This window comes from Pseudokineococcus basanitobsidens (assembly GCF_037482545.1).
In the GTDB taxonomy this organism is placed as follows: domain Bacteria; phylum Actinomycetota; class Actinomycetes; order Actinomycetales; family Quadrisphaeraceae; genus Pseudokineococcus; species Pseudokineococcus basanitobsidens.
The window spans coordinates 236,202-350,792 of the sequence record NZ_JBBIAA010000002.1; the positions used below are offsets into that span (position 1 = coordinate 236,202).

The 114,591-nt window shown below is 75.5% G+C and carries 109 protein-coding genes and 3 pseudogenes (1 of these 112 cut by a window edge); 90 read left to right on the plus strand and 22 right to left on the minus strand.

Annotation, left to right across the window (positions count from 1 at the left end; translation table 11 throughout):
• Positions 1-46: 46 nt before the first annotated feature.
• The 48 genes and pseudogenes from rplK (at position 47) to WDZ17_RS03615 (ending at position 40,957) form a co-directional block, all read left to right on the plus strand.
• The gene (gene rplK / locus WDZ17_RS03380; RefSeq protein ID WP_339573889.1) at positions 47-478 is read left to right on the plus strand and encodes a 50S ribosomal protein L11; all 432 of its coding nucleotides are present in this window, start codon (positions 47-49) and stop codon (positions 476-478) included.
• A 153-nt stretch (positions 479-631) separates the two neighbouring features.
• Positions 632-1,345 (plus strand): 50S ribosomal protein L1, encoded by a 714-nt coding sequence (gene rplA, locus WDZ17_RS03385; RefSeq protein ID WP_339573721.1) that lies wholly within the window; start codon positions 632-634, stop codon positions 1,343-1,345.
• A gap of 385 nt (positions 1,346-1,730) precedes the next feature.
• Complete coding sequence (gene rplJ / locus WDZ17_RS03390; protein WP_339573722.1) at positions 1,731-2,312, plus strand: 50S ribosomal protein L10; 582 nt, start codon at positions 1,731-1,733, stop codon at positions 2,310-2,312.
• Between the two features lie 141 nt (positions 2,313-2,453).
• Positions 2,454-2,840, plus strand: a complete 387-nt coding sequence (rplL, locus tag WDZ17_RS03395) for a 50S ribosomal protein L7/L12 (protein ID WP_339573723.1) — start codon at positions 2,454-2,456, stop codon at positions 2,838-2,840.
• A gap of 459 nt (positions 2,841-3,299) precedes the next feature.
• On the plus strand, positions 3,300-6,785 hold the full coding sequence (gene rpoB / locus WDZ17_RS03400; protein WP_422631791.1) for a DNA-directed RNA polymerase subunit beta: 3,486 nt from the start codon (positions 3,300-3,302) through the stop codon (positions 6,783-6,785).
• 127 nt (positions 6,786-6,912) lie between these two features.
• A complete protein-coding gene (locus tag WDZ17_RS03405; protein WP_339573724.1) occupies positions 6,913-10,812 on the plus strand; it encodes a DNA-directed RNA polymerase subunit beta' in 3,900 nt (1,299 codons plus the stop codon).
• A gap of 477 nt (positions 10,813-11,289) precedes the next feature.
• Positions 11,290-11,664, plus strand: a complete 375-nt coding sequence (gene rpsL, locus WDZ17_RS03410) for a 30S ribosomal protein S12 (protein ID WP_123379914.1) — start codon at positions 11,290-11,292, stop codon at positions 11,662-11,664.
• Positions 11,664-12,251, plus strand: a pseudogene (gene rpsG / locus WDZ17_RS03415) (30S ribosomal protein S7). Before rpsL ends, rpsG begins: the two are co-directional and overlap by 1 nt.
• A gap of 114 nt (positions 12,252-12,365) precedes the next feature.
• The gene (fusA, locus tag WDZ17_RS03420) at positions 12,366-14,474 is read left to right on the plus strand and encodes an elongation factor G (RefSeq protein ID WP_339573725.1); all 2,109 of its coding nucleotides are present in this window, start codon (positions 12,366-12,368) and stop codon (positions 14,472-14,474) included.
• 114 nt (positions 14,475-14,588) lie between these two features.
• Positions 14,589-15,782, plus strand: coding sequence for an elongation factor Tu (gene tuf, locus WDZ17_RS03425; protein WP_339573726.1), 1,194 nt, complete (start codon positions 14,589-14,591; stop codon positions 15,780-15,782).
• Positions 15,783-16,208: 426 nt separating this feature from the next.
• A complete protein-coding gene (rpsJ, locus tag WDZ17_RS03430) occupies positions 16,209-16,517 on the plus strand; it encodes a 30S ribosomal protein S10 (RefSeq protein WP_339566546.1) in 309 nt (102 codons plus the stop codon).
• Positions 16,518-16,531: 14 nt separating this feature from the next.
• Positions 16,532-17,206: a 50S ribosomal protein L3 gene (gene rplC / locus WDZ17_RS03435; protein WP_339573727.1), complete on the plus strand. Its 675-nt coding sequence runs from the start codon at positions 16,532-16,534 to the stop codon at positions 17,204-17,206.
• A 4-nt stretch (positions 17,207-17,210) separates the two neighbouring features.
• Entirely contained in the window at positions 17,211-17,900 is a 690-nt protein-coding gene (gene rplD, locus WDZ17_RS03440; RefSeq protein WP_339573728.1) for a 50S ribosomal protein L4, read from the plus strand.
• Positions 17,897-18,241 (plus strand): 50S ribosomal protein L23, encoded by a 345-nt coding sequence (rplW, locus tag WDZ17_RS03445; protein ID WP_339573729.1) that lies wholly within the window; start codon positions 17,897-17,899, stop codon positions 18,239-18,241. Before rplD ends, rplW begins: the two co-directional genes overlap by 4 nt.
• 40 nt (positions 18,242-18,281) lie before the next feature.
• Positions 18,282-19,118, plus strand: a complete 837-nt coding sequence (gene rplB, locus WDZ17_RS03450; RefSeq protein ID WP_339573730.1) for a 50S ribosomal protein L2 — start codon at positions 18,282-18,284, stop codon at positions 19,116-19,118.
• 11 nt (positions 19,119-19,129) lie between these two features.
• A complete protein-coding gene (gene rpsS / locus WDZ17_RS03455; protein ID WP_339573731.1) occupies positions 19,130-19,411 on the plus strand; it encodes a 30S ribosomal protein S19 in 282 nt (93 codons plus the stop codon).
• Positions 19,412-19,490: 79 nt separating this feature from the next.
• A complete protein-coding gene (gene rplV, locus WDZ17_RS03460) occupies positions 19,491-19,883 on the plus strand; it encodes a 50S ribosomal protein L22 (RefSeq protein WP_339573732.1) in 393 nt (130 codons plus the stop codon).
• The gene (rpsC, locus tag WDZ17_RS03465) at positions 19,883-20,692 is read left to right on the plus strand and encodes a 30S ribosomal protein S3 (protein ID WP_339573733.1); all 810 of its coding nucleotides are present in this window, start codon (positions 19,883-19,885) and stop codon (positions 20,690-20,692) included. The genes rplV and rpsC overlap by 1 nt, the downstream gene beginning before the upstream one ends.
• A gap of 3 nt (positions 20,693-20,695) precedes the next feature.
• Positions 20,696-21,115, plus strand: coding sequence for a 50S ribosomal protein L16 (rplP, locus tag WDZ17_RS03470; protein WP_339573734.1), 420 nt, complete (start codon positions 20,696-20,698; stop codon positions 21,113-21,115).
• Positions 21,115-21,363: a 50S ribosomal protein L29 gene (gene rpmC / locus WDZ17_RS03475; RefSeq protein WP_339573735.1), complete on the plus strand. Its 249-nt coding sequence runs from the start codon at positions 21,115-21,117 to the stop codon at positions 21,361-21,363. Before rplP ends, rpmC begins: the two co-directional genes overlap by 1 nt.
• A gap of 11 nt (positions 21,364-21,374) precedes the next feature.
• On the plus strand, positions 21,375-21,668 hold the full coding sequence (rpsQ, locus tag WDZ17_RS03480; RefSeq protein WP_339573736.1) for a 30S ribosomal protein S17: 294 nt from the start codon (positions 21,375-21,377) through the stop codon (positions 21,666-21,668).
• 112 nt (positions 21,669-21,780) lie between these two features.
• Positions 21,781-22,149: a 50S ribosomal protein L14 gene (gene rplN, locus WDZ17_RS03485; protein WP_339573737.1), complete on the plus strand. Its 369-nt coding sequence runs from the start codon at positions 21,781-21,783 to the stop codon at positions 22,147-22,149.
• A 1-nt stretch (position 22,150) separates the two neighbouring features.
• Complete coding sequence (gene rplX, locus WDZ17_RS03490) at positions 22,151-22,552, plus strand: 50S ribosomal protein L24 (RefSeq protein ID WP_422631792.1); 402 nt, start codon at positions 22,151-22,153, stop codon at positions 22,550-22,552.
• Positions 22,549-23,136 (plus strand): 50S ribosomal protein L5, encoded by a 588-nt coding sequence (gene rplE / locus WDZ17_RS03495; protein ID WP_339573738.1) that lies wholly within the window; start codon positions 22,549-22,551, stop codon positions 23,134-23,136. The genes rplX and rplE overlap by 4 nt, the downstream gene beginning before the upstream one ends.
• A gap of 1 nt (position 23,137) precedes the next feature.
• Positions 23,138-23,323, plus strand: coding sequence for a type Z 30S ribosomal protein S14 (locus WDZ17_RS03500; RefSeq protein ID WP_339573739.1), 186 nt, complete (start codon positions 23,138-23,140; stop codon positions 23,321-23,323).
• Positions 23,324-23,524: 201 nt separating this feature from the next.
• A complete protein-coding gene (rpsH, locus tag WDZ17_RS03505; protein WP_339573740.1) occupies positions 23,525-23,923 on the plus strand; it encodes a 30S ribosomal protein S8 in 399 nt (132 codons plus the stop codon).
• Positions 23,924-23,938: 15 nt separating this feature from the next.
• Positions 23,939-24,478, plus strand: coding sequence for a 50S ribosomal protein L6 (gene rplF / locus WDZ17_RS03510; protein WP_339573741.1), 540 nt, complete (start codon positions 23,939-23,941; stop codon positions 24,476-24,478).
• Positions 24,478-24,873, plus strand: coding sequence for a 50S ribosomal protein L18 (rplR, locus tag WDZ17_RS03515; RefSeq protein WP_339573742.1), 396 nt, complete (start codon positions 24,478-24,480; stop codon positions 24,871-24,873). The genes rplF and rplR overlap by 1 nt, the downstream gene beginning before the upstream one ends.
• 49 nt (positions 24,874-24,922) lie before the next feature.
• Positions 24,923-25,540 carry a 30S ribosomal protein S5 gene (gene rpsE, locus WDZ17_RS03520; RefSeq protein ID WP_339573743.1) on the plus strand — a complete coding sequence of 206 codons (618 nt, stop codon included), beginning with the start codon at positions 24,923-24,925 and terminating at the stop codon, positions 25,538-25,540.
• Positions 25,540-25,722, plus strand: a complete 183-nt coding sequence (gene rpmD / locus WDZ17_RS03525) for a 50S ribosomal protein L30 (RefSeq protein WP_339573744.1) — start codon at positions 25,540-25,542, stop codon at positions 25,720-25,722. The genes rpsE and rpmD overlap by 1 nt, the downstream gene beginning before the upstream one ends.
• Positions 25,723-25,724: 2 nt before the next feature.
• A complete protein-coding gene (gene rplO / locus WDZ17_RS03530) occupies positions 25,725-26,204 on the plus strand; it encodes a 50S ribosomal protein L15 (protein WP_422631793.1) in 480 nt (159 codons plus the stop codon).
• A gap of 241 nt (positions 26,205-26,445) precedes the next feature.
• Positions 26,446-27,741 carry a preprotein translocase subunit SecY gene (secY, locus tag WDZ17_RS03535; RefSeq protein WP_339573745.1) on the plus strand — a complete coding sequence of 432 codons (1,296 nt, stop codon included), beginning with the start codon at positions 26,446-26,448 and terminating at the stop codon, positions 27,739-27,741.
• Positions 27,741-28,304: an adenylate kinase gene (locus WDZ17_RS03540; RefSeq protein ID WP_339573746.1), complete on the plus strand. Its 564-nt coding sequence runs from the start codon at positions 27,741-27,743 to the stop codon at positions 28,302-28,304. Before secY ends, WDZ17_RS03540 begins: the two co-directional genes overlap by 1 nt.
• Before the next feature lie 8 nt (positions 28,305-28,312).
• On the plus strand, positions 28,313-29,137 hold the full coding sequence (gene map, locus WDZ17_RS03545; RefSeq protein WP_422631808.1) for a type I methionyl aminopeptidase: 825 nt from the start codon (positions 28,313-28,315) through the stop codon (positions 29,135-29,137).
• Between the two features lie 253 nt (positions 29,138-29,390).
• The gene (infA, locus tag WDZ17_RS03550; protein ID WP_123379890.1) at positions 29,391-29,612 is read left to right on the plus strand and encodes a translation initiation factor IF-1; all 222 of its coding nucleotides are present in this window, start codon (positions 29,391-29,393) and stop codon (positions 29,610-29,612) included.
• Positions 29,613-29,760: 148 nt separating this feature from the next.
• Positions 29,761-29,874, plus strand: a complete 114-nt coding sequence (gene rpmJ / locus WDZ17_RS03555) for a 50S ribosomal protein L36 (RefSeq protein WP_030903823.1) — start codon at positions 29,761-29,763, stop codon at positions 29,872-29,874.
• Positions 29,875-30,073: 199 nt separating this feature from the next.
• Complete coding sequence (rpsM, locus tag WDZ17_RS03560; protein ID WP_339573748.1) at positions 30,074-30,454, plus strand: 30S ribosomal protein S13; 381 nt, start codon at positions 30,074-30,076, stop codon at positions 30,452-30,454.
• A gap of 144 nt (positions 30,455-30,598) precedes the next feature.
• Positions 30,599-31,006 (plus strand): 30S ribosomal protein S11, encoded by a 408-nt coding sequence (gene rpsK / locus WDZ17_RS03565; protein ID WP_339573749.1) that lies wholly within the window; start codon positions 30,599-30,601, stop codon positions 31,004-31,006.
• Positions 31,007-31,040: 34 nt separating this feature from the next.
• Complete coding sequence (gene rpsD, locus WDZ17_RS03570) at positions 31,041-31,667, plus strand: 30S ribosomal protein S4 (protein WP_339573750.1); 627 nt, start codon at positions 31,041-31,043, stop codon at positions 31,665-31,667.
• A 178-nt stretch (positions 31,668-31,845) separates the two neighbouring features.
• Complete coding sequence (locus WDZ17_RS03575) at positions 31,846-32,865, plus strand: DNA-directed RNA polymerase subunit alpha (protein WP_339573751.1); 1,020 nt, start codon at positions 31,846-31,848, stop codon at positions 32,863-32,865.
• Between the two features lie 66 nt (positions 32,866-32,931).
• A complete protein-coding gene (gene rplQ / locus WDZ17_RS03580; RefSeq protein WP_339573752.1) occupies positions 32,932-33,651 on the plus strand; it encodes a 50S ribosomal protein L17 in 720 nt (239 codons plus the stop codon).
• A 61-nt stretch (positions 33,652-33,712) separates the two neighbouring features.
• Positions 33,713-34,708: a tRNA pseudouridine synthase A gene (locus tag WDZ17_RS03585; protein WP_422631809.1), complete on the plus strand. Its 996-nt coding sequence runs from the start codon at positions 33,713-33,715 to the stop codon at positions 34,706-34,708.
• Positions 34,692-35,276 (plus strand): DUF5709 domain-containing protein, encoded by a 585-nt coding sequence (locus WDZ17_RS03590; RefSeq protein ID WP_339573754.1) that lies wholly within the window; start codon positions 34,692-34,694, stop codon positions 35,274-35,276. The genes WDZ17_RS03585 and WDZ17_RS03590 overlap by 17 nt, the downstream gene beginning before the upstream one ends.
• A gap of 79 nt (positions 35,277-35,355) precedes the next feature.
• A complete protein-coding gene (locus WDZ17_RS03595; RefSeq protein WP_339573755.1) occupies positions 35,356-37,104 on the plus strand; it encodes an ATP-binding cassette domain-containing protein in 1,749 nt (582 codons plus the stop codon).
• A 193-nt stretch (positions 37,105-37,297) separates the two neighbouring features.
• Complete coding sequence (rplM, locus tag WDZ17_RS03600) at positions 37,298-37,741, plus strand: 50S ribosomal protein L13 (RefSeq protein ID WP_339573756.1); 444 nt, start codon at positions 37,298-37,300, stop codon at positions 37,739-37,741.
• Positions 37,742-37,784: 43 nt separating this feature from the next.
• A complete protein-coding gene (rpsI, locus tag WDZ17_RS03605; RefSeq protein WP_422631794.1) occupies positions 37,785-38,297 on the plus strand; it encodes a 30S ribosomal protein S9 in 513 nt (170 codons plus the stop codon).
• Between the two features lie 161 nt (positions 38,298-38,458).
• Positions 38,459-39,814 (plus strand): phosphoglucosamine mutase, encoded by a 1,356-nt coding sequence (gene glmM / locus WDZ17_RS03610; RefSeq protein WP_339573757.1) that lies wholly within the window; start codon positions 38,459-38,461, stop codon positions 39,812-39,814.
• A 69-nt stretch (positions 39,815-39,883) separates the two neighbouring features.
• On the plus strand, positions 39,884-40,957 hold the full coding sequence (locus WDZ17_RS03615; protein ID WP_339573758.1) for a GNAT family N-acetyltransferase: 1,074 nt from the start codon (positions 39,884-39,886) through the stop codon (positions 40,955-40,957).
• A 20-nt stretch (positions 40,958-40,977) separates the two neighbouring features.
• On the opposite strand, the gene coaA is transcribed toward WDZ17_RS03615, so the two are convergent.
• A complete protein-coding gene (gene coaA / locus WDZ17_RS03620; RefSeq protein WP_339573759.1) occupies positions 40,978-41,919 on the minus strand; it encodes a type I pantothenate kinase in 942 nt (313 codons plus the stop codon).
• A 123-nt stretch (positions 41,920-42,042) separates the two neighbouring features.
• On the opposite strand from coaA, the gene glmS reads away from it, so the two are divergent.
• The 6 genes and pseudogenes from glmS (at position 42,043) to tsaE (ending at position 48,814) form a co-directional block, all read left to right on the plus strand.
• Positions 42,043-43,929: a glutamine--fructose-6-phosphate transaminase (isomerizing) gene (glmS, locus tag WDZ17_RS03625; protein ID WP_339573760.1), complete on the plus strand. Its 1,887-nt coding sequence runs from the start codon at positions 42,043-42,045 to the stop codon at positions 43,927-43,929.
• Positions 43,930-43,966: 37 nt separating this feature from the next.
• A pseudogene (locus tag WDZ17_RS03630) lies at positions 43,967-44,341 on the plus strand (holo-ACP synthase); the annotation flags it as partial.
• Between the two features lie 71 nt (positions 44,342-44,412).
• Positions 44,413-45,948 carry an ADP-dependent NAD(P)H-hydrate dehydratase gene (locus WDZ17_RS03635; RefSeq protein ID WP_339573762.1) on the plus strand — a complete coding sequence of 512 codons (1,536 nt, stop codon included), beginning with the start codon at positions 44,413-44,415 and terminating at the stop codon, positions 45,946-45,948.
• Between the two features lie 6 nt (positions 45,949-45,954).
• Positions 45,955-47,172 (plus strand): alanine racemase, encoded by a 1,218-nt coding sequence (alr, locus tag WDZ17_RS03640; RefSeq protein ID WP_339573763.1) that lies wholly within the window; start codon positions 45,955-45,957, stop codon positions 47,170-47,172.
• Entirely contained in the window at positions 47,169-48,311 is a 1,143-nt protein-coding gene (locus WDZ17_RS03645) for an alpha/beta fold hydrolase (RefSeq protein WP_339573764.1), read from the plus strand. The genes alr and WDZ17_RS03645 overlap by 4 nt, the downstream gene beginning before the upstream one ends.
• Positions 48,308-48,814, plus strand: coding sequence for a tRNA (adenosine(37)-N6)-threonylcarbamoyltransferase complex ATPase subunit type 1 TsaE (gene tsaE / locus WDZ17_RS03650; RefSeq protein ID WP_422631795.1), 507 nt, complete (start codon positions 48,308-48,310; stop codon positions 48,812-48,814). Before WDZ17_RS03645 ends, tsaE begins: the two co-directional genes overlap by 4 nt.
• A gap of 677 nt (positions 48,815-49,491) precedes the next feature.
• Here the strand turns inward: tsaE and WDZ17_RS03655 are convergent.
• Positions 49,492-49,986, minus strand: a pseudogene (locus tag WDZ17_RS03655) (alpha/beta fold hydrolase); the annotation flags it as partial.
• A 207-nt stretch (positions 49,987-50,193) separates the two neighbouring features.
• Between WDZ17_RS03655 and WDZ17_RS03660 the strand changes: the two are divergent.
• A complete protein-coding gene (locus WDZ17_RS03660; protein WP_339573765.1) occupies positions 50,194-52,113 on the plus strand; it encodes a DUF222 domain-containing protein in 1,920 nt (639 codons plus the stop codon).
• Positions 52,114-52,151: 38 nt separating this feature from the next.
• Here WDZ17_RS03660 and WDZ17_RS03665 read toward each other — a convergent pair whose 3' ends face one another.
• Positions 52,152-52,835 (minus strand): CDP-alcohol phosphatidyltransferase family protein, encoded by a 684-nt coding sequence (locus WDZ17_RS03665; RefSeq protein ID WP_339573766.1) that lies wholly within the window; start codon positions 52,833-52,835, stop codon positions 52,152-52,154.
• 66 nt (positions 52,836-52,901) lie between these two features.
• On the opposite strand from WDZ17_RS03665, the gene WDZ17_RS03670 reads away from it, so the two are divergent.
• From WDZ17_RS03670 to WDZ17_RS03690, 5 genes are read left to right on the plus strand one after another with little or no spacing between them, the layout of a single operon-like run.
• Positions 52,902-54,032 (plus strand): dehydrogenase, encoded by a 1,131-nt coding sequence (locus WDZ17_RS03670; RefSeq protein WP_339573767.1) that lies wholly within the window; start codon positions 52,902-52,904, stop codon positions 54,030-54,032.
• Positions 54,029-54,493, plus strand: coding sequence for a 6-pyruvoyl trahydropterin synthase family protein (locus tag WDZ17_RS03675; protein ID WP_339573768.1), 465 nt, complete (start codon positions 54,029-54,031; stop codon positions 54,491-54,493). Before WDZ17_RS03670 ends, WDZ17_RS03675 begins: the two co-directional genes overlap by 4 nt.
• Positions 54,490-55,602 carry a glycosyltransferase gene (locus WDZ17_RS03680; protein ID WP_339573769.1) on the plus strand — a complete coding sequence of 371 codons (1,113 nt, stop codon included), beginning with the start codon at positions 54,490-54,492 and terminating at the stop codon, positions 55,600-55,602. The genes WDZ17_RS03675 and WDZ17_RS03680 overlap by 4 nt, the downstream gene beginning before the upstream one ends.
• A 44-nt stretch (positions 55,603-55,646) precedes the next feature.
• The gene (locus WDZ17_RS03685) at positions 55,647-56,525 is read left to right on the plus strand and encodes a hypothetical protein (RefSeq protein ID WP_339573770.1); all 879 of its coding nucleotides are present in this window, start codon (positions 55,647-55,649) and stop codon (positions 56,523-56,525) included.
• Positions 56,518-57,519: a lysylphosphatidylglycerol synthase domain-containing protein gene (locus WDZ17_RS03690; RefSeq protein ID WP_339573771.1), complete on the plus strand. Its 1,002-nt coding sequence runs from the start codon at positions 56,518-56,520 to the stop codon at positions 57,517-57,519. The genes WDZ17_RS03685 and WDZ17_RS03690 overlap by 8 nt, the downstream gene beginning before the upstream one ends.
• Here the strand turns inward: WDZ17_RS03690 and WDZ17_RS03695 are convergent.
• Positions 57,490-58,314 (minus strand): RibD family protein, encoded by an 825-nt coding sequence (locus tag WDZ17_RS03695; RefSeq protein WP_339573772.1) that lies wholly within the window; start codon positions 58,312-58,314, stop codon positions 57,490-57,492. The genes WDZ17_RS03690 and WDZ17_RS03695 overlap by 30 nt on opposite strands.
• 104 nt (positions 58,315-58,418) lie before the next feature.
• Here WDZ17_RS03695 and tsaB point away from each other — a divergent pair, with 104 nt between their 5' ends.
• Genes tsaB through tsaD form a run of 4 tightly spaced genes read left to right on the plus strand, consistent with a single transcriptional unit; the run spans position 58,419 to position 61,427 of the window.
• On the plus strand, positions 58,419-59,153 hold the full coding sequence (gene tsaB, locus WDZ17_RS03700; RefSeq protein ID WP_422631810.1) for a tRNA (adenosine(37)-N6)-threonylcarbamoyltransferase complex dimerization subunit type 1 TsaB: 735 nt from the start codon (positions 58,419-58,421) through the stop codon (positions 59,151-59,153).
• On the plus strand, positions 59,150-59,680 hold the full coding sequence (gene rimI / locus WDZ17_RS03705) for a ribosomal protein S18-alanine N-acetyltransferase (RefSeq protein WP_339573774.1): 531 nt from the start codon (positions 59,150-59,152) through the stop codon (positions 59,678-59,680). Before tsaB ends, rimI begins: the two co-directional genes overlap by 4 nt.
• On the plus strand, positions 59,677-60,372 hold the full coding sequence (locus WDZ17_RS03710) for a DedA family protein (protein ID WP_339573775.1): 696 nt from the start codon (positions 59,677-59,679) through the stop codon (positions 60,370-60,372). The genes rimI and WDZ17_RS03710 overlap by 4 nt, the downstream gene beginning before the upstream one ends.
• On the plus strand, positions 60,369-61,427 hold the full coding sequence (tsaD, locus tag WDZ17_RS03715; RefSeq protein ID WP_339573776.1) for a tRNA (adenosine(37)-N6)-threonylcarbamoyltransferase complex transferase subunit TsaD: 1,059 nt from the start codon (positions 60,369-60,371) through the stop codon (positions 61,425-61,427). Before WDZ17_RS03710 ends, tsaD begins: the two co-directional genes overlap by 4 nt.
• Positions 61,428-61,445: 18 nt before the next feature.
• On the opposite strand, the gene WDZ17_RS03720 is transcribed toward tsaD, so the two are convergent.
• Complete coding sequence (locus WDZ17_RS03720; RefSeq protein WP_339573777.1) at positions 61,446-62,675, minus strand: THUMP-like domain-containing protein; 1,230 nt, start codon at positions 62,673-62,675, stop codon at positions 61,446-61,448.
• A gap of 212 nt (positions 62,676-62,887) precedes the next feature.
• Between WDZ17_RS03720 and groES the strand changes: the two genes are divergently transcribed.
• Positions 62,888-63,181 carry a co-chaperone GroES gene (gene groES / locus WDZ17_RS03725; RefSeq protein ID WP_339573778.1) on the plus strand — a complete coding sequence of 98 codons (294 nt, stop codon included), beginning with the start codon at positions 62,888-62,890 and terminating at the stop codon, positions 63,179-63,181.
• A 191-nt stretch (positions 63,182-63,372) separates the two neighbouring features.
• Positions 63,373-64,983, plus strand: a complete 1,611-nt coding sequence (gene groL, locus WDZ17_RS03730; RefSeq protein WP_339573779.1) for a chaperonin GroEL — start codon at positions 63,373-63,375, stop codon at positions 64,981-64,983.
• Positions 64,984-65,074: 91 nt separating this feature from the next.
• On the opposite strand, the gene WDZ17_RS03735 is transcribed toward groL, so the two are convergent.
• A complete protein-coding gene (locus WDZ17_RS03735) occupies positions 65,075-65,383 on the minus strand; it encodes a WhiB family transcriptional regulator (protein ID WP_339573780.1) in 309 nt (102 codons plus the stop codon).
• 264 nt (positions 65,384-65,647) lie between these two features.
• On the opposite strand from WDZ17_RS03735, the gene WDZ17_RS03740 reads away from it, so the two are divergent.
• The 9 genes from WDZ17_RS03740 (at position 65,648) to WDZ17_RS03780 (ending at position 75,358) form a co-directional block, all read left to right on the plus strand.
• Positions 65,648-66,796: a MerR family transcriptional regulator gene (locus tag WDZ17_RS03740; protein ID WP_339573781.1), complete on the plus strand. Its 1,149-nt coding sequence runs from the start codon at positions 65,648-65,650 to the stop codon at positions 66,794-66,796.
• Positions 66,797-67,056: 260 nt separating this feature from the next.
• Positions 67,057-67,656 (plus strand): helix-turn-helix transcriptional regulator, encoded by a 600-nt coding sequence (locus WDZ17_RS03745; RefSeq protein ID WP_339573782.1) that lies wholly within the window; start codon positions 67,057-67,059, stop codon positions 67,654-67,656.
• Positions 67,657-67,765: 109 nt separating this feature from the next.
• The gene (guaB, locus tag WDZ17_RS03750; RefSeq protein WP_339573783.1) at positions 67,766-69,265 is read left to right on the plus strand and encodes an IMP dehydrogenase; all 1,500 of its coding nucleotides are present in this window, start codon (positions 67,766-67,768) and stop codon (positions 69,263-69,265) included.
• Positions 69,266-69,274: 9 nt separating this feature from the next.
• Positions 69,275-70,396, plus strand: a complete 1,122-nt coding sequence (locus WDZ17_RS03755) for a GuaB3 family IMP dehydrogenase-related protein (RefSeq protein WP_339573784.1) — start codon at positions 69,275-69,277, stop codon at positions 70,394-70,396.
• An 80-nt stretch (positions 70,397-70,476) separates the two neighbouring features.
• A complete protein-coding gene (locus tag WDZ17_RS03760; RefSeq protein WP_339573785.1) occupies positions 70,477-71,481 on the plus strand; it encodes an oxidoreductase in 1,005 nt (334 codons plus the stop codon).
• 62 nt (positions 71,482-71,543) lie between these two features.
• A complete protein-coding gene (locus tag WDZ17_RS03765; RefSeq protein ID WP_339573786.1) occupies positions 71,544-72,410 on the plus strand; it encodes an SURF1 family protein in 867 nt (288 codons plus the stop codon).
• Positions 72,407-72,817: a DUF3817 domain-containing protein gene (locus WDZ17_RS03770; RefSeq protein ID WP_339573787.1), complete on the plus strand. Its 411-nt coding sequence runs from the start codon at positions 72,407-72,409 to the stop codon at positions 72,815-72,817. Before WDZ17_RS03765 ends, WDZ17_RS03770 begins: the two co-directional genes overlap by 4 nt.
• A 202-nt stretch (positions 72,818-73,019) precedes the next feature.
• Positions 73,020-74,633 (plus strand): glutamine-hydrolyzing GMP synthase, encoded by a 1,614-nt coding sequence (guaA, locus tag WDZ17_RS03775; RefSeq protein WP_422631811.1) that lies wholly within the window; start codon positions 73,020-73,022, stop codon positions 74,631-74,633.
• The gene (locus WDZ17_RS03780) at positions 74,630-75,358 is read left to right on the plus strand and encodes a mechanosensitive ion channel family protein (RefSeq protein WP_339573789.1); all 729 of its coding nucleotides are present in this window, start codon (positions 74,630-74,632) and stop codon (positions 75,356-75,358) included. The genes guaA and WDZ17_RS03780 overlap by 4 nt, the downstream gene beginning before the upstream one ends.
• A gap of 30 nt (positions 75,359-75,388) precedes the next feature.
• Here WDZ17_RS03780 and WDZ17_RS03785 read toward each other — a convergent pair whose 3' ends face one another.
• Positions 75,389-76,054, minus strand: coding sequence for a FadR/GntR family transcriptional regulator (locus tag WDZ17_RS03785; RefSeq protein ID WP_339573790.1), 666 nt, complete (start codon positions 76,052-76,054; stop codon positions 75,389-75,391).
• 149 nt (positions 76,055-76,203) lie between these two features.
• Here WDZ17_RS03785 and WDZ17_RS03790 point away from each other — a divergent pair, with 149 nt between their 5' ends.
• The 3 genes from WDZ17_RS03790 to WDZ17_RS03800 are packed head-to-tail and all read left to right on the plus strand — an operon-like array spanning position 76,204 to position 80,389.
• Positions 76,204-77,592 carry an SLC13 family permease gene (locus WDZ17_RS03790; protein ID WP_339573791.1) on the plus strand — a complete coding sequence of 463 codons (1,389 nt, stop codon included), beginning with the start codon at positions 76,204-76,206 and terminating at the stop codon, positions 77,590-77,592.
• Positions 77,593-77,651: 59 nt separating this feature from the next.
• A complete protein-coding gene (locus WDZ17_RS03795) occupies positions 77,652-78,848 on the plus strand; it encodes a CaiB/BaiF CoA transferase family protein (RefSeq protein ID WP_339573792.1) in 1,197 nt (398 codons plus the stop codon).
• Between the two features lie 23 nt (positions 78,849-78,871).
• Positions 78,872-80,389: a carboxyl transferase domain-containing protein gene (locus WDZ17_RS03800; RefSeq protein WP_422631812.1), complete on the plus strand. Its 1,518-nt coding sequence runs from the start codon at positions 78,872-78,874 to the stop codon at positions 80,387-80,389.
• A gap of 36 nt (positions 80,390-80,425) precedes the next feature.
• On the opposite strand, the gene WDZ17_RS03805 is transcribed toward WDZ17_RS03800, so the two are convergent.
• The 4 genes from WDZ17_RS03805 to WDZ17_RS03820 all read right to left on the minus strand — a co-directional run bounded on the left by WDZ17_RS03805 (position 80,426) and on the right by WDZ17_RS03820 (position 85,386).
• Positions 80,426-81,667, minus strand: a complete 1,242-nt coding sequence (locus WDZ17_RS03805; protein ID WP_339573794.1) for an acetate/propionate family kinase — start codon at positions 81,665-81,667, stop codon at positions 80,426-80,428.
• Complete coding sequence (gene pta, locus WDZ17_RS03810) at positions 81,664-83,838, minus strand: phosphate acetyltransferase (RefSeq protein ID WP_339573795.1); 2,175 nt, start codon at positions 83,836-83,838, stop codon at positions 81,664-81,666. Before pta ends, WDZ17_RS03805 begins: the two co-directional genes overlap by 4 nt.
• Positions 83,839-83,920: 82 nt before the next feature.
• Complete coding sequence (locus WDZ17_RS03815; protein WP_339573796.1) at positions 83,921-84,736, minus strand: sugar phosphate nucleotidyltransferase; 816 nt, start codon at positions 84,734-84,736, stop codon at positions 83,921-83,923.
• Positions 84,733-85,386: an NUDIX hydrolase gene (locus WDZ17_RS03820; RefSeq protein ID WP_339573797.1), complete on the minus strand. Its 654-nt coding sequence runs from the start codon at positions 85,384-85,386 to the stop codon at positions 84,733-84,735. Before WDZ17_RS03820 ends, WDZ17_RS03815 begins: the two co-directional genes overlap by 4 nt.
• A gap of 82 nt (positions 85,387-85,468) precedes the next feature.
• Between WDZ17_RS03820 and WDZ17_RS03825 the strand changes: the two genes are divergently transcribed.
• On the plus strand, positions 85,469-86,041 hold the full coding sequence (locus tag WDZ17_RS03825) for an NUDIX hydrolase (RefSeq protein WP_339573798.1): 573 nt from the start codon (positions 85,469-85,471) through the stop codon (positions 86,039-86,041).
• 91 nt (positions 86,042-86,132) lie between these two features.
• Positions 86,133-88,598 (plus strand): DNA helicase PcrA, encoded by a 2,466-nt coding sequence (pcrA, locus tag WDZ17_RS03830; RefSeq protein WP_339573799.1) that lies wholly within the window; start codon positions 86,133-86,135, stop codon positions 88,596-88,598.
• Positions 88,599-88,765: 167 nt separating this feature from the next.
• Here pcrA and WDZ17_RS03835 read toward each other — a convergent pair whose 3' ends face one another.
• Complete coding sequence (locus tag WDZ17_RS03835) at positions 88,766-89,659, minus strand: endonuclease domain-containing protein (protein ID WP_339573800.1); 894 nt, start codon at positions 89,657-89,659, stop codon at positions 88,766-88,768.
• Positions 89,660-90,069: 410 nt separating this feature from the next.
• Here WDZ17_RS03835 and WDZ17_RS03840 point away from each other — a divergent pair, with 410 nt between their 5' ends.
• Together WDZ17_RS03840 and WDZ17_RS03845 are read left to right on the plus strand one after the other, a co-directional pair.
• Complete coding sequence (locus WDZ17_RS03840; RefSeq protein WP_339573801.1) at positions 90,070-91,461, plus strand: OFA family MFS transporter; 1,392 nt, start codon at positions 90,070-90,072, stop codon at positions 91,459-91,461.
• Positions 91,462-91,484: 23 nt separating this feature from the next.
• On the plus strand, positions 91,485-91,643 hold the full coding sequence (locus WDZ17_RS03845) for an MFS transporter small subunit (protein ID WP_339573802.1): 159 nt from the start codon (positions 91,485-91,487) through the stop codon (positions 91,641-91,643).
• A gap of 89 nt (positions 91,644-91,732) precedes the next feature.
• Here the strand turns inward: WDZ17_RS03845 and WDZ17_RS03850 are convergent, their stop codons facing one another.
• Positions 91,733-94,168 carry an FdhF/YdeP family oxidoreductase gene (locus tag WDZ17_RS03850; RefSeq protein ID WP_339573803.1) on the minus strand — a complete coding sequence of 812 codons (2,436 nt, stop codon included), beginning with the start codon at positions 94,166-94,168 and terminating at the stop codon, positions 91,733-91,735.
• Positions 94,169-94,395: 227 nt separating this feature from the next.
• Here WDZ17_RS03850 and sucC point away from each other — a divergent pair, with 227 nt between their 5' ends.
• The 3 genes from sucC to WDZ17_RS03865 all read left to right on the plus strand — a co-directional run bounded on the left by sucC (position 94,396) and on the right by WDZ17_RS03865 (position 98,100).
• Complete coding sequence (gene sucC, locus WDZ17_RS03855; RefSeq protein WP_339573804.1) at positions 94,396-95,562, plus strand: ADP-forming succinate--CoA ligase subunit beta; 1,167 nt, start codon at positions 94,396-94,398, stop codon at positions 95,560-95,562.
• Positions 95,563-95,576: 14 nt separating this feature from the next.
• Positions 95,577-96,485 carry a succinate--CoA ligase subunit alpha gene (gene sucD, locus WDZ17_RS03860; protein WP_339573805.1) on the plus strand — a complete coding sequence of 303 codons (909 nt, stop codon included), beginning with the start codon at positions 95,577-95,579 and terminating at the stop codon, positions 96,483-96,485.
• 139 nt (positions 96,486-96,624) lie between these two features.
• The gene (locus WDZ17_RS03865; protein WP_339573806.1) at positions 96,625-98,100 is read left to right on the plus strand and encodes a cell division protein PerM; all 1,476 of its coding nucleotides are present in this window, start codon (positions 96,625-96,627) and stop codon (positions 98,098-98,100) included.
• Positions 98,101-98,142: 42 nt separating this feature from the next.
• On the opposite strand, the gene WDZ17_RS03870 is transcribed toward WDZ17_RS03865, so the two are convergent.
• Positions 98,143-98,631 carry a hypothetical protein gene (locus WDZ17_RS03870; protein WP_339573807.1) on the minus strand — a complete coding sequence of 163 codons (489 nt, stop codon included), beginning with the start codon at positions 98,629-98,631 and terminating at the stop codon, positions 98,143-98,145.
• 138 nt (positions 98,632-98,769) lie between these two features.
• Here WDZ17_RS03870 and purN point away from each other — a divergent pair, with 138 nt between their 5' ends.
• From purN to WDZ17_RS03885, 3 genes are all read left to right on the plus strand, one after another.
• On the plus strand, positions 98,770-99,450 hold the full coding sequence (purN, locus tag WDZ17_RS03875) for a phosphoribosylglycinamide formyltransferase (protein ID WP_339573808.1): 681 nt from the start codon (positions 98,770-98,772) through the stop codon (positions 99,448-99,450).
• Between the two features lie 71 nt (positions 99,451-99,521).
• The gene (gene purH, locus WDZ17_RS03880) at positions 99,522-101,123 is read left to right on the plus strand and encodes a bifunctional phosphoribosylaminoimidazolecarboxamide formyltransferase/IMP cyclohydrolase (RefSeq protein WP_422631813.1); all 1,602 of its coding nucleotides are present in this window, start codon (positions 99,522-99,524) and stop codon (positions 101,121-101,123) included.
• 3 nt (positions 101,124-101,126) lie between these two features.
• Positions 101,127-101,498, plus strand: a complete 372-nt coding sequence (locus WDZ17_RS03885; protein WP_339573810.1) for a DUF3017 domain-containing protein — start codon at positions 101,127-101,129, stop codon at positions 101,496-101,498.
• Between the two features lie 97 nt (positions 101,499-101,595).
• Here the strand turns inward: WDZ17_RS03885 and WDZ17_RS03890 are convergent, their stop codons facing one another.
• The gene (locus tag WDZ17_RS03890; RefSeq protein WP_339573811.1) at positions 101,596-102,612 is read right to left on the minus strand and encodes a malate dehydrogenase; all 1,017 of its coding nucleotides are present in this window, start codon (positions 102,610-102,612) and stop codon (positions 101,596-101,598) included.
• A 233-nt stretch (positions 102,613-102,845) separates the two neighbouring features.
• Between WDZ17_RS03890 and WDZ17_RS03895 the strand changes: the two genes are divergently transcribed.
• Positions 102,846-104,060: an NADP-dependent isocitrate dehydrogenase gene (locus WDZ17_RS03895; RefSeq protein ID WP_339573812.1), complete on the plus strand. Its 1,215-nt coding sequence runs from the start codon at positions 102,846-102,848 to the stop codon at positions 104,058-104,060.
• Between the two features lie 54 nt (positions 104,061-104,114).
• Here WDZ17_RS03895 and WDZ17_RS03900 read toward each other — a convergent pair whose 3' ends face one another.
• From WDZ17_RS03900 to WDZ17_RS03930, 7 genes are all read right to left on the minus strand, one after another.
• The gene (locus tag WDZ17_RS03900; protein ID WP_339573813.1) at positions 104,115-105,125 is read right to left on the minus strand and encodes a cation diffusion facilitator family transporter; all 1,011 of its coding nucleotides are present in this window, start codon (positions 105,123-105,125) and stop codon (positions 104,115-104,117) included.
• A gap of 63 nt (positions 105,126-105,188) precedes the next feature.
• Positions 105,189-105,761 carry a hypothetical protein gene (locus WDZ17_RS03905; protein WP_339573814.1) on the minus strand — a complete coding sequence of 191 codons (573 nt, stop codon included), beginning with the start codon at positions 105,759-105,761 and terminating at the stop codon, positions 105,189-105,191.
• Between the two features lie 67 nt (positions 105,762-105,828).
• Entirely contained in the window at positions 105,829-106,833 is a 1,005-nt protein-coding gene (locus tag WDZ17_RS03910; protein WP_339573815.1) for an ABC transporter permease, read from the minus strand.
• Positions 106,830-107,756, minus strand: coding sequence for an ABC transporter permease (locus WDZ17_RS03915; RefSeq protein WP_422631814.1), 927 nt, complete (start codon positions 107,754-107,756; stop codon positions 106,830-106,832). Before WDZ17_RS03915 ends, WDZ17_RS03910 begins: the two co-directional genes overlap by 4 nt.
• A gap of 122 nt (positions 107,757-107,878) precedes the next feature.
• Entirely contained in the window at positions 107,879-109,567 is a 1,689-nt protein-coding gene (locus WDZ17_RS03920; protein WP_339573817.1) for a sugar ABC transporter ATP-binding protein, read from the minus strand.
• A 211-nt stretch (positions 109,568-109,778) separates the two neighbouring features.
• Positions 109,779-110,933: an ABC transporter substrate-binding protein gene (locus WDZ17_RS03925; protein ID WP_339573818.1), complete on the minus strand. Its 1,155-nt coding sequence runs from the start codon at positions 110,931-110,933 to the stop codon at positions 109,779-109,781.
• Between the two features lie 298 nt (positions 110,934-111,231).
• Positions 111,232-112,029 (minus strand): DeoR/GlpR family DNA-binding transcription regulator, encoded by a 798-nt coding sequence (locus WDZ17_RS03930; protein WP_339573819.1) that lies wholly within the window; start codon positions 112,027-112,029, stop codon positions 111,232-111,234.
• A 208-nt stretch (positions 112,030-112,237) separates the two neighbouring features.
• Here WDZ17_RS03930 and WDZ17_RS03935 point away from each other — a divergent pair, with 208 nt between their 5' ends.
• Positions 112,238-114,591, plus strand: the 5' portion of a protein-coding gene (locus WDZ17_RS03935; RefSeq protein WP_339573820.1) for a LamG-like jellyroll fold domain-containing protein. Its footprint extends 202 nt past the window's final position; 2,354 of the gene's 2,556 nt are visible here — the first part of the coding sequence; its start codon is at positions 112,238-112,240; its stop codon lies off the right edge, out of view.

Genomic DNA, 114,591 nt, shown 5'->3' on the forward strand with positions numbered 1-114,591 from the left:
CGCCGACCCGCGGTCGGCGGGCGCGACCACGAGAGAAGGAACAGGCATGCCCCCCAAGAAGCGGGTCTCCGGACTCATCAAGCTCCAGATCAAGGCCGGCGCCGCGACGCCGGCGCCGCCGATCGGTCCCGCGCTGGGCCAGCACGGCGTCAACATCATGGAGTTCTGCAAGGCCTACAACGCGGCGACCGAGGCCCAGCGCGGCAACGTCGTCCCGGTCGAGATCACCGTGTTCGAGGACCGCTCGTTCACCTTCGTCACGAAGACCCCGCCGGCCGCGGAGCTCATCAAGAAGGCCGCCGGCGTCGACAAGGGGTCGGCGACGCCGCACACCGACAAGGTGGCGAGCCTCACCGCCGAGCAGGTCCGCGGCATCGCCGAGCAGAAGCTCGAGGACCTCAACGCGAACGACGTCGAGGCCGCCAGCAAGATCATCGCCGGCACCGCGCGGTCCATGGGCATCACCGTCCAGGGCTGAGCCCGCCGCACCACCGCTCGACACGCTCGACCAGTTCGACCAGCACGACCAGTGGCAGGGCCCGCGCTGGCCTCCCGACCACGACTCCCACCCACCCCGCCGCGGCCCCGCACCGACACGGACCACCGGTGCCGCGAGACCAGAGGAGCTGACATGCGCAGCAAGAAGTACCGCGCCGCCGCCGACAAGATCGACCTCGAGCGCCAGTACGCGCCGCTCGACGCCGTCCGCCTCGCCCGCGAGACGTCGACCACGTCCTTCGACGCCACCGTCGAGGTCGCCATGCGCCTCGGGGTCGACCCCCGCAAGGCGGACCAGATCGTCCGCGGCACCGTCAACCTGCCGCACGGCACGGGCAAGACCGCCCGCGTGCTCGTCTTCGCCACCGGCGAGCGAGCCGCCCAGGCGGAGGCCGCCGGCGCCGACGTCGTCGGCGGGGACGAGCTCATCGAGCGCGTCCAGGGCGGCTTCCTCGACTTCGACGCGGCGGTCGCGACCCCCGACCTCATGGGCAAGGTCGGTCGTCTCGGCCGCGTGCTCGGCCCGCGGGGGCTCATGCCGAACCCGCGCACGGGCACCGTGACGATGGACGTCGCCAAGGCGGTCACGGACATCAAGGGCGGCCGGATCGAGTTCCGCGTCGACAAGCACTCGAACCTCCACTTCGTCGTCGGCAAGACGTCCTTCACCGACACGCAGCTGGTGGAGAACTACGGCGCCGCGCTCGAGGAGGTGCTGCGGCTCAAGCCGTCGGCGTCCAAGGGCCGCTACATCTCCAAGGCCGTCATGACGACGACGATGGGCCCGGGCATCCCGCTCGACGCCTCGCGCACCCGCGGCCTCCTCGAGGAGACCGCGGCGGTCTGAGCCGCCCGGGGCGCGCCCGCCCGGCAGGAGCCCCCGTCCGGTACGCCGGGCGGGGGCTCCCGTGCGTCCGGGCACCGGGAGGGCGTGCGGGCCCCCGGGGGCAGGGCGGGCCCGACGATTTGGTCGCCGGGCCTACGTCCTCGTACGCTGACACCGACCGAAGACCGCCGGTCGTCGCCCTCCGGGCGGCGCCAAGGTCCCGCGGACGTCGCGGGCACCGGCGCAGGTGCCCGCAGCTCCGCCGTCCGCCCTCCCGGGGGTGGCGGCACCACGAGCCCCGTGCGCCTCGCGCCCGGGGCTCTCGTCGTCCTCGGGCCGAGCCGTCGGGGCGAGCAGCACGTGCCCCGCCGGCGGTGGTGACCCCACCCACCCCGGAAGGAGGGCCATGGCGAGGCCTGACAAGGAGGCGGCGGTCGCCGAGCTCGCGGAGAAGTTCCGCGGCTCGAACGCCGCCGTGCTGACCGAGTACCGCGGCCTGTCCGTCGCCCAGCTCAAGCGCCTGCGGCGCGCGCTCGGCGAGGACGCCACGTACTCGGTCTCGAAGAACACGCTGACCCGCATCGCGGCGTCGCAGGCCGGGGTCGACGCCTTCGACGCCGACCTGAACGGCCCCACCGCCATCGCGTTCGTCACCGGTGACCCGGTCCAGGCGGCGAAGGGCCTGCGCGACTTCGCGCGGGACAACCCCCAGCTCGTCATCAAGGCCGGTCTGCTCGACGGCCGCGCGATGACGGCGCAGGAGATCACCCAGCTCGCGGACCTCGAGTCCCGCGAGGTGCTCCTGGCCAAGGCCGCGGGCGCGATGAAGGCGACGCTGACCCGTGGCGCCGTGGTCGTCGCGGCCCCGCTGTCCAAGGCGGTCCGCACCGTCGAGGCCCTGCGCGTCCAGCGCGAGGCCGGTGCCCCGTCCGAGGCGGCCACGAGCGGCGAGCAGCAGCCCGCCGCGCAGGAGACGGCCGACGCCTGATCCTCCGGCGTCCCGGTCGCCGCCGGGACGCACCGCGGCGCACCGCCGCACCAGCACCAGCCCACACCAGCGCTGCCGGACGTCCCGCCGGGACACCGCCGCGCGACCCCCGCGGGGGACCGACCAGGAAGGACCGCCACCATGGCGAAGCTCAGCACCGACGAGCTGCTCGACGCGTTCAAGGACCTCACCCTCATCGAGCTCTCGGACTTCGTGAAGAAGTTCGAGGAGACCTTCGACGTCACCGCTGCCGCACCCGTCGCGGTCGCCGGCGGCGGCGGCGGTGGCGGCGAGCAGGCGCCCGCCGAGGAGGAGAAGACCGAGTTCGACGTCGTCCTCGAGGCGGCCGGCGACAAGAAGATCCAGGTCATCAAGGAGGTCCGCGCCCTCACGAGCCTGGGCCTCAAGGAGGCCAAGGACCTCGTCGACGGCGCCCCGAAGAACGTCCTCGAGGGCGTCGCCAAGGACGCCGCGGACGCCGCGAAGACCCAGCTCGAGGGCGCCGGGGCCACCGTCACCGTCAAGTGACGCCCGGCCGGCACCGCTGACCCACGGGTCGGCACGCCGGCAGCACCGCGCCGCCGAGGGGCGGGGCCGCGCAGGACGCGGCCCCGCCCCTCGGCGCGTCCGGCGCCCCTGCCGACCGCCGTCGCCCACCCCGCGTCCCGACCTCGGCCCGGCCCGCGGAGGGTCGTCGCTAGGCCTCCCGGGGCGCCCGCTTGACCGCGGGGCGCGCCTGGGCGAGAGTTCCCCCGCACACGCCAGCCCTGCGGTCCTCCTCCGGAGGACGGACGCAGCCCGGGACGACGAGGTCACCGGAGCCCGGCTGGACACGCGAGCGTGCCGTCGCCTACGCTTGCGACTTCGCCCTGTCCTGCGCCGACCCCTCAGATGCCCGCGCCTCGGTGGCGCGCCGGTGGGGGGCGATCGGCAGCGCCCTCCCAGGACGGCGACCGATCCGCCTGCAGGCACGTGGAAGGACCCCTCTTGGCCGTCTCGCGCACAGCGTCTGGCTCCACCACCCCCAGCTCCACCGCACGCCGCATCTCCTTCGCCAAGATCGACGAGCCGCTCGACGTCCCCGACCTCCTCGCCCTCCAGACCGAGAACTTCGACTGGCTCCTGGGCAACGACCGCTGGCAGTCCCGCGTCGCCGAGGCCCTCGAGGCCGGGCGCCAGGACGTGCCGACGGGCTCCGGCCTCGAGGAGATCTTCGAGGAGATCTCGCCGATCGAGGACTTCTCCGGCTCCATGTCGCTGTCCTTCCGCGACCACCGCTTCGAGCCGCCCAAGTACTCGCTGGACGAGTGCAAGGAGCGCGACATGACCTACGCCGCGCCCCTGTTCGTCACCGCCGAGTTCATGAACGCGACGACGGGCGAGATCAAGAGCCAGACGGTCTTCATGGGCGACTTCCCGCTCATGACCGACCGCGGCACCTTCGTCATCAACGGCACCGAGCGCGTCGTCGTCTCGCAGCTCGTCCGCTCGCCCGGGGTCTACTTCGAGCGCTCGCTGGACAAGCTGTCCGACAAGGACGTCTACACCGCCAAGATCATCCCCTCGCGCGGTGCGTGGCTCGAGTTCGAGGTCGACAAGCGCGACACGGTGGGCGTGCGCATCGACCGCAAGCGCAAGCAGTCCGTCACGGTCCTGCTCAAGGCGCTGGGCTGGAGCGAGGCGAAGATCCTCGAGGAGTTCGGCGAGTTCGAGTCGATCCGCGCGACGATGGAGAAGGACGGCGCCGTCGAGACCGACGACGCGCTGCTCGACATCTACCGCAAGCTGCGCCCGGGCGAGCCGCCCACGCGCGAGGCGGCCCAGACGCTGCTCGAGAACCTGTACTTCAACCCCAAGCGCTACGACCTCGCGAAGGTCGGCCGCTACAAGCTCAACAAGAAGCTCGGCATGTCCGAGCCGCTGTCCGAGGGCGTGCTGTCGGTCGACGACATCGCGGCCACCGTCCGACTGCTCGTCACCCTGCACAAGGGCGGCGACACCATGCCGGGCGTGGGCGAGGACGGGCAGCCCACCGAGGTCCGCGTCGAGGTCGACGACATCGACCACTTCGGCAACCGGCGCCTGCGCAGCGTCGGCGAGCTCATCCAGAACCAGGTCCGCACCGGCCTGTCCCGGATGGAGCGCGTCGTCCGCGAGCGGATGACGACCCAGGACGTCGAGGCGATCACGCCGCAGACGCTCATCAACATCCGTCCCGTCGTGGCCTCCATCAAGGAGTTCTTCGGGACGAGCCAGCTGAGCCAGTTCATGGACCAGACCAACCCGCTCGCGGGCCTGACGCACAAGCGCCGCCTGTCGGCGCTCGGCCCGGGCGGTCTGTCCCGCGACCGCGCCGGCATGGACGTCCGCGACGTGCACCCGTCGCACTACGGCCGCATGTGCCCGATCGAGACCCCGGAGGGCCCGAACATCGGCCTCATCGGGTCGCTGTCGAGCTACGGCCGCATCAACGCCTTCGGCTTCGTGGAGACGCCCTACCGGACGATCTCCGACGGCGTGGTCTCGGACGACGTGGTGTACCTCACCGCGGACGACGAGGACGACGTCGTCATCGCCCAGGCGAACGCGCCGCTCACGGCGGACAAGCGCTTCGCCGAGGCGCGCGTCCTCGTGCGCAGCCGGGGCGGCGAGGCCGAGTTCGTGCCCGCGGACGAGGTCGACTACATGGACGTCTCGCCGCGGCAGATGGTCTCGGTGGCGACGGCGATGATCCCGTTCCTCGAGCACGACGACGTCAACCGCGCCCTCATGGGCTCGAACATGCAGCGCCAGGCGGTCCCGCTGGTCCAGGCCGAGGCGCCGCTCGTCGGCACCGGCATGGAGCGGCACGCGGCCGTCGACGCGGGTGACGTCGTCGTCGCCGCGAAGGCCGGCGCCGTCACGGACGTGTCCGCCGACGCGGTCGTCGTCAGCAACGACGACGGCACGCAGTCCACGTACCGCCTCGCCAAGTTCACGCGCTCGAACCAGGGCACGTCGTACAACCAGCGCGTCGTCGCGGTCGAGGGCACGCACGTCGAGGTCGGCGACGTCCTGGCCGACGGGCCGTCCACCGAGAACGGCGAGCTGGCCCTCGGCAAGAACCTCCTCGTGGCCTTCATGTCGTGGGAGGGCCACAACTTCGAGGACGCGATCATCCTGTCGCAGCGGATCGTGCAGGACGACGTCCTGTCCTCGATCCACATCGAGGAGCACGAGGTCGACGCCCGCGACACCAAGCTGGGCGCCGAGGAGATCACCCGCGACATCCCCAACGTCTCCGAGGAGGTCCTCGCCGACCTCGACGACCGCGGGATCATCCGGATCGGTGCCGAGGTCGTCCCGGGCGACGTCCTCGTGGGGAAGGTCACGCCCAAGGGCGAGACCGAGCTCACCCCGGAGGAGCGCCTGCTGCGCGCGATCTTCGGCGAGAAGGCGCGCGAGGTGCGCGACACCTCGCTCAAGGTGCCGCACGGCGAGACCGGCACGGTCATCGGCGTCAAGGTCTTCGACCGCGACGAGGGCGACGAGCTGCCCCCGGGCGTCAACCAGCTCGTCCGGGTCTACACGGCCCAGCGCCGCAAGATCACGGACGGCGACAAGCTGGCCGGCCGTCACGGCAACAAGGGCGTCATCTCCAAGATCCTGCCCGTGGAGGACATGCCGTTCCTCGAGGACGGCACGCCCGTGGACATCGTCCTCAACCCGCTGGGCGTCCCCGGCCGCATGAACGTCGGCCAGGTGCTCGAGCTGCACCTGGGCTGGATCGCCTCCCGCGGCTGGCAGGTCGAGGGGACCCCGGAGTGGGCGGCGTCCCTGCCCGAGGCCGCGTGGAGCGCCGAGCCGAGGACCAACGTCGCGTCGCCGGTCTTCGACGGCGCCTCCGAGGACGAGATCACGGGGCTGCTCGGCTCGACGACGCCGAACCGCGACGGGGTGCGCCTCGTCGACGGCACCGGCAAGGCCCGGCTCTTCGACGGCCGCTCCGGCGAGCCGTTCCCCGAGCCGGTGTCGGTGGGCTACCAGTACATCCTGAAGCTCCACCACCTCGTCGACGACAAGATCCACGCCCGCTCCACGGGCCCCTACTCGATGATCACGCAGCAGCCGCTGGGCGGTAAGGCCCAGTTCGGCGGCCAGCGGTTCGGCGAGATGGAGGTCTGGGCCCTGGAGGCCTACGGCGCGGCGTACGCGTTGCAGGAGCTGCTGACGATCAAGTCCGACGACGTCCTGGGGCGCGTCAAGGTCTACGAGGCCATCGTCAAGGGCGAGAACATCCCCGAGCCGGGCATCCCCGAGTCCTTCAAGGTGCTCATCAAGGAGATGCAGTCGCTGTGCCTGAACGTCGAGGTGCTCTCGGCGGACGGCACGACGATCGAGATGCGCGACTCGGACGACGACGTCTTCCGGGCGGCCGAGGAGCTCGGCATCGACCTGTCGCGGCGGGAGCCGAGCAGCGTCGAGGAGGTCTGAGCCGGCGCCCGGCGCCCGACCCTGACCGGGTCGGGCGCCGGGCCCCCCGCGCCGTCCCCGCAGCGCCCGACGCGCGGGGGAGCGGCGCTCCCGTTCCACCACCCTTCACGTGAGAGAAGGACACCCCTTGCTCGACGGCAACCTCTTCGACGACCTGCGCATCGGCCTGGCCACCGCGGACAGCATCCGCGAGTGGAGCTACGGCGAGGTCAAGAAGCCCGAGACCATCAACTACCGGACCCTGAAGCCGGAGAAGGACGGTCTCTTCTGCGAGAAGATCTTCGGTCCGACGAGGGACTGGGAGTGCTACTGCGGCAAGTACAAGCGTGTGCGCTTCAAGGGCATCATCTGCGAGCGCTGCGGCGTCGAGGTCACGCGCGCCAAGGTGCGTCGTGAGCGGATGGGCCACATCGAGCTCGCCGCACCGGTCACCCACATCTGGTACTTCAAGGGTGTCCCCAGCCGCCTGGGCTACCTGCTCGACCTCGCGCCGAAGGACCTGGAGAAGGTCATCTACTTCGCCGCCTACATGATCACGTGGGTGGACGAGGAGTCGCGCCACCGCGACCTGCCGTCCCTGCAGGCCGCCATGGAGGTCGAGAAGAAGCAGGTCTCCGACCGGCGTGACAGCGACGTCGAGGCGCGCGCCAAGCGCCTCGAGTCCGACATCGCCGAGCTCGAGGCCGAGGGCGCCAAGTCCGACGCCCGGCGCAAGGTGCGCGAGAGCGCCGAGCGCGAGATGAACCAGATCCGCCGTCGTGCGGACGCCGAGGTCGAGCGCCTCACGCAGGTCTGGGACCGGTTCTCCAAGCTCAAGGTCTCCGACCTCGAGGGCGACGAGGTCCTCTACCGGGAGCTCAAGGACCGGTACGGCCTGTACTTCGAGGGCAGCATGGGCGCGAACGCGATCCAGAAGCGCCTCGAGAGCTTCGACCTCGAGGCCGAGGCCGAGCAGCTGCGGGAGATCATCCGCAGCGGCAAGGGCCAGAAGAAGACGCGCGCGCTCAAGCGGCTCAAGGTCGTCTCGAACTTCCTCACCACGAGCAACTCGCCCATGGGCATGGTGCTCGACTGCGTGCCGGTCATCCCGCCGGACCTGCGCCCGATGGTGCAGCTCGACGGCGGCCGGTTCGCGACGAGCGACCTCAACGACCTCTACCGCCGCGTCATCAACCGCAACAACCGTCTCAAGCGGCTGCTCGACCTCGGTGCGCCGGAGATCATCGTCAACAACGAGAAGCGGATGCTGCAGGAGGCCGTCGACTCGCTGTTCGACAACGGCCGACGCGGGCGTCCGGTCACCGGCCCGGGCAACCGGCCGCTGAAGTCGCTCTCGGACCTGCTGAAGGGCAAGCAGGGCCGCTTCCGCCAGAACCTGCTCGGCAAGCGCGTCGACTACTCGGGCCGCTCGGTCATCGTCGTCGGCCCGCAGCTGAAGCTCCACCAGTGCGGCCTGCCCAAGCAGATGGCCCTGGAGCTCTTCAAGCCCTTCGTGATGAAGCGGCTGGTGGACCTCAACCACGCGCAGAACATCAAGTCCGCCAAGCGCATGGTCGAGCGCGCCGGCGGGGCCGGTGCGCGCTACGGCCACGTCTGGGACGTGCTGGAGGAGGTCATCACCGAGCACCCGGTCCTGCTCAACCGGGCGCCGACGCTGCACCGCCTCGGCATCCAGGCCTTCGAGCCGCAGCTGGTCGAGGGCAAGGCCATCCAGATCCACCCGCTCGTCTGCACGGCGTTCAACGCCGACTTCGACGGCGACCAGATGGCCGTGCACCTGCCGCTGTCCACGGAGGCGCAGGCCGAGGCCCGCATCCTCATGCTGAGCAGCAACAACATCCTCAAGCCGGCGGACGGGCGCCCGGTGACCATGCCCAGCCAGGACATGATCATCGGCCTGTTCCACCTCACCGCCCTGCGCGAGGGCGGCGCGGGGGAGGGGCGCTCCTTCGGCTCCGTGGCCGAGGCGCTCATGGCGCACGACAACCGCGAGCTCGAGGTCGGCTCGCCCGTGTCCCTGCGCCTGGAGGGCGTCGTGCCCCCCGCGGGCACGGACCTGCCTGACGGCTGGGAGCCGGGCTCGCCGCTCGTGCTCAAGACCACCCTCGGCCGTGCGCTGTTCAACGAGACGCTCCCCGTCGACTACGCCTTCGTCAACGAGGGCGTGGACAAGAAGCGGCTCTCGACGATCGTCAACGACCTCGCCGAGCGCTACGACAAGGGGCAGGTCGCGGCGTCGCTGGACGCGCTGAAGGAGACCGGCTTCCACTGGGCCACCCGGTCCGGGACGACGATCTCCATCGCGGACGTGCTCACGCCGCCGAACAAGCAGGAGATCCTCGAGAGGTACGAGGCCAAGGCCGAGAAGGTCCAGCAGCAGTACGAGCTGGGCCTGATCACCGACGACGAGCGCCGCCAGGAGCTCATCGAGATCTGGACCGAGGCGACCAACGTCGTCGCCAAGGACATGCAGGACAACCTCGACGCCAACGCCCAGCGGAACTCCGTGTACCGCATGGTCACCTCCGGCGCGCGAGGCAACTGGATGCAGGTCCGCCAGATCGCCGGGATGCGCGGCCTCGTGGCCAACCCCCGCGGCGAGATCATCCCGCGGCCGGTGAAGTCGAACTTCCGCGAGGGCTTCTCCGTCCTGGAGTACTTCATCTCCAGCCACGGGGCGCGCAAGGGCCTCGCCGACACCGCGCTGCGGACGGCGGACTCGGGCTACCTCACCCGCCGGCTCGTCGACGTCTCCCAGGACGTCATCGTCCGGGAGGAGGACTGCGGCACGCGCCGCGGGCTCGTCCTGCCGATCGCCGAGCAGGGGAGCGAGGGGCTGCGCCGGGGCGAGCACGTCGAGACGAGCGTCTACAGCCGGACCCTGGCCTCCGAGGTGACCTCGCAGGACGGCACCGTGCTCGCCGAGGCGGGCAGCGACGTCGGCGACGTGCTGATCGACGCCCTCGTCGGCCAGGGCGTCGAGGAGATCAAGGTCCGCTCGGTGCTCACGTGCGAGTCGCGGGTCGGGACGTGCGCCCGGTGCTACGGCCGCTCGCTGGCGACGGGCAAGCTGGTCGACATCGGCGAGGCGGTCGGCATCATCGCGGCCCAGTCCATCGGCGAGCCCGGCACCCAGCTGACGATGCGCACCTTCCACACCGGCGGTGTCGCGGGTGACGACATCACCCACGGCCTGCCGCGCGTGCAGGAGCTCTTCGAGGCGCGCACGCCCAAGGGCGTCGCGCCGATCTCCGAGGTGCCCGGGCGCGTGGCCGTCGACGAGACGGAGCGGGCGCGTCGCCTCGTGGTGACGCCGGACGACGGCGGCGAGGAGATCGCGTACCCGCTCACCAAGCGCTCGCGGCTCCTGGTCGAGGACGGCCAGCACGTCGAGGTGGGCCAGCAGCTGGTCCAGGGTGCGGTCGACCCCAAGCAGGTGCTGCGGATCCTCGGCCCGCGCCGGGTGCAGCAGCACCTCGTGGACGAGGTCCAGGAGGTCTACCGGAGCCAGGGCGTCGGGATCCACGACAAGCACATCGAGGTCATCGTCCGGCAGATGCTCCGCCGGGTGACGATCATCGACGCCGGTGACGCCGGCCTCCTCCCGGGCGAGCTCGCCGAGCGGGCCCGCTTCGAGGAGGAGAACCGCCGGGTCGTCGCCGAGGGCGGCAGCCCGGCGGCCGGCCGGCCGGAGCTCATGGGGATCACCAAGGCCTCGCTCGCGACGGACTCGTGGCTCTCGGCCGCCTCCTTCCAGGAGACGACCAAGGTGCTCACCGAGGCGGCGCTCGCCGGTCGCAGCGACCCGCTGCTGGGCCTCAAGGAGAACGTGATCCTCGGGAAGCTCATCCCGGCGGGGACCGGCCTGTCGCGCTACCGCGACGTGGTCGTGGAGCCGACGGAGGAGGCGAAGGCGGCGATGTACTCGATGCCGGGCTACGAGGAGGTCGACTACGACCACTTCGGCCTCGGCTCGGGCCAGGCCGTCCCGCTCGAGGAGTACGACCTCGGCGGCGACTTCCGCTGACGCGAGACCCCGGTCCGGGGGCCCGCCGCCGTGCGCGGCGGGGCCNGGTCGACTACGACCACTTCGGCCTCGGCTCGGGCCAGGCCGTCCCGCTCGAGGAGTACGACCTCGGCGGCGACTTCCGCTGACGCGAGACCCCGGTCCGGGGCCCCGCCGCCGTGCGCGGCGGGGCCCCGGACCGCCCTCCCGGGGGCCGTCTTTGACGGTCCTCGGGCGCGGCGCCTATCCTCGGTGCGACGACCCGGGTCACCCGGGTGCTCACGTGCGCCCCGCAGCCAGCCCGCAGCTGGCCCGCACCGGGCTCGCGCGGCCGCAGCGCACTGCCGCAGCCTCGAGGACAGTCGCAGACACGCCCGGGCGCGTGGGTGGGAGACCGCCCGTGCCGCCCCACGGCCGCGCCCCAGCGCGGAGCAACCAGCACCAGCCGCCCGCGACGGGCGGCGCCCAGCACAGACGACGTGATACGGAGACGCACCGGTGCCCACGATCCAGCAGCTGGTCCGCAAGGGCCGGCAGGACAAGGTCGGGAAGCAGAAGACCCCGGCCCTCAAGGGGAGCCCCCAGCGCCGCGGCGTGTGCACCCGCGTGTACACCACGACGCCCAAGAAGCCGAACTCCGCGCTGCGCAAGGTCGCGCGCGTGCGGCTCTCCAGCGGCATCGAGGTCACGGCCTACATCCCCGGCGTCGGCCACAACCTGCAGGAGCACTCGATCGTGCTCGTGCGCGGTGGCCGCGTGAAGGACCTCCCGGGCGTCCGCTACAAGATCGTCCGCGGGTCGCTCGACACGCAGGGCGTCAAGAACCGCAAGCAGGCGCGGAGCCGCTACGGAGCGAAGAAGGAGAAGCGCTGATGCCTCGCAAGGGCCCGGCCCCGAAGCGGCCGCTCGTGATCGACCCCGTGTACGGCTCGCCGCTGGTGACGCAGCTGGTCAACAAGGTGCTGGTCGACGGCAAGAAGTCCACCGCCGAGCGCATCGTCTACGGCGCGCTCGAGGGGGCGCGCACCAAGACCGGCAACGACCCGGTGATCGCCCTCAAGCGTGCGCTCGACAACGTCAAGCCCGCGCTCGAGGTCCGCAGCCGCCGCGTCGGCGGCGCGACCTACCAGGTGCCCGTCGAGGTGCGCGCCGGGCGCTCGACGACGCTGGCGCTGCGCTGGCTCGTCGGCTACTCGAAGGCCCGTCGCGAGAAGACGATGACCGAGCGCCTGATGAACGAGATCCTCGACGCGAGCAACGGCCTCGGTGCCGCGGTCAAGCGCCGCGAGGACACGCACAAGATGGCCGAGTCCAACAAGGCCTTCGCGCACTACCGCTGGTGAGACCCGGCGCGGGGGGGGAGCAACNCGAGCAACGGCCTCGGTGCCGCGGTCAAGCGCCGCGAGGACACGCACAAGATGGCCGAGTCCAACAAGGCCTTCGCGCACTACCGCTGGTGAGACCAGGCGCGCGGGAGCAGCACCTGCTCCCGCGCGCGGCCGCCAGGCCACCGGCTCCGCACGCCACCGAGCGTGGGGGCCACCGACGAGCCCAGGGAAGAGGCTGCTAGAGCCGTGGCACAGGACGTCCTGACGGACCTCACCAAGGTCCGCAACATCGGGATCATGGCGCACATCGACGCCGGCAAGACCACCACCACCGAGCGGATCCTGTTCTACACGGGGATCAACTACAAGATCGGTGAGGTCCACGACGGCGCGGCCACCATGGACTGGATGGAGCAGGAGCAGGAGCGGGGCATCACCATCACCTCCGCCGCGACCACCTGCTTCTGGGAGGGCGCGCAGATCAACATCATCGACACGCCCGGCCACGTCGACTTCACCGTCGAGGTGGAGCGGTCGCTGCGCGTGCTCGACGGGGCGGTCGCCGTCTTCGACGGCAAGGAGGGCGTCGAGCCGCAGTCCGAGACGGTGTGGCGCCAGGCGGACAAGTACGACGTCCCGCGCATCTGCTTCGTCAACAAGATGGACAAGCTCGGCGCGGACTTCTTCTTCACCGTGCGCACCATCACGGAGCGCCTCGGCGCGAAGCCGCTCGTGCTGCAGATCCCGATCGGCGCCGAGAACGACTTCGTCGGCGTGATCGACCTCGTGTACATGCGCGCCCTCACCTGGCGCGGCGACACCGGCAAGGGCGAGGCCTACGCGGTCGAGGAGATCCCGGCCGACCTGGCCGAGGTCGCGGCCGAGTACCGGGACAAGCTCCTCGAGGCGATCGCCGACACGGACGAGTCGCTCATGGAGAAGTACCTGGGCGGCGAGGACGTCTCCCCGGAGGAGATCAAGGCCGCCGTCCGCAAGGTCACGGTCTCGAGCGAGCAGTACCCGGTGCTCTGCGGCTCGGCGTTCAAGAACAAGGGCGTGCAGCCCATGCTCGACGCCGTCCTCGACTACCTGCCGTCGCCGCTCGACGTCGAGGCCGTCCACGGCCACGCCGTCGGCGACGAGGACGAGGAGATCCTGCGGCACGCGGACGTCACCGAGCCGTTCTCGGCGCTGGCGTTCAAGGTCGCCTCGCACGCCTTCTTCGGCAAGCTCACGTACGTGCGTGTCTACTCGGGCCGGGTGGCGGCGGGGTCGGCGGTGCTGAACTCCACGAAGGGCCGCAAGGAGCGCATCGGCAAGCTGTTCCAGATGCACTCCAACAAGGAGAACCCGGTGGACGAGGCCCGTGCGGGCCACATCTACGCGATGATCGGCCTGAAGGACACCACGACGGGCGACACCCTCTGCGACCCGCAGAGCCAGGTCGTCCTCGAGTCCATGACCTTCCCCGAGCCGGTCATCTCGGTCGCGATCGAGCCGAAGACCAAGGGCGACCAGGAGAAGCTCGGCACGGCCATCCAGAAGCTGGCCGAGGAGGACCCGACCTTCCAGGTCCGCCAGGACGACGAGACCGGGCAGACGATCATCGCCGGGATGGGCGAGCTCCACCTCGACATCCTCGTCGACCGCATGCGCCGCGAGTTCCGCGTCGAGGCGAACGTCGGCAAGCCCCAGGTGGCCTACCGGGAGACGATCCGCCGGACGGTCGAGAAGATCGACTACACGCACAAGAAGCAGACGGGCGGCTCCGGCCAGTTCGCCAAGGTGCAGGTCTCCGTCGAGCCCCTGGACACGAGCGAGCCCGACGCCCCGATGTACGAGTTCGCCAACAAGGTGACGGGCGGCCGCGTGCCGCGCGAGTACATCCCCAGCGTCGACGCCGGCATCCAGGACGCGATGGCGCTGGGCGTCGTCGCGGGCTACCCCATGGTCGGCATCAAGGCCACGCTGCTCGACGGCGCCTACCACGACGTGGACTCCTCGGAGATGGCGTTCAAGATCGCCGGCTCCCAGGTGCTCAAGGAGGCCGTCCGCCGTGCGGACCCGGTCCTGCTGGAGCCGGTCATGGCCGTCGAGGTGCGCACGCCCGAGGAGTACATGGGCGACGTCATCGGCGACATCAACTCCCGCCGGGGCCTCATCCAGGCCATGGAGGACGCCAGCGGCGCGAAGGTCGTCCGCGCCCAGGTGCCGCTGTCGGAGATGTTCGGGTACGTCGGGGACCTGCGGAGCAAGACGCAGGGCCGGGCCGTCTACTCGATGTCCTTCGACAGCTACGCCGAGGTCCCCCGCGCGGTGGCCGAGGAGATCGTCAAGAAGGTCCGCGGGGAGTGACCCCGCGCTCCTGAAGGACCCACGGCCGGCGTCCGCCCGGACGCCGGCCGCCCCGCCCCGCGGGGACCAGCCAGCACCACCCAGACCACGCCCGAGACATCCCAGGAGGACCCAGTGGCGAAGGCCAAGTTCGAGCGGACCAAGCCGCACGTCAACATCGGCACCATCGGTCACATCGACCACGGGAAGACCACGCTCACCGCGGCGATCACCAAGGTGCTGCACGACAAGTACCCCGAGCTCAACAAGGCGTCGGCCTTCGACATGATCGACAAGGCGCCCGAGGAGAAGGCTCGCGGGATCACGATCTCGATCGCGCACGTCGAGTACCAGACCGAGGCGCGGCACTACGCGCACGTCGACTGCCCCGGTCACGCCGACTACATCAAGAACATGATCACGGGTGCGGCGCAGATGGACGGCGCCATCCTCGTGGTCGCGGCGACGGACGGCCCGATGCCGCAGACCCGCGAGCACGTGCTGCTGGCCCGCCAGGTCAACGTCCCCTACATCGTCGTCGCCCTCAACAAGGCCGACATGGTGGACGACGAGGAGATCCTCGAGCTCGTCGAGATGGAGGTCCGCGAGCTGCTGACCTCCTACGAGTTCCCCGGCGACGACCTCCCCGTCGTCCGCGTCTCGGCGCTCAAGGCGCTCGAGGGCGACGCCGAGTGGAGCGCGAAGCTCATGGAGCTCATGGACGCCGTCGACACGGCGATCCCGGAGCCGGAGCGCGACGTCGACCAGCCGTTCCTCATGCCCGTCGAGGACGTCTTCACGATCACGGGCCGCGGCACCGTCGTCACCGGTCGCGTCGAGCGCGGGACGCTCAACGTGAACGAGGACGTCGAGATCGTCGGCATCAAGGAGACGAAGACCAAGACGACCGTCACGGGCGTCGAGATGTTCCGCAAGCTCCTCGACGAGGCGCGCGCGGGCGAGAACGTCGGCCTGCTGCTGCGCGGCATCAAGCGCGAGGACGTCGAGCGCGGGCAGGTCATCTGCAAGCCGAACTCGATCGTGCCGCACACCCAGTTCGAGGCGTCCGTCTACATCCTGTCCAAGGACGAGGGCGGCCGGCACAACCCGTTCTACTCGAACTACCGTCCGCAGTTCTACTTCCGCACGACGGACGTGACGGGCGTCATCGAGCTGCCCGAGGGCACCGAGATGGTCATGCCGGGTGACAACACCGACATGAAGGTGAACCTCATCCAGCCCGTCGCCATGGAGCAGGGCCTGCGGTTCACCATCCGCGAGGGCGGCCGCACGGTCGGCGCCGGTCAGGTGACCTCCATCACGCAGTGACCCCGACGGGGGTGCGGGCGCCGTAGGGCGGCCGCACGGACCTGGGGAGCCGGCAGGGCCCGGGCGCTCGTCGCCCGGGCCCTGCCGCGTGCCCGGGAGGGTCGCCGGTGGCCGGCGGATTGGCCAAGGCGCCGGGCCCTCTGGCAGACTGCTCAAGTTGTCCCGCGCAGGTCACGCCTGCGCCCACCGCTCGCGGTGGAGGCGCGCCCCCTCGGGGCGTGCGGGGCGGCAGCAGAGCGCAGCAGCACCGAGCCGCCGCGGCCCGCCCCCCGGGGAAGGACCGTGACCGGCCCAGCCGCTCGTCAGCAGCGCGACACGCCCGACCTCGGGGGTCGGAGCGCGCGCGGGACGAGCGGGCGGGCCGCCCCCGCGCCGGGGGCGCCCCCACGACCTCAGCGGCACGACGGAGAGAGAGATCGCGACGCCATGGCGGGACAGAAGATCCGCATCCGGCTCAAGTCCTACGACCACGAGGTCATCGACAGCTCGGCGCGCAAGATCGTCGACACGGTGACCCGCGCTGGTGCGACGGTCGTGGGCCCGGTGCCGCTGCCGACGGAGAAGAACACGTTCTGCGTGATCCGCTCCCCGCACAAGTACAAGGACAGCCGCGAGCACTTCGAGATGCGCACGCACAAGCGGCTCATCGACATCGTCGACCCGACGCCGAAGGCGGTGGACTCGCTCATGCGGCTCGACCTGCCGGCGGACGTCAACATCGAGATCAAGCTCTGAGGACTGCTGACGCCATGACCACCACCACACCCGACCAGCGCGTCGTCGCGGGTCTGCTGGGGACCAAGCTGGGGATGACCCAGGTCTGGGACGCCGACGGCAGGCTCGTGCCGGTGACCGTCGTGCAGGCGGCCCCCAACGTCGTCACCCAGGTGCGCACCCCCGAGACGGACGGCTACTCGGCCGTCCAGCTCGCGGCCGGTGCCGTCGACCCCCGCCGCGTGACCAAGCCGGAGACGGGCCACTTCGCCCGGGCCGGCGTCACGCCCCGCCGCCACCTCGTGGAGGTGCGGACGGCCGACGCCTCCTCGTTCACCGCCGGCCAGGAGGTCGCCGCCGACGTGTTCAGCGCCGGCCAGGTGGTCGACGTCGTCGGCACGACCAAGGGCAAGGGCACCGCGGGCGTCATGAAGCGCCACGGCTTCTCCGGGGTCGGCGCCTCGCACGGCGCCCACCGCAACCACCGCAAGCCCGGCTCCATCGGCGGGTGCGCGACGCCCGGCCGCGTGTTCAAGGGCATGCGGATGGCGGGGCGCATGGGCAACGAGCGGCAGACCACGCAGAACCTCCTCGTGCACGCGGTGGACGTGGAGAAGGGCCTGATCCTCGTCAAGGGCGCGGTCCCGGGGCCCAAGGGCGGCCTCGTGCTCGTGAAGTCCCCCGCCAAGGCGATCGCGAAGGAGGCCTGAGCAGATGTCCCTCACCACCGAGGCCACGAGCCGCTCGGTCGACGTGGTCGACGCCTCGGGCACCACGACGGGCAGCGTCGAGCTGCCCGGCGCCGTGTTCGACGTGACGACGAACGTCCCGCTCATCCACCAGGTCGTCGTGGCGCAGCTCGCCGCGGCGCGCCAGGGCACGCACGCCACCAAGACCCGCGGCGCCGTCCGCGGCGGTGGCAAGAAGCCCTTCCGCCAGAAGGGCACGGGTCGTGCCCGGCAGGGCTCGACGCGCGCCCCGCAGTTCGCGGGGGGTGGCACGGTGCACGGGCCGCAGCCGCGGGACTACAGCCAGCGGACGCCCAAGAAGATGAAGGCGGCGGCCCTGCGCGGCGCGCTGTCGGACCGCGCGCGGCACGACCGCGTGCACGTCCTCAGCGGGGTCGTCGACGGCGAGCCGTCCACCCGCGCGGGGCTGGCGGCGCTGCGGGCCCTGCCGGGCGTGCAGGGGACGGGGCGCGACAGCTACCTCGTCGTCCTGGACCGCGCCGACGAGGCCGCCTGGCTGAGCCTGCGCAACGCCCCGCAGGTCCACCTGCTCCGGGCGGACCAGCTCAACACCTACGACGTGCTCTGCAGCGACGACGTCGTCTTCACGACGGCCGCGCTGCAGGCCTTCCTCGGCGGCCCGGCCGCCACGGCGGACAGCGAGGCCCAGGCGTGAGCGAGCAGACGGTCGACACCTCGAGCGCCGGCACTCTCGCCGCCCGGGTGGGCAAGGACCCCCGGGACGTGCTGCTGGCGCCGGTCGTGTCCGAGAAGAGCTACGCGCTGCTGGACGAGGGGAAGTACACGTTCCTCGTGGACCCCCGCGCCAACAAGACGGAGATCCGGATCGCGGTGGAGCGCGTCTTCGGCGTCAAGGTCACCGGCGTCAACACGGCGAACCGGCAGGGCAAGGCGCGCCGTACGCGCGGTGGCACCGGGCGGCGCAAGGACACCAAGCGCGCCGTCGTGACGCTGCGCGAGGGCGACACCATCGACATCTTCGGCACGACGGCCTGAGCCGGCGTCCGGGACCCGCCACGGAGAAGGACTGACAAGCATGGGCATCCGCAGCTACAAGCCGACGACGCCGGGCCGACGCGGCTCGTCGGTCGCCGACTTCGTCGAGGTCACGCGGTCCACGCCGGAGAAGTCGCTCGTGCGTCCCCTGCCGAAGAGCGGTGGGCGCAACAGCAGCGGTCGGATCACGACGCGGCACCACGGCGGCGGGCACAAGCGCGCCTACCGGGTGATCGACTTCCGCCGGCACGACAAGGACGGCGTGCCGGCCAAGGTCGCGCACATCGAGTACGACCCGAACCGCACGGCGCGCATCGCGCTCCTGCACTACGTGGACGGCGAGAAGCGCTACATCGTGGCGCCGGCGCGGCTGCGGCAGGGAGACGTGGTGGAGAACGGCCCCGGCGCCGACATCCGCCCCGGCAACAACCTGCCGCTGCGCAACATCCCGGTCGGCACGGTGGTCCACGCCATCGAGCTCCGTCCGGGCGGGGGCGCGAAGATCGCCCGCTCGGCGGGCGCCTCGGTGCAGCTCGTCGCCCGGGAGGGCGGGAACGCGCAGCTGCGGATGCCGTCGGGGGAGATCCGGCTCGTGGACGTCCGCTGCCGCGCCACGGTGGGGGAGGTCGGCAACGCCGAGCAGTCCAACATCAGCTGGGGCAAGGCCGGGCGCATGCGCTGGAAGGGCCGTCGGCCCACCGTGCGCGGCGTCGCGATGAACCCCGTCGACCACCCGCACGGCGGTGGTGAGGGCAAGACCTCCGGCGGCCGGCACCCGGTCAGCCCGTGGGGCCAGCCCGAGGGCCGCACGCGCCGCCCGGGCAAGCCGAGCGACAAGCAGATCGTCCGCCGGCGCCGCACCGGCAAGAAGCGCTGAGGAGACCTGACATGCCGCGCAGCCTGAAGAAGGGCCCCTTCGTCGACGACCACCTCCAGAAGAAGGTGGACGGGCAGAACGAGGCGGGCACGAGGAACGTCATCAAGACCTGGTCCCGACGCTCCGTCGTCACCCCGGACTTCCTGGGCCACACCTTCGCCGTCCACGACGGCCGCAAGCACGTCCCGGTCTTCGTGACCGAGTCGATGGTCGGCCACAAGCTCGGCGAGTTCGCGCCCACGCGGACATTCCGCGGGCACATCCGGGACGACCGCAAGGGCCGCCGCCGCTGACCGCCGGCGGTCGAGCGCCCCGACGGGCGCACGACCGGCGAGATCTGGACGCGCAGAGGAAGAGAAGGCAGGACACACGATGGAAGCCATGGCGAAGGCGCGCTACGTGCGCGTCACGCCCCAGAAGGCGAGGCGCGTCGTCGACCTCGTCCGGGGCCGGCGGACGGGCGACGCCCTCGCCGTGCTCGAGTTCGCCCCGCAGGCGGCGAGCGAGCCCGTGCGCAAGGTCGTCGAGAGCGCGATCGCGAACGCCCGCGTGAAGGCCGACCAGGCCGGGGAGCCGTTCGACGAGCGCGGGTACGTGGTCTCCGCGGCCTTCGTGGACGAGGGACCCACGATGAAGCGGTTCCGCCCACGGGCCCAGGGTCGCGCCGCCCGCATCAACAAGCGCACCAGCCACATCACGGTGGTCGTGGCGCCCGCTCCGGCGCGCGCCCGGGCGGCTGCCTCGAGCACGGGGAGGACCTCCTAGTGGGCCAGAAGATCAACCCGCACGGCTTCCGCCTGGGGATCACGACCGAGCACCGCTCGCGGTGGTTCGCGGACTCGACGAAGTCGGGCCAGCGCTACCGCGACTACGTGGGCGAGGACGTCTCGATCCGCAAGCTCATGTCCACGGGCATGGAGCGCGCGGGCATCGCCAAGGTGGACATCGAGCGCACCCGTGACCGCGTCCGCGTGGACATCCACACCGCACGCCCGGGCATCGTCATCGGCCGCCGCGGCGCCGAGGCCGACCGCCTGCGCGGGGAGCTCGAGAAGCTCACGGGCAAGCAGGTCCAGCTCAACATCCTCGAGGTGAAGAACCCCGAGACCGACGCGCAGCTCGTGGCGCAGGGCATCGCCGAGCAGCTCGCCAGCCGCGTGGCCTGGCGCCGTGCGATGCGCAAGGGGATGCAGACCGCCTCCCGCGCCGGCGCCAAGGGCATCCGGGTGCAGTGCTCGGGCCGCCTCGGCGGGGCGGAGATGAGCCGCTCGGAGTTCTACCGCGAGGGGCGCGTGCCGCTGCACACGCTCCGGGCGAACATCGACTACGGGTTCTACGAGGCCAAGACGACCTTCGGGCGCATCGGCGTGAAGGTCTGGGTCTACAAGGGCGACCTGACGAGCCGCGAGCTGGCGCAGCAGCAGGCCAACGCGCCGCGGGGCCCGCGGGGCCCCCGGGCGGAGCGCCCGACCCGCGGCCGCCGCCCCGGCAGCGACGGCCCGCCCGCGCAGGCGCCCGCGACCGAGGCCGGCGCGGCGCCCCAGGCCGTCGCGAACCCCGGAACGGAGGGCTGAGGAGTGCTCGTCCCACGCAGGCTCAAGCACCGCAAGCAGCACCACCCCCGGCGCACCGGCGCCGCCAAGGGCGGGACGTCGATCGCCTTCGGCGACTTCGGCATCCAGGCCCTGGAGCCGGCCTACGTCACCAACCGGCAGATCGAGTCGGCCCGCATCGCCATGACCCGCTACATGAAGCGTGGCGGCAAGGTCTGGATCAACATCTACCCGGACCGCCCGATCACCAAGAAGCCCGCCGAGACCCGCATGGGCTCCGGCAAGGGCTCGCCGGAGTGGTGGGTCGCCAACGTCAAGCCCGGCCGGATGCTCTTCGAGATCTCCGGCGTGGCCGAGCCCGTCGCCCGCGAGGCGATGCGGCTGGCCATCCACAAGCTGCCCATGAAGTGCCGCTTCGTCGCCCGCGAGGGGAGTGAGGTCTGATGGCCGTCGGGAGCGAGGGCCTCGCACCGTCCGCGCTGCGCGAGAAGGACCCCGACCAGCTGGTCGAGGAGTTGCGGCGCGCCAAGGAGGAGCTCTTCAACCTCCGCTTCCAGTCGGCCACCGGCCAGCTGGAGAACCACACCCGGCTGCGCGCCGTGCGCCGGGACATCGCCCGCATCTACACGGTGATGCGCGAGCAGGAGCTCGGCATCGTCAGTGCGCCGGCGGCGGGGGGCAGCGAGCAGTGAGTGAGGACGCAGTGAGCACGAACGGGACCACGGCGCCGGAGGGCGCCCACCACGAGCGCGGCTACCGCAAGACGCGCCTCGGCGTCGTCAGCAGCGACAAGATGGACAAGACCGTCGTGGTGGTCGTCGAGGACCGGGTCAAGCACCCGCTGTACAGCAAGGTCATCCGACGCACCAGCAAGGTGAAGGCCCACGACGAGACCAACGCCGTCGGCGTCGGGGACCGCGTGCGCATCTCCGAGACGCGGCCGCTGTCCGCCACCAAGCGGTGGCGCGTGGTCGAGGTGCTGGAGAAGGCCGAGTGACCGCGCGGCCGGGCGTCCGTCCGGCCGCAGCACCTCCCAGCACGCAGACCAGCACGTCCGTTCGGCCAGGCTCGGACGCCGAGAACCGGCACGACGACAGGAGTGGGAACCAGTGATCCAGCAGGAGTCGCGGCTCAAGGTCGCCGACAACACGGGTGCCAAGGAGATTCTCTGCATCCGTGTCCTCGGCGGCTCCGGCCGCCGGTACGCCGGCATCGGGGACGTCATCGTGGCGACCGTCAAGGACGCCATCCCCGGTGGCAACGTCAAGAGGGGCGACGTCGTCAAGGCGGTCGTCGTCCGCACCCGCAAGGAGCGCCGTCGCCCCGACGGCTCCTACATCCGCTTCGACGAGAACGCGGCCGTCATCCTGCGCGCCGAGGGCGACCCCCGCGGCACGCGCATCTTCGGCCCCGTCGGGCGCGAGCTGCGCGACAAGCGCTTCATGCGGATCGTCTCGCTCGCCCCGGAGGTGCTCTGACATGGCCACGAAGCCGCAGCAGAAGTCCACGCGGACGGTCAAGCCGAAGATGCGGATCAAGAAGGGTGACCTGGTCCAGGTCATCTCCGGCGCCACGCAGGCGCGCGGGGGTGACCGGGGCAAGCAGGGGCGCGTCATCGCGGTCCTGCCCGAGCGCGGCCGCGTCCTCGTCGAGGGCGTCAACCGCGTCACCAAGCACGTCAAGGCCGGCGCCGCGGGGCGCGGCTCCGGCGGGCGGGAGACGGTCGAGGCGCCGATCCACGTCAGCAACGTGCAGCTCGTCGACCCCGAGACCGGCCGCCCCACGCGCGTGGGCGTGCGCACCGAGACGACCGAGCGCGACGGCCGGACCGTCACCACGCGGGTCCGCGTCGCCAAGCGCTCCGGCAAGGACATCGCATGAGTGAGACGACCCACGAGGTGACCGAGGCGAGCGGCGCGCCGTCGCCCCGGCTCAAGCAGCGCTACCGCACCGAGATCGCCCCGGCGATGCGCGAGCAGTTCGGCTACGCGAACGTCATGCAGATCCCCGGCCTGGTCAAGGTCGTGGTGAACATGGGCGTGGGCGACGCCGCGCGCGACTCCAAGGTGATCGACGGCGCCGTCCGCGACCTGACGACCATCACCGGCCAGAAGCCGCAGGTGACGAGGGCCCGCAAGTCCATCGCGCAGTTCAAGCTCCGCGAGGGCATGCCCATCGGCTGCCACACGACGCTGCGGGGCGACCGGATGTGGGAGTTCCTCGACCGGCTCGTGTCGCTGGCGCTGCCCCGCATCCGCGACTTCCGCGGCCTGTCGCCCAAGCAGTTCGACGGGCGGGGCAACTACACGTTCGGCCTCACGGAGCAGTCGATGTTCCACGAGATCGACCAGGACCGCATCGACCGCGTCCGCGGCATGGACGTGACGGTCGTGACGACGGCCCGCAACGACGACGAGGGCCGGGCGCTGCTGCGCCAGCTCGGCTTCCCCTTCAAGGAGGACTGACATGGCGAAGACCGCCCTGGTCAACAAGGCCGCGCGGAAGCCGAAGTTCGGCGTCCGCGCGTACACCCGCTGCCAGCGCTGCGGGCGCCCGCACTCGGTGTACCGGAAGTTCGGGCTGTGCCGCGTGTGCCTGCGGGAGATGGCCCACCGCGGCGAGCTCCCGGGCGTCACGAAGAGCTCCTGGTGAGCCGCGCGGGCCGATGAGCCCGCAGCGGCCTCCCGGCCGCGAGGCGGAGGAGGGCACCGCCGGCCGACGCCGGCGGTGACGCCGCCGCACCACCCCAGAACGCCAGACAGCGCCGGCGCCCGCGAGGGCACGGCACGGACGCCTCAGGTCCACCCCCGCCGGGGGTGAGAAACCGAGGTGAGGAAGGGCGGACGAAGCCCGATGACGATGACCGACCCGATCGCGGACATGCTGACGCGTCTGCGGAACGCCAACTCGGCGTACCACGACGACGTGACCATGCCCTACAGCAAGCTCAAGCAGCGCATCGCCGAGATCCTGACGTCGGAGGGCTACATCTCCGGCTGGGGCGTCGAGGACGCCGAGGTGGGGCGCAAGCTCACCCTCGAGCTCAAGTTCGGCCCCAACCGCGAGCGCTCCATCGCCGGGGTGCGCCGGGTCAGCAAGCCGGGCCTGCGCGTGTACGCGAAGTCGACCAACCTGCCCCGCGTCCTCGGCGGCCTCGGCGTGGCGATCCTGTCCACGTCGTCCGGCCTGCTGACGGACCGGCAGGCCACGAAGCAGGGCGTGGGCGGGGAAGTCCTCGCCTACGTCTGGTAAGGCGGAGGAGGACGCATGTCCCGCATCGGCAGACTGCCCATCGACGTCCCCGGTGGCGTCGATGTCAGCATCGACGGCCAGGACGTCGTCGTGAAGGGCCCGCGCGGCACCCTCTCGCACACCGTCCCCGCGCCCATCTCCGTGGCCCGCGGCGAGTCCGGGGCCCTCGAGGTCTCGCGGCCCGACGACGAGCGGGAGAACCGCTCGCTGCACGGCCTGACCCGGTCGCTCATCGCGAACATGGTCACCGGCGTGACGACGGGCTACGAGAAGAAGCTCGAGATCGTCGGCACCGGCTACCGCGTCCAGGCGCGGGGCGGGTCGCTGGAGTTCGCGCTGGGCTTCAGCCACCCCGTCGTCATCCCGGCGCCGGAGGGCATCACCTTCGCGGTCGAGGCGCCCACGCGCTTCTCCGTCCAGGGCATCGACAAGCAGCTCGTGGGCGAGGTCTCGGCCAACATCCGCAAGCTGCGCAGGCCCGACCCGTACAAGGGCAAGGGCGTCCGCTACGCGGGCGAGCAGATCCGGCGCAAGGTCGGGAAGGCAGGGAAGTGATGGCACGCAGGTCCTCCTACCGCGGGGTCACGGCGGTCCGCGGCACGGGCACTACGGCCGCGCGCGCCCGTCGTCACCTGCGGGTCCGCAAGAAGGTCTCGGGCACGCCCGCGCGCCCGCGCCTCGTGGTCAACCGCTCCACGCGCCACGTCTTCGTGCAGGTGGTGGACGACACCGTCGGCCGGACGCTGGTCAGCGCCTCGACCATGGAGGCCGACCTCCGCGCCCTCGAGGGCGACAAGACCGCCAAGGCGCGCCGCGTGGGCGAGCTCGTGGCGGAGCGCGCCCGCGCCGCGGGTGTCGAGGCCGTGGTCTTCGACCGCGGCGGCAACCGCTACCACGGCCGCGTGGCCGCCGTCGCCGACGGCGCCCGCGAGGGTGGCCTGGCCGTCTGAGCCGGCGCCGCCGCACCTGACGCGAGACACGAGAGAGAAGAGACCAGACATGCCTGGACCCCAGCGCCGCGGCGCCGGTGGCGGCACGGGTGGGCCCGGCGGCAGCGACCGCAGGGACCGTCGTGACGGCCGCCGGGGCGAGCCCGCGGACCGCAACCAGTTCCTCGAGCGCGTGGTGACGATCAACCGCGTCTCCAAGGTCGTCAAGGGCGGTCGACGCTTCAGCTTCACCGCGCTCGTCGTCGTGGGCGACGGCGACGGCAGCGTCGGCGTCGGCTACGGCAAGGCCAAGGAGGTGCCCGCGGCGATCGCGAAGGGCGTGGAGGAGGCCAAGAAGGCGTTCTTCCGGGTCCCGCGCGCCCAGGGCACCATCCCGCACCCCGTCACGGGCGAGGCGGCGGCCGGCGTGGTGCTGCTGCGCCCGGCGTCGCCCGGTACCGGCGTGATCGCCGGCGGTCCCGTCCGCGCGGTCCTGGAGTGCGCGGGCGTCCACGACGTCCTCACCAAGTCGCTCGGCTCGAGCAACGCCATCAACATCGTGCACGCCACCGTGGCCGCCCTGAAGGGCCTCGAGCGGCCGGAGTCCGTCGCGGCCCGCCGTGGCAAGACGCTGGACGAGGTCGCCCCCGCGGCTCTCGTGCGGGCGATGTCGGGGACGGCGTCCTGATGGCGCGTCTCCAGGTGACCCAGACCCGCTCCCCGATCGGGGGCACCCAGAACCAGCGCGACACGCTGCGCAGCCTCGGGCTCAAGCGGATCGGGCAGGTCGTCGTCAAGGACGACCGGCCCGAGATCCGCGGGATGGTCACGACCGTGCAGCACCTCGTGTCGCTCGAGGAGGTCGACTGACCATGGCGGACGACACCACCGGTACCGAGGGCGGGCGCGCGCGGGCCCTGAAGGTCCACCACCTGCGCCCTGCCCCCGGGGCGCGGACGGCCAAGACCCGTGTCGGTCGCGGCGAGGCCAGCAAGGGCAAGACGGCCGGTCGCGGCACGAAGGGCACGAAGGCCCGCTACCAGGTCTCCGCCGGCTTCGAGGGCGGCCAGACCCCGCTGCACATGCGGCTGCCGAAGCTCCGTGGCTTCCACAACCCGTTCGGGACCACCTACCAGGTGGTCAACCTGGACCGGCTCTCCGAGCTGTTCCCGGACGGCGGCGCGGTGGGCGTCGAGGAGATGGTCTCGGCGGGCGCCGTGCGCAAGAACCAGAAGGTCAAGGTCCTCGGCCAGGGGAGCGCGGACGTGGCGCTCCAGGTCAGCGCCCACGCCTTCTCCGCCTCCGCGGTCGAGAAGATCGCCGCCGCGGGCGGCAGCACGACCAGGCTCTGACCCGTCGCGGGGGCCCGCCGTCCTGACCCGGGCGGCGGGGCCTCGCGCGCTCGCGACCGCCCCTGCCGAGCAGGCGTGCCGACGGCGCAGGCCCGTGACGACGACGGGACCGTCCCGTGCGCCCGGTAGTGTCCGATCCCGGTGCCCCGCTCCCGGGCAGGGGCCGACCTGACCGCACCGACTCCCGACGCCGACGCGGCGCGGGCGCGGCGACCGCCCCCCGGGGCGATCTGGAGGAGACGTGCTCAGCGCATTCGTGCGGGCCTTCCGCACGCCGGACCTGCGGCGCAAGCTGCTGTTCACGGCGGGCATCATGGCGATCTTCCGCCTCGGGTCCTTCGTGCCGGTGCCCGGCGTCAGCTACGCGAACGTCCAGCAGTGCCTGGCGACGTCGGCGTCGTCCAACGACCTGCTCGGGCTCGTCAACCTGTTCAGCGGAGGAGCGCTCCTCCAGCTCTCGGTGTTCGCGCTCGGGATCATGCCGTACATCACCGCAAGCATCATCACGCAGCTGCTGACGGTCGTGATCCCCCGCTTCGAGGAGCTGAAGAAGGAGGGGCAGTCCGGCCAGGCGAAGCTGACGCAGTACACGCGGTACCTGACCATCGCCCTGGCGGTCCTGCAGTCCTCCACCTACATCGCCGTGGCCCGCGCCGGGCAGCTGTTCCCCGGCTGCACCGCCGAGGTGATCCCGGGCGACTCCGTCGTGACGATCGTCCTCATGGTCGTCACGATGACGGCGGGCACGGGCCTGATCATGTGGATGGGCGAGCTCATCACCGAGCGCGGGGTCGGGAACGGCATGTCCCTGCTGATCTTCACCTCGATCGCCGCCAGCTTCCCGGGCCAGCTGTGGAGCATCGGCCAGAGCCGCGGCTTCGGCGTGCTCGCTGGCGTCGTCGCGGTCGGGCTCGTCATCGTCGCGCTGGTCGTCTTCGTCGAGCAGTCCCAGCGGCGTGTCCCGGTGCAGTACGCCAAGCGCATGGTCGGTCGTCGGATGTACGGCGGGACGAGCACCTACATCCCGATCAAGGTCAACATGGCCGGCGTCATCCCGGTCATCTTCGCCTCCTCCCTGCTCTACCTGCCCGCGCTGGTCGCGCAGTTCAACGACCCGCAGTCCTCGTGGGTGCAGTGGGTCAACGCCAACCTGGTGCAGCAGAGCAGCACCCTCTACATCGTGCTGTACCTGCTGCTGATCGTGTTCTTCACGTACTTCTACGTGGGCATCACGTTCAACCCGGACGAGGTCAGCGACAACATCAAGCGGGTCGGCGGGTTCATCCCGGGCGTGCGCGCCGGTCGTCCGACCGCCGAGTACCTCGACCACGTGCTGACCCGCATCACCCTGCCCGGTGCCGTCTACCTGGCCTTCGTGGCGGCCATCCCGCTCGTCGCCCTCGTCGCGGTGGACGCGACGCAGAGCTTCCCCTTCGGCGGCACGTCCATCCTGATCGTCGTGGGGGTCGGGCTGGAGACCGTCAAGCAGATCGAGTCCCAGCTCCAGCAGCGCAACTACGAGGGCTTCCTGCGGTGATGCTCGTGCTGCTGGGGCCGCCCGGGGCGGGCAAGGGGACGCAGGCGGCTCGCCTGGCCGTCGAGCTCGACGTGCCCGCGATCTCGACCGGCGACATCTTCCGCGCCAACGTCAGCGAGGGCACCGAGCTGGGACGGACGGCGCAGTCGTACATGGACGAGGGGGAGTACGTCCCCGACGCCGTGACCAACGCGATGGTGCGCGACCGGCTGGGCGCCGAGGACGCGGCCGAGGGCTTCCTCCTCGACGGCTACCCGAGGACGCCGGCCCAGGTGGACGAGCTCGACGCCATGCTGGCCGCGGCGGGAGCCGGTCTCGACTGCGTCGTCCAGCTCACGGTGGACACCGACGAGGTGGTCAAGCGTCTCGCCCAGCGGGCGGGCGAGCAGCACCGCAGCGACGACGGCGAGGCCGTGCAGCGGCACCGGCTCGAGGTCTACGAGGCGCAGACGGCACCGCTCGTCGACGTCTACGCGCGCCGGGGGCTGCTGCGCCCGGTCGACGGCATGGGTCCGGTCCCCGAGGTGACCGGGCGGGTCCTGGCCGCGCTGGGACGGGGCTGAGCGTGGGCCTGCTCCGCCGCGAGCGGGTCGAGTGGAAGACGCCGGACCAGGTGCGGCTCATGCGGGGGGCCGGCCTGGTCGTCGCCGACGCGCTCGCCGCCGTGCGGGACGCCGTCGCCCCGGGCGTGAGCACGCGCGACCTCGACGCGGTGGCGGAGCGGGTGATCCGGTCGGCGGGCGCGGTGCCCTCCTTCCTGGGCTACCAGGGCTTCCCGGCGTCGCTGTGCGTCTCGGTGAACGAGCAGGTGGTCCACGGCATCCCGGGCGAGCGCCTCCTCGCCGACGGCGACCTCGTCTCGGTGGACTGCGGGGCCGTCCTGGAGGGCTGGCACGGCGACGCGGCGTTCAGCACCGTCGTGGACGGCGCGGGCGGGGCCGTGGACCCGGAGGACGTCGCGCTCGTCGAGGCGACGGAGGCGGCGATGTGGGCGGGTCTCGCGGCGCTGGCGCGGGCCGAGCGCCTCGGCGAGGTGGGCGCCGCCGTCGAGGACTCGCTCGGGGGGCGCTACGGCGTGGTCGAGGGGTACGTGGGCCACGGGATCGGCACGGCCATGCACCAGCCGCCCGAGGTGCTCAACCACCGGAGCCGCGAGCGAGGCCCGAGGGTGCGGCCGGGCCTGTGCGTCGCCGTGGAGCCGATGGTGGTGCGCGGGGCGGCCGAGACGGACGTGCTCGCCGACGACTGGACCGTGGTGACGACGGACGGCTCGCGCGCGGCCCACTGGGAGAGCACGGTCGCCGTCGTCGACGGCGGCGTCTGGGTGCTGACGGCGCACGACGGCGGCGCGGCCGGCCTCGCGCGGCACGGCCTGGTGCCGACGCCGCTCGCGTGAGCACCGGCGGCGACGTCGGGACGATTTCGCGTGGGGACGGGCCTCGCGTAGGCTGCCCCGTCGGTGCACGAGCGCGCACCCCTGCCCACGTCCTCGCCCCGCGGCTGGTTCGGCGAGGACGTCCCCGGTCCGCCCCCCTCGGGCGGTCGGCACGGGCCCGTCAGGCGCGCACGGCACCGCGAGACGAACCGGGTAGCCGGACACGACTGCGACGGGTCGCGCCTGCGGGCGCTCCCGCACCGAGCGGAGGGCAATGGCCAAGAAGGACGGGGTCATCGAGATCGAGGGCGCCGTGGTGGAGGCGCTGCCGAACGCCATGTTCCGCGTGGAGCTGAGCAACGGCCACAAGGTCCTCGCGCACATCTCGGGGAAGATGCGTCAGCACTACATCCGGATCCTCCCCGAGGACCGTGTGGTGGTGGAGCTCAGCCCGTACGACCTCACCCGCGGCCGGATCGTCTACCGCTACAAGTGACCGGTCGGACCGTGCGACGACCCACGTCGTGCGTCCACCACGAGCCCCCGGGCACGTCGCCCCGCCGCGCCCCGGCGGGGACGGTCGGACCCACCAGCCCCACGAGCACCGACGTCCCGGCACCCCGGGCCCGCGGTGGAGGACAGCCATGAAGGTCAAGCCGAGCGTCAAGAAGATCTGCGACAAGTGCAAGGTGATCCGCCGCAACGGGCGGGTCATGGTCATCTGCGACAACCTGCGCCACAAGCAGCGCCAGGGCTGATCGCACCGGCGCCGCCGTCCGGCGGCACCGGTACCGCAGCACCCGACCCCGCGTCGACGCGGGTCCCTCAGGGGGCCCGCCCGAGCCGACGCGGACGTCACCCCCCGCCCGGAGGCGGGGGACCCGCTCGCCCGCACGACGGGGGCGTCGCGGGAGCGGTGCTGCACCACACCTCCGGCAGAGCACCAGGAGCACCGCGATGGCACGCATCGTCGGCGTCGACCTCCCGCGCGAGAAGCGCCTCGAGGTCGCGCTCACGTACATCTTCGGCGTCGGGCGCACCCGCGCCCTCGAGACGCTCGCCGCGACGGGCGTCAGCCCGGACGTCCGCGTCAAGGACATGACCGAGGACGACCAGGTCAAGATCCGCGACCACATCGAGCAGGCCTACCAGGTGGAGGGCGACCTGCGCCGCGAGGTGGCCGCCGACATCCGCCGCAAGGTCGAGATCGGCTGCTACGAGGGTCTGCGGCACCGCCGGGGCCTGCCGGTGCGCGGCCAGCGCACCAAGACCAACGCGCGCACCCGCAAGGGACCGAAGCGCACGGTGGCCGGCAAGAAGAAGGTCGCCCGCAAGTAGTCCCGCCGCCCGCCGCCTCGCGCGAGGACGGCGGGCCGCCCCGTGCGCCGCAGCGCCCGGGGCCCGGCTCCCAGACCCGCGCCGACGCCCCCAGCCGCGGGGCGCCCCGGCCCGCACGTCCGACGTCCAGGAGAGAACCAGCCCATGCCCCCGAAGACCCGAGCCGCCGGCGGAGCCCGCCGGACGCGCCGCAAGGAGAAGAAGAACGTCTCCGCCGGCCAGGCGCACATCAAGAGCACCTTCAACAACACGATCGTCTCGATCACGGACCCCACGGGTGCGGTGATCTCCTGGGCCTCCGCGGGCCAGGTCGGCTTCAAGGGCTCGCGCAAGTCGACGCCCTTCGCCGCGCAGATGGCCGCCGAGGCCGCCGCCCGCCGTGCCCAGGAGCACGGCATGCGCAAGGTCGACGTCTTCGTCAAGGGCCCGGGCTCGGGCCGCGAGACGGCCATCCGCTCCCTCCAGGCCACCGGCCTGGAGGTGGGGACCATCCAGGACGTGACGCCGCAGGCCCACAACGGCTGCCGTCCGCCCAAGCGCCGGCGCGTCTGACCGCGGCCCGCGAGCGAGAAGAGAGAGAGCACCCATGGCGCGTTACACCGGGCCCGACTGCAAGCGCTGCCGGCGCGAGAAGCAGAAGCTGTACCTGAAGGGCGCGAAGTGCGACTCGGGCAAGTGCCCGATCGAGATCCGCCCCTACCCGCCGGGCGAGCACGGCCGCGGCCGCGTGAAGGAGAGCGAGTACCTCTCGCAGATGCGCGAGAAGCAGAAGTGCGCGCGCATCTACGGCGTCCTCGAGAAGCAGTTCCGCGGCTACTACGAGGAGGCCCAGGGCCGGGCCGGCCGTACGGGCGAGACCCTGCTGGCCATCCTGGAGATGCGGCTCGACAACGTCGTGTACCGGGCCGGCTTCGCCAAGTCCCGTGACGCGGCCCGCCAGGCGGTCCGGCACGGCCACATCCGGGTGAACGGGCAGAAGGTCGACATCCCCAGCGCCCGGGTCTCGCCGAACGACATCGTCGAGGTGCGCGAGAAGTCCCTGGAGATGACGCCCTTCGTCGTCGCGAAGGCCGAGCTCGAGGGCAAGACCTCGCCGGCGTGGCTGGAGGTCCAGGGCGACCGCATGCGCGCCCTCGTGCACGGCGTCCCGGCCCGCGCCGCGATCGACGTGCAGGTCCAGGAGCAGCTGATCGTCGAGTACTACTCGAAGTGACCCGCTCCCGACCCTGACAGACCGAAGGGCCGGTCCCCCCGCGGCAGCGGCGGGGGCCGGCCCGCACCCGCGCCGCCGACCACGGCGCCGCGGAGCCCGACGGGTGCGGCCGCGCCCGCCGGAGCAGCGCCCCCTGGGGTCATATGGCGGACCCCGCGCCCGGAAGGACATCCTGCCCGTGCTCATCGCACAGCGCCCCACCCTGACCGAGGACCGCGTCGCCGAGCGCCGCTCGCGCTTCACCATCGAGCCGCTCGAGCCCGGCTTCGGCTACACCCTCGGCAACTCCCTGCGTCGCACGCTGCTCTCGTCGATCCCCGGCGCGGCGGTCACGAGCATCCGCATCGACGGCGTGCTGCACGAGTTCTCCACGATCCCCGGGGTCAAGGAGGACGTCACCGAGATCATCCTCAACATCAAGAGCCTGGTCGTCTCCAGCGAGCACGACGAGCCCGTGACCATGTACCTGCGCAAGCAGGGCCCGGGTGACGTCACGGCCGCGGACATCGCGCCGCCGGCCGGCGTCGAGGTCGCGGACACCGGCCTGCACATCGCCACGCTGAACGGCGACGGGCGGCTGGAGATGGAGCTGACGGTCGAGCGTGGCCGTGGCTACGTCTCGGCGGCCCAGAACAAGTCCGGCGACGCCGAGATCGGGCGCATCCCCGTCGACTCGATCTACTCGCCGGTGCTGAAGGTCACGTACAAGGTCGAGGCGACCCGCGTCGAGCAGCGCACCGACTTCGACCGGCTGGTCGTGGACGTCGAGACCAAGGCCTCGACCGTCCCCGCGGACGCCATGGCGTCCGCCGGCCGCACGCTCGTCGAGCTGTTCGGCCTGGCCCGCGAGCTCAACGTCGACGCCGAGGGCATCGACATGGGCCCGTCGCCGACGGACGCCGCCATGGCCGCGGACCTCGCGCTGCCGATCGAGGACCTCGACCTCACGGTCCGCAGCTACAACTGCCTCAAGCGCGAGGGCATCCACTCGGTCGGCGAGCTCGTCGCCCGCAGCGAGGCCGACCTCCTGGACATCCGCAACTTCGGCGCGAAGTCCATCGACGAGGTCAAGGTCAAGCTGGGGACCATGGGTCTGCAGCTCAAGGACAGCCCGCCCGGGTTCGACCCCAGCGCGGCCCTCGAGGCCTACGAGGGCGACGACGACGACGCGTCGTTCGCCGAGGACGAGCAGTACTGACCACCCGCCCAGTGCGGACGTCCGGGCGGTGCCCGGGCTGACGCACGGCCCACCCGAGGAGACACCATGCCCACCCCCACCAAGGGCCCGCGGCTCGGCGGCGGTCCGGCGCACGAGCGCCTGATCCTGGCCAACCTGGCCACCCAGCTGTTCGAGCACCGGAGCATCACGACGACGCAGGCCAAGGCGCGTCGGCTGCGGCCGTTCGCCGAGCGGCTGATCACCTTCGCCAAGCGCGGCGACCTCGCCTCGCGCCGCCGCGTCATGACGGTGGTCCGCGACAAGACCGTCGTGCACGAGCTCTTCACGGACATCGCCCCGCAGATGTCCGAGCGCGAGGGCGGCTACACGCGCACCACGAAGATCGGCCCGCGCAAGGGCGACAACGCCCCCATGGTCGTCATCGAGCTGGTGACCGAGGCGGTCTCCGCGCGTCAGGACGTCGTCCGCGAGGCGTCGGCGGCCACGGGCCGGGCGTCCCGGGACGCCGCCCGTGCGAGCGCGGCCGGTGCGGCCGACGTGCCCGTCGAGCAGGTGGACGAGCAGGACGCGGCGGCCCTGTCGCAGGCACGGGCCGAGGACGACGCCACGCAGGCGCAGGACGCGGCGGGTCGTGCGGACACCGAGGCGGCCGGCGACGCCACGGCGGACGCGGAGCAGGCGGCCGGCGACGCGCAGACGCTCGCCCCGGGGTCGCAGGACGCGGCGGACGCGGACGCCGCGGCCGACGCCGCGGACGAGGTCACGACGGCCGCCGAGGACGCCGAGAAGGACGCGCGCGGCTGAGCGTGGCCCGGTGAGCGTGCACGACGTGGAGCCCGCCGACCCCACCGGGGACGGCGGGCTCCTGCCGTCCCCGGAGCCCGGTGCGGTCGCGAACGCCGAGGCGCGGGGCGGCGTCGTCCGCGTGCGGCTCGACCTCGCCTACGACGGCGCCGGCTTCTCCGGCTGGGCGGCGCAGCCGGGCCGGCGCACGGTGGAGGGCGAGCTGACGGCGGCCCTGTCGCGGGTCCTGCGGTCCGCGCCCCCGAGGCTGGTGGTCGCCGGGCGCACGGACGCCGGGGTCTCGGCGCGCGGGCAGGCGGCGCACCTCGACCTCCCCGCCGACAGCTGGCGGTCGCTGCCCGGTCGGTCCGGAGGGCGTCCCGACGGGCCGGCACCGGGGGAGGCGCTGGTGCGGCGCCTGGCCGGCGTGCTGCCGGAGGACGTCGTCGTGCGGTCGGCCCGCCCGGCCCCGCCCGGCTTCGACGCGCGCTTCGGCGCGCTCAGCCGCCGGTACGCCTACCGCGTCGCGGACGGGGCGAGCGCGCGCGACCCGCTGCGCCGGGGGGAGGTGCTCGCCGTCCGCCGCCGGCTCGACGCGGCGGCGATGGACCGTGCGGCCGGCCTCCTGCTCGGCGAGCACGACTGGCTGCCCTTCTGCCGGCCGCGGGAGGGGGCGAGCACCGTCCGCACCCTGCTGCGCCACGGCTGGACGCGGGAGGAGGGCGGGGTGCTCGTCGCGGACGTCGAGGCCGACGCCTTCTGCCACCACATGGTCCGCTCGCTCGTCGGTGCCTGCCTCGCGGTGGGGGAGGGGCGCCGCGACGAGGGCTGGCCCGCGCGCGTGCTCGCGGCCGGGGTCCGGGACCCGGCCGTGGCGGTCGTCCCGGCGCGGGGGCTCGTCCTCGAGGAGGTCCGCTACCCGGACGACGAGGCGCTCGCCGCCCAGGCCCGGCGAGCCCGCACCCGGCGCGGACCCGTGCACGCACCCGGGGTGACGACGGCGGCGGGGCAGCCCTCTCCCCGGGTGGCCCCGGCCCGGCGGGCGGTGGCAGTGTCGCGCCATGAGCACGACACCTGACGAGTCCAGCGCCGTCGGCGACGACGTCTACCAGCCCGACGCCGGCGGCGTCGACGACGCCGCCGTGGAGCCCGACGTCCGCGACTACGACGACGAGAACAGCCTCGGCACCCCGACGCAGGACCAGACGCTCGACCAGGGCTACTCGCCCCCCGAGAAGCCGCGGGAGCTGGGCCGCACCGGCACCACGCTCGAGGAGCAGCGCGAGGGGGAGAGCCTTGACGAGCGGCTGTCCGAGGAGGTGCCGGACCCCGCGATGGCGGTGCCGGACCCCCTGGCCGAGGACCCGGGCCCCGTGCGGGAGGACGCCGAGATGTCCACGGGTGACGCCGACGACACGGCCGAGGCGGCCCTGCCGGGCACGGAGGCCGACCTCGACACCGACGGCGAGCTGCTCGACGACCAGGTGGGCGACGTGCGGGCCGGCCGGCTGGTCGACCCGTCCGGCGGCATCGGCCCGGACACCGAGAAGGACGAGGTCGCCCGGGACGCCGGCCTCGCCGGTGGGGCGGCGGGCGCCGAGGAGGCCGCGGTGCACGTGGTCGACGACCAGGACGCCCCCGCCTGAGCGGCTCACCGGGCGGGGCACGCACGGCGTGCCCCGTCCCCGTCCCTCCCGGGCTCCGCCGCGGGGGAGACTGCCGGGCGTGGGACACGTCGACCTGAGCCGGGTGGGGCTCGTACGCCCGGACGGGCGACCGCTCCTGCACGAGGTCTCCTTCCGCGTCGTGGAGGGGTCCGTGACGGCCCTCGTCGGGCCGAACGGCGTGGGCAAGAGCACGGTGCTCCGCCTCGTCGCGGGTGAGCAGGCGCCGGACGAGGGGGCGGTGAGCCGCTCGGGCGGCGTGGCGGTGCTGCGCCAGGACGTCGGCCGCGCCGGCCCGGGCGCCGAGGGCGTCGTGCGGGACCTGCTCGTGCAGACGTGCGCGCCGCGGCTGCGGGAGGCGCTGCTGGAGCTGGACGGGGCCGAGGCGGCGCTCCTGGAGCGCGAGGACGACGAGGCGGCGCAGATGCGCTACGCGCAGGCCGTCGTCGACGCCGGTGACGCGGGCGGCTACGAGGTCGAGGTCCGGTGGGACGCGCTGACGCGCTCCGCCCTCGGGCTCCCGTACGACCGGTGCCGCTGGCGGGCCCTGGGCACGCTGTCCGGGGGCCAGGCGAAGCGGCTCGCCGTCGAGGCGCTGCTCGCCGGGCCGGAGGAGGTCCTCGTGCTCGACGAGCCGGACAACTCCCTCGACGTGCCGACGAAGCGGTGGCTGGAGGACGCGCTCGCACGCACGCCGAAGGCCGTCCTGCTCGTCAGCCACGACCGGGAGGTGCTGGCGCGGACGGCCACCGCCGTGGTGGCGCTGGAGCCGGGCCCGCACGGCGCGCGCTCCTGGGTGCACGGCGGGGGCTTCGGCACCTGGCACGAGGCGCGACGGGCGCGGACCGAGCGCCTGGAGGAGCTGCGACGTCGCTGGGACGAGGAGCACGGCGCCCTGCGGGCGCTCGTCGTCTCCCTGCGGCAGAAGGCCACCTTCAACGACTCCCTGTCCTCGCGCTACCAGGCGGCGCGCACCCGGCTGGAGCGCTTCGAGGCGGCCGGGCCGCCGCCCGAGCCGCCGCAGCAGCGGTCGGTCCGGATGAGGCTGCGCGGAGGGCGCACGGGCCGCCGCGCCGTGGTCCTCGAGCGGCTCTCGGTCCCCGGCCTGCTGCAGCCGGCCGACCTCGAGGTGTGGTTCGGCGACCGGGTGGCGCTCCTCGGGCCGAACGGCTCCGGCAAGTCGCACCTGCTGCGCCTGCTCGCCGCCGGCGGGACCGACCCCGGCCCCGAGCACGCCCCCGCGACGTCCGACACCCCGCTCGAGCCGGTCCCCCACCACGGCACCGCCCGGCTCGGCGCGCGCGTGCGGCCCGGGTGGTTCTCCCAGCGCGACCGCGGAGCGGACGTGGCCACCGGTGCCGCCGGCCCGGGGGCGGGGCGGGGCTCCCCCACGCTGCTGGACGTCCTGCACCGGGGCGAGGGCGGGCGCGCGGGCCGAGGTCGCGAGGAGGCGAGCCGCGCGCTGGACCGGTACGGCCTGGCCGGTGCGGCCGAGCAACCCCCGGGACAGCTCTCCGGCGGGCAGCAGGCCCGGTTCCAGGTGCTGCTCCTCGAGCTGTCCGGGGCGACGCTGCTGCTGCTCGACGAGCCCACCGACGACCTCGACCTGGAGTCGGCCGAGGCGCTGGAGCAGGCGCTCGACACCTTCGAGGGGACCGTCGTCGCGGTCACCCACGACCGGTGGTTCGCGCGCGGGATGGACCGGTTCCTCGTCCTGGGGTCGGACGGGCGGCTCACCGAGGTGCCCGAGCCGGTGTGGGAGGCGCAGCCGGCCGAGGGGCTGCGGGCGAGGGCCTCCGGGCCGCTTTGACCCGCGCGCCGGGCTGCTCGTACAGTGAGGGCCACGTTCCGGGACGTGCCATGCCCTGAGCAGGCCACGTCCGCACCTCCTCCACCAGCACGCCCCGCGGCTGCGTCGCGCCGGGCAGGGCCCCCGGAGACGGTGCAGACCGGACAGGCCAGGCCCCGAGCGAGACGACACCGACAGGACGAAGGCAACGACCGTGCGCACGTTCTCCCCCAAGCCCGCTGACGTCGAGCGCCGCTGGCACGTCATCGACGCCAGCGACGTCGTCCTCGGCCGGCTCGCCACCCACACCGCCTCGCTGCTGCGCGGCAAGCACAAGACCGTGTTCGCGCCGCACGTGGACACCGGCGACTTCGTCGTCATCGTCAACGCGGACAAGGTCGCGCTCACGGGCAGCAAGCGCGAGCAGAAGATCGCCTACCGGCACTCGGGCTACCCGGGCGGCCTCAAGGCGACCTCCTACACCGAGCTGCTGGAGAAGAACCCGGAGAAGGCCGTCGAGAAGGCCGTCCGCGGGATGCTGCCGAAGACGAGCCTCGGCCGCGCGATGATCAAGAAGCTCAAGGTCTACTCGGGCCCGGCGCACCCGCACGACGCCCAGCAGCCGCAGCCCTTCCAGATCACCCAGGTCGCGCAGTAGTCACCTCGCGCCCGGCCCCGAACGCAGCTCCCGAGGAGACACCGTGACCACCAGCACCGACACCACCGCGTACCAGGACGGCGGCCTCGACACGACCGTCGAGACCGAGGACGTCAGCAGCTACACCAGCGAGTCCTCGTCCGTCGCCGGCAGCGGGCAGAGCATCGTCGCCCCCGGCATGGCCACCGGCCGCCGCAAGGAGGCCGTCGCGCGCGTCCGGATCTTCCCCGGCTCGGGCAACTACCTGGTCAACGGCCGCAGCCTGGCGGAGTACTTCCCGAACAAGGTGCACCAGCAGCTCGTGAACGACCCCTTCACGGTCACCGAGCTGCAGGGGCGCTTCGACGTCGTGGCCCGCATCGACGGCGGCGGGCCCTCGGGCCAGGCCGGCGCCCTGCGGCTGGGCATCGCGCGGTCCCTCAACGCGATCGACGAGGAGGCCAACCGCGCGGCCCTCAAGAAGGCCGGCTTCCTCACGCGGGACGCCCGCGTCAAGGAGCGCAAGAAGGCCGGTCTCAAGAAGGCCCGCAAGGCGCCCCAGTACTCCAAGCGCTGACCCGGACCGGGGCGGCAGGCGGCACGACCCGCCGTCGACCCCGGCGCCGCGACGAAGCCCCGGTGGCACCCGCCGCCGGGGCTTCGCCGCGTCCGGCGGGACGCGGCCGCCGGCCGTGGCGTCGCGGGGGCGGTGCACCGGACCCACCACCAGGAGGACACGTGGCCAGGCTCTTCGGCACCGACGGGGTGCGGGGCGTCGCGAACGTCGCCGTCACCGCGGAGCTCGCGCTCGACCTGTCCGTCGCGGCGGCGCACGTCCTCGCCGACCGCGGCGCCTTCGCCGGGCACCGGCCGCGGGCCGTCGTGGGCCGGGACCCGCGCGCCTCCGGGGAGTTCCTCGCGGCGGCGGTGACGGCAGGTCTCGCCAGCGCGGGCGTCGACGTGGACGACGTCGGCGTGGTGCCGACGCCGGCCGTGGCCGCGATCGTCGCCGCGACGGGCGCCGACCTCGGGGTCGTGCTGTCCGCCTCGCACAACCCGATGGCCGACAACGGCATCAAGTTCTTCGCCCGCGGGGGGCACAAGCTGCCCGACGACGTCGAGGACGCCATCGAGCGTCGCGTCGGCGAGCAGTGGGCACGGCCCACCGGCGCGGACGTGGGTCGGGTGCGCCGGGACGACGCCGCGGGACCAGGCTGGGCCCGACGCCTCGGCGAGGCGGCGCCGCACCGGCTGGACGGCCTGCGCGTGGTCGTGGACTGCGCGCACGGGGCGGCCAGCGTCCTCGGACCGCAGGCCCTCGCCGCGGCCGGCGCGGACGTCGTCGTGACCGCCGCCGCTCCCGACGGCGTGAACATCAACGACGGCGTCGGGTCGACCCACCCGGGCGCCCTGCAGGCGGCCGTGCTCGAGCACGGCGCGGACGCGGGCATCGCCTACGACGGGGACGCCGACCGCTGCCTCGCCGTGGACGCGGACGGTGCGCTGGTCGACGGGGACCAGATCATGGGCGTGCTCGCGCTCGGGCTCAAGGAGCGCGGCGCGCTCGCGGGGGACGTGCTCGTCACCACCGTCATGAGCAACCTCGGGCTGGTGCTGGCCATGGAGGCCGCCGGCATCCGCTGCGCCCGCACGGCCGTCGGCGACCGGTACGTGCTCGAGGAGATGCGGCGCGGCGGGTACACGCTCGGCGGCGAGCAGTCCGGCCACGTGCTGCTGCTGGACCACGCGACGACCGGGGACGGCGTGCTCACGTCCCTGCACCTGCTCGCCCGGGTCGCGCAGACGGGGCGTCCGCTGGCCGACCTCGCCGCCGGCATCCCCCGGCTGCCGCAGGTCCTCGTCAACGTCCCCGGGGTCGACCGCACCGCGGCGGGCAGCGACCCGGGGGTCCTCGACGCCGTGGCGGCGGCGGAGGCCGACCTGGGCGACACCGGTCGGGTCCTCCTGCGCCCGTCGGGCACCGAGCCGCTGGTCCGCGTCATGGTCGAGGCACCGACCGCGCAGACCGCCCGGTCGGTCGCCGAGCACCTCGCCGACGTCGTCCGCGAGCGGCTCGCGCTGCGCGAGGACTGACCGCCCGGGCGGGCGAAATCCGGTGGACCCGCCCGCCGCCGCCCGGAGCAGGGTCCAGGGGTGGACGGCGTGACGGTTCTCGAGACGGCCTGCGACGACCCCGGCCTCGCGGCGGGGTACGACGACTGGTGGGCGGCGCTGGACGCCGGGCTGCGGCACGACCTCCCGACGGCGTCCGTGTGGCCGCGGTCCGAGGCGCGGCTCCAGCTCGCGCACCCGGTGCCGTGGGAGGAGATGCGCGTCCTGCGCGCCGTCGACGGCGGCGGCGCGGTGGTCGGCGCCGGCTACGTCGACGTGCCGCTGCGCGACAACCTCGACCTCGTCTCCGCCGACCTCGCCGTCCCGCCCGCGCACCGGGGGCGCGGCGTCGGGGCGGCGCTCGCCCGTGCGGTCTGCGACGTCGCGGAGCGGCTCGGCCGGCCCCGGGTCCTCGGCGAGGTCGCCCTGCCGCTCGGTCAGGACCCGGCGACGTGGCCGGGCACCGCGGCGACGCGCCGGTGGGGCGCCACCCTCGGCGTCGCCGACGTGCGCCGGGAGCTGCCCCTGCCACCGGACGCGCGGGCGCTGCGGGACCTCGACCGGCTGCGGACGGACGCGCTGCGGCACGCCGGCGGCTACCGGTGGGAGGTGCTGCGGGGGGCGCCGTCGCCGCAGGACGCCGTCGCCGTCGCCGCCCTCTCCTCGCGGATGCTCCTGGAGGCGCCGCAGGACGACCTCGTCGTCGGGCCCGAGGACGTCGACGCCGACCGGGTCCTGGCCCGGCACGCGCGCGGCGAGAGGCTCGGCCGGCGGACGTGGACGGCGCTCGCCCGGCGCGACGACGGGGTGGTGGCCGCCTACTCGGTCCTGCAGCGCAGCGACCACGAGCCCGACGTGCTGCGGCAGGAGGACACGCTCGTCCTGCCCGAGCACCGGGGCCACCGCCTCGGGCTGCTGCTGAAGCTCGCGACGCTGGACGCCGCGCTCGCCGAGGGGCGGGCGCAGGGCTGGTCGTCGGGGCTGCGCCTCGTGCGTACGTGGAACGCCGCCTCCAACGGCCCGATGGTCGCCGTCAACGAGGCGATGGGCTTCCGGCCCGTCGAGGAGCTGCACGAGGTGCAGGCGGACGTCGCCGCCGTCCGCGCCGCGGTCGGCCGGGGCTGAGGCCCGCGGCCGGTCCCGCCTCAGACCTTGCGCAGCCGCACGCGCCGGACGGTGTGGTCGGCGTCCTTGGTCAGCACGAGCGAGGCGCGCCCCCGCGTCGGCAGCACGTTCTCGACGAGGTTCGGCTCGTTGACCGCGCCCCAGATCTGCCCGGCGAGGGCCTCGGCCTGCTCGTCGGTGAGGTCGGCGAAGCGGCGGAAGTAGGACTCCGGGCGGCTGAACGCCGTCTCCCGCAGCGACAGGAAGCGGTCGACGTACCAGCGGCGGACGTCGCTGGTGCGCGCGTCGACGTAGATGGTGAAGTCGAAGAAGTCGCCGACGGCGAGGCCCTGGCGGCCGTCGGAGCGCGGCCGTGCCGGCTGCAGGACGTTGAGGCCCTCCACGAGCAGCACGTCGGGCTGCCGGACGACGACCTCGGCGCCGGGGACGATGTCGTAGACGAGGTGGCTGTACAGCGGCGCCCGGACCTCGGCGACGCCGGACTTCACGGCCTGGACGAAGCGCAGCAGCGCGCGACGGTCGTAGGACTCGGGGAACCCCTTGCGCTGCAGCAGCCCCCGCCGCTCCAGCTCGGCGTTGGGGTGCAGGAACCCGTCCGTCGTCACGAGCTCGACCCGCGGGGTGCCGGGCCACCGGGCGAGGACCTCGCGCAGCACCCGCGCCGTCGTCGACTTGCCCACGGCCACCGAGCCGGCGACGCCGATGACGAACGTCGTCGGGCTCGTCCGCTCCCCGAGGAAGCCGGCGCGCGCGGCGTGCAGGGCGCGCGCGGCCTCCACGTACAGCTGCACGAGGCGGCTGAGGGGGACGTAGACCTCCTCCACCTCCGCGAGGTCGATGGGCTCGCCGAGGCCGCGCAGGCTCGCCAGGTCCTGCTCGGACAGGTGCAGCGGCGTCGCCGGCGCCAGCGCGCTCCAGGCGTCCCGGTCGAGCTCGACGTAGGGGGAGGGGTCGGCGGCCACGGGCGTGGATGCTGCCAGGCCGCGGGCCGGGGGCGGCGACGAGCCGCGGGGGCGGGGGCGGGGCGGCGGGCCGACCAGCGCGGCGGCCGGGGGCCGGGCGGGCGCGCACCTACGCTGGCACGCATGTGCGGGATCGTGGGATACGTCGGGGCGCCGGACGACGAGAGGGCGCTGGGCGTGGTCGTCGACGGGCTCGCGCGGCTGGAGTACCGCGGCTACGACTCGGCCGGCATCGCGCTCGTCACGGCCGACGGCCTCGAGACGCGCAAGAAGGCCGGCAAGCTCGCCAACCTGCGCGCGCTGCTCGAGGCGTCCCCCATGACGGCGGCGGCCACGGGCATCGGGCACACCCGCTGGGCCACACACGGCGGCCCGACGGACGGCAACGCCCACCCGCACGTCGCCGGCGAGGGCGGGCACGAGGTCGCGGTCATCCACAACGGCATCGTCGAGAACTTCGCCGTGCTGCGCGCCGAGCTCGAGGCCGCGGGCGCCGAGCTGGTCTCCGAGACCGACACCGAGGTCGCCGCGCACGTCCTGGCCGCCCGCCTGCGGGAGGTCCTGGCGGAGGGCCTCGGCGGCGGCGCCGCCCTCGCCGAGGCGATGCGGCGGACCTGCCGGCGGCTCGAGGGCGCGTTCACGCTGCTGGCCGTCCGGGCCGCCGAGCCGGGCGTCGTCGTGGGGGCCCGCCGCAGCTCGCCGCTCGTCGTCGGGCTCGGGGACGGCGAGACCTTCCTCGGCTCGGACGTGGCCGCCTTCATCTCGCGCACGCGCTCGGCCCTGGCGCTCGGCCAGGACGAGGTCGTCACCATCACCGCCGACGGCGCGAGCATCACGACCTTCGACGGCGAGCCCGTCGAGGGCTCGCCGTTCCACGTCGACTGGGACGTCGAGGCCGCCGAGAAGGGCGGCTACCCGTCCTTCATGGCGAAGGAGATCGACGAGCAGCCCCGGGCCGTCGCCGACACCCTGCTCGGGCGCAGCGACGCGGCGGGCCGGCTCGTGCTGGACGAGGTCCGGATCGACCCGGCCGAGCTGGCCGCGGTGGACAAGGTCGTCGTCGTCTCGTGCGGGACGTCCGCCTACGCCGGTCAGATCGCGAAGTACGCGATCGAGCACTGGTGCCGGATCCCGGTCGAGGTCGAGTACGCGCACGAGTTCCGCTACCGCGACCCCGTGGTGGACGAGCGCACCCTCGTCGTCTCCATCTCCCAGTCCGGCGAGACGATGGACACGCTCATGGCGGTGCGGCACGCGCGCGAGCTCGGCGCCCGGACCGTGTCGATCTGCAACACCAACGGCGCGACGATCCCTCGCGAGTCCGACGCCGTGCTCTACACGCACGCCGGGCCGGAGGTCGCCGTCGCCTCGACGAAGGCCTTCCTGGCCCAGATCACCGCGTGCTACCTGCTGGGGCTGTACCTCGGCGCGCTCAAGGGGACGGCGGCCCCCGAGGTCGTCAAGGAGGTCCTCGACGAGCTGCACGCGATGCCGGAGAAGGTCCAGACCGTGCTCGACGGGCTCGAGCGGGTCCGCGAGATCGCCCGGTTCATGGCGGACTCCCGCTCGGTGCTCTTCCTCGGCCGGCACGTCGGCTACCCCGTGGCCCTGGAGGGGGCGCTCAAGCTGAAGGAGCTCGCCTACATCCACGCCGAGGGCTTCGCGGCCGGCGAGCTCAAGCACGGGCCCATCGCGCTCATCGAGGCCGGCCAGCCCGTCTTCGTCGTGGTGCCGCCGCCGGCCAGCCCGCACGGCCTGCACGGCAAGGTGGTCTCCAACATCCAGGAGATCCGCGCCCGCGGCGCGCGCACGCTCGTCATCGCCGAGGAGGGCGACGAGGGCGTCGTGCCCTACGCGGAGGAGGTCATCCGGGTCCCGGCGTGCCCGCCGCTGCTCATGCCCCTGCTGACGGTGGTGCCGCTGCAGGTCTTCGCGGCCGAGCTGGCCGGGGCGAAGGGCCTCGACGTCGACCAGCCGCGCAACCTCGCCAAGTCGGTCACCGTCGAGTGAGCCGACGCCGACGGGGCTGCGGCGCAGGAGCCCATCGGTGAGCGTCGTCGGCGTGGGCGTCGACGTCGTCGACGTCGAACGGTTCGCCCGGGTCCTCGCGCGCGACGGTGCCCACGGGGACGCGTTGCGCCGCAGGCTCTTCGACGACGACGAGGCCGGTCTGCCGGTGCGCTCGCTCGCGGCGCGCTTCGCCGCGAAGGAGGCCCTCGCCAAGGCGCTCGGCGCGCCGCCGGGGCTGCGCTGGCGCGACGCCCGCGTCCGCAGCGGCGAGCACGGCGCCCCGCACCTGGAGCTCGCCGGCACGGTCGCCGCCCGGGCCGCCGCGCTCGGCGTCGGCGCCGTGCACCTGTCCCTCAGCCACGACGGCGGGATCGCCACGGCGTTCGTCGTGGTGGAGGCGCACGGGGCGGAGCGCGCGCAGGACGGCGCAGCCGGTCACGGCGAGGATGTCGCCGACCCGCAGCCGCGAGCCGAGGAGGACCTGTGATCCGTGCCCACGCCCCAGCCGCCGTCCGCGCCGCGGAGGAGGCGGCCGCGGAGCACCTGCCCGAGGGGCTGCAGACGCTGGTGGGGCGCGCCTCGTCCGCCGTCGCGCGGGTCGTCGGCGAGCAGCTGCGGGGGCGCGCCGGCCGGGTCTACGGCTCGCGCCTCGTCCTGCTCGTCGGCCCGGGGACCAACGGCGGGGACGCGCTGCACGCCGGCGCGCTGCTGGCCCGTCGCGGCGCGGCCGTCACGGCGCTGCTGACGTCCGAGCGGGTCCACGCCGGCGGCCTCGCGGCGCTGCGGGCGGCCGGGGGACGGGTCGTCGAGGACGGCGCGGGGGAGCGGGGTCTGGCGGCCGTCGCCGCCGCCGACGTCCTGCTCGACGGGCTGCTCGGCACCGGCGGGCGCCCCGGGCTGCGGGACGCCGCGGCGGCGCTCGCGGCGGCGGCGTCCCGCTCGGCGGCCGTCGTCGTCGCCGTCGACGTCCCGAGCGGCGCGGACGTGAGCACCGGTGCGCTGCCGGACGAGGTGGACGGCGTCGTGCCGGCCGTCCGGGCGGACGTCACCGTCGCGCTCGGCACCGCGAAGCCGTCGCTCCTGCTGCCGCCGGCCTCCGCCCTGGCCGGCCGGGTCGTGCCCGCGCCGGTCGGGCTGCGCGCCGACGACCTCGGCGTGCCCGCGACGGAGCGGCTGGAGGCCGTCGACCTGGCGGCGCGGTGGCCGGTGCCCGCCGCGGAGAGCGACAAGTACTCGCGCGGGGTCCTGGGCGTCGTCGCGGGCGGGGCGCAGTACACCGGCGCCGCGGTGCTCTCCACCGGCGCGGCCGTGCGGGCCGGCGCCGGGATGGTCCGCTACCTCGGGCCGACCCCGCCGACCGACCTCGTGCGGGCGCGCTGGCCCGAGGTCGTCCCCGGTGCGGGACGCGTGCAGGCGTGGCTGCTCGGGCCGGGCGTCGACCCGGACGACGAGGGCCAGGACGAGCACGTGCGGGACGCCCTGGCGCAGGACGTCCCGTGCGTCGTCGACGCCGGCGCGCTGCCCGCGCTGGTGCACGCCCTCGCCGACGGCGAGCGCGGGGACGGCGGCACGCTCGTCGTCCCGCACGCCGGCGAGCTCGTGCGGCTGCTCGACCTGCTGGGGCACGGGTGCTCGCGGGGGGACGTGCAGGCGCGCCCGCTGGAGCACGCGCGCCGGGCCGCGGACGCCGCGGGCGTCGTCGTCCTGCTCAAGGGGTCGACGACGCTCGTCGTCGCGCCCGGGGAGCAGGCCCGGCCGGTACGGGCGCAGGACGACGGCACCGGCTGGCTGGCCACGGCCGGCAGCGGCGACGTCCTGGCCGGCGTCGTCGGGGCGCTCGCGGCGCTGGGCCTGGACCTGGTCGACGCCGGCTCCGTCGGCGCCGCGGTCCACGGGCTGGCGGCGCACGCCGCCTCGGGCGGTGGCCCGCTGCACGCCGAGGCCGTGCTGCACGCCGTGCCCGAGGTGGTCGCCGCGCTGCTGGCGGACCTCCCCGGAGGTCCTCCGGTGCGAGACTGACCGGCGATGACGGACGACCAGCCGCCGGGCCCCACGGGCGCCGCCGACGCCGTGCTGCCCGCGGAGGCCGTCGTCGACCTCGACGCCGTCGCGGCGAACACCTCGGTGCTGCGCGAGCGGGCGGGCGGCGCCGACGTCATGGCCGTCGTCAAGGCCGACGGGTACGGCCACGGCCTCGTGCCGTCGGCGCTCGCGGCGCTGTCCGGCGGGGCGACCTGGCTCGGCGTCGCGCACCTCGCCGAGGGCCTCGCGCTGCGCGCCGCGGGGGTCACCGCGCCGGTGCTGGCGTGGCTCGTCGTCCCGGGCCAGGACCTCACCGCGGCCGTGGCGGCCGACGTCGACGTCTCCGCGTCCGCGCCCTGGGCGGTCGAGGCGCTCGCCGCCGCGGCCCGCCGCACGGGCTGCGCCGCCCGGGTGCACCTGAAGGTCGACACCGGGCTGTCCCGCGGGGGCGCGACGGCGGACGACTGGCCGGACCTCGTGCGCGCCGCGGCGACCGCGCAGGCCGACGGGTCGCTCGAGGTCGTCGGGCTGTGGTCGCACCTCGCCTCGGCGGACGACCCGGCGCAGGACGGCCTGACCCGACGGCAGGTCGAGCGCCTCGCCGAGGCGGCCGAGGTGGCCGCCCGCTCCGGCGTCCGCCCGCCGCTGCGGCACCTGGCGAACTCCGCCGGCGTGCTCGCGCACCCGGCGACGCACCTGGACCTGGTGCGTCCCGGCGTCGCCGTCTACGGCGTCTCGCCGGCGCCGGGGCGGGCCTCCGCCGCCGGGCTGGGCCTCGTCCCGGCGATGACGCTGCGTGCTCGCCTGGCCCTGGTCAAGCACGTCGGCGCGGGCGAGGGCGTCTCCTACGGGCACACGCACACGACCGCGGCGCCGACGCGCCTCGCGCTCGTCCCGCTCGGCTACGGCGACGGGCTGCCCCGGCACGCGAGCGGCGGGGGCCCGGTGCAGGTCCGCGGCCGCCGCTACGCCGTCGCGGGTCGCGTGTGCATGGACCAGGTGGTCCTCGACCTCGGCGACGACGACGCCGCGCGGGCCGTGCGGGCCGGGGACGAGGTCGAGGTCTTCGGCACCGGGGCGGGTGGCGGGCCCACGGCGCAGGACTGGGCGGACGCCGCGGGGACCATCGCCTACGAGGTCGTCACGCGCATCGGCGCCCGTGTCCCGCGCCGGTACGTCGGTGCGCTCGCGGACCAGGGCGTCCCGGCGGCGGCACGGTGAGCAGCCTGCGGCTCGTGACGCTCGGCGTCGGGCTGGCCGCCGCCGGGGCGGGCGCCGTCCTGGGGTACGGCGCCGAGCGGCTCGCCGTCGGACGACCGGTCCTGCCGGGGCACCGGTCGCCGCGGCGGGAGGTGCCGCTGGGGTCGCTGCGCGGCCGTCCGGTCGTCGTGCGGGCGGGGGACGGCACCGAGCTGCACGCCGAGGTGGACGACCTGCCGGAGGACGAGGCCCGGCGGGCGGCCGAGCAGGGGCGGCCCACCGTCGTCCTGTCCCACGGCTACGCGCTCAACCTGGACTTCTGGCACACCCAGCGGCTCGCGCTGCGCGGGCGGTACCGCCTGGTGCTGTGGGACCAGCGCGGGCACGGCCGCTCCGAGCGCGGCCCGGTGGGGTCCGCGACGATCGACCAGCTCGGCGAGGACCTCGAGGCCGTCCTCGCCGCGACGTGCCCACGGGGGCCGCTCGTCCTGCTCGGCCACTCGATGGGCGGCATGACGATCATGGCGCTGGCGGCGCGCGACCCCGACCTGGTCGCCGAGCGCGTCGTCGCGACGGCGCTCGTCAGCACGAGCGCGGGCGGCATGGAGGCCAACGACTTCGGCCTCGCGGCCCTGGCGCCGGCGCTGCGGCGCGTGGCGCCGACGGCCCTGGGCCTGCTGAGCCGCCGGGCGCCGCTGGTCGAGCGGACCCGGGCCCTCGGCGGCGACCTGGAGACGCTGCTCGTGCGGCACTGGTCCTTCGCCTCGGACGTGCCCGAGGACGTCGTGGACTTCACCGCGCGGATGATCGCCGCCACCCGGATCGAGGTCATCGACGACTTCTTCCCCGCCTTCGCCCGGCACGACAAGGCCGAGGCGCTCGACGCGCTCGCCGGCGGCGAGGTGCTCGTCCTCGTCGGCGCGGACGACCTGCTGACCCCGCCCTCCCACAGCGAGGAGATCGTGCGCCGGCTGCCCGGCGCCGAGCACGTCGTCGTCCCGCAGGCGGGCCACCTCGTGCCGCTGGAGCACCCCGACGTCGTCCAGCAGGCCGTCGAGGGCCTCCTGCGGCGCGGGGAGCGGCTCGTGACGCACGACCGCGGGCGTGCCGTCGACGCCCCGGACGACGCCGCCGGGGGCGGGGCCGGGGGGACGGCGTGAGCGCCCCGGTGGTCGAGCACGTGCTCCGGCTCCCCACCGCGGAGGCGACCCGCGACCTGGGCCGGCGGCTCGGGCGGGTGCTGCGGGCGGGTGACCTCCTCGTGCTGTCCGGGGACCTCGGCGCCGGCAAGACGACGCTGACGCAGGGGATCGGCGAGGGCCTGGGGGTCCGCGGGCCGGTGACGTCGCCGACGTTCGTCCTCTCCCGCGTGCACCCCTCGCTCGCGGGCGGGCCCGCCCTCGTCCACGTCGACGCCTACCGGCTCGCCGACGCCCTGGAGCTGGAGGACCTCGACCTGGAGACCGACCTCGCGGCGTCCGTCGTCGTCGTCGAGTGGGGCCGCGGGCTCGTCGAGGACCTCGCGGGGGACCGCCTCGAGGTCGACCTGCACCGCGACGTCCGCGTCGCCCCCGACGTCCCGGCGGAGACCGGCGAGGTGGACGAGCGCCGCACCGCCGTGCTCCGCGGGGTGGGGCAGCGGTGGGCGGGACTGGCGCCCTGAGAGCTGACGAGCACTGAGAGGTGACGAGCCCGGGGAGCCCTCTCTGGGGTCAGGTCGGGCAGCGGGCGCACCCCCCTGCCGGTCTCGGCGCCGGTGGTCGTCCGGCTCCTGGTCGTCGAGGGGCACCCCGACGAGCGCTCGACGGCCTCGGTGCCGAGGGTCGTGACGGTGTCGTGCCACGGTCGCCCTGGGCGCGTCCTACCCGAGGTCGAGCGGAAGGTCCTCAGTCGTCGGGCGGTGCCGACCGGGTCCTCCTCGGGGAAGAAGTGGCCTCCATCGACGGCGTGCCCGGTGACCCGGTCGGCCACGTGGCCCCACAGCGCGAGGGGGCCGCCGAGGTCGGAGTACCAGGAGCCCACCGGCCCGGCGCCGCTCCACAACGCCAGCAGGGGGCAGGTGATGCGCCGTCGGTCGGCCCGGTCGGCGCGGTCGTGCTCACGGTCGATCGACGCGGCAGCCCGGTACTCCTCGCAGATGGCGTGCACGTGCTCGGGGGCCAGCAGCGGCTCCAGGTAGGCGGCTCTCACCGCGGGGTCGAAGGTGTCGGGCGGGGTGCCCCACTGCCCGCCGAAGGCGTCCTCGACCACCGCCTCGGGGCAGCCGGTGAGCAGGCGCTCGGGCAGCGGCGCCTCCTGGGCGAGCAGCGACCAGGGCCAGAACGCCAGCGCGAACCGGTCGTCGGCGTGCTCCCAGGCGGCCTCGACGGGCACCACGTCCAGGGCTGCGACCGCGGTGACGCGCTCGGGGTGGTCCAGAGCCGCCCGGTAGGCGACTCGGCCCCCGCGGTCGTGGCCGACGACCGCGAAGCGCTCGACGCCGAGCTCGTCGGCCACGGCCAGCACGTCACGCGCCATCGCCCGCTTCGAGTAGGGCTCGTGGTCGGCGCTCGAGGCCGGGCAGCTGCTGGCGCCGTAGCCGCGCAGGTCCATGAGCACGACGTGGAAGTCGGCCAGCAGGCCGACGGCGACGTCGCGCCACATGAGGTGGGTCTGGGGGAAGCCGTGCAGCAGGAACGTCGTCGGGCCGGCTCCAGCGGTGCGCACGGACAGCTCCGCCTCCCCCGACCACACCGTCAGCTCCCGGAAGGCCTCCATCCGGACAGGCAAGCAGCACCCGGCCGACGGCGCTCCTCGGACCGGCGGACGCCGGCGCGCTCGTCCCACCCCGGGCATCGGGACGACCCGCGAGGGGCTGTCGGTGGAGCAGGCGCCGGGTCGTCGCCGCCGGCGACCAGCGGCCGACGCCGGCCCGGCGCCGTGGCCGGCGGGGTCCTGCGCCAGCCGACCGGGCGTCGCGGGTCGTTGTCGGACCCCACCGCTACGCTCAGAGGACAGGTCGAACGTACGTTCGATACCGGTGCGGAAGGGGGTGGGGGCCGGGTGGTCAGCGACCTCTCGCCCGAGGACCTGCCGCTCGCCCGGCGGGAGGCCCGCGCCGTCGTGGACGCCGTGCGGCGGGAGGCGGCCGAGGACGCCCGCCGGCACGCCGCGCAGCTGCGCCGGGTCGCCCACCTCGTCGAGCTCATGGGCCGGGTGGGCGGTGCGGCCGGCGACCTGGCCGTCGACGACGGGTACGGCGGCGTCGGGGCGGCCGAGCAGGCGAGCGAGATGGAGGTCGCCGCGGCGCTGCACCTGACGGCGACGGCGGCCGGGCGGCTCGTCGAGGAGGCGCTCGCGCTGACGACGGACCTGCCGACGACGATGGCGGCCCTGGAGGCCGGACGCGTCGACGCCGCCCGGGCGCGTGTCGTCGTCCGCGGCACGGCCCACCTGCCGTCGGCGGAGGCGCGGGCCCTCGACGCGCTCCTCGTCGACGCGCTCGGTCCGCTGACGACGGCCCAGCTCGCCGCCCGCATCCGTTACCTCCTCGCCCGGCAGGGCTCCGCCGAGGCGGCGCGCCGCCGTCGGCAGGCCACCCGGGAACGCTGCGTGCGGGTCTTCCCCCTCGAGGACGGCATGGCCCAGCTCTGCGCCACCGGCCCCGCCGTCGACCTCGTCGCCCTGCACGAGCGGCTCACGACCATGGCGGGCTCCCGGCTCGGCGGGGCGGGCGGGGACGACCCGCACGGGGCGACGGCGGCCGGGCTCGACCCGTTGCGGGCGGAGGGCGACGGGCTGCCGGACCGCCGCTCGGCGGACGCGCGCCGCTTCGACGCCCTGGTCGACCTGGTGCTGAGGTCGGGAGGTCCCGACGACGTGCCGGCGGCCTCGCGCACCGGTGAGGAGGACCACGACCCGCGCGACCCGGGCCCTGCGGGCGCAGGGACCGCCGTACCTGGTCCGCGCCGACGCGCTGCGCCGGCGGGACCGCAGGTCGTCGTCGCCCTCACCTCGCTGGCCGGTCTGGACGACGAGCCGGCCGCGCTCGCGGGGCACGGCCCGGTGCCGGTGGAGGCCGTCCGGGAGCTGCTCGCCGCCGGGTCGCCCTACCGGCGGGTGCTCACCGACCCCTGGACGGGCACGGTCCTCGGCCTCGACGGTCACCTGAGGCGATGGGAGCGGGACGACGACGGCGGGGGCCCCGACCCGGAGGTCGGTCGTCGAGGGAGTCGGCGGAGGCGACGCCGACGTGAGCCGACCCTCGCCGAGGCCGACCGCTCCCGCAGGAGGAGGGCCGCAGGCGGCGGCTCCCGGGTCGACCACGCAGACCGACGTCGGACGCCGCCCCCGACCCACCCCGGGTGCCCGACCGCGGAGAACGGCGGGGCCTACCGACCACGGCCGGACGTGGTGCGGTTCGTGCGCGCCCGCGTCCCGACGTGCGACGCGCCGGGCTGCCGCCGACCCGCGACGCTGTGCGACCTCGACCACCAGGTCGCCTGGTCGGCCGGGGGCACCACGTGCGAGACCAACCTGCGGCCCCGCTGCCGGCGCCACCACCGTGCCAAGCACCACCTCGGCTGGCAGCCGAGGCCCGTCACCGACGACCCGCGGGACACCGGCACGCGCTGGACCTCGCCCCTGGGCCTGGTCCACGACGTGCCCGCGACGCCTCTGCTGCCCTCACCCGTGCTGCCCTCACCGCCGGGGCGCAGGGACGACGACGTCCGCGGGTCCCGCGCCGTGGACGGGCGCCCGCCGCGCCCGGCGGGTGCGGCGGGCGAGCGCTACCCGCGGCAGGACGTCGCGGCGCACGACGCCGAGCGCACGCGCCGGGCGGCGCACGCCCAGGAGCGCGCGGAGCAGGAAGAGGGGGAGCAGGAGGAGGGGGAGCAGGCGCAGGAGCGTGCCGGCGGGGCCGCCGCCGATCGCGCGGAGGACCGTCGGGTGTGGTGGGAGGCCGAGACCCCACCCTTCTGACCGGAAGCTCTCCTGACCGGACGTCCGTCGAGGGAGTCTCACCGTCGGCGCCGCTCCAGCGCCACGACGTCACGGCCGAAGGACCACAGCAGCAGGGCGAGCGCGACGGCGACGACGGCCGTGGCGAGCGCCGCGGGCACGGGAGGCACCAGCGCGACGACGAGCGCAGCCGCCTGCACGCCCGCGACGACGCGGCGCGCGAGGCTGTACGGCAACGGCTCCCGCAGCTGCGGACGTCCGCGGCCGGCGAGGACGAACGCGTAGCGCATCACCCCCACCGCCAGGACCCACCACCCCAGCGCGGCGCCGGCGGCCACGGACAGCACGAGCAGCAGCGCGGCGTCGACCTCCATGTCCAGCCGGGCGCCCGCCGGGCTCGACGTCCCGGTCCGGCGCGCGACGGCTCCGTCCACCGCGTCGAGCAGCGCGGCCGGGGCCGCGAGGGCGACCAGCCACCACGAGCGCTCCGGCAGGTCCCCGCCGAGAGCCAGGACGACGACGCCGGCGCAGCCGCCGACGAGGACGGTGCGCGCGAGCGTCACGCGGTCGGCCGGCCCGCTCCACCGGTCCCGGCGCGAGCCGACGGCGACGGCGGCGACCGCCACGACGGCGACGCCGACGAGGACGGCGGTCGTCCCGCGGGCCACCGCCGTGCCGGCGAGGACCGCGAGCCCCGCGCCGAGCGCCACCGAGACGGCGGCCGCCACCAGGCCGTCACGCACCGCGGTCCCCGGGCGCGTCCCCGGGGCGGGGACACGGTCGTGGCGCGCACGTAGGGTCACGGCACGATGGTCAGGTCCGGGGTCGACACCGCGCCACCGCGCGCCGCCGCGTCGCTGCGCGCCACCGCCTACTGGACCACCGGGCCCGGTCGCGGCGAGCTGCGGACCGAGGACCTGCCCGCGCCGGCCGACGGCGAGGTGCTCGTCGAGACGCTCCACACCGGGGTGAGCCGCGGCACCGAGCTGCTCGTGCACCGCGGCGGCGTCCCCGCCTCGGTGGCCGACCGGATGCGCGCGCCCTTCCAGGTGGGCGACCTGCGCGCCCCGAGCGCGGAGGCGCCCGTGAAGCACGGCTACCTCGCGGTCGGCGTCGTCGCGCAGGGCCCCGAGGAGCTGCGGGGTCGGCGGGTCTTCTGCCTGCACCCCCACCAGGACCGCTTCGTCGTCCCGGTCGGCGCGCTGGCGCCGGTCCCGGACGCCGTCCCCTCCCGCCGGGCCGTGCTCGCCGGCACGGTGGAGACGGCCGTCAACGCCCTGTGGGACGCGGCCCCGCGCTGGGGCGACCGGGTGGCGGTGATCGGCGCGGGCATGGTCGGCGGCTCGGTGGCGGCCCTGCTGCGCTCCTTCCCCCTCGCCCGCCTCCAGCTGCTCGAGCCCGACCCCGCGCGGGCCGAGGTCGCGCGGCGGCTCGGGGTCGACGTCGTGCACCCCGACGAGGCGGCCGGCGGCTGCGACGTCGTCGTCCACGCCTCCGCGTCCGGCGCCGGCCTGTCCCGCGGGCTCGCGCTGCTCGGCGACGAGGGGGAGCTCGTCGAGATGTCCTGGTACGGCGACCGGGAGGTGCCCGTCGCGCTCGGCGCTGACTTCCACGCCCGGCGCCTCGTCGTCCGCGCCAGCCAGGTCGGCGCCGTCGCACCCGCGCGACGCGTGCGCCGGACGACCGCGGACCGGCTCGCGCTGGCCCTGGACGCCCTGGCGGACGACGCCTTCGACGCGCTGCTGGCACCGTCCGTCCCGCTGGCCGACCTGCCGGGGGCGATGGCCCGCCTGGCGGCCGGCGACCCCGTGGAGCCGTGCCTCGTCGTCGACCACCCCGCCGGGACGAGCGCGGGAACGGCCCGGGCGCCGGGCTCGTCGTCGCAGGGGACGGCGACCGCCGTCGGGCCCGCAGACCACCGAGGAGAGACCAGCGCATGACCGACCGGGACGAGGCCGGCGGGCCGCCGACCCTCGCGGGCGCCACCTACGCGGTGACGGTCGAGGACCACGTGATGGTCGCCCACTCGCTGCCGCACCCCTCCTTCGGGCCGGCCCAGCGCACGCACGGCGCGACCTACGACGTCGCCGCGACGTTCTGGCGGGCGGGTCTCGACGAGACCGGGGTCGTGCTCGACCTCGGGGCCGCGGCCTCGGCGCTGCGGGCCGTCCTCGCGGACCTCGACTACCGCGACCTCGACGAGCACCCCGCCTTCGCGGGGGTGCTGTCGACGACCGAGGTCGTGGCGCGTCACGTCGCCGAGCGGCTGCTGGCCGCGCCGGCGCTCGCGCCGCACCTGCCCGCGCTGACGCGCCTCGACGTCGTCCTGCGGGAGAACCCCCGCGCGAGCGCCGGGGTCAGCGTCGACCTCCGGGGCCGGGACGGCGCGGGGACGTCGTGAGCGTCGCCGGCCGCAGGCCCCCCGTCCTGCTCGTCGTCCCGGGCGACCTCGACGCCCCGACGGGGGGCACGGTCTACGACCGGCGGCTGGCCGGGGCCCTGGCGGACCTCGGCGTCGACGTCCGCGTCGTGCCCGTCGAGGGCGCCTGGCCCCGCGGGTCGGCGCGGGACCGGCGGCGGCTGGCCGAGGTGCTCGCCGACGCCCGCGGGCCCGTCCTCGTCGACGGGCTGGTCGGGGCGGGCGCCCCGGAGGCGCTCGAGGCCGCCACGGCCGCCGGCGCCGCCGTCCACCTGCTGCTGCACCTGCCCCTGGCGCTCGAGCACGTCGGCGCCCCGGGCTCCGCGGCGGGGGACGACGTCGCCGACCTCGTCGCGCTGGAGGACCGGGCGCTCGCCGCGGTGCGCGGCGTCGTCGTCACGAGCCGGTGGGCGGCCGAGCACCTGGCGTCCGGCGCTCGAGCCGCCGGGGGTCCCGTGGTCGTGGCCGAGCCCGGGACCGACCCGGCGGCGCCCGCCCGCGGGTCGACGCCCCCGTTCCTGCTGCAGCTGGCCACCCTCTCGCCGCGGAAGGCCCAGGACGTCGTCGTGGCGGCCCTGGCCGAGGTGGTCGACCTGCCCTGGACGGCGGCGCTCGTCGGGGACGACGCCGCCGACCCCGGCTACGCGCTCGGCGTGCGGTCCGCCGTCGCCGCCGCGGGGCTCGAGGACCGGGTCGCCCTCACGGGGCCGCTGGCCGGCGCCGCCCTCGAGGCGGTCCGCAGCGCGGCGGACCTCGTGCTCGCGCCCAGCCACGCGGAGACGTGGGGGATGGCGGTCGCCGAGGGCCTCGCCCGGGGCGTGCCCGCCGTCGTCGGCGCCGGGACGGGGACGGAGGAGGTGCTCGGCGTCGGCGCGCCGGGGTCGGACGCGGCGGACCCGCCGGGCGCGGTCGTCGCCCCCGGGGACCCGGCGGCGCTCGCCGCCGCGCTGCGCCGCCTGCTCGAGGCCGGCGGCGACCCGGACGGCCCGCTGGGTCGGGCCCGGTCGGCGGCCCGCCGTCGGGGCGCCGGGCTGGCCGGGTGGGACCACACGGCACGGCGGGTCGCCGAGGCCCTTGGGGTGGTCCCGTGACGGCGGCGGGGGGCCGGGGAGGACGTCCCCCGCCGGAGCGTCCCGTGGCCCCCGACTGGCTGGCGCTGCGGGAGCCCGCGGACGTGCGGGCCCGGGACGCCGTCGCCGACGAGCTCCTGCCGGCGTTGGGCGAGCACCTGTCCCGCCGGTCGGAGCCCCGTCCGGGGCGTCCGCTGCACGTGCTCGACGCCGGTGCGGGGACCGGCGCCGGCGCGCGCTGGCTCGCGGCGCGGCTGGGGACGCCCGGGGCGGGCCGCCTCCCGACGCGCTGGACGCTCGTCGACCACGACGCCGACCTCCTGGACGTCGCGGGCCGGACGCCGGGCGCGACGGGGGGCGGCGCCGTCCGCGTCGTCGGGGACCTCGACGACGCCGCAGGCCTCGTGCGCGAGGGTGGCGCGGCCGGCGCCGACCGCGTGGACCTGCTGACGGCGACGGCCCTGCTCGACCTGCTGCGTCCCGTGGAGGCGGACGTGCTCGTGGGGGCGGCGCTGGCCGCCGACGTCCCGCTGCTGCTCTCGCTCTCGGTGACGGGCGAGGTGGCGCTCGACCCGCCGCACCCCGACGACGCGGCGCTCGGCGCGGCCTTCGACGCGCACCAGCGCCGCGGCGGCCGGCTCGGCCCCGACGCGGCGCCGCTCGTCGTGGAGCGGCTGCGCGCCGCGGGGCACGGCGTGCGCACGGCGGCCTCCCCGTGGCTCCTCGGGACGGCCGGGCCGCCGGGCGCGGACGACGCCGCGCTGCTCCTCGCCTGGGTGCGCGGGAGGGCGGCAGCCGCCGTGGAGCAGGACGCCGGCCTCGCCGACCGGGCCGCCGCCTGGACCGCCGAGCGCGAGGCCCAGGTCGCCGCGGGTCGGCTGGGCGCGGTCGTCGGCCACGTCGAGGTGCTCGCCCTGCCCGCCGGCGACGACCGACGTGGCTGACCGCCGGCACCGCGCCGCCGCCCCGCCCGCGCCGCCGCCGGCGGGAGAGCCGGGCACGCCCGAGCAGCCGGGCCGGTCGGCCGCCCGCCGCCGGTGGGGCGCCGCCTGGCGGACCGCGGCGGCGCTGCTCCTGCTGGGCGCCGTCGTCCTCGTCGTCGGCGGCGAGCCCTTCCGGGAGGGGGCGAGGGTCCTCGCTCCCTGGCCGGTCGTCGCGGCCCTAGGCCTGGGCACCACGGCCACGGCCGCCCAGTCGATGCGCTGGCGCGCGGTGCTGCGCGGCTACCCCGGCGCCGCCGCGATGACGCGGACCCGCGCCTTCGCCGAGTACCTGCGGGCCCAGGCGCTCGACGTCCTGCTGCCGAGCGGGGTGGCGGGCAGCGTCACCCGTGCCGTGCGCGGGCGCGGCGCCGCCCAGGGCGGCCTGCGGGCCAGCGCCGCCGCGGTCCTCGGGGAGCGCGCGACCGGCTTCGCGCTCGTCCTCGCCGCCGGCGCGCTCGCGGTCGCGCCCGTGCACCGGGTCGGCGGGGCGCTGCTCGGCGCGGCGGCGCTCGTGTCGGCCGGCGTCGCCGTCCCGGCCCTGCGGCGCGTCGACGGCCGCACCCGGCTCGCCGTCGTGGGGTGGTCGGTGCTCGCCGTCGTGCCGCTCCTGCTCCTGTTCTCGGTCGCCGCCACCGAGGTGCTCGACGGGCTCGGCGCGGGCCAGGTCGTCGCCCTCGCCGTGGCCGCGCTCGCGGGCATGGCCGTGCCCGTCAGCGTCGGCGGCTTCGGCCCGCGCGAGGTCGTGACCGGGGCGACCGCCGCCGGGACGGGGCTCGCGGCGTCCGACGGGGTGGCGGCGGCGGTCGCCTACGGGCTGCTCGTCGCGGTCTCCGCGGTCCCCGGGGTGCTGCTCCTCCTGCGCGACGTCGTGCGCGGCGGCCGCGGCTCCCCGGGGCGCGGCGACGACCCCGGCCGCGCGGACGCCTCAGGTCGGGCGCCGGCCGCGGACGGCTGACAGGTCCAGCTCCAGGCACGAGTCCGCCCCGAGGGCGAAGCGCCGCGCGGGTGGGCGCAGGGCGTCGGCGAGGCGGTCCTCGCCCGCGAAGCGCAGGCCCGGCACGCCGTCGCCGACGAGCAGCGGTGCCGTCGTGACGAGCAGGCGGTCCAGGACGCCGGCGGCGAGGAAGGCGGAGACCGTCCGGCCGCCGCCCTCGACGAGGACCCGCCCCAGGCCCCGGGCCGCGAGGGTCGCGAGCACCTCCGCCGGGGCGAAGCGTCCGTCCGCGGTCGGCAGGCCGACGACCTCGGCCTTCCGGCCCTCGGCGGCGGCCTCGGGCGCCCGTGCCCGCCCGACGCACCACAGCACCCGGGGCCCGTCGTCGCCGAGCAGCCTCGCCCCGCGCGGCAGCCGGGCCCGGGGGTCGAGGACCACGCGGACGGGGGAGGGGCCGGCGACCTCGCGCACCGTGAGGCGGCAGTCGTCCGCCGCGACGGTCGAGACGCCCACGACGACGGCGTCCGTGAGCGCCCGGAGCCGGTGCAGGTGCCGCCGGTCCTCCTCGCCCGTGACGAAGACGGCGTCGCCGGTGCGGGCCGCGACGAACCCGTCCAGGCTCTGGCCGAGCTGGGCCAGGACGAGCCGCGGCCCGGCCGCGACCAGAGGCCCGTAGCGGGACACGAGCTCCGCGGACGCCGGTCCGGCGACGTCCGCGGGCACCCGGCCGTCGAGCAGCGACGGCCACGCGTCGTCCGCACCCACGGGCCGGGCTCCGGAGGACGTGCCGCCGTCGGCGTCCGCGCTGCCGTGCACCCGGGGAACCTAGCCCGCCGGCCCACGACCGCGCGGGACCCGGGCGGGGCGGTCACGGGCCACGACCCGGGGGCCGGCGGCACGGCACCTACCCTGGTGCCGTGCTGCTGGCCCTCGACACGTCCGCCTCCGCGGGCGCGGCCCTGCTGGAGCGTGACGTCGTCCTGGCCGCGGCCGCGTCGCCGGACCGGCGCCGGCACGCCGAGGTGCTGCAGCCCCTCGTGGAGCAGGTGCTCGCCTCCGCCGGCGCCGGGCGGGCCGACGTCACCGCCGTGGCCGTCGGCGTCGGTCCCGGCCCCTACACCGGCCTGCGGGTCGGGATGGCCGCCGCGCTGGTCCTCGGCCTGGCCCTCGACGTGCCGGTGCACGGCGTCTGCAGCCTCGACGCGGCCGCGCTCGCTGCCTGGTCGACGGCCGCGGACGGGGTCCGCGGCCGGCTGGGCGTCGCCACCGACGCCCGGCGCCGCGAGGTGTACTGGGCGACCTACGCGACCTACGAGAGCTGCCGGGCGACCTCCGAGGACGGTGCCGGGCCCGGTGCGGCCGGGCCGCGGCGCGTCGCGGGCCCCGACGTCGGGTCGGCGCGGGACGTGGCCGGCGAGGCGCCGGCGTGGGTGGGGCCCGGTACGGGCCTCTACCCGGAGTCGCTCCCGGCGGCCGACGTCCGCGCCGACCTCGGCGTCACGGCGGCGTGGGTCGGGCGGGTCGCGGCCGAGGCGCTCGCGGGGCGGGGCGCGCTGCGGCTCGTCCCCGTGGAACCCCTGTACCTGCGGCGTCCCGACGCCGTCGCGGTCGCCGACCGCACGCCCCCGCCGCTCCCCGCGTCGGTGGCGCCGTGACGGGTGCCGGCGGCGTCGCGGCCGGGTCGTCCGCGCCCCCGCTGCGGACGCTGCGCTGGTGGGACGTCGCCGACGTCGCCGCGCTGGAGGCGCAGGTCTTCGGCCCGACGGCGTGGAGCGCGGAGACGTTCTGGTCCGAGCTCGCCGCCGACGGTCGCGCCTACTGGTGCGCGCGCGACGCGGACGGGGTCCTCCTCGGCTACGCGGGGGTCGCGGCCGCCGGGCCGGACGCCGACGTGCAGACGGTCGCGACCGCGCCGGCCGCCCGTGGCCGCGGCCTCGGGGACGCCCTCCTGCGGGCGTGCGAGCAGCACGCCGAGCGGGCCGGCGCCGCGGCGCTGCTCCTCGAGGTCGACGCGACGAACGCCGCCGCCCGGCGGCTGTACGCGCGGCACGGGTTCGAGCTGCTCGCCCGCCGCCGCGACTACTACGGCAGCGGCGCCGACGCGCTGGTCCTGCGCCGACGCCCCCGCGCCGACGACGGACCGACGACCGCTGCCGACACGGCTGGAGCGCCCGCCCGATGACCACCGCCCTCCTGGTGCCCGCCTCCTCGGCCGGCTCCGTCGACGACGCGGTGGGCGGTCTCACCGGCCTGTCCGGTGCCCTCGCCCGCTTCATCGCCTGGATCGGCGAGCCGGGCGTCTTCGTCGCCACCGTGCTGGAGACGGTCGTCCCGCCGATCCCCAGCGAGGTGACGCTGCCGCTGGCCGGCTTCATCGCCGCGCAGGGCGGCATGAGCCTCGTCCTGGCGCTCGTCGCGGCCACCCTCGGCTCCGTCGTCGGGGCGCTCGCCCTGTACGGGGTGGGCCGTGCCTTCGGCGAGGAGCGCGCCGTCACGTGGATGGCGAAGGTGCCCTTCGTCGACCGCGAGGAGGTCCAGCACGCCGTCGACTGGTTCCACCGCCACGGCGGCGCGTCGGTCTTCGTCGGGCGGCTGCTGCCGGGGGTCCGCAGCCTCGTCTCCGTCCCGGCGGGGACGACCCGGATGCCGCTCGTGCGCTTCGTGCTGCTCACCGCCGCGGGGTCGCTGCTGTGGAACGGGCTGCTCGTGGGCGGCGGCTACGCCCTGGGGTCGCAGTTCGAGCGGGTGGAGCAGTACGCGGGCTACGTCGACTACCTGTTCGTCGCGGTCGTCGCCGTCGTGCTCGTGCTGTTCGTCCGCTCCCGCGTCCAGCGGGCGCGCCGGCGCGGTGGCTCGCTGGAGGACGCCCTGTGACGGCCGGGGGCGGGCCCCTGGTGCTCGGCATCGAGACGTCCTGCGACGAGACGGGTGTCGGCCTGGTGCGCGGGACGACGCTGCTCGCCGACGTCGTCGCGAGCAGCGTCGCGGAGCACGCGCGCTTCGGCGGCGTCGTGCCCGAGGTCGCGAGCCGCGCGCACCTGGAGGCCCTCGTCCCGACGGTCCGGCGGGCGTGCGAGGAGGCCGGCGTGACGCTGGCGGACGTCGACGCCGTCGCGGTCACCGCCGGGCCCGGCCTCGCGGGGGCCCTGCTCGTCGGGGTCGGCGGCGCGAAGGCGCTGGCGTGGGCGCTGGGCGTGCCGCTGCACGGCGTCAACCACCTCGACGCGCACGTCGCCGTCTGCGCGCTCGACGGGGGGCCGCTGCCGACGCCGTGCGCCGCGCTGCTCGTCTCCGGCGGGCACACCTCGCTGCTGCACGTCGTCGACATCGCCTCCGACGTCCGCCTCCTCGGCGAGACCGTCGACGACGCCGCGGGCGAGGCGTTCGACAAGACGGCGCGGCTGCTCGGCCTGCCGTACCCGGGCGGCCCGGCGATCAGCGCCGCCGCCGAGCACGGCGACCCCCGCGCGATCGCCTTCCCCCGTGGCCTCACCTCGGCCCGGGACCTGGAGCGGCACCGCTTCGACTTCTCCTTCTCCGGCCTCAAGACCGCGGTCGCGCGCTGGGTCCGGGCCTGCGAGGCCGCCGGGCGCACCGTGCCGGTGGAGGACGTCGCGGCCTCCTTCCAGGAGGCCGTGGTCGACGTCCTCACCCGCAAGGCCGTCGACGCGTGCCGGGTGCACGGCCTGGACTCCCTCCTGCTGGGCGGCGGCGTCTCGGCGAACCCGCGGCTGCGCGAGCTCCTCGCGCAGCGCTGCGCCGAGGCCGGGATCGCGCTGCGCGTCCCCCGGCTGGGCCTGTGCACCGACAACGGCGCCATGGTCGCCGCGCTCGGCGCCCAGGTGGTCGCCCGCGGTCTGCCGCCGTCGCCGGCCGACCTCGGCGGCGACTCGTCGCTGCCCGTCGGCACCGTCCTCGTCGGGGGCTGAGGGCGGCGACCGGGCGGGTCAGCCCCCTGCGTCGGGCGTCGCCCGCCCCGGGGTCGGCAGCGCCCGGCACAGCAGCGCGCTCTGGCGGCCGGCGACGCGCGTCAGCACGACGACCGCCTCCTCGGGGCCCGACAGGCGCAGGCGCCGGCGCAGCTCCTCGGGCTCGACGGCCGTCCCCCGCTTCTTGATCGTCAGCCGTCCGACGCCGCGCTCGCGCAGCCGCGCGCGCAGCGGCTTGAGCCCGAAGGGCAGGACCTCGTCGACGACGTAGCCGGTCGCCGACGGGAGCTCGAGGCGGGCGTCCGCGGTGACGTAGGCGATCGAGGGGTCGACGAGGCGGCCGTCGAGGGCGGCGACGACCGCGCCGACGAGACCGGCGCGGACGACGGCGCCGTCGGGCTCGTACAGGTGCCGGCCCACGGGGCCCACCGGTGGCGCGGAGGCGGCGAAGGGGTCGGCCGTGTCGTCGACGACCGCGGCGGTCCCCCCGCGGACGACGACCGCGCTGCGCCGCACGCCGGGCCGGGCCAGGGCGCCGCTCCACAGGGCCGCCTCGACGACGTCGCCGTCGACCGACGTCCACTGGGCCTCCCACCCGGCGGGCACGAGGTCGTGGTCGATGCCGGGGGCCACCTTCACCCCGACGGGCCGCTCGCGCGCGAGCCCCTCGGCGAAGGACAGCGGGGGGCTGGCGCGGCGGGGGTCCAGCACCCGTCGACCCCGCTCGTCCCGCCGCGCGGGGTCGAGCCAGACGCCGTCCACGCCGTCGAGGTCCGTGGCGGTGACGTCCTCGCAGCGCACGCGGGCGTCGGGGAAGCGGCGGAGGTTGGCGGCGGCCACGGCCGCGGTGGGCTCGTCGGAGTCGACCGCGAGCACGCCGAGACCCAGGCCGGCCAGGGCGCTCGCGTCCCCGCCGACGCCGCAGCCCAGGTCGGCGACGCGCGCGAGCCCCGCGGCCACGAAGCGGTGCGCGTGCCGGGCCGCGACGGGCAGCCGGGTCGCCTGCTCGAGACCGGCCGCGGTGAAGAGCATGTCGTCGGCGAAGGAGCCGAACTTCGCGCGTGCCCGGGCGCGCAGCCGGCTCTGCGTGAGGGCGGCCGCGACGAGCACGGGGTCGTGGCCCTGCGCCCGCAGCCGCTCGCCGAGCACGAGCCCGTCCACCTCCCCGTAGGGCGGCAGCGCGTCGAGGAGGGCGAGCCCGGCCGGCGTCAGCACCGCCGCGAGCCCGGCGACGGCGGGATCCTCCACGACGGTGATGCTGCCACGGCGGCCCGGGTGGGCACGGCGTGGCGGAGGCCCTGCGTCCTGGCACTCCGATTGACCGAGTGCTAACCGCCGCTCTAGAGTCGGGACGGCGCACGGCAGGGCCGGCCGACCCCCGCGACGGCGGACGGACCCACCCGCGCCTGCCCACGTCACCGGCTCCCTCGGGGGAGCCCCACGAAGGAGAGGTCCGCACAGTGTCGGTCTCCATCAAGCCGCTCGAGGACCGCATCGTCGTCAAGGCCGTCGAGGCCGAGCAGACGACCGCGTCGGGTCTGGTCATCCCGGACACCGCGAAGGAGAAGCCCCAGGAGGGCGAGGTCCTCGCGGTGGGCCCGGGCCGCGTCGACGACAACGGCCAGCGCGTGCCGGTCGACGTCGAGGTCGGCCAGAAGGTCATCTACAGCAAGTACGGCGGCACCGAGGTCACCTACGGCGGCGAGGACCTGCTGATCCTCTCGTCCCGCGACGTGCTCGCGGTCGTCTCCTGACGACGCAGCACCCGCCGGCGCCCGCCGGGTGAGCGCGTCCCCCCGCTGACGCGCACCGCCCACCGGCGCCACCACGACCGCCCCGGCGGACCGGCCCGCCGGTCCCCGGGGCGCTCGTGCGTCCGCACGCCACCGTGCCGCGAGCGCACGCCCGGCAGCACCCACCAGCACCACCCCCAGGACGGAGCAGCATGGCCAAGACCCTGCAGTTCGACGACGACGCGCGACGCGCGCTGGAGCGCGGCGTCGACGCGCTCGCCGACGCGGTCAAGGTGACGCTCGGCCCCCGCGGCCGCAACGTCGTCATCGACAAGCAGTGGGGCGCACCCACGATCACGAACGACGGCGTGACGATCGCCCGCGAGGTGGAGCTCGAGGACCCGTACGAGGACCTCGGCGCCCAGCTCGCGAAGGAGGTCGCCACCAAGACCAACGACGTCGCCGGCGACGGCACGACGACGGCGACGGTCCTCGCGCAGGCGCTCGTGCACGAGGGCCTGCGCAACGTCGCGGCCGGCGCCTCCCCGGACGCGCTGCGGCGCGGCATGGACGCGGCGGTCACCGCGGTCGGCGAGGCGCTGCGCAGCGCCGCCCGCGACGTGGACGGCAAGGACGAGATCGCCCACGTCGCCGCGATCTCCAGCCAGGACCGCGTCATCGGCGAGCTCATCGCCGAGGCGTTCGACAAGGTCGGCAAGGACGGCGTCATCACGGTCGAGGAGTCCTCGACCACGGCGATGGACCTCGAGTTCACCGAGGGCATGCAGCTCGACAAGGGCTACCTGTCGCCGCACTTCGTCACCGACAACGACCGCATGGAGGCCGTCCTCGAGGACGCCCACGTGCTCATCAGCTCGACCAAGATCAGCGCGGTGGCCGACCTCCTGCCGCTGCTGGAGAAGGTCCTGCAGACCTCGAGGCCGCTGCTCGTGGTGGCCGAGGACGTCGACGGCGAGGCGCTGTCGACGCTGGTCGTCAACAAGATCCGCGGGACCTTCACGGCCGCCGCGATCAAGGCCCCCGGGTTCGGGGACCGCCGCAAGGCGATGCTGGAGGACCTCGCCGTCCTCACCGGTGCCCAGGTCGTCAGCCCCGAGGTCGGGCTCAAGCTCGACCAGGTCGGCCTCGACGTCCTCGGCTCCGCCCGTCGCGTGGTCGTGACGAAGGACGACACGACGCTCGTCGACGGCGGCGGCGGGGCGCAGGACATCGCGGCCCGCGCCGACCAGATCCGGGCCGAGATCGAGCGCACGGACTCCGACTGGGACCGCGAGAAGCTCCAGGAGCGGCTCGCGAAGCTCGGCGGCGGCGTCTGCGTCATCCAGGTCGGCGCGGCCACCGAGGTCGAGCTCAAGGAGAAGAAGCACCGCATCGAGGACGCCGTCTCGGCGACCCGTGCGGCCATCGAGGAGGGGATCGTCGCGGGCGGCGGCTCCGCGCTCGTGCAGGCGGCCTCCGCGCTGGACGGGGACCTCGGGCGGACCGGCGACGAGGCGGTCGGCGTCGGGATCGTGCGCCGGGCCGTCGACCAGCCGCTGCGCTGGATCGCCGAGAACGCGGGTCTGAACGGCTACGTCGTCGTCGACCGCGTCCGGACCCTCGGCGGCGGGCAGGGCCTCAACGCCGCCACCGGGGAGTACGAGGAGCTCGTGCCGGCCGGCGTCATCGACCCGGTCAAGGTGACCCGCTCCGCGCTCGTCAACGCGGCGTCGATCGCCTCGCTGGTGCTGACCACCGAGACGCTCGTCGTCGAGAAGAAGGAGCGCCAGGAGGCGCCGGCGGGGCACGGGCACAGCCACTGACCCCGTACCGAGCCGCACGCACGAGAGCCCCGCACCTGACCAGGTGCGGGGCTCTCGTGCGTGCGGCGCCGGCAGGCGGCCTGCGGCGAGGTCAGCTCGCGAGGGGCAGGGTGCGCGCCCCGCTGCGGCGGCGCGAGTACTCGGCCTCGCGCTCGTCCTCGGTCATGCCGCCCCAGACGCCGTAGGGCTCGCGCACGGCGAGCGCGTGCTCGCGGCACTGCCGCACGACGGGGCAGGACCCGCAGACGGCCTTGGCGGCGTTGTCGCGGTTGCGGCGGCTCGGGCCGCGCTCGCCCTCCGGGTGGAAGAACAGGGTGTCGTCGGCCTCGCGGCAGGCGCCCTGCATCTGCCACTCCCACAGGTCGGCGACGGGGCCGGGGAGGCGTGAGATCTCAGCCATGGGGTGCTCCTGCAGGTCGTGCCCCGAGCGGGGCGGTGCCGGTCGCCCGGACCCGGGGAGGGCCCGACGCGGTGTCGATGGCGTGGACGCTACAACCGTTCCAGAAGTTGTTCAAGGACCTCCCCGCACCTCCTCGGAGTTGTTCAGCCCGCTGCCAGGCGTGTGCCAGGGGGCGGTCGCCGACGGGTCGTGATCCCGTCGTCGGGAGAGCGCCGTGCGGCGCGCCGGGTGGCCGCGGGCGCCCCGAGCGGCCAGCCTGGCGACGTGCCCCCCGCTGCCGCCGTCGCCTCCCCGCCCTCCCGCGGGGTCGACGGCGAGCCGGGGGGCGGTCCGAGCGGTGACGAGGAGGGACGTGCGGTGGTGGTCCCCGACGACGGCGAGGCGGACCCGTCCGTCGCGGCGGCGGCGCCGAACCCGGAGGTGGCACCGGACGCGTCCCCGACGCTCAAGGTCGCAGCCGTCGCCCGGCGGCTCGGCGTCGCGCCGGCGACCCTTCGCACGTGGGCGCGGCGCTACGGCCTGGGTCCCTCGGCGCACACCGCGGGCGCCCACCGGCAGTACTCGCTGGCGGACCTCGACCGCCTCATGGTCATGCGGCGCATGACGCTGGAGGGGTACTCGCCCGCCGAGGCCGCCCGGGTCGCCCTGCAGGCGCCCGTGCCGGCGACGGCCGGCGCGACCGCCGGGACGACCTCCGGCACGACCGGGAGCGGCGGGCCGGGCGCCGGAGCACGGCGCGGGCCGCCGCCGGCGTGGACGACGACGCCGTCGGTGCGCTCGCTGGCCCGGGCGGCCAGCGCCCTGGAGCAGGCCGAGTGCGCCCGCCAGCTCGAGGCGCACACGGCCGTCGGGGGTGTCCTCGAGACGTGGACCTCGCTCGTGCGCCCGGTGCTTCAGGTCCTCTCCGACCGGGTCGGCGCGGTGGCGCCGGGCCGGTCCCCGGCCCTGGTCCTGGAGGCCGCCCTGCTGCAGGCGCTGCGGAGCGCCGCGGAGGGCGGTCCGGACGACGGCGCGCGGGGGGTGGGCGAGGGGCCCGCCCGGACGCTGGTGCTGAGCCCCTGCGCGGCCGACCCGCCGCAGCCGGCCGCCGGGCCTCCCGCCGCCGCGGCCGACCTCCTCGCCCACGTCGTCGCAGCGGCCCTGCGCGAGCACGGGGTCGCCAGCTCCGTCCTGCCGGGCGCCCATCCCGCCGAGCGGGCCGCTGCCGTCGCCGAGCAGGTCGACGCGACGACCCTGCTCCTCGTCGCCGACACGCCCGTCCCCGCCGACCGCGTCGACGAGACCGCCCGGCTCGTGGACCCGCGCGGGGCGCGCGTCGTGCTCGTCGGGCGGGGCTGGGAGGCGGCCGTGGTGCCGGGGTCCGAGGAGGTCGCCGACCTCGGCGACGTCGTGGCGGCCGTCGCGTCCGCCTGAGCGCCCCCGTACCCCATCCGGGGGACGCCGCGCCACGAACCTGCGGCATGAGCCACGGGACACCCGCAGCCGGCCGGACGCCGGCACCGCGTCGCGACGCCGCGACGAGAGCCCTCGCCCCGGCCCCGGCCCCGACGCCCACGAGGCGGCGGCCCCCGGCCGGTCGGTCGCCGGTGCAGGTGCTGCTCAGGTCCGGGGCCCCGGGTGCCGATCAACGGGGCAAGAAGACCGCGCCCGCGGTCGACAACCCGGAGGTACCCGTGTCCACCGTGCTCGTCTGCGACGACGTCCTCCCCACCCGGGAGGCGCTGCGCCGCCAGGTCGGCTCCGTCCCCGGTGTCTCCCGCACGGCGGGCGCGGCCGGTGGTGGCGTCGCCGCCCGCACCGCTCCGGGCGGCCCGCCGGACGTGGTCGTGATGTCGTGCGCCGACCCGCGCGCCGGCGAGCACGTCCGTTCCTGGATGCAGACCCGCCCCCAGACCGCCGTCATCGCCGTCGTCGCGCCCGGCGACGGCGACACGGGCGGCGCGGCGATGGCCGCGGGGGCCTGCGCCATCCTCGTCCGCGAGCCCAGCACGCCCGAGCTCACCGCCGTCCTGCACCACGCGCTCGCCGTGAGCGAGGCGCGTCGCAGTGCCGTCGCCGCGGGCCGCGGCGAGGAGGTGCCCGTGCTCACCGAGCGCGAGCACCAGGTCCTCGCCGGCATGAGCCGGGGTCGCAGCAACGGCGAGATCGGCAAGGAGCTCTTCCTGTCCGAGGACACCGTGAAGACCCACGCGCGCAGGCTCTTCCGCAAGCTGGGGGCGGCCGACCGCGCGCACGCCGTCGCCATCGGGTTCCGCGCCGGCCTCGTGCGCTGACGCGGCCGGACCGGGGCGACGCGTCGTCGTCCCGGCCCCGGGGGCGGTCGTACGATCGAGGGGCGCAGCGCCGCGCGTGACGCCGTCCCCACCGCCCAGGGAGCCCTCCGTGCCGGACACGCCCGCCGACCCCTTCGCCCGGGTGGGGCTGACCTACGACGACGTGCTGCTCCTGCCCGGGGAGAGCGACGTCGTGCCGAGCGAGGCCGAGACGAGCACCCGGGTGAGCCGTCGGGTCGAGCTGCGCGTCCCGCTGCTGTCGTCCGCGATGGACACGGTCACCGAGTCGCGGATGGCCATCGCCATGGCGCGCCAGGGCGGTCTCGGCGTCCTGCACCGCAACCTCTCCGTCGAGGACCAGGCCGACCAGGTCGACCTCGTCAAGCGGTCCGAGGCCGGCATGATCACCGCGCCGGTGACCACGACGCCCGGCACGACGCTCGCGGAGGTCGACGCGGCCTGCGCGCGCTACCGGGTCTCCGGGCTCCCGGTCGTCGACGGCGGCGGGGTGCTCGTCGGGATCGTCACCAACCGCGACCTGCGCTGGGAGGCCGACCACACCCGCCTCGTGCGCGAGGTCATGACGCCGATGCCGCTGGTGACCGCGCCCGTCGGGGCCGACCGGGGCACGGCGATGCAGCTGCTGCGGCAGCACAAGGTCGAGAAGCTCCCCATCGTGGACGACGCCGGCCGCCTGCGCGGTCTCATCACCGTCAAGGACTTCACGAAGAGCGAGCAGTACCCGCTCGCCACCAAGGACGACGCCGGCCGCCTCCGCGTGGGGGCGGCCGTCGGCTTCTTCGACGACGCGTGGAAGCGCGCGATGGCGCTCGTGGACGCCGGCGTCGACGTCCTCGTGGTCGACACCGCGCACGGCCACAGCCGTGGTGTCGCCGACATGGTCGCGCGGCTCAAGGCCGAGCCGGCCGCCGCGCACGTGGACGTGGTCGGCGGCAACGTGGCGACGCGCGAGGGCGCCCAGGCGCTCGTCGACGCCGGCGCCGACGGGGTCAAGGTGGGCGTCGGGCCCGGCTCGATCTGCACGACGCGCGTCGTCGCGGGCGTCGGGGTGCCGCAGATCAGCGCGATCTGGGAGGCGTCGCAGGCGTGCCGGCCGGCCGGGGTGCCGCTCGTCGGCGACGGCGGCCTGCAGCACTCCGGCGACATCGCGAAGGCGCTCGTCGCCGGTGCGGACGCCGTCATGCTCGGGTCGCTGCTCGCCGGCTGCGACGAGAGCCCGGGCGACCTCGTCTTCATCGGCGGCAAGCAGTACAAGGGCTACCGCGGCATGGGCTCGCTCGGCGCCGCCCAGACCCGCGGGCGCGCGCGCTCGTACTCCAAGGACCGCTACTTCCAGGGCGACGTGGACGACGACGCCTTCATCCCCGAGGGGATCGAGGGCCAGGTGCCCTACCGCGGCCCGCTGCAGGCCGTGGCGCACCAGCTCGTCGGCGGCCTGCGGCAGTCCATGTTCTACACCGGCGCCCGCACGGTGCCCGAGCTGCAGCAGCGGGGGCGCTTCACGCGCATCACCCCGGCGGGGCTCAAGGAGAGCCACCCCCACGACGTGCAGATGACGGTCGAGGCGCCGAACTACGGGCGCCGCTAGCCTCCGGGCGTGAGCGAGATCGAGATCGGGCGCGGCAAGCGCGGACGCCGGACGTACTCCTTCGACGACGTCGCGGTGGTGCCGAGCCGGCGCACCCGCGACCCGGAGGACGTGTCCACCTCCTGGCAGATCGACGCCTACGCCTTCGAGGTCCCGGTGCTGTCGGCGCCGATGGACTCGGTGACGTCCCCGGCGACGGCGGTCGCGGTGGGCCGGCTCGGCGGCCTCGGGGTGCTCGACCTCGAGGGGCTGTGGACGCGCTACGAGGACCCGGACCCCCTGCTCGCCGAGATCGCCGGCCTCCCCGCGGCGGAGGCGACGCGCCGGATGCAGGAGATCTACGCCCGCGAGATCGACCCGGAGCTGGTGGCGCTGAGGCTGCGGACGGTCCGCGAGGCCGGGGTGACCGTCGCCGGGGCCCTGAGCCCGCAGCGGACGGCCCAGCTGTGGAAGACGGTCGTCGACGCCGGCGTGGACCTCTTCGTCATCCGCGGCACGACGGTGTCCGCCGAGCACGTCTCGAGCCGCACCGAGCCGCTCAACCTCAAGAAGTTCATCTACGAGCTGGACGTGCCCGTCGTCGTCGGCGGCGCGGCGTCGCACACCGCGGCGCTGCACCTCATGCGGACGGGTGCCGCCGGCGTCCTCGTCGGCTTCGGCGGCGGGGCGGCGAGCACGACCCGCACGACCCTCGGCATCCACCCGCCGATGGCCAGCGCCGTCGCCGACGTGGCGGGGGCCCGCCGGGACTACCTCGACGAGTCCGGGGGCCGGTACGTGCACGTCATCGCCGACGGCGGCGTCGGGCGCTCCGGCGACCTGGTGAAGGCCATCGCCTGCGGGGCGGACGCCGTGATGCTGGGGACGGCGCTGGCCCGCGCCGTCGAGGCCCCGGGCCGCGGGTGGCACTGGGGGCCGGAGGCGCACCACACCGAGCTGCCGCGCGGCGAGCGGGTGCACGTCGGGACGGCCGGGCCGCTGGAGGAGATCCTCACCGGTCCCGGGCGGACGGCCGACGGGACGACGAACCTCGTCGGCGCCCTGCGCCGGGCCATGGCGACGACCGGGTACTCCGACCTCAAGGAGATGCAGCGCTGCGAGGTCGTCGTCAGCCCGTACCAGCCGGCCTGACCGGCGCGGCGCACCGCTGCTCGGGGCACGGCACGCCGGTCGCCGGTCGCCGCCCCGGAGCCGGCTGGCAGGGTGGGCCCATGACGAGCGAGACGGACGCCCCCACCCCCGCGCCCGGGCCGACCGGCGCGTGGACGCCCGAGCAGGTCGGGGACCAGTCCGGGCGCACGGCGCTCGTGACGGGCGCCAACTCCGGCCTCGGGCTCGAGGTCTCGGCGGTCCTGGCGGCCGCCGGCGCGCGCGTCGTCATGACGGCCCGCTCGAAGGAGAAGGGCGACGCGGCGGTCGCCGAGGTGCGCCGGCGAGCGCCGGAGGCCCAGGTCGAGCTGCAGATGCTCGACCTGGCGTCGCTGGCCAGCGTGGCGGACCTCGGGACCCGGCTCACCGCGACCCTCGGCGCCCACGGGCTCGACCTGCTCGTCAACAACGCCGGGATCATGGCCGTGCCGCACGGGCGCACGCAGGACGGGTTCGAGCTCCAGCTCGGCACGAACTTCCTCGGCCACTTCGCCCTCACCGGGCGGCTGCTCGGGCCGCTGCTGCAGAGCGAGACCGCGGGACGGCGCCCGCGGGTCGTGAGCCTGTCCAGCGTGGCGCACCGCTTCGGCCGCATCACCCCGCGGGACCTGATGCGGGAGAAGCGGTACGAGGCGTGGAGCGCCTACGGGCAGTCCAAGCTCGCCGACCTGATGTTCGCGCTCGAGCTCGACCGGCGCACCGACCGCGCGGGCCGCGAGCTGCTGAGCGTGGCGGCCCACCCCGGCATCTCCGCGACCAACCTCTTCACCGGGGGGCCGCTCGGCCGGCTGCCCGCACCGGTGCGCCGGGGGCTGGGCAAGGTCGGCGAGCTCGTCATGCAGAGCGCCGAGCAGGGCGCCTGGCCGGTCCTGCGCGCCGCGACGGCGCCCGACGTCGTGGGCGGGGAGTACTACGGCCCCTCGGGCGCGGGGGAGCGCAGCGGCCCGCCGGTGCGCGTCGGCACCTCCGCCCGGGCGCAGGACGTCGACATGGCCCGCTGGCTGTGGGAGGAGGCCGTCCGCCTCACCGGGGTCGGCTTCCACGAGCTGGACCCGACGGGCCGCTGAGCGCCCCCGGCCCCGGGGGGAGCGCTGGGCCCGCGCCCAGGAAGGGTCCGTACCGTGGAGGGGTGCCCACCGGTGAGGCCCGCCCCGCGCCGCAGGAGAGCCCCGTGCGGACGGCGCTGCGCCCGCGGATGCTCGCGCTGCTCGCCCTCGCGCTCGGCCTCGCCGTCGTCTTCGCCGAGCTCGGCTCCTGGCAGATCGGCCGTGCCCGGTCGGCCGACCAGGCGCCGCCGGAGCGTGCCGTGGTGCCGATCTCGCAGGTGCTCGCCCCCCAGGAGCAGCTCGGTGCCGACGCCGTCGCCGGCCCGGTCTCGGCCACGGGCACCTGGGCCGACGTCCCGTCGCAGCGCGTCGTCGACCGGGCGGCCGACGGCGGTGCGGGCGACGGCGCGTGGGTGATCGCCGCGCTCGACGTGGACGGCACGGCGTCCGACGGCGCCGGGCCGGCCCGGCTGCCCGTCGTCCTCGGCTTCCTGCCGGCGGGGCAGCCGCTGCCGGCCGCGCCCGTCGGGGACGTCGAGGTCACCGGGGAGCTGGCCGTCTCGCAGGACCCGCGCGGGACCGCGGGGCTGCCGGCCGGGGAGCTGGCGACCGCGAGCTCGGCGGACCTGCTCAACGTCTGGGGCGGCCCCATCTACGCGGGCTACCTCGTGCCGCAGGAGCCCCTCGCCGGGCTCGGGGCCGTGCCGCCGCCGCAGCGCGAGACCGGCACGAACCTCCAGAACGTCTCCTACGCCTTCCAGTGGTGGGTCTTCGCCGGCTTCGCCGTCCTCATGTGGCTGCGCGTCGTGCACGACGTCCGCCGCCGCGAGCGCGAGCGCGCCGAGGACGAGGCGGACGAGCGGCTCGCCGCGCACGCCGCCCACCAGACGCACGACCCGCGCGCCGGGACCGACCCGGCCGACCGCCGCCCCCAGGAGGCCTCCCGGTGAGCTCCCCGTCCAGCCCTCCGTCGTCGGGGGCCGCGCCCGGCGCGGCCCGCGAGCGCCGCCTGCGCGAGGCGAGCCTCGGGCCCGCGCTGACCCGCTACCGCGTGATGGCGATCGTCACCGGGGTGTTCCTGCTGGTGGTCACCGTGCAGCTCGTCGTCCGCGAGGTCTTCGGCCCGGAGCTCCTCGGCAGCTGGGTGGCCATCGCGCACGGGTGGATCTACATCGTCTACCTCGTCACGGTGGTCGACATGTGGTCGCGGCTGCGCTGGGGGCCGACGCGCCTGCTGGGCCTCGTCCTGGCCGGCGTCGTGCCGTTCGTCTCGTTCGTCGTCGAGCACCGCGTGACCCGCGAGGTGCGGGCGCTGCTGCGCTCGCTGGGGCCGGGCGACGCCGCCGGACGGCGCTGAGCGTCGGCGGCCCCCGCCGTCGGACGCCCGCACTAGCCTGGCGCGCGTGAGCGAGCCCACCCGCGAGGCCACCGGCGACCCCAGCGCCGCCGACCCCGGGGCCCCCGGTCCCGACGACGCACCGAGCGGGCTGCAGGCCGAGCCGCTGCCGGGCCAGCGGGCCGCCGCCGCGCCGGGCGCCGGGCCGGCGTCCGTCGACGGGCTGCCGCCCGGGGCGCGGACGTCCCGTCCCGTGCTCGTCGTGGACTACGGCGCCCAGTACGCCCAGCTCATCGCCCGGCGCGTCCGCGAGGCCGACTCCTACTCCGAGGTCGTCCCCGCCAGCGCCTCCGTGGCCGAGCTCCTGGCCCGCGACCCCGCGGCGATCATCCTGTCCGGCGGTCCGTCGTCGGTGTACGCGGACGGGGCACCGCTCGTCGAGGCGGACCTCTTCGAGGCGGGGGTCCCCGTGCTCGGCATCTGCTACGGCTTCCAGGCGATGGCGCGCGCGCTCGGCGGCGACGTGGCCCGCACCGGTCTGCGCGAGTACGGCGGGACGGACGCCCAGCTCGAGCCCGTGCAGGAGACGGACGCCGCCCCCGGCAGCGTGCTGCTCGACGGGCAGCCGGAGACGCAGAGCGTCTGGATGAGCCACGGCGACGCGGTCCGCAGCGCCCCTCCCGGCTTCACCGTCACGGCCTCCACGCCGGGCGCACCCGTCGCGGCCTTCGAGGACCGGGAGCGGCGGCTCTTCGGCGTCCAGTGGCACCCGGAGGTCAAGCACTCGACCTTCGGCCAGCAGGTGATCGAGAACTTCCTCCGCGGGTCGGACGTGCCGGCGGGCTGGACGACGGCCGGCGTCATCGACGAGCAGGTGGAGCGCATCCGCGCCCAGGTCGGGGACGCCCGGGTCGTGTGCGGGCTGTCCGGCGGGGTCGACTCCGCCGTCGCCGCGGCCCTCGTGCAGCGCGCGGTGGGCGACCAGCTGACGTGCGTCTTCGTCGACCACGGGCTGCTGCGCGCCGGCGAGGCCGAGCAGGTGGAGCGCGACTACGTCGAGGCGACGGGCGTCGACCTCGTCGTCGTGGACGCCGAGACGCAGTTCCTCGCCGCGCTCGCCGGCGTGACCGACCCGGAGGAGAAGCGCAAGGCGATCGGGCGCGAGTTCATCCGGTCGTTCGAGGGCGCCGCCGCCGGCCTCGTGGCGCGGGCCGGCGAGGAGGGGGCCGAGGTCCGCTTCCTCGTCCAGGGGACGCTGTACCCCGACGTCGTCGAGTCGGGCGGGGCCGTGCACGGCGGGACCAGCGCGACGGCGACGATCAAGAGCCACCACAACGTGGGCGGGTTGCCGGACGACCTGCAGTTCGAGCTGGTCGAGCCGCTGCGCACGCTCTTCAAGGACGAGGTGCGCGCCGTCGGCGCCGAGCTCGGGCTGCCCGAGGCCATCGTGGCGCGCCAGCCCTTCCCCGGTCCCGGCCTCGGCATCCGCATCGTCGGCGAGGTGACGCGCGAGCGCCTGGAGGTCCTGCGGGCCGCCGACGCGGTCGTGCGCGAGGAGCTCACCGAGGCGGGCATGGACCGCTCCATCTGGCAGTGCCCGGTCGTGCTGCTCGCCGACGTCCGCTCCGTCGGCGTGCAGGGGGACGGGCGCACCTACGGCCACCCGGTCGTGCTGCGGCCCGTCAGCTCCGACGACGCCATGACGGCCGACTGGTCGCGGCTGCCGCACGACCTGCTGGCGCGCATCTCGACCCGCATCACCAACGAGGTCGACGAGGTGAACCGCGTCGTCCTCGACGTCACGAGCAAGCCGCCGGGCACCATCGAGTGGGAGTGACGCCCGACGGCGTCCCGGGCGGCCGCTCCGGGCCGTCGCGCCGCATCGCCCCGCGCCTGTGGCGCTACGCCGTCCCGGCCCTCGTCGCCGTCGCGGCGTCGGTCGTCGCCGAGACGGCGGGGGACCTCGCGGGGACGTCGCAGGAGGTCGTCGTCGCCGTGGTCGCCGCGGTGGTGCTGCTCGCCGCGATGGTCGCGCTCGTCCGGACGTCGGCGGCGGGCCTGGCCACCGCCGTCGAGCGGCGCAGCGGCGAGGCCGCCGGTGCGCTGGCGTCCACGGCCGCGCTGGCGGTGGGCAGCGCCCTGACGGTCCTGGTCGTGCTGGCGGCGCTCGGCGTCTCGCTCGGCAGCCTGCTCGTCGGCGGCGCGCTGACCGGCGTCGTCGTGGGCATCGCGCTGCAGCAGGTGCTGGGGAACGTCGTCGCGGGCGTCGTCCTCCTGCTCACCCGGCCGTACGGCGTCGGCGACCTGGTGCGGCTGCGCGGCGGGACGACCGGCGGCGTCCTCGAGGGGCGTGTCCTCGGCGCCACGCTGACGCACCAGCTGCTGCGCACGCGCGAGGGCGTGCTGCGGCTGCCCAACGCCGGGGTGCTCGGCGCCGTCATCGGCCCGTCGGTGACGGGCGGGGCGCTGCCCCCGGTCGACGACCCCGGCAGCCGCCAGGACGCCGGGCCGCCGGAGGGGAGCGGCGGCGGCGCCGCGCGGGGGTGGCGGCCGCCGCTCTGAGGTGGGCCGGGCGCGGACGGGGCGGACCGGCTACCCGCGCGGGACGTCGACCTCCGGGGCCTCGTCGCGGGAGGCCAGGGCGAGCCCGTGCTCGCGGGCTGCGGCGACGTCGCCGGCGGCGACGGCGCGCCACACCTGCGGCGGTGCTGCGGCGAGCACCGGCTCGGCGCCCAGCGCGCGGGCGAGGCGCTCGAGCGTCGGCGAGGCGGCGGCCGCGAGCACGAGCGCGGCGGCGACGTCCCGGGGCGCCGGGGTGGGCTGCGCGGCGCCCTCGTCCGCGGTCGCGAGCAGCACCGAGCGGACCGCCTCGTCCGCGCGCTCGGCGGCCAGCGCGACGAGGGCCGCCAGGACCGTGGTCCGGGCGTCCGCCAGGTCGCGCTCGTCCGGCCCGTGGGCGGACAGCGCCGCCTCGAGGTCGGAGGCCGCGGCGGCCTCGCGCAGGACGGCGCCCTCCCCGTGCCGGACGTCGACCACCCCCCGGACCTCCAGGGCGACGAGCGCCTGGGCGAGCGTGGCCCGGCTGACCCCCAGCTGCTCGGCGAGCAGCCGCTCGGGCGGCAGGCGTTCGCCGGGGGACAGGCCCTGCGCCTCGATGAACGCGGTGATGTGGTCGGCCAGCTGCTCGTACAGGCGCGGGCGGCGCAGGCGCGAGAGCCCGGCGCGCGGACGCCCGGCCGCTCCCGTGCCCTCGGCCACCGCGCACCTCCTCGCCCGCCGCCGGCGCCCGCGCCGCGCCGACGTCGTCCTCGACGTTGACATCCAGCCTCGCTGGACCAGAGGCTAGGCCACTGCGCCACCGAGGGCGCGCTCCGCCGCCGTTCACCGTCGAACCGAGGTGCCCGCCCGTGTCCGCTGACCTCATCGGCCTGCTCGTCCTGGCCGCCGTCTTCCTCGTCGCCACCGTGCGACCCGTCAACATGGGCGCGCTCGCGCTCGTGGCCGCGTTCGTCGTCGGGACCACCGTCTTCGACGTGGAGGTCGCCGACGTGCTCGGTGGCTTCCCGGCGAGCCTCTTCGTCATCCTCGTCGGGGTCACCTACCTCTTCGCGCTGGCGAAGAACAACGGCACCGTCGACTGGATCGTGCACGCCGCGGTCCGGCTCGTCGGCGGCCGCGTGTCGCTCATCCCGTGGGCGATGTTCCTCGTCGCCGGCGCGATCACCGCCATCGGCGCCGTGACGCCGGCGGCCGTCGCCATCATCGCGCCGGTCGCGATGTCCTTCGCGGTGCGCAACCGGATCAACCCGGTGCTCATGGGGTTCATGGTCGTCCAGGGCGCGACGGCCGGGTCCTTCAGCCCGATCGGCGTCTTCGGCGTCATCACCAACGGCGTCGTGGCGGACAACGACTTCGACGCCTTCCCGCTGCGCCTGTTCCTCGGCAGCCTCGTCACCGCGCTCGTCATGTGCGTCATCGCCTACGTCGTCCTGCGGAACCGGGACCTCGACGGCGGCCGGCTCGACCGCGAGGCCGTCGGCGCCGACCTCTCCTCGGCGGCGATGGCGGCCAGCGGCGCGGCGACGCGGACCCCGGTCACGGGCACCCCCGACGCCCTCGTCGAGCGCGGCGAGCGGCTGCGTCGCTCCGGGGGGCGCGGGGGCGAGGCCGACACCACGGCGGACGACGCGCCGACGCCGACCCTCGACCTCCAGCGCAGCCTCACCCTCGCCGGGCTCGTGCTCCTGGCCGTCCTCGCGCTCGCGTTCGGGCTCGACGTCGGGTTCACCGCGCTGGCCGTCGCCGTCGTGCTCACGCTCGTCTTCCCCGCCTCGGCCAAGGGCGCCGTCGACAAGGTGAGCTGGGGCACCGTCCTGCTCATCGGTGGCATCGTCACCTACGTCGCCCTGCTCGACGAGCAGGGCACGATCGACCGCTTCGGCGACGCCGTCGCCGGGTTCGGCACCCCGCTGCTGGCCGCGCTCGTCATCTGCTTCATCGGCGCCCTCGTGTCGGCCTTCGCCTCGACCACCGGCATCCTCGGCACGCTCATCCCGCTGTCCGTGCCGTTCCTGCTGGCCGGGGAGATCGGCACCGTCGGCCTCGTCGTCGCGCTGGCCATCTCCAGCTCGGTCGTGGACTGCAGCCCGTTCTCGACCAACGGCGCCCTCGTCGTCGCGAACTCCGAGCCCGCGCAGCGCGACAGGATCTTCCGCTCGCTGATGATCCTCGGCATGGGGCTCGTCGTCGTCGCGCCGCTCGTCACGTGGCTGGCGCTCATCGTCACGACGTCCTGACCGACGTCCCGGTGCGGCCCCGACCCGTCACCGCCACGACCCGACCGCAGGAGGACCCCGTGCCCGACCCCGCCGGCCCGCTCGCCGGGACGCTCGTCGTCGACCTCACCCGCGCGCTCGCCGGCCCGCACGCGGGGATGGTGCTCGCCGACCTCGGCGCGCGCGTCGTCAAGGTGGAGACGCCGGCGGGCGGGGACGACACCCGCGGCTGGGGCCCGCCCTTCGTCGAGCCCCCCGGCGCCGCGGAAGGCGGGGCCGAGCGCCAGTCGACGTACTTCATGTCGTGCAACCGCGGCAAGGAGTCCGTGGCGCTGGACCTCAAGTCCGAGGAGGGCCGGCGCTACCTCACGGCGCTCGTCGAGCGGGCCGACGTGCTGCTCGAGAACTTCCGCACCGGGGTGCTCGACCGGCTCGGCTTCTCCCCCGAGCGGCTCCTGGAGCTCAACCCGCGGCTCGTCGTCCTGTCCATCACGGGCTTCGGGCACGACGGCCCCGAGGGCGGGCGCGCCGGCTACGACCAGATCGCGCAGGGCGAGGCCGGCCTGATGTCGATCACCGGGTCGGCCCCGGACGACCCGCAGCGCGTCGGGACGCCCATCGCGGACCTGCTCGCGGGGATGACGGGCGTGCACGGCGTCCTCGCCGCGCTGCTCGAGCGGGAGCGGACCGGGCACGGCCAGGTCGTGCGGACGTCGCTGCTCGCCTCGGTCGTCGGCGTCCACGCCTTCCAGGGGACGCGGTGGACGGTGGCCGGCGAGGTGGGGCGGGCCCAGGGCAACCACCACCCGTCCATCAGCCCGTACGGGCTCTTCCGCTGCGCCGACGGCGCCGTCCAGATCGCCGTCGGCAGCGAGGGGCTGTGGCGCCGCTTCTGCGCCGGGTTCGACCTCGACCCGCAGGCCGACGGCCTCGCGACGAACGGGGAGCGCGTCGCGCGGCGCGAGGACGTCGTCGCCCTCGTCGAGGGCGTGTTCCGGGCGTGGTCGGCCCCGGACCTCCTGGCGCACCTCGCGGAGATCGGCGTGCCGGCCGGGAAGGTGCGCACCGTCGACGAGGTCTACACGTGGGAGCAGACGGCGAGCCAGGGCCTGCTCGTCGACGTCGAGCACGCGACGCTCGGCACGGTGACGCTCCCCGGGCCGCCGCTGCGCTTCTTCGACGCCGACGGCACGGAGACGACACGCCGCGAGCACCGGGCCCCGCCGCTGCTCGACGGCGACGGGGACGCGGTCCGCGCCTGGCTGGACGCCGGGTGAGCACCGACCCCTCCTCGCCCCCGGTGCCCGTCCGCCCGCGCCGCCGCGGCGGGAGGGAGCTGCTCGAGCTCGTGCTCGACGACGGCACGTACGTCTCGTGGGACGTCCCGCCCGTCCAGCCGCGCGCGTCCGCCCGCTACGCCGCCGAGCTGGTGCGCGCGGCCGAGCGCTCGGGCGCCGACGAGGCCGTCGTCACGGGGGAGGGCCGCCTGCGCGGGCGGCGCGTCGCCGTCGTCGCGGGGGAGTTCGGCTTCCTCGCCGGCTCCATCGGCGTCGCCGCGGCGGACCGCCTCGTCGCCGCGGTGGAGCGCGCCACGGCGGAGGGGCTGCCGCTGCTGGCCGCGCCGGCGTCCGGCGGCACCCGGATGCAGGAGGGGACCGTCGCCTTCCTCACGATGGTGAAGATCTCCGCCGCGGTGGCCGCCCACAAGGCGGCGGGCCTGCCCTACCTCGCGTACCTGCGCCACCCCACCACGGGGGGCGTCTTCGCGTCGTGGGGCAGCCAGGCGCACGTCACGGTCGCCGAGCCCGGGGCGCTCGTCGGCTTCCTGGGCCCGCGCGTCTACGAGGCCCTCTACGACCAGCCGTTCCCGGAGGGCGTGCAGACGGCGGAGAACCTGCACGCGCACGGCCTGCTCGACGCGGTCGTGGAGCCGGAGCGCGTCGCCGACGTGGCCGACCGGGCGCTGGGCGTCCTGCTCGCGCCGGCGCCCGCGCGCGTCCCCGCGCTGCAGGACGGGGACGCCCTCCCGGCCGGCGAGCTGCCCGACGTGCCGGCGTGGGACTCCGTGCTCGTGTCGCGCCGCCGCGAGCGGCCGGGCATCCGGCGCTTCCTGCGCTACGCGGCGCGCGACGTCGTCGCGCTCCACGGGACGGGTGCCGGCGAGAGCGACCCGGGGCTGCTGCTCGCGCTGGCCCGGGTCGGGGACGCGTCCTGCGTGGTCCTCGGCCAGGACCGCCGCGGCCAGACCCCGGACGCCCCCCTCGGGCCGGCCGCCCTGCGCGCCGCCCGGCGCGGCATGGCGCTCGCCGGGCAGCTGGGGCTCCCGCTCGTCACCGTCATCGACACCCCCGGCGCGGCCCTGTCCGTCGAGGCCGAGGAGGGCGGGCTGGCCGGGGAGATCGCCCGCTGCCTCGCCGAGCTCGTCACCCTGCGGGCGCCCGTCGTCAGCGTCCTGCTCGGCCAGGGGACCGGCGGCGGGGCGCTCGCGCTCGTGCCGGCCGACCGCGTCGTCGCCGCCCAGCACGCCTGGCTCTCGCCGCTGCCGCCGGAGGGGGCCAGCGCCATCGTCCACCGCGACACCGGGCACGCGGCCGAGATGGCGCAGCAGCAGGGCGTGCGGGTGGCCGACCTCGTCCGCGACCAGGTCGTCGACGTCGTCGTGCCCGAGCGCCCCGACGCCGCCGCCGAGCCGGAGGCCTTCTGCCGCCGCCTCGGACGCGTCGTCGAGGCGGAGGTCGCCCGGCTCGTGGGCCAGGACGCGGGGGTGCGCCTCGCCGCGCGGCACGAGCGCTACCGGCGGCTGGGCCGCGCGGGCTGAGCCCGCCCCCCGGCTCCCCGGCCCCCGCGACGCGGTTCAGGCGCCGACGACGGCCAACGTCTCCCGGGCGATCTGCAGCTCCTCGGCGGTCGGGACGACGAGCACGGCGACGGGGGCGTCGTCGGGGGAGATGCGCCGCGCCTCGCGGGAGAGCTCGGCGTTGCGGCCGGCGTCGACGACGACGCCGAAGCCCTCGAGGCCGGCGAGCGCGCGTCGGCGGACCTCGGCGCTGTTCTCGCCGACGCCGGCGGTGAGCACGACGGCGTCCAGGCGTCCCATCGCGAACGCGTAGGCCCCCAGGTAGTGCCGGACGCGGTGCGCCACGACGTCGAGCGCCAGCTCCGCGTCGGCGTCGCCGTCCGCCGCCCGCCGCACGACCTCGCGGACGTCCGAGGCACCGGCCAGGCCGGCGAGCCCGCTGCCGCGGTTGAGCAGGTGGTCCAGCTCGTCGACCGACAGGCCGCCCGCGCGCAGCAGGTGCAGCAGCGCCCCGGGGTCGACGTCGCCCGGCCGGGTGCCCATGACGAGGCCCTCGAGCGGCGTCAGGCCCATCGAGGTCTCGACGCTGCGGCCGCCGAGCACCGCTGTCGCCGAGGCGCCGTTGCCGAGGTGCAGCACCACCATCGCCAGGTCCTCGGCGGGGCGTCCCAGCAGCGCGGCGGCGCGCGGCACGACCGAGGCGACGGAGGTCCCGTGGAAGCCGTACCGGCGCACGCCGTTCCGGCGGGCGACGTCCCGGTCGAGGGCGTACGTGTACGCCTCCGGCGGGACGGTGGCGTGGAAGGCGGTGTCGAACACCGCGACGTGCGGCACGTCGGGGACGGCGCGGCGGGCCACCCTGATGCCCTCGAGGTTCGCGGGGTTGTGCAGCGGCGCGAGGTCGGAGAGCTCCTCGACGGCGCGCTCCAGGTCGTCGTCGACCAGGACGGGGGCGGAGAACCGCGTCCCGCCGTGGACCACCCGGTGGCCGACGGCCACGAGCCCGGCCTCGCCGAGGTCGGGCCCGTGCTGCGCGAAGGCGTCGACGACCGCGCGCAGAGCGGCGCCGTGGTCGGGGACGTCGAGGTCCCGCTCGGTCCGCCCGCCCCCGTCGCCGTCCCCCTCGCCGTCGCGGCGCTCGTGCCGGAGGTGCCCGCCCCCGGTGCCGATGCGCTCGACGAGGCCGGAGGCCAGCGAGCGACCGCCCCCGCCCTCCCCGTCGGGGCCGGTGCCGTCGACCTCGACGAGCTCGTACTTCACGCTCGAGGAGCCGGAGTTGACGACCAGGACGACGCTCACGCGCCCACCCCCTGCTGCTGGGACTGCTGCTGGGACTGCTGCTGGGCCTGCTGCTCGGCGGCCTGCTGCACCTGGGCCTGGACCGCGGTGATGACGACGGTGCTGACGATGTCGCGCACGAGCGCCCCCCGCGAGAGGTCGTTGACGGGTCGGCGCAGCCCCTGGAGCACCGGGCCGATGGCGACGGCGCCCGCGCTGCGCTGCACCGCCTTGTACGTCGTGTTGCCCGTGTTGAGGTCCGGGAAGACGAAGACCGTCGCGCGCCCGGCCACCGCCGAGTCGGGCAGCTTCGTGCGGGCGACCCCGGCGTCCACGGCGGCGTCGTACTGGATGGGCCCCTCGACGGACAGGTCCGGGCGCTGCTCGCGGACCAGCGCGGTGGCGCGCCGCACCTTCTCCACGTCGGCGCCGCTGCCGGAGCCGCCCGTCGAGTAGCTCATCATCGCGACGCGCGGGTCGACGCCGAACGCCTCGGCGGTGTCCGCGCTGCTCGCCGCGATGTCGGCGAGCTGGGTGGCGTCCGGGTCGGGGTTCACGGCGCAGTCGCCGTAGACGAGCACGCGGTCGGGCAGGCACATGAGGAAGACGCTGGAGACGACGTCGCGCCCGGGGGCCGTCCTGATCACCTCGAACGCGGGCCGCAGCGTCTCGGCGGTGGTGTGGACGGCCCCGGAGACCATCCCGTCGGCGTCGCCCAGGTGGACCATGAGCGTCCCGAAGCGCGTGACGTCCTCGAGCAGCGCCGGCGCCGCCTCGGGCGTGACGCCCTTGTGCGCCCGCAGCCGCGCGTACTCGGCGGCGTAGCGCTCGCGGTCCGGCGACGTCGCCGGGTCGACGACCGGGACCGCCGCCACGTCCGCCCCCACCTCCTCGGCCAGGGCGCGCACCTCGACCTCGTCGCCGAGCAGGACGACGTCCACGACGCCCTCGCGCCGCAGCTCTGCCGCGGCGTGCAGGACCCGCGGCTCGAGCCCCTCGGGCAGCACCACCCGCATCCGACGGCTGCGCGCCCGCTCGAGCAGGACGGCGGCGAACATCCGCGGCGTCACCGTCTCGACCCGTGCCCCCGCCACGAGGTCCAGCAGCCGGGGCCCGTCGACGTGGGCGGCGAAGAGCTCGCGCGCCGCACGGACCTGCTCGCGGGCGCGCTCCGTGCGACGGGAGAGGCGGCCGCGGACGGCCAGCAGCCGGGCGGCGGTCTCGACCGTCCCCAGCTCGGTGGAGACGACCGGGGGCGCCTCGCCGAGGCCCTCGAGGAGGCGGACGACGACCTCGGGCAGGGCGAAGCCGCCGGTCAGCACGACCCCGGCGAGCTGCGGGAACGTCGCCGAGGCGTGCGCCGTCAGCAGGCCGAGGACGACCTCGCTGCGGTCGCCCGGGACGATGACGACGGCGCGGTCCACGAGGTGCTCGAGGGCGTGGGGCATCGACATCGCCGCGACGACGAGGCCGCCCGCGCGCTCGTCCAGGCCCGTCTCGGGCCCCAGGACGAGGCGCCCGTCGCAGGCCTCGACGAGCTCGCGGACCCCCACCGAGGTGAGCGTCGGGTCCTCGGGCAGGGCGAAGGCGGGCGGGGGGTGGGGCGCGTCCCGCCGTCCCGGCTCCTCCAGCGCGGCGACGACGTCGCCGAGGGCGTGGGGGTCGGCGCGCGTGGCGACGACGCCGACGACGCTCGCGTGCTGGGCGAGGACCTCGGCCCGGGCGACCTCGGCGACGGCGCGGACCTCGCGCGGCGAGCGGCCGAGGGCCTTGACGACGAGGAGGACTGGCGTGCCGAGGTCCGCGGCGATGCGGCCGTTGACGGCGAGCTCCGTGGGGCCGGCGACGTCGGTGTAGTCGCTGCCCAGGACCATCACCTCGTCGCAGCCCGCCGCCAGGGCGCGGTAGCGGGCCACCACCTCGTCGAGCGCGGCGCCGGGGTCGGTGCGCACGTCCTCGTAGCCGACGCCGACGCTCGCCGCGTAGGTCGCGTCGTCGACCTCGCCCCCGTCGGCGAGCTCGGAGAGCAGGACGTCGAGGACGTCGTCGCGACCGCCCTCATCGCGCACCAGGGGGCGGAAGACGCCGACGCGGCGCCCCGGTGCGGCGGAGCGCATCGCGGCGAGGACGCCGAGCGCCACCGTCGACTTCCGGGTCTCGCCCTCGACCGAGGCGACGTAGAGGCTGGGCACGCCGCGACGCTAGACGGTGGCCGCCCCGTGCGCCCGGCCCGTGCGCCCGGCCCGTGCACCGGCCCGGCGCCCGCTGGAGGACTCAGGACGAGCTGCCGCCGACCGTGACCCGGTGCCGGTCGTCGCCGGCGCGCACGACGTCGACGAGGTGCTCCCCGGCCCCGACGACGGCCCCGTCCCACACCACGCACCGCTCCAGCTCGCCGTCGACCACGGCGCCGGCGCCGATCACGCTGCGGCCGCCGGAGGCCGCGAGGTTGGCCGCCAGGTAGCGGCCGGGCGTACCGCAGTCGACGCCCCGCTGCGCCGTGCGGTGCAGGTCCAGGCGCCCGGCGTCGCGCTCGGCACGCCACAGGACCTCGAGCAGGCCGGAGGGCACCGGGGCCAGCGCGCGCACGAGGCGCCCGGGCAGGACGCACGCGCCGACGTAGCGGACGGGCCGCTCCCGGGACGCCGGGCGCACGACCGGGTCGCCCGGGCCGTCGTCGAGCTCCTGCACGAGCAGCCGGCAGCGCTCGCCGTCCCAGCCGTCGAGCAGCCCGTCCAGGCCCTCGGGCAGCCACGCGTCGGCGTTGGTGACGACGACGTCGCGCCCGTCGAGCCAGTCGCGGAGCCCGCCGAGCGCCCCGGCCGTGCCGAGCGCCACCGGTGCCTCGACGGCCACGTGCGCGCGCCCGCCCACGGCGCGGACCACCTGCCCGGCGTGCGCGTGGGCGTTGACGGCGAGGTGCGCGGGCGGGTCGGCGGTCGCCGCGGGCAGCGCCGCGACGAGCCGGTCGAGGGCGTGGTCGAGCAGGGGGCGTCCGCCCACGGGGCACAGCGCCTTCGGCCGCAGGTGCGTGAGCGGGGCGAGGCGGGTGCCGGCGCCGGCGGCGAGCACGACGCCCGCCGGGCTCACGGCGGCGGCGCCGGCGCGAGCACCCGCCCGTCGTAGCAGCCGGGCTCCTCGGAGCGCCGCAGCAGGTCGACGATCTCCCGCGTGGAGTCGTCGGCCTCGGGCAGGCGGTCCAGCGCGATCCAGCGGTGGTCCTTGGCCTCGCCGCCGACGACCACGCGCGGGCGGGTCGGCGTCCGCAGGCGGTATATGACGTCGACGCGCCGCACGCGCGCGTTGACCTGCGTCGTCACGGGCAGGCCCACCTCGACGCGCATCCCCGTCTCCTCGTGCACCTCGCGGGCGACGCCGTCGGCGGGGCGCTCGCCGGCGTCGAGCAGCCCGCCCGGCAGGCTCCAGCCGACCCGGTGCGGCTGGCGCAGGAAGAGGACCTCGCCGTCGTGCTCGACCGCCACGACCGCGCCCACGGTGAAGCCGGGCGTCACCGCGCGGACCACGCCCCGGCGCACGGGTGCGGGCAGGTGGCGGAAGGCGAGCAGCGCGGCGGTGTAGGCCCGCCGCCGGACGACGGCGGGCGCCCAGCGGGCGCGACCGACCTCGCGTCCCGGCCGCAGGTGGTCCTGCCCGTCGTCCGGCCCGTCGTCCGGCCCGTCGTCCTGCGGACGGGCGGACGCCGGACGGGACGGGAGGTCTGCGGGCGTTCCGTCGGGCATGCGGGCGAGCGTAGGGGCGGGGGCCGGGCTCCGTCGGCCGTCGACCCACGGGTGCCGGGCGCCTGCCGTAGCGTCGCCCGGCGTGAGCACGGGTGAGCGGGCCGGCGGGGCGGGCGCGGGGGCCGGCCGGGCCGGGGGCGAGGAGGCCGAGGAGGCCGGGGCGCGCCGCGTCGACGACGCGGAGGTGGTCCCCGCCGCCGGCGGGAGCGGGGCGCCGGAGGTCCCGGTGCGCCGCCAGCGCGTCGCGGCCTACGTGCTGTGCCGCCGGGGCGACGCCGTGCTGCTGTCCCGGCTGTCCCCGGGCACGCCGCGGCCGGGCCTGTGGTCGCTGCCCGGCGGGGGCCTCGACCACGGCGAGGACCCGCGGGCCGGCGCCCGGCGCGAGGCGCACGAGGAGACGGGCCTCGACGTCGTCGTCGGCGAGGTGCTCGACGTGGGGTCCACCCACTTCACCGGGCGGGCGCCCGGCGGGCCGCTCGAGGACTACCACGGCGTCTCCGTCGTCTTCCGCGGCGCGTGCGACGACGAGCGCGAGCCCCGGGTCGTCGAGGTCGGCGGCACCTCGGACGCGGCTGCCTGGGTGCCGCTGCGGGAGGTCGAGTCCGGCGTCGTGGGGGTCACCGACGTCGTCCGGCTGGCGCTCGCCGCGGGCTGACCGCCCGCCGTCGCCCTCCGGGGCGGTCGTCCACCGGTCGACCGCACGGGCGGGACCCGCCGTCGGTCCTCGGACGTACGCTCGAGCGGCCATGAGCACCCTCTTCGACGACCTCCCCCTGCCCGGGCTGCGGCCCCGTGGCAGCGCCCCGCCCGCGCCTGCGGGCGGCGCCGCCGGCGTGCGCGAGCGGCTGCAGGCGGCACGCGGCGGGGCGCCGGCCGCGCCCCGGACGGGGCCCGGCTCGCCCCGGGCGCTGGCGCTGCTGGAGGGCCTCAACCCTCCGCAGCGCGAGGCCGTGCTGCACCGGGGCGGACCGCTGCTCCTCGTCGCCGGCGCCGGCTCCGGCAAGACGCGGGTGCTCACCCACCGGGTCGCCTACCTGCTCGCGGCCCGGGGCGTGCGTCCCGGCGAGGTCCTCGCCATCACCTTCACCAACAAGGCCGCGGCCGAGATGCGCGAGCGCGTCGAGGCGCTCGTCGGCCCCGCCGCCCGGGCGATGTGGGTCTCGACGTTCCACTCCGCGTGCGTGCGCATCCTGCGCCGCGAGGCGACGTCGGTCGGCCTGCGCAGCAGCTTCTCGATCTACGACGCGGCGGACAGCCAGCGGCTCATGGCTCTGGTGTGCCGCGAGCTCGACCTCGACCCGAAGCGGCACCCGCCGCGCTCGTTCACGGCGCAGGTGTCCAACCTCAAGAACGAGCTCGTCGACGACGAGACGTACGCCTCCCGCGTCGCCGCCGAGGGCACGCCCGCCGAGAAGGTGCTGGCCGACGCCTACCGGCTCTACACCGCACGGCTGCGGCAGGCCAACGCCCTCGACTTCGACGACATCATCATGCTCACGGTCAACGTCCTCCAGGCGTTCCCCGACGTCGCGCAGTCCTACCGCCGCCGCTTCCGGCACGTGCTCGTCGACGAGTACCAGGACACCAACCACGCCCAGTACGTGCTCGTGCGCGAGCTCGTGGGCGGCGCGGTGCACGGCGCGGACGCCGACCGCCTCGGCGGGGACGGGAGCGACGCCGCGCTGCCGCCGTCGGAGCTGACGGTCGTCGGGGACGCCGACCAGTCCATCTACGCCTTCCGCGGCGCCTCGATCCGCAACATCGAGGAGTTCGAGAGCGACTACCCCGACGCGACGACGATCCTCCTCGAGCAGAACTACCGCTCGACGCAGACGATCCTCACCGCCGCCAACACCGTCATCGCCCGCAACCCCGACCGGCGGCCGAAGAACCTCTGGACGGCGTCGGGGCAGGGCGAGCCGGTCGTCGGGTACGTCGCCGACACCGAGCACGACGAGGCGGCGTTCATCGCCGAGGAGGTCGACCGGCTGCACGACACCGCCGGCGTCCGCTACGGCGACGTCGCCGTCTTCTACCGGACCAACGCGCAGTCCCGGGCCCTGGAGGAGGTGCTCGTCCGCACCGGCGTGCCCTACAAGGTCGTCGGCGGCACGCGCTTCTACGAGCGCCGCGAGGTCAAGGACGCGCTCGCCTACCTGCGGGTGCTCGCCAACCCGACCGACACCGTCAACCTGCGACGCATCCTCAACGTGCCCAAGCGGGGGATCGGGGACCGCGCCGAGGCGACGATCGCGGCGCTCGCCGAGCGCGAGCGCGTGCCCTTCGCGGCGGCGCTGGGCCGCGCCGAGGACGCCCCCGGCATCGCGACGCGCAGCCTCACCGCGGTGACGCGCTTCCGCGAGCTCCTCGAGGAGCTGCGGACGGTCGTCGAGGGCGGCGCCGGCCCGGCGGCCGTCCTCGAGGCGGTGCTCGACCGCACGGGCTACGTCGACGAGCTCCGCCGCAGCGGGGACCCGCAGGACGAGTCACGGGTGGAGAACCTCGCCGAGCTCGTCGCCGTGGCGGGGGAGTACGAGACCGCGAACCCGGAGGGATCGCTCGGCGACTTCCTCGAGCAGGTCTCGCTCGTGGCCGACGCCGACGAGATCCCCGACGAGCCCGGTGAGGGCGCGCACCCCGACGACGTCGCCGCGGCGCGCGAGGCCGCCGCGCAGGGCGTCGTCACGCTCATGACGCTCCACACGGCGAAGGGGCTGGAGTTCCCCGTCGTCTTCCTCACCGGCATGGAGGAGGGCGTCTTCCCGCACCAGCGCTCGCTGGCGGACCCCACCGAGCTCGCCGAGGAGCGCCGCCTGGCCTACGTCGGGCTGACGCGTGCCCGGCACCGGCTGTACGTGTCGCGGGCCGCGGTCCGCACGGCGTGGGGCCAGCCGCAGTACAACCCGGCGAGCCGCTTCCTCGACGACGTCCCGCCCGACCTCCTGCAGTGGCGGCGCGCGGCGTCGAGCTCGGTGGCGCCGTCCTCGACGCCGGCCGTCGCGAGGCTCGCCCAGCGGCCCGGCGTCCGCTCGCCCGGCAACCGCGAGGTGGTCCACCTCGAGGGCGGCGACCGCGTGACGCACGACGCCTTCGGCCTCGGCACGGTCGTCCGCGTCGACGGCAGCGGCGACAAGTCGGTGGCGCACGTCGACTTCGGCGACCAGGGCGTCAAGCGCCTGCTCCTGCGGTACGCGCCGGTCGAGAAGCTCTGAGGGCGGTGAGCCCGATGTGTGGCCGTGTCGGGGTGCCGCGCCGCCGGTGAGCCCGACGTGTGACCTCTGCGGGTGGTGCGCGGTCGGCATCCTCGTGCGGGCGTGCCGGGGTGATGAGTGCCCTCGCCCGCCCCGGGGTGCGCGGGCACGTCGGCCGGTGCGGGGGCTCAGCGGACGGCAGACCTCGCCACGGCGCGGCGCACCGTGGCGACGACGGCGGCCGGGTCGCGCATCATCTCCGCCGTCACGTGCAGGACCGTCCACCCGGCCTCCTGCAGGGCGTTGAGCCGCGCCCGGTCCCGGTCCACCTGCTGCGGGTGCCCGTGCCACGCGCCGTCGTACTCCACGGCGACCCTCGTCCCGTCCACCGCCAGGTCCACCCGGGCGACGAAGGCGCCGGCGTCCGTCCGGACGACGACCTGCGGCGTGACCCGGATCCCCGCCTCGCGCAGCAGCAGTCGCAGACGTGACTCGGGTGCTGACGCGGCTGCCGCGTCGGCGCTCGCGAGCGCCCGCCGGACGCCGACGGCTCCTCGCTCGCGGTGGCCGGCGAGCCACGCCTTGGCGACGGGGAGGTCGACGAGGCCCGCGTGCGCGACGGCGTCCAGTCGCACCACGGCGTCCACGACGGACAGCCCGACGGCGAGGTCGAAGGCCATGCGCGCTGGTCCTGCCGTGCGCACGGCTCCCCGCTGCCCCGCAGGAGGGTCCAGGGGCACGACGACACGTCGCTGACGGATGCCGCGGACACGGCTGCGGAACGCGCCGTCGGGCAGGACGACCTCGACGTCGTCCTCCACGTCGAGCAGGCGGCAGCCGAGCACGGTGGCGAGGGACGCGCCGGTGAGCATGGCGCCCTCGGGGACGAGGAGGCCGGCGGCGGCGCACCGCAGCTCGTGGGTCCGAGGGGCGGAGGCCGGCGCGTACGCCCCCGGCAGCAGGCGCTGGACGAGCGGACCGCGGAGCTGGTCGGGCGTCAGCCAGCCCCGACGGACGGCGTCGCAGCCGCGGAAGACACGGGGGAGGTCGACGGTCGTCCGGTCCCGGCGGAGGGTGCGCACCCGTCCACCGTGGCTCCGGCGAGGGGAACGGCCCGATCACCTGGACCACCGGTGGACGACGCACGACGGGAGCGCGCTGTGGACGCCGGCGGTGCGCTTGCGGCCGCCGGGGCCCGAGGGCGGCAGGGCGTCGACCTCTGCCACCCCCGATGTGGCCACGGATCGGGGTCCAGAGCGCGGGTGGGGGCCGATGTGGCCACAGATCGGGGTCGGAAGCCGGGGTGGGGGCCGATGTGGCCACAGATCGGGGCGAGGGGGCGGGCGGGGGCCGTGAGGGGGACGTCTTCGTCTCGGAGTCGTCACGGTCGGCGGGTCGGCGGCCTCCGAGCGGTCCCGGGGTCCTTGACGGTTGTACCGTCAGCGCGCTCCGCACCCGGGGCACGCAGCAGCGACGAAGGAGTCCCGCGTCCATGGCCAGCTTCCTCGACCGGTCCCGCACCGTCGCGGGCCCCACCTACTCCCGGTGGCTCATCCCGCCCGCCGCTCTCGCCGTCCACCTGTCCATCGGGCAGGTGTACGCCACGAGCGTCTACAAGACCTCGCTCGTCGAGCACTTCGGCACCGGTCTCGCGCCGATCGGCGTCATCTTCTCGATCGCCATCGTCATGCTCGGCCTCTCCGCCGCCGTGCTCGGCAAGTGGGTCGACCACGGCGGGCCGCGCAAGGCGATGTTCACGGCGGCGTGCTTCTGGGCCGCCGGCTTCCTCGTCGCGGCGCTCGGCATCTCGACGACCCAGCTGTGGCTCGTGTACCTCGGCTACGGCGTCCTCGGCGGCATCGGGCTCGGCATCGGCTACATCTCGCCGGTCTCGACCCTCATCAAGTGGTTCCCCGACCGCCCGGGCCTCGCCACCGGCATGGCCATCATGGGCTTCGGCGGCGGCGCGCTCATCGCGAGCCCGCTGTCGAACCAGCTGCTGCGCGCGTACGACCCCGGCTTCGACGGCTCGGCGGGCTCGGCCGCCGACGGCTCCGCCGTCGCCCAGCTCTTCGTCACCCTCGGGATCGTCTACTTCGTCGCGATGATGTACGGCGCGTTCACGATCCGCGTCGCCCCCGACGGCTACGCCCCGCCCGGGTGGGACCCGTCCACGCGCAAGCAGAGCGCCATGGTGACGACGGCGTCGGTCTCGGCGAACAACGCGATCCGTACGCCGCAGTTCTGGCTGCTGTGGGTGCTGCTGTTCTGCAACGTGACGGCGGGCATCGGCATCCTCGAGCAGGCCGCCCCGATGATCCAGGACTTCTTCCGCGACGGCGGCACGACCGCCATCTCCGCGGTCGCCGCGGGCGGCTTCGTCGGGCTGCTCTCGCTCGGCAACATGGCCGGCCGGTTCGTCTGGTCCTCGACCTCCGACGTCATCGGCCGCAAGAAGATCTACATGGTCTACCTCGGCGTCGGCGCCGTCCTCTACGTGCTGCTGGCCTCCATCGGCCAGACCGTGACGGCGCTCTTCGTGCTGCTCGCCTTCGTCATCATCTCCTTCTACGGCGGTGGTTTCGCGACGATGCCGGCGTACCTGCGCGACCTCTTCGGGACCTTCGAGGTCGGCGCCATCCACGGCCGCGTGCTGACCGCGTGGTCGGCGGCCGGCGTCGCCGGGCCGCTCATCATCAACGGCTTCCTCGACGCGCAGGGGGAGCCGGGGGCGCTCGTCGCCGGCGACTACCGGCCCGCGCTGTTCACCATGGTCGGGCTCCTCGTCGTCGGGTTCGTCGCGAACCTGCTCATCAAGCCCGTCGCGGAGAAGTTCCACGAGACGTCCGCGACGTCGTCCACCGCCCCCGCGAACGCCCGCTGACCCGGGCCCCCGAGGAGACCACCATGACCTCGTCCACGTCCTCGGCCCCCGCCGGGCGCAACGACCCCTCGCCCGCCACGCAGAAGGTGCTGCTCGGCGTCGGGTGGCTGCTCGTCGGCGTGCCGCTCGTCTACGGGCTCGTCCAGACCCTCCGCCGCGTGGTGACGCTCTTCACCGGCTGAGCCCCGACCCACGACGAGAGGGCCGCACCCCCGCGGGGGTGCGGCCCTCTCGTTGTCCGCCCCGGCCGTGCGGTCCTCGGGCGGGACGGTCAGCTGGGCACGTGGGGCTGGACGTCGTCGCGGACGCGCTCGCCGTCCTCGGGGCGACCGGAGTCCTTCGGGCCTTCCGACCCCGCCGGCGCGGTCCCGGCGGGGTGGACGCTGACGACGACGGCCTTCGACGTCGGGCAGTTGCTCCCCGCCGCCGTCGACGACAGCGGCACGAGCGGGTTGGCCTCCGGGTAGTACGAGGCGACGCACCCGACCGGCGTGGGGTACGCGACGACGCGGAACGAGCGCGCCCAGCGGTCGTCCTCGCCCTCCCAGTGGCCGGCGAGGTCCACGACCTGGCCGTCGGCCAGCCCGTGGGCCGCGATGTCGGCCTCGTTCATCATCACGACGCGACGGGCCAGCTTGATGCCGCGGTAGCGGTCGTCCAGCCCGTAGATGGTGGTGTTGAACTGGTCGTGGCTGCGCAGCGTCTGCAGGAGCAGCCTCCCGGCCGGCACCCGCAGCATCTCCAGCGGGCTCGCGGTCATGACGGCGCGGCCCTGCGGCGTCGGGAAGGTGCGCGAGTCGCGCGGCGGGTGCGGCATCACGAAGCCACCCGGCCGCTCCACCTTCTCCGCGTAGGCGGCCGCGCTGGGCACCACCCGGGCGATCGACCGGCGGATGCGGGTGTAGTCGGCGCGGAAGTGCGCCCACGGCACCCCCGCCAGCGCGGCACCGCCCCCGGTGCCGGGGCGGTCGGCCAGCCGCCGTGCCAGCGCCTCGCCGAGCGAGCAGACGACGTCGACCTCGGAGCGCAGGTGCGGGCTCGCGGGCGCGAGCCGACCGCGGGAGGAGTGGACGACCGACATGGAGTCCTCGACCGTCACCGCCTGCTCGCGGCCACCGGTCTCGTCGCGCTCGGTGCGGCCGAGGACGGGCAGCACGAGAGCCTGCTCGCCCGTGACGGCGTGCGAGCGGTTGAGCTTGGTGGACAGGTGCACCGTCAGGCGCGCTCGCCGCATGGCCGCCTCGACGACCTCGGTGTCGGGGGCGGCGGAGACGAAGTTGCCGCCCATCCCGACGAAGACGGACGCCTTCCCGTCCCGCATCGCGCGGATCGCGTCCACGGTGTCGTAGCCGTGGCGGCGCGGCGGCTCGAAGCCGAACTCGGCGCCGAGGGCGTCGAGGAAGTGCTCCGGGACCTTCTCCCAGATGCCCATGGTGCGGTCGCCCTGGACGTTGGAGTGGCCGCGGACGGGGCACAGCCCGGCACCGGGGCGTCCGATGTCGCCCCTGAGCATCGCGACGTTGACGATCTCCTTGATCGTCGCCACCGCGTGCGGCTGCTGGGTGATGCCCATCGCCCAGCAGACGACCGTGGCGGGGGAGTCGCGGAACATCTCCGCGGCGCGGACGACCTGCTCCCGGGACAGCCCCGTGGCCTCGTCGACGAGGTCCCAGTCGAGGTCCCGGACGCCCTCGGCGTAGGCCTCGAAGCCCGTCGTGTGCTGCGCGAGGAAGTCGTGGTCCACGACGCCGGGGCCGCCGGCGGCGCGGGACTCGGCGTCCCAGCGCAGCAGCAGGTGGCCGATCGACTGCCACAGCGCCATGTCCCCGCCGCTGCGGATGGGCAGGTACTCGTCCGCGAGGTCGACGCCCCGCAGGACCCCGCTCGCGTGCTGCGGGTTCTTGAACCCCATGAGGCCCGTCTCGGGCAGCGGGTTGACGGCGAGGACCTTCGCGCCGTTCTTCTTCGCGATCTCCAGGGCCGAGAGCATGCGGGGGTGGTTGGTCCCGGGGTTCTGCCCGACGACGACGACGAGCCCCGCCTCCTGCACGTCCTGCAGGCTCACGCTGCCCTTGCCGATGCCGATGGTCTCCGCCAGGGCCACCGACGTGGACTCGTGGCACATGTTCGAGCAGTCGGGCAGGTTGTTCGTGCCGTACGCGCGGATCATCAGCTGGTACAGGTAGGCGGCCTCGTTGCTGGTGCGGCCCGAGGTGTAGAAGACCGCCTCGTCGGGGCTGCCCAGGCCCGCGAGCTCGTCGGCGAGCAGCGCGAGGGCGTCCTCCCAGCTGATCGCCTCGTAGTGGTCGGACCCCGCCCGCCGGACGACGGGGTGGGTGAGACGGCCCTGCTGGCCGAGCCAGTGGTCCGTGCGCCCGGCCAGCTCGTCCACGCCGTACCGGGCGAAGAAGTCCGGCCCGACCCGGCGCAGCGTCGCCTCCTCGGCGACCGCCTTCGCGCCGTTCTCGCAGAACTCCGCGAGGTGCCGCTCACCGGTCGCCGGGTCCGGCCACGCGCAGCTCGCGCAGTCGAAGCCGTCCACCTGGTTCAGGCGCGCGAGGGTCCGGGCGGTGCGCACGACGCCCATCTGCGCGACGCCGCGGGAGAGGGCCACCGCCACGGCCGTGGCCCCGGCCGCCTTGTCGTGGACGTGCCCGCGCTCCAGCGCCAGCTCGTCGATGTCCTCCACCGGGGCTCCGGTCGCCACCGTCCACCGCCTCCTCGCGCCTGGCCGCGCACCCGCGGCCGTGGTCGGCGCCGGTCGGCACCGCGGCCGACCCTAGGTGCGGGGGCCGACGGTCGACGCGGGGCCCCGACCCGGCCGGAGCGGCGCGGGGCAGGACCGGTGCGCGAGGGCACGGTCGGCGCCCGCCGCTAGGGTCGCGGCGGCGCCGCCGACCGACGGCGCCGCACACCCCGAGGTGAGGATCGCTGGTGGACCTCTTCGAGTACCAGGCCCGGGACGTCTTCGAGCGGCACGGCGTCCCCGTGCTGCGCGGGCTCGTCGCCACGACGCCGCAGGAGGCGCAGGAGGCGGCGGAGCAGCTCGGCGGGGGCGTCGTCGTCGTCAAGGCGCAGGTCAAGACCGGCGGGCGCGGCAAGGCCGGCGGCGTCAAGGTCGCGAAGGGTCCCGAGGAGGCGCGCGCGCACGCCGAGGCGATCCTCGGCATGGACATCAAGGGCCACACCGTCCACCGGGTGATGGTCGCGGAGGGGGCGTCCATCGCCGAGGAGTTCTACTTCTCCCTCCTGCTGGACCGCTCCGAGCGCCGGCTGCTGGCGATGGCGTCCGTCGAGGGCGGCGTGGAGATCGAGCAGCTCGCGGTGGAGCGCCCGGAGGCGCTGGCCCGCGTGGCCGTCGACCCGCGGACGGGCGTGGACCGGGCGAAGGCCGAGGAGATCGCCGACGCCGCCGGCTTCGGCGACGACGTCCGGGCCGGCGTGGTCGAGGCCTTCCAGCGGCTGTGGGACGTCTACCGCGAGGAGGACGCGACGCTCGTCGAGGTCAACCCGCTGGTGCGCACGGAGTCCGGCGACGTCATCGCCCTCGACGGCAAGGTGACGCTGGACGAGAACGCCGCCTTCCGGCACGCCGACCACGCGCAGCTGGAGGACGCCGCCGCGGCGGACCCGCTCGAGGCGAAGGCCAAGGAGAAGGGCCTCAACTACGTCAAGCTCGACGGCGAGGTCGGCATCATCGGCAACGGCGCGGGGCTCGTCATGAGCACGCTCGACGTCGTCGCCTACGCCGGCGAGGCGCACGGCGTGCGGCCGGCCAACTTCCTCGACATCGGCGGCGGCGCCTCGGCGCAGGTCATGGCCGACGGCCTCGACGTCATCCTCGGCGACAGCCAGGTGCGCAGCGTGTTCGTCAACGTCTTCGGCGGCATCACGGCCTGCGACGCCGTCGCGAACGGCATCGTCTCGGCGCTCGGCATGCTCGGCGACGAGGCGACGAAGCCGCTCGTGGTGCGTCTCGACGGCAACAACGTCGCCGAGGGGCGACGGATCCTCGACGAGGCGGCGCACCCGCTGGTGACGGTCGTGGACACCATGGACGGGGCCGCCGCGACGGCGGCCGAGCTCGCGGCTGCGAAGTAAGGACGGACGAGAACATGGCGATCTTCCTCGACGAGAGCAGCACGGTCATCGTCCAGGGCATGACCGGCTCCGAGGGCACCAAGCACACGACGAGGATGCTCGCGTCCGGCACGCGCGTCGTCGGCGGCGTCAACCCCCGCAAGGCGGGGACGTCGCAGGACTTCTCCTTCACGACGACCGACGGCGAGGAGCGGACGGCGTCCGTGCCCGTCTTCGGCTCCGTCGCCGAGGCGATGGCGGAGACCGGCGCGGACACGTCGGTCCTCTTCGTGCCGCCCGCGTTCACCCGGGCCGCGGTCGTGGAGGCCGTCGACGCGGGCATCCCGCTGGCCGTGGTCATCACCGAGGGCGTCCCGGTCAAGGACACGGCGGAGTTCTACGCCTACGCCGCGGAGAAGGGCACCACCCGGCTCGTGGGCCCGAACTGCCCGGGCGTCATCAGCCCCGGCAAGGCCAACGCGGGCATCATCCCCGCCGACATCACCGGCCCCGGGCGCATCGGGCTGGTGTCCAAGTCGGGCACGCTGACCTACCAGATGATGTACGAGCTCCGCGACCTCGGGTTCTCGACGGCCGTCGGCATCGGGGGGGACCCGGTCGTGGGCACCACGCACATCGACGCCCTCGCCGCCTTCGAGGCGGACCCGGAGACCGACGCGGTCGTCATGATCGGCGAGATCGGCGGTGACGCGGAGGAGCGTGCGGCCGCCTACATCGCCGAGCACGTCACCAAGCCGGTGGTGGGCTACGTCGCGGGCTTCACCGCCCCGGAGGGCAAGACGATGGGCCACGCCGGCGCCATCGTCTCCGGCTCCGCCGGGACGGCCGAGGCCAAGAAGGAGGCCCTGGAGGCGGCCGGCGTGCGCGTCGGCAAGACGCCGTCGGAGACGGCGCGGCTGCTGCGCGAGGCCATCGGGGCCTGATCCCCGGCGCGACCCCTCGCCCCGGGCCGGCCCCTCCCGGAGGGGTCGACCGGCACGGGCACCGGTGGAGAACCTCCCGGTGCCCGTGCTGCGGCGTGGCGGGGGCCCCACCGCGCCGACGCGGGCGACCATGGCCGTGATGAGCGAGACGATCGAGCCCTCCGACCGCCCCGTCACGGGGGCCGCCGTCCTCCCCGGGCGCCGGGCGCCCGCCGGTCCCGAGCACGAGGACCGTGGTGGCGGGGCCCTGCTCACGTCACCGTTGCTGCTCGGCCTGCTCGCCGGGACGCAGGCGGTGCTCGGGTCGCTGCTCTGCGTCGTCGCCCCCGTCATGGCCGTGTGGCTCGTCGCCTCGCGGACCGGTGCGACGTGGGACGACGCCCTGCGCGTCGCCGCCGACGGCTGGCTCCTGGCCCACGGGTCCGTCCTGGCCGTCCCGGGAGGACGGCTCGGCCTGTGGCCCCTGGGCCTGGCCCTGCTGCCGGTGGCCTGGTCGGTGTCCGCGGGGCGTCGCACCGCCGTCGCCCTGGAGGCGACGCACCCGGCGGGCCGCGCCCCCCGGCAGGGGCTCGACGGCGCGCTCGTCGCGGCCCTGGCGGGCGTCGTCGTGGCCCACGTCGTGCTCGCCGTCGTCGTGGCCCTCGTCGCCGGCTCGTCGGCGGTCCGGCCCGCCCTCGGGGCCACCGCCCTCGGCGCCGCCGTCGTGGCCGGGGCCGCCGCCGGGGCCGCCCTGGCCTCGGCGCGCCTGCACCTGTCGGTGCCCCGCGTCGGACGTCGGGCGCGAGGCCGCGCGGCCGGGCGCGAGCCCGTGGGGGACGCGCCGAGCCTGCGCGGTGCGCTGGCCGACCTCGTCCACCTCCCGCGGCCCGCCCGGGCGGTCGTCGCCGCCGGTGGACGGTCGCTGCTGTGGTGCCTGCTCGGCGCCGGCGCCGTGCTCCTCGTGTCCCTCGTCGCGGGCGCCGGCCAGGTGGTCGACCTGCACCGGGCGCTGGACGCCGGGGTGGTCGGGGGGGCCGTGCTGCTCGTCGGGCAGCTGCTGCTCCTGCCCACCGCGCTGGTGTGGGCGCTGTCGTGGGTCGCCGGCCCCGGGTTCGCCGTCGGCGAGGGCACCTCGGTCACCCCGGGGGGCACCGACCTGGGGGCCCTGCCCGCGCTCCCGCTCCTCGGCGGGCTGCCGCAGCAGGGGACCGGGGGAGGGGCGCTGTGGGTCGTGCTGCTGCTGCCCGTCGCCGCGGGTGCGGTGGCGGCGCTCCGGCTGCGGCGCTCCGCCCCCCTCGCCGTCCGCCCGGCTCCCACGGCGGCGGACGCGGGGCACGGCGCCCTGCGGCGGGCAGGGGCGGAGGTCCTGCGCCGCGGCCGGCCGGCCCTCCTGCGCGCGCTCGGCGTCGGTGTCGTCGCCGGCGTCGGCGCGGCCCTGCTCGCGGCCGCGTCGTCCGGCCCGGTCGGCCCCGGGGCCCTCGACGTCGTGGGCCCGCGCTGGTGGGCCACCGGCGGTGCGGTGGGCGGCCTGGTCCTGCTGGGCGCCGCGGCGGCCCTGCTCGCCCCCGGTCGGGGCGTCGCCCCGCCCGGCGGCGACGCGCCCCCGCCCGGCGCGGACGACAAGCTCGGCGGCTGACACCGCCGGGGGCCACGGCCCCCCCTCGTCGAACGGGGGTGCTCAGCCCGACCCGGCGCCCCCGACCTGCTCGAGCCAGCTGGTCGTCCGCTGCGTGAACTCGTCCTGGCAGGTCGTGCGCGCCTGCGCCGTCACGGCGCCCTCGAGGCACTCGCGGAGGCTGCCCTGGAGCGGCCACAGCAGCAGGGCGGCGCTCTGGACGAGGAGCACGAGCAGCGCCAGCACGAGGCCGGCCGACAGGACGGCGGCGCTGCCGCGGCGCCGTGCCCGCAGGCTCGCCGCGAGCGCGAGCCCGCCGACGACGAGCGCGGCGACCGTGAACCCCAGCCCCACCGCGGCCCAGGGCTGCGGCAGGCGCGCCGCCAGCAGCGCCCCCAGCAGCAGCAGGGAGAACAGGAGCGCGCGCCGTGCCGCCTCGGCGGCCGCCTCCGGAGGCGGTGCCCCGGGACGGCCGCCCCCGCCGTCGGGGGCCCCGGGGCGCGAGGACCCCGTGGGTGGCGCGGGTGGGGTGGGGCTGCCCGGGCGGGCCACGGCGTCCTCCTGTGCTGGTCGTGCGCTCGGTCGACGGTCCCCGGTCACGCCCCCCGGGGGGCGAGGTGAGGAGGCGCCGGACCTGCGACCTCGCGTGCCCGGCGTCCCGGGGGGACCGTCCGGCTATGGTCTCCGACCGTGGCGGCACGCGGGACGGCGACCCCTGGAGGTCCTGCGGACGGCCCCGACGGCGCAGGACGGACGGCCCCCGCCCGGCTCGTCGTCCTCGTCTCCGGCACGGGCACGAACCTCGGCGCCCTGCTGGAGGCCTCGGTCGAGCCGGCCTGGGGGGCGTACGTCGTCGGCGTCGTCTCCGACCGGGCCGACGCCCCGGCGCTGCGTCGCGCCGAGGCGGCGGGGGTGCCCGTGCACGTCGTGCCCGTCGCCGACCACCCCGACCGCGCGGCCTGGGACGCGGCGCTCACCCGGGCCGTGGCGGCCCTCGAGCCCGACCTCGTCGTCCTCGCCGGCTTCATGCGTCTCGTGGGGCCCGCGTTCCTCGGTCGGCTCGGCGGCCGCGTCGTCACCACGCACCCCGCCCTCTCGCCGTCCTTCCCCGGCGTGCGCGCCCCGGCCGACGCGATCGCCTACGGCGTGAAGGTCACGGGCGCGACCGTCCTGCTCGTGGACGAGGGCGTCGACACCGGCGCCGTCGTCGCGCAGACGGCCGTCCCGGTCCGCGACGACGACGACACCGCGTCGCTGCACGAGCGCATCAAGGCCGCCGAGCGCCCGCTCCTCGTCGACGTCGTCGGCCGGATGGCGCGCCGCGGCTGGTCGACCTCGCCCGACAACCCCCGGAAGGTGCTTCTCCCGTGACCGTCCCCGCCGCCGCCGGCGCCCCCGTCCCCGCCGCCGACCGGTCCTCCGACGGCGCCGGCCGTCGTCCCCTGCGCCGGGCGCTCGTCTCGGTGTGGGACAAGAGCGGGCTGGAGGAGCTGGCCCGCGGGCTGCACGAGGCCGGCGTCGAGCTCGTCTCGACCGGCTCGACGGCCGCCCGCATCGCCGGCGCTGGCGTCCCCGTCACCGCCGTCGAGGAGCTGACCGGCTTCCCCGAGTGCCTCGACGGGCGGGTCAAGACCCTGCACCCGCGCGTGCACGCCGGCGTCCTCGCCGACCTGCGGCGTCCCGAGCACGTCGCCCAGCTCGCGGACCTCGGCGTCGAGCCCTTCGACCTCGTCGTCGTCAACCTGTACCCCTTCGAGCAGACGGTGGCGAGCGGCGCGGACGTCGACCAGTGCGTCGAGCAGGTCGACGTCGGCGGACCGACGATGGTGCGCGCCGCGGCGAAGAACCACCCGAGCGTCGCCGTCGTCACCTCGCCGGACGGCTACGACCAGGTCCTGGCCGCGGCCGCGGGCGGCGGCTTCACCCTCGCCGAGCGGGCCCGCCTCGCGGCTCGCGCCTTCGCGGTCACGGCGGCCTACGACGCCGCCGTCGCCGCGTGGACCCGGGACGTGCTCGTCCCCGCCGCGGCCGGCGAGGCCCCCGAGGTCTCCGAGGCCCCCGAGGCCCCGCGGGACGACGCCGGCGCGGGCGCACCGCCGGCCCGCGTCGACCAGGTCTGGGAGCGCGCCGAGGTGCTGCGGTACGGCGAGAACCCGCACCAGGCCGCCGCGCTGTACCGCCCCGCCGGAGCGGCGCCCACCGGGCTCGCCGGTGCGGAGCAGCTCCACGGCAAGCCGATGAGCTTCAACAACTGGACGGACGCGGACGCCGCCTGGCGCGCCGCCCACGACCACGAGCAGACGTGCGTGGCCGTGGTCAAGCACGCCAACCCGTGCGGCATCGCGGTGGCGGACGACGTCGCCGCCGCCCACCGCGCCGCGCACGCCTGCGACCCGGTGTCGGCGTTCGGCGGCGTCATCGCCGTCAACCGGCCCGTGAGCGCCGCGATGGCCGAGCAGGTGGCCGAGGTCTTCACCGAGGTGGTCGTCGCCCCCGGCTTCGCCGACGGCGCCCTGGACGTGCTCACGCGCAAGAAGAACGTCCGGCTGCTGCGCGTCGGCTCGCCCTCGGGAGGCGACCGGCTCGAGCTCAAGCCCGTGGACGGCGGGCTGCTCGTCCAGACCGCGGACCGGCTGCAGGCGCCGGGGGACGACCCGGCCACGTGGGAGCTGGCCACGGGAGAGGCCGCGGCCGAGGACGTGCTGGCGGACCTGGCCTTCGCCTGGCGCGCCGTGCGCGCCGTCCGGTCCAACGCGGTGCTGCTCGCCCGCGGTCTCGCGACCACCGGCGTGGGGATGGGGCAGGTGAACCGCGTCGACTCCGCGCGGCTGGCGGTGGCACGGGCGGGCGAGCGGGCTGCGGGCTCCGTCGCCGCCTCCGACGCCTTCTTCCCCTTCGCCGACGGGCTCCAGGTCCTGCTCGACGCCGGCGTGCGCGCCGTCGTCCAGCCGGGCGGCTCGGTGCGCGACGAGGAGGTCGTCGCCGCCGCCCGGGCCGCCGGCGCCACCGTGTACCTCACGGGCACCCGGCACTTCACCCACTGACCGGTGGCCGCGACGACCGGTGCCGGCGGGGACCCGCGGGACGACGCGGGCGCCACCGCCGCGTCCGGGCGGGCGGAGGAGGACGACGCCCGCGCGGTCCGGCGGCACGGGAGCCTGGTGCTCGCCCTCGTGGCCGCCCTCGTCGTCGGGGCCCTGCTCGCCGGCCTCGTCGCGGGCTTCCGGGTCACCGGCGTCGTCCTCGGCCTGGGGCTCGTCGCGCTGGCCGTCGTGCGGGTCGCCGGCTCCTCGCGCCTGGTCGGCCCCCTCGCCGTGCGGTCCCGCGCCGTCGACACCGTCGTGGCGCTCGTCCTGGCCGTCGGGCTCCTCGGCCTCTCGGTGACGACGCCGGGCGCCGTCCCCGGACCGGTGCCCTGAGGTCGCCGCCGTCGGGCACCTCTCCCGGCTCGGGTCCGGAGGGCACCCCGGGAGGACGCGTCCCCCGGGGAGCCCGGGCTCCCCGGGGGACGCCGCCTCAGCCCAGCAGGCCCATGCCCGCCACGGCCTCCCGCTCGTCGGCGAGCTCGGCGACGCTGGCGTCGATGCGCTGCCGCGAGAAGTCGTCCACCTCGAGCCCCTGCACGACCTCCCACTCCCCGTCCCGCGTGGTCACCGGGAAGCTGGAGACCAGGCCCTCCGGGACGCCGTAGGAGCCGTCCGACCGCACCGCCATGGACGTCCACGAGCCCTCGGGCGTCCCGGTGAGCCAGGTGCGGACGTGGTCGATCGCCGCGTTCGCGGCCGAGGCCGCGGAGGAGGAGCCACGGGCCTCGATGATCGCGGCCCCCCGCTTCTGGACCGTGGGGATGAAGTCGTGCTCGACCCACCCCTGGTCGACGACCTCGGGGGCGGGGCGACCGCCGACGAGGGCGTGGGTGAGGTCGGGGTACTGCGTGGCCGAGTGGTTGCCCCAGATCGCGAGCCGGGAGACGTCGGCCACGCGGGCTCCCGCCTTCTGCGCCAGCTGGGTGACCGCGCGGTTGTGGTCCAGGCGGGTCATCGCCGTGAAGCGCTCGGCGGGGACGCCGTCGGCGTTGTTCATGGCGATGAGGCAGTTGGTGTTCGCCGGGTTGCCGACGACGAGCACGCGCAGGTCGTCGGCGGCCGACGCGGCGAGCGCCCGTCCCTGCCCCGTGAAGATGGCGCCGTTCGCCTCCAGCAGGTCGCCGCGCTCCATGCCCTTGGTGCGCGGGCGCGAGCCGACGAGCATCGCGACGTTCGCGCCCGAGAAGGCGGTGGCCGCGTCGTCGCTGATGTCGACGCTCTCCAGCAGCGGGAAGGCGCAGTCGTCGAGCTCCATCGCGACGCCCTCGGCAGCCCCGAGGGCCGGCGTGATCTCGAGGATCCGCAGCCGGACGGGGACGTCGGGCCCGAGCAGCGCGCCGCTCGCGATCCGCGGGAGGAGGCTGTAGCAGATCTGCCCGGCCCCTCCCGTGACGGCGACGGTGACGGGCGCGTGCCCGGACGTCGTGGTCGGCGTGGCGGAGGTCATGGGTGCGGCTCACTCCTTCGTGCCCGGCGCGGGTGCGCCTCGGCGGCAGGTGCGGTCACCGGTCGGCCCGGCGCTGCCGCGACCGTATCGCCGCCGGGTCCGCCCGGCGGGTCGGACGGGGCGGGCCCTGCGCCGGCCGGTGCCGTGCGCGTCCTGCGGCGCGGGCGGCGGACCCGGTACTTTGACGTCGAGACATCTGCGACCCACCCGCTCGCGACGAGGAGAGCCACCGCATGCCCAAGATCAAGGTCGAGGGGACCGTCGTCGAGCTCGACGGCGACGAGATGACCCGGATCATCTGGCAGTTCATCAAGGACCGCCTGATCCACCCGTACCTCGACGTCGACCTCGAGTACTACGACCTGGGGATGGAGCACCGCGACGCGACCGACGACCAGGTCACGGTCGACGCGGCGCACGCCATCGCGAAGCACGGCGTCGGCGTCAAGTGCGCGACGATCACGCCGGACGAGGCGAGGGTCGAGGAGTTCGGCCTCAAGAAGATGTGGCGCTCCCCGAACGGGACGATCCGCAACATCCTCGGCGGGGTCATCTTCCGTGAGCCCATCGTCATCTCGAACATCCCGCGCCTCGTGCCGGGCTGGACCAAGCCGATCATCGTCGGCCGCCACGCCTTCGGGGACCAGTACCGCGCCACCGACTTCCGCTTCCCGGGGGAGGGGACGCTGACGGTCTCCTTCCAGCCCGCCGACGGCTCCGAGCCCATCGAGCACGAGGTCTTCAGGTCCCCCGGGCCGGGCGTCGCGGTGGCCATGTACAACCTCGACGAGTCCATCCGCGACTTCGCCCGCAGCTCGATGAACTACGGCCTGGACCGCGGGTACCCCGTGTACCTGTCGACGAAGAACACGATCATGAAGGCCTACGACGGGCGCTTCAAGGACATCTTCGCCGAGGTCTTCGAGGCCGAGTTCGCCGAGAAGTTCGCCGCCGCCGGCATCACCTACGAGCACCGCCTCATCGACGACATGGTCGCGGCGTCGCTGAAGTGGGAGGGCGGCTACGTCTGGGCGTGCAAGAACTACGACGGCGACGTCCAGTCCGACACCGTGGCCCAGGGCTTCGGCTCGCTCGGGCTCATGACGTCGGTGCTCACCTCGCCGGACGGGCGCACCGTCGAGGCCGAGGCGGCGCACGGCACCGTGACCCGTCACTTCCGCCAGCACCAGCAGGGGAAGCAGACCTCGACGAACCCCATCGCGTCGATCTACGCCTGGACCCGCGGGCTGGCGCACCGTGGGCGCCTGGACGGCACGCCGGCGGTCACCGAGTTCGCCGAGACGCTCGAGGACGTCGTCGTGAAGACCGTCGAGAGCGGCAAGATGACGAAGGACCTCGCGATGCTCGTCGGCCCGGAGCAGGAGTGGCTGTCCACCGAGGAGTTCCTCGCCGCCCTGGACGAGAACCTCTCGGCACGCCTGGCCTGAGACCGCTCGACGAAGGGCCCGCCACCGACCACGGTGGCGGGCCCTTCGTCGCACCTACCGCTCGCCCTCCCCGTCCGGCTCCCCGTCCGGACCGCCCTGAGGTGCCCGCGGCAGGTCCGGCTCGAGGTAGATGACGCGGGCGATCGGCACGGCGGCCCGGACCCGGCGCTCGGCCGCGTCGATGGCGTGGGCCACGTCGTCGGCCGTGCTCGCCCCGGGGACGGCGATCTTGGCGCCGACGAGCAGCTCCTCGGGACCGAGGTGCAGCGTGCGCAGGTGGATGACGCCGGTGACGCCGTCCCCGGGCAGCGCCGCCTCGATCGCCCGCACCTGGGACGGGCGGGCGCCCTCGCCGACCAGGAGCGACTTCATCTCCACGGCGAGCACGACGGCGACGGCCGTCAGCAGCAGCCCGATGGCCGCGGTGCCCGCGGCGTCCCAGCGCCCGTCCCCGGTGAGGAGTGTCAGGCCCACGCCGACCAGCGCGAAGACGATGCCCAGCAGCGCGGCGCTGTCCTCCAGCAGCACGACGGGCAGCTCGGGCGCCCGCGCCGTGCGCACGAAGCGCGGCAGGCTCTGGTCCCCGCGCGCCTCGTGCGCCTCGTGCACCGCCGTCCGCAGGCTCAGCCCCTCCATGACGAAGGCGACGACCAGGACGACGACGGGGACCCAGCGCCAGGCGGTGATCGGCTCGGGCTCCTGGAACTTCTCGTAGGCCTCGAAGAGCGCGAAGAGCCCGCCCAGCGTGAACAGCACGACGGCGACGACGAAGCCGTAGACGTAGCGCTCGCGCCCGAACCCGAAGGGGTGCTCCGGCGTCGCGCTGCGCCGGGACTGCTTGCCGCCGACGAGCAGCAGCACCTGGTTGCCGGAGTCCGCGAGGGAGTGCACGGACTCAGCGAGCATCGCCGACGACGCCGTGAGGAGGTAGGCGAGGAACTTCGTCACCGCGATGCCGAGGTTCGCCGCGAGCGCGGCGAGGATCGCCGTGGTCGAGCCGGTGTGGCCGCCCCCGCCCTCGGCCTCGTGGTCCTGCTGCTCCGCGCGGGCGGACGTGTCGGTCATGGGGAGAGGGGAGCACACGCGCGCCCGGTGCGGCGGCGGCGCGCCGCACCGCCTCCCGCGGGCTCACCCGGCGAAGACGTCGTCCTCCAGCCGGAGGTCGAGCTCCTCGACGCGCAGGACGAGGGCGGGGGAACCGCCCCGGGGGCCGACCTCCAGCGGCAGACCGCTGCCCCGGTCGAGGACCACGGACGTGGGGCCGGCGGTGCGGCGGCCCCGCTGCGGCGGGCCGAGCCCGGCGACGTCGCCCTGCACGGCGGGCGTGCCGTCGACCACGACTTCCCGGACCTCGCAGAGCCGCAGGGCCGCCACCGCGTCCCGCCGCGCCCGCGAGGGCAGCGCCCCGGCGACGGGGGGCAGGCCGGTGGCCAGCGCCAGCGGGTCGAGCAGGACGCGCAGCGCGTCGTGCTCGTCCAGAGCGTCGGCGAGCGCCCGGGCGACCACCCGCCCCGCGGCGTCCTCGACCCGGACGCCCGCCGGCACGCCCATGAGCGGACGACGCAGCAGCAGCCGGGCGGCGCCCTCCGGGACGACGCCGCCGCCGCGCACGACCCGGACCCGCGCCGAGGACCACCAGCCGCCCGTCGCGTCGAGCAGGCCGCGCAGGACCGTGGTGGCTCCGGGCTCCGCGGCGGTCACCCCCCGGACGGTAGCCGGGCGGGAGCCGCGGGCCGCCGGGACCGCGGCGTCGCGGCCGACGGGGTCGCTACGGGCTCTGACGCCGCGCCAGCAGGGTCTGGACGACGACGACGGCGACGAGGAAGGCGCCGTTGACGACGAGCTGGTAGGAGGAGTCGAGGCTGCCGACCTGGTTGATGATGTTGGCGATGACGCCGAGCAGGACGACGCCGGCGAGCGTGCCGCCGGTCGAGCCCGCGCCGCCGGTCAGGAGGGTCCCGCCGATGACGACGGCCGAGATGGCCGTGAGCTCCAGGCCCACCCCGACGATCGTCACGCCCGCGCCCGAGCGGGCCGTCGACATCGTCCCGGCGAAACCTGCGAGCAGCCCCGAGGACGTGTAGGCGAGGAGCTTCGTGCGGTCGACGGCCAGCCCCATCAGGCGGGAGGCGTCCTCGCCACCGCCGACGGCGAGGACCGTCTGCCCGTAGCCGGTGCGCTGCAGCACCAGCGCACCGAGCGCGTAGAGGCCGACGACCACGACCACCGGCCACGGCAGCCCGAGCACGCTGCCCCGGCCCAGCACGGTCAGCGCGGTGCCGTCCGGGACCAGGTACGTCGTCTGGCCGCCGTCGGACAGCGCGAGCAGGAGGCCGCGGGCGAAGAGCAGCGAGGCCAGCGTGACGATGAAGGGCGCCATCCGCACGCGGGTGACGAGCAGCCCGTTGACGAGGCCGATGCCGCCGCACAGCGCCAGCGGCACGCCGAGCGCCGCGAGCGTGCCGTACTGCGAGGCCCAGGCGGTCACCACACCGCCGAGGGCGAAGACCGAGCCCACCGACAGGTCGATGCCCCCCGTGATGATGACGAACGTCATCCCGAGCGCGATGACGGCCAGGAAGGAGCTCTGCACGGCGATGTTCTCGGCGTTGCGGAGCGAGGCGAAGTCGTCGAAGACGACGCTCGCGACCACGACGACGAGCACGAGCACGACGACCGAGCCCCGCCGCTGGGCCACCTCGGCGAACCGTCCGGCCGTCCGTCCGCGGCGGGTGCCCGTGCCCGCGGTCGCCGTGGTGGTCGCTGCGCTCACGAGGCCCTCCTGCGGCCGAGCTGGATCCAGACGGCGGCGACGATGATGCCGGCCTGCACCATCTGCGCCGTCGCGTAGCTGAGGTCGTTCGAGATGAGCAGCGCCGTGATGAGCTGCACGAGCAGTGCGCCCGCGACGGTGCCGAGCACCCGTACCCGGCCGCCCGACAGCGGCGTGCCGCCGATGACGACGGCGGTGATGGCGCTGAGCTCCAGGAGCTCCCCGAGGGTGTTGGGCGTGCTCGCCCCGAGCCGTGCCGTCGCGAGCAGCCCGGCCACCGCCGCGAGCACCCCCGAGACGACGTAGACGGTGACGAGCACGCGCCGCACGGGCAGGCCGGCGAGCCGGCTGGCCGTCCGGTTTCCCCCGATGGCGACGAGCTGGCGGCCGAAGGTGGTCCGCTGCACGACGAGGGCGACGACGACGACGAGGACGGCGGCCACGACGACGACGTACGGGACGCCGAGCACCTCCCCCCGGCCGAGCTGGAGCACCGTCGGGTTGATGATCTGCGTCTGGCGGCCGCCGCCGACCACCGTCGCGAGCCCGCGCAGGCCGACGAGGAGCGCGAGCGTCGCGACGATGGGCTGGACGCGGACGAAGGCGACGAGGGACCCGGCGACGGACCCGGTCACGACGCCGACGACGACCACGGCCAGCAGACCGCCGACCGCGCCGTAGCCGAGGTACAGCGGCAGGACGGCGGCGGAGACCGCCATGACCGACCCGACCGAGAGGTCGATCCCCTCCGTGCCGATGACGAGCGCCATCCCCAGGGACACGACCAGGACGGGCACCACCTGGATCAGCTGCGTGCGCAGACCGCCCAGCGACACGAAGCCGGGCGTGGTCACGAGCGCGACGACCAGCACGAGGACGATCGCCGCGTAGACGCCGTAGTCCTGGAACCACCCCGGCCGCAGGCGCGGCCGGCTGCGACGGCCCGGGCCGGTGGAACCGGCGCGGTCGCGCCGGGTCCCCGCCTCCCCGTCGTCCGTCGCCGGCGGCCGTGCAGCCGTCGCGGCCGCCGGTGTCCTGCGCTCGCTCACCGCGCTCCTCCCGTGGTCCTGCTCGTCGTCGGGCCGGTGCTCGTGCCTCCGCCGGCGGGTCCGTCGGGCGCGCCGGCGCAGGCACGGGCACCGTCCCGGTCGGCCGCGCCCGCGATGACGGACATCAGCTCGTCCTCGCGCACGAGCGCGCCCGTCAGCTCGCCCGCGACGGCGCCCTCGCGCAGCACGACCACGCGGTCGGCGCCGCGTACGAGCTCGTCGAGCTCGCTGGAGATGAGGACGACGCCGAGACCCTCGGCCGCCAGCTCGTCCACCAGGCCCTGCACCTCGGCCTTCGCGCCGACGTCGATCCCGCGCGTCGGCTCGTCGAGCAGCAGCACGGTCGGGTGCGTCGCCAGCCAGCGGGCGAGCAGCACCTTCTGCTGGTTGCCGCCGCTCAGCTCGGAGACGGGTTGCTCCGGTGAGGACACCTTGATCCGCAGCCGCCGCACGAACGTCTCGACGACGGCGTCCTGCCTCGCCCGCGACACGAGCCCGCCGGGGGACAGCCGCGGCAGCGCGGCGAGGACGATGTTCTCGCGCACGGACAGCCCGGGGACGATGCCCTCCGTCTTGCGGTCCTCGGCGAGCATGGCGACGCCGGCCCGGAGCGAGCCCGCCGGCCGGCCCGGGCGCAGGCGGCTCCCGCGCACCCGGACCTGCCCGTCGTCGACGGGCAGCGCCCCCGCCACGGCCTTCACCGTCTCCGTGCGGCCCGCGCCCAGGAGGCCGCCGAGCCCCACGACCTCGCCCGGCGCCACGGAGAAGGTGACGTCGCGCACCGACGTCCCGCTGCGCAGGCCGTCCACCTCGAGGACGGGGGCCTCGTCCGACGAGGTCTGCCCGTCGTCCCGCGAGCGCTCGGTGCGGGCGTCGACCGACCGCCCGAGCATGAGCCGGACGAGCTCGAGCCGCTCGAGCCCGGCGAGCTCGCCGGTGTGCACCACGCGCCCGTCCCGCATCACGGTCACGCGGTCGCAGACCCGGTACAGCTCGTCCATCCGGTGGCTCACGTAGACGATGGCGACGCCGCTCGCGTGCAGGCGGTCCATCGTCGCGAAGAGGACCTCCACCTCGCGCGGCTCGAGGGAGCTCGTCGGCTCGTCCATGACGAGGACCTGGGCGTCGGTGGAGACGGCGCGCGCCAGCGCCACCATCTGCTGCGTGCCCAGCCCCAGCGTGCGCAGGGGCCTCGTCGGGTCGACCGGGACGCCCAGGTCGGCGAGCAGCGCCCCGGCGTCCCGGTTCATCCGTCGGAAGTCGACGAGCCCCAGCCGCGTGCGTGGCTCGCGACCGAGGAAGACGTTGCGCGCGACGCTCTGGAGGCCGACGAGGTTGACCTCCTGGTAGATCGTGCTGATGCCGGCGTCCTGGGCCTCGGACGGCTTCGTGAAGCGGACCCGCTCCCCGCGGTAGCGCACCTCGCCCTCGTCGGCGCGGTGCACCCCCGTGAGCACCTTGATCAGCGTCGACTTGCCGGCGCCGTTCTCCCCGACCAGCGCGTGCACCTCACCCCGGCGCAGCGTGAAGTCGACGTCGTCCAGGGCCCGGGCCCCGGGGAACTCCTTGACGACGCCCCGCACCTCGAGGACGGGCTCGCCGGGCTCCCCCCGGGACCCGGGCTCCTCGCCCCGGTGCGGCGGGGCCGCGCGACGGCCCGCGGTCGTGCTGCCTGTGCTGCTCATGCGTCCTCCAGCTCGCGCTCGACCGCTGGGCACGGGGCCCGGGGCGGCGCCCCTGCTCGGGGCGGGCGGCGCACGCCGCCCNGCGGTCGTGCTGCCTGTGCTGCTCATGCGTCCTCCAGCTCGCGCTCGACCGCTGGGCACGGGGCCCGGGGCGGCGCCCCTGCTCGGGCCGGGCGGCGCACGCCGCCCGGCCCGTCCGAGTCCTCGGCGCCTAGAAGGCGTCGCCGATGCGGTCGGCGGCGTTGGACTCGTCGTACTCCCCGTCCTCGATGACGATGTCGACGGGGACCGGCTCGCCGGACAGGAACTGCTCGGCGGTGGAGAAGGCGAGCGGGCCGAAGCGCGGGTTCGACTCGATGACCGCGTTGTAGTCGCCGTCGACGATCGCCTGGACGGCGTTGCGGGTGCCGTCGATCGAGACGATCTTGACGTCCTGGCCCGGGTCCTTGCCCGCCGCCTGGATGGCGGTCAGGGCGCCGAGGCCCATCTCGTCGTTCTCCGCGTAGACGGCCGTGATGCCGGGGTTCGCCTGCAGCAGCTGCTCCATCACCTGCTGGCCCGTCGAGCGGGAGAACTCGCCGGTCTGCTGGGCCACGACCTCGAGGTCGGGCGCCTGCTCCTGGAGGGTCTCGACGAAGCCGTCGGTGCGACCGGTCGTCACGTTGTTCCCGGACGTGCCGAGCAGGATGGCGACCTGCCCCTCACCGCCCGTCGTGTCGATCATCGCCTCGGCGGCACGGACACCCTGGTCGTAGAAGTCCGACCCGAGGAAGGTGACGTAGTCGACGCACGGCTCCGCGTTGAGCTTCCGGTCGATCGTGATGACGGGCACGCCCTGGTCCCGGGCCTGGGCGAGCGCCGGCTCCAGCCCGTCGGAGTTGAGGGGTGCGACGATCAGGAGCTCCGCGCCCTGGGCGAGCATGTCCTGGATGTCGGAGACCTGCTTGGAGAGCTGGTTGTTGGCGTTGGTCGTCAGCAGGTCCTCCACGCCGGCCTCCGCGGCGGCGTCGCGGATCGACTGGGTCTCCGCGACGCGGAAGGGCGCGGACTCGGGCTCGGACTGCGAGAAGCCGACGACCGTCTCCGAGAGGTCCATCTCCTCGGCGCCGTAGTCGGCGATCGAGCAGGTCTCCCCGCCGGCGCCCGACGCGGTGGGCGTCACCGCCTCGGCGGCCGGCCCCCCGCCGGCGCTGCCCGCGTCCGTGCTGCCCGAAGGGGTCTCGGAGTTCGCGCAGCCGGCGAGGGCGAGGCCGAGGGCGGCCGTCGCCACGAGCAGGGAGGAGCGCCGCCGGCGCCCCCGCCCGTGGGTGCGAGGAGGGCCGTCGGTCGCGGTCGGGTCGCTGCTCGCCGAGAGGTGGGTCGTCATCGTCCGTGCTCCTTCGAGAGGACCTGCGTCGTCGTCAGGCCTGCGTCGTCGCTGTGTCGTCCGGGTGAGGCGTCGTCGGGTGCCGCGTCGTCCACGTGAGGCGTCGTCGGGGTACGGGCACCCGACCGGTCAGGACCGGGCGCAGGTCCTGCGGCTCCGCTCGACGCGTCCGTGCGTGCCGCGGGCATCTGTCCGATCGGTCCGATCCTGTCCCTCCTCCGGCCCGGGGTCAAGGAGTCGGCACCCTCGGGCGATCACGGGACGATCACATCCGGTCGTCCGTGGACGGTGCCTCCGGTCAACGGGGTGGGGCGTCCTCCGCGCGGGGCGGGACCTCGGCGAGGTGCACCTGGACGCCGAGCTCGCGCAGGCGCTCCACCTGCTCGGCGGGCGCCCGGGTGGTCGTCACGAGGTGGTCGATCTCCTCGGTCGTGGCCGTGAGCGTCATCGTGTCGACCCCGATCTTCGTCGAGTCGGCGAGGACGACGAGCTCGGCCGCGGAGGCGACCATCGCCCGGTCGACGCCCGCCACCGCGGCGCTGGGCGTGGAGAGCCCGCGCTCGCCGGTGAGCCCGTTGCCGGACAGGAACGCCCGGCGGGTGCGCACGTCGACCAGCGACGCCTCGGCGGCCGTGCCGACGAGCCCGAGGATCGGCCCCCGCAGCGAGCCGCCGGTGAGGACGACCTCGACGCCCCGGGCCCCCGCGAGGGCCTGCGCCACGAGCAGGGAGTTCGTCATGACCGTCAGGTCCGCGCAGGTCGCGAGGCGGCGGGCGAGCGCCTGCGTCGTCGTGCCGGCACCGATGGTGACGGCGTCGCCGGAGTCCACGAGGGAGAGCGCGACCTCGGCCATGGCGGCCTTCTCGTCCGCCGCGACGTCGGCCTTCTCGGCGTAGGGCGCCTCCCGCCCGAGGCCGCCCGGCGGGGCCGCCCCGCCGTGCCGGCGGTCCACGAGGCCCTGGTCGGCCAGCAGGCGCAGGTCGCGGCGCACGGTGACCTCGGAGCTGCCCACCCGGCGGGCGAGCTCGCGCAGGCTCACCGGGCCGCCGGAGTGGACGAGCCCCAGGATGGCCTGTCGGCGCTCGTCGGCGAACACGGCGCGGACCCTACGGGCCCCGGGGCCGCCGTGGAGCGGGTACGCACCGCAGGGGCGTCGGCCGGGACCGACCCTTGACGCCGCCGGTGGCGGACGCGTACCAATCGTCTGTCGTGTCCGCTTGTGCACGGGCGCGACCGGTCGGGACCACCTCGTCCTCACGACCGGAGCCCGACCCGACGCCCTCCGACGACGCAGGAGCCGCCCCGTGACCCTCCGACGACCACGACCGACCCCGCAGGCGCGGGCGGGGCTGCCCGCCGCGCCGCGGTCCCGCAGCCGGCGCAGCGCCGCCGTCGTCGCGGGCGCCGCGCTCGCCGCCTCCCTCACCGTGGCGGCGCCCGCCTCCCAGGCCGCGCCCTCGGCGGTGGAGCCGCTGGAGCCGCCGCTGTCGACGCCCTGGACCGACGAGGTCAGCGCCGACAACGCCCTGCCCGAGTACCCGCGCCCGGCGCTGGCGCGCGAGCAGTGGCAGAACCTCAACGGGGAGTGGCAGTTCGAGGAGATCGGCGAGGACGAGACGCCCACCCCCGGCGCCGCCCTCGACGACCGGATCATCGTGCCGTACCCGGTCGAGTCCGCGCTGTCCGGCGTCCAGGACGAGGAGGTCGACTCGATGGTCTACCGCCGCACCTTCACGGTGCCGCGGGACTGGCGGGTCGGCACGCGCCAGGACCTGCGCCTCAACTTCGGCGCCGTCGACTGGGCGGCCACCGTCTGGGTCAACGGGCAGCAGGTCGCCGAGCACACGGGCGGCTACGACGCCTTCAGCGTCGACGTCACCGACGCGCTGCGCCCGGGCCGCGGCCCGCAGGAGCTCATCGTCAAGGCCGTCGACCCGACGGACGCCGCGGGCATCCCGGTCGGCAAGCAGCGGGAGGACCCGGGCGGGATCTTCTACACCGCGTCCTCGGGCATCTGGCAGACCGTCTGGATGGAGCCCGTCCCGTCCACGTCGGCCGTGACGGAGCTCGACGTGACGCCCGACCTCGACGCGTCGGCGTTCCGCATGACCGTCGGCGCCGAGGGGGCGTCCCGGCTGGCGACCGTCGAGGCCGTCGTCACCGGCGAGGACGGCGAGGAGGTCGCGCGGGCGAGCGGTACCCCGGGGGCGGAGCTCGTGCTGCCCGTGGAGGACCCGCGGCTGTGGAGCCCGGACGACCCCTTCCTCTACGACATGACCGTCACCCTGCGGGACGGCCGGGGCGTCGACACCGTCACGAGCTACGCCGGCATGCGGTCGATCGAGGTCGGCGAGGTGGACGGCGACCAGCGGTTCCTCCTCAACGGCGAGCCCGTCTTCCTGCAGTCGACGCTGGACCAGGGCTACTGGCCGGACGGCATCTACACCGCGCCGACCGACGAGGCGCTGCGCTTCGACATCGAGCAGACGAAGAAGTACGGCTTCAACACCATCCGCAAGCACATCAAGGTGGAGCCGGCGCGCTGGTACTACTGGGCCGACCGCCTCGGGATGATGGTCTGGCAGGACATGCCGTCCACCCGGATCGACGACAGCCTGCCGGAGAGCGACCACGAGAAGTTCGAGGACGAGCTGCACCGGATGGTCGACCAGCACGACTCGGTGACGTCGATCATCGGCTGGATCCCCTTCAACGAGGGCTGGGGCGAGTGGAGCCGGGAGGCGACCGCGCGCATCGCCGGGGACGTCGCCGAGCAGGACCCGAGCCGCGTCGTGAACGCGGCGAGCGGGGTCAACTGCTGCCTCAGCAAGGGCGACAGCGGCGCCGGCGACGTCATCGACTGGCACCAGTACCAGGGACCGGCGTTCCCGACGCCGGACGGCGAGCGCGCCCCGATCGACGGCGAGCACGGCGGCCTCACGCTGCCGGTCGAGGGGCACACCTGGCCCGGCGGCTCCCTCAACCCCTACGGCGCCGTCGCGGACGAGGCGGCGCTGAACGCCGCCTACGTCGACAACCAGGAGAAGGTCGCGCAGGGGGCCCGCGGCACCCTCGCCGGGTCGATCTACACGCAGATCACCGACGTGGAGACCGAGCTCAACGGCCTGTGGACCTACGACCGGCAGGTGGAGAAGGTCGACCCGGCGCAGCTGCGCGCGGTGCACGAGCGCATCTACCGGGCGGCCGACAACCGCGAGGCGCTGCCGCCGGCGCTGCAGGGGACCGGGTACTGGCCGATGGACGAGGGGTCCGGGGACGTCGCCGCGGACGCCGTCGACGGCGCGGACCTCGACTTCCCCGCCGGGGTGTCGTGGACGGACGGCCGGCCCGGCTCCGCGGTCGAGGTCGACGGGTCCCAGTGGGGCGAGACGGACGAGCCCGTGGTCGACACGGACTACGGCTACAGCGTCTCCGCCTGGGTCCGGATGGACAGCAAGGACGGGTTCAAGACGGCCGTGAGCCAGGACGGCACGAGCGCCAGCGCGTTCTTCCTCCAGTACTCGAACGAGGACGACGCCTTCGCGTTCAGCTTCGTCGGCCGGCGCGCGGTGGCCGCGGACGTCGGGTCCCCGGAGCTCGGGCGCTGGTACCACCTCACCGGGGTGCGCGACGTCTACGCCGGCCAGCTGCGGATCTA

What these genes read in the sequence shown, in the direction of transcription:
- rplE (WP_339573738.1), top strand. Translation starts at nt 22,549, where the DNA reads ATGAGTGAGACGACCCACGAGGTGACCGAGGCGAGCGGCGCGCCGTCG.
- rplO (WP_422631793.1), top strand. Translation starts at nt 25,725, where the DNA reads ATGGCGGACGACACCACCGGTACCGAGGGCGGGCGCGCGCGGGCCCTG.
- glmS (WP_339573760.1), top strand. Translation starts at nt 42,043, where the DNA reads ATGTGCGGGATCGTGGGATACGTCGGGGCGCCGGACGACGAGAGGGCG.
- WDZ17_RS03500 (WP_339573739.1), top strand. Translation starts at nt 23,138, where the DNA reads ATGGCGAAGACCGCCCTGGTCAACAAGGCCGCGCGGAAGCCGAAGTTC.
- rplF (WP_339573741.1), top strand. Translation starts at nt 23,939, where the DNA reads ATGTCCCGCATCGGCAGACTGCCCATCGACGTCCCCGGTGGCGTCGAT.
- rplR (WP_339573742.1), top strand. Translation starts at nt 24,478, where the DNA reads ATGGCACGCAGGTCCTCCTACCGCGGGGTCACGGCGGTCCGCGGCACG.
- WDZ17_RS03735 (WP_339573780.1), bottom strand. Translation starts at nt 65,383, where the DNA reads ATGGCTGAGATCTCACGCCTCCCCGGCCCCGTCGCCGACCTGTGGGAG.
- WDZ17_RS03890 (WP_339573811.1), bottom strand. Translation starts at nt 102,612, where the DNA reads ATGACCTCCGCCACGCCGACCACGACGTCCGGGCACGCGCCCGTCACC.
- rplA (WP_339573721.1), top strand. Translation starts at nt 632, where the DNA reads ATGCGCAGCAAGAAGTACCGCGCCGCCGCCGACAAGATCGACCTCGAG.
- WDZ17_RS03820 (WP_339573797.1), bottom strand. Translation starts at nt 85,386, where the DNA reads ATGCCCGACGGAACGCCCGCAGACCTCCCGTCCCGTCCGGCGTCCGCC.
- rplV (WP_339573732.1), top strand. Translation starts at nt 19,491, where the DNA reads ATGGAAGCCATGGCGAAGGCGCGCTACGTGCGCGTCACGCCCCAGAAG.
- rpsJ (WP_339566546.1), top strand. Translation starts at nt 16,209, where the DNA reads ATGGCGGGACAGAAGATCCGCATCCGGCTCAAGTCCTACGACCACGAG.
- WDZ17_RS03925 (WP_339573818.1), bottom strand. Translation starts at nt 110,933, where the DNA reads ATGACGACCCACCTCTCGGCGAGCAGCGACCCGACCGCGACCGACGGC.
- rplC (WP_339573727.1), top strand. Translation starts at nt 16,532, where the DNA reads ATGACCACCACCACACCCGACCAGCGCGTCGTCGCGGGTCTGCTGGGG.
- rplL (WP_339573723.1), top strand. Translation starts at nt 2,454, where the DNA reads ATGGCGAAGCTCAGCACCGACGAGCTGCTCGACGCGTTCAAGGACCTC.
- pcrA (WP_339573799.1), top strand. Translation starts at nt 86,133, where the DNA reads ATGAGCACCCTCTTCGACGACCTCCCCCTGCCCGGGCTGCGGCCCCGT.
- rpsE (WP_339573743.1), top strand. Translation starts at nt 24,923, where the DNA reads ATGCCTGGACCCCAGCGCCGCGGCGCCGGTGGCGGCACGGGTGGGCCC.
- infA (WP_123379890.1), top strand. Translation starts at nt 29,391, where the DNA reads ATGGCCAAGAAGGACGGGGTCATCGAGATCGAGGGCGCCGTGGTGGAG.
- WDZ17_RS03710 (WP_339573775.1), top strand. Translation starts at nt 59,677, where the DNA reads ATGACCACCGCCCTCCTGGTGCCCGCCTCCTCGGCCGGCTCCGTCGAC.
- rpsS (WP_339573731.1), top strand. Translation starts at nt 19,130, where the DNA reads ATGCCGCGCAGCCTGAAGAAGGGCCCCTTCGTCGACGACCACCTCCAG.
- rpmJ (WP_030903823.1), top strand. Translation starts at nt 29,761, where the DNA reads ATGAAGGTCAAGCCGAGCGTCAAGAAGATCTGCGACAAGTGCAAGGTG.
- rpmC (WP_339573735.1), top strand. Translation starts at nt 21,115, where the DNA reads ATGGCCGTCGGGAGCGAGGGCCTCGCACCGTCCGCGCTGCGCGAGAAG.
- rplJ (WP_339573722.1), top strand. Translation starts at nt 1,731, where the DNA reads ATGGCGAGGCCTGACAAGGAGGCGGCGGTCGCCGAGCTCGCGGAGAAG.
- WDZ17_RS03900 (WP_339573813.1), bottom strand. Translation starts at nt 105,125, where the DNA reads ATGACCGACACGTCCGCCCGCGCGGAGCAGCAGGACCACGAGGCCGAG.
- WDZ17_RS03895 (WP_339573812.1), top strand. Translation starts at nt 102,846, where the DNA reads ATGCCCAAGATCAAGGTCGAGGGGACCGTCGTCGAGCTCGACGGCGAC.
- WDZ17_RS03760 (WP_339573785.1), top strand. Translation starts at nt 70,477, where the DNA reads ATGACGAGCGAGACGGACGCCCCCACCCCCGCGCCCGGGCCGACCGGC.
- WDZ17_RS03920 (WP_339573817.1), bottom strand. Translation starts at nt 109,567, where the DNA reads ATGAGCAGCACAGGCAGCACGACCGCGGGCCGTCGCGCGGCCCCGCCG.
- rplB (WP_339573730.1), top strand. Translation starts at nt 18,282, where the DNA reads ATGGGCATCCGCAGCTACAAGCCGACGACGCCGGGCCGACGCGGCTCG.
- WDZ17_RS03670 (WP_339573767.1), top strand. Translation starts at nt 52,902, where the DNA reads ATGGTCAGGTCCGGGGTCGACACCGCGCCACCGCGCGCCGCCGCGTCG.
- rpsH (WP_339573740.1), top strand. Translation starts at nt 23,525, where the DNA reads ATGACGATGACCGACCCGATCGCGGACATGCTGACGCGTCTGCGGAAC.
- rpsM (WP_339573748.1), top strand. Translation starts at nt 30,074, where the DNA reads ATGGCACGCATCGTCGGCGTCGACCTCCCGCGCGAGAAGCGCCTCGAG.
- rplD (WP_339573728.1), top strand. Translation starts at nt 17,211, where the DNA reads ATGTCCCTCACCACCGAGGCCACGAGCCGCTCGGTCGACGTGGTCGAC.
- groL (WP_339573779.1), top strand. Translation starts at nt 63,373, where the DNA reads ATGGCCAAGACCCTGCAGTTCGACGACGACGCGCGACGCGCGCTGGAG.
- WDZ17_RS03865 (WP_339573806.1), top strand. Translation starts at nt 96,625, where the DNA reads ATGAGCGAGACGATCGAGCCCTCCGACCGCCCCGTCACGGGGGCCGCC.
- alr (WP_339573763.1), top strand. Translation starts at nt 45,955, where the DNA reads ATGACGGACGACCAGCCGCCGGGCCCCACGGGCGCCGCCGACGCCGTG.
- WDZ17_RS03540 (WP_339573746.1), top strand. Translation starts at nt 27,741, where the DNA reads ATGCTCGTGCTGCTGGGGCCGCCCGGGGCGGGCAAGGGGACGCAGGCG.
- WDZ17_RS03590 (WP_339573754.1), top strand. Translation starts at nt 34,692, where the DNA reads ATGAGCACGACACCTGACGAGTCCAGCGCCGTCGGCGACGACGTCTAC.
- rplQ (WP_339573752.1), top strand. Translation starts at nt 32,932, where the DNA reads ATGCCCACCCCCACCAAGGGCCCGCGGCTCGGCGGCGGTCCGGCGCAC.
- WDZ17_RS03675 (WP_339573768.1), top strand. Translation starts at nt 54,029, where the DNA reads ATGACCGACCGGGACGAGGCCGGCGGGCCGCCGACCCTCGCGGGCGCC.
- rpsK (WP_339573749.1), top strand. Translation starts at nt 30,599, where the DNA reads ATGCCCCCGAAGACCCGAGCCGCCGGCGGAGCCCGCCGGACGCGCCGC.
- rplK (WP_339573889.1), top strand. Translation starts at nt 47, where the DNA reads ATGCCCCCCAAGAAGCGGGTCTCCGGACTCATCAAGCTCCAGATCAAG.
- rpsD (WP_339573750.1), top strand. Translation starts at nt 31,041, where the DNA reads ATGGCGCGTTACACCGGGCCCGACTGCAAGCGCTGCCGGCGCGAGAAG.
- sucD (WP_339573805.1), top strand. Translation starts at nt 95,577, where the DNA reads ATGGCGATCTTCCTCGACGAGAGCAGCACGGTCATCGTCCAGGGCATG.
- WDZ17_RS03840 (WP_339573801.1), top strand. Translation starts at nt 90,070, where the DNA reads ATGGCCAGCTTCCTCGACCGGTCCCGCACCGTCGCGGGCCCCACCTAC.
- rplX (WP_422631792.1), top strand. Translation starts at nt 22,151, where the DNA reads ATGGCCACGAAGCCGCAGCAGAAGTCCACGCGGACGGTCAAGCCGAAG.
- rpmD (WP_339573744.1), top strand. Translation starts at nt 25,540, where the DNA reads ATGGCGCGTCTCCAGGTGACCCAGACCCGCTCCCCGATCGGGGGCACC.
- WDZ17_RS03845 (WP_339573802.1), top strand. Translation starts at nt 91,485, where the DNA reads ATGACCTCGTCCACGTCCTCGGCCCCCGCCGGGCGCAACGACCCCTCG.